Raw genomic sequence first — 108,910 nt, 5'->3', positions numbered from 1 at the left:
AGCCCGCCGAGGGCGTCGAGGTACTTGCGGCCCTGCGCGTCCCAGACGTAGGCGCCCTCACCGCGGACGATGACGGGGACGTCGGCGGTGTCGTAGGACGACATCCGGGTGAAGTGCATCCACAGGTGGTCGCGGGCGGACTGCTGGAGCGCGGCGTTCGAGTTCTCGTCGTACACGTGCCCATCCTCGCGCCCATCCGCCAGATGTTCAAGTGATTTCGTAGCAGTAACACGAATTTGCAACGGATTTCGTTGCCGGGAGCCTTCCGTGCCGCGGAGATGCTGGCTACGCTCCCCCGCATGACCACGCTGCGCAACCTCATCGACGGCGTCTCGTGCGACGCCGCCTCCGGAGCGACGTACGACGTCGTGAACCCGGCCACCGGACAGGCCTACGCCACGGCGCCGGCCAGCGGGGCCGAGGACGTCGACCGGGCGATGAAGGCGGCGGAGCGAGCGTTCGAGACCTGGGGCGAGAGCACGCCCAAGGCGCGCCAGGAGGCGCTGCTGAAGATCGCGCAGGCCCTGGAGGACCGGGCCGAGGAGTTCGTCCGCGTCGAGTGCGAGAACACCGGCAAGCCGATCGGGCTGACCGCCGAGGAGGAGCCTGCCGCCGAGCGTGGACGAGCCTGCGCTTCTACGCCGGCGCCGCGCGGGTCCTGGAGGGACGCAGCGCGGGTGAGTACCTCGAGGACCACACCTCCTGGGTGCGCCGCGAGCCGATCGGCGTCGTGGCGCAGGTGACGCCGTGGAACTACCCGCTGATGATGGCGATCTGGAAGATCGCTCCCGCCCTGGCAGCGGGCAACACGATCGTGCTCAAGCCGAGTGACACCACCCCGGCCAGCACGGTGCTCCTGGCCGGTCTCGCGGCGGAGTTCCTGCCACCCGGCGTGCTCAACGTCGTGTGCGGCGACCGCGACACCGGCCGTGCGCTGGTCGAGCACCCGACGCCGCAGGCTGGTCGCGATCACCGGCTCGGTCCGGGCCGGCACCGAGGTCGCGACCTCCGCCGCCGCGGACCTCAAGCGGGTCCACCTCGAGACCGGCGGCAAGGCGCCGGTCGTGGTGTTCGACGACGCCGACGTCGCCGCGGCGGCCGAGGCGATCGCGACCGCGGGCTACTTCAACGCCGGCCAGGACTGCACCGCCGCGACCCGCGTGCTCGCCGCCGAGAGCATCCACGACGACCTGGTCGCGGCGCTCGCGGAGCAGGCGCGGAGCACCCGCACCGGCCTGCAGGAGGACCCCGACATCCTGTACGGCGCGCTGAACAACCCCGACCAGGCTCGCGCGCGTCGAGGGCATGATCGAGCGGCTGCCCGGCCACGCGAGGATCGAGGCCGGCGGCGGACGCCCGACGGTGCCGGGCGGCGAGGACGGCTGGTTCTTCGAGCCGACGGTCGTCTCCGGGCTGCGCCAGGACGACGAGGCGATCCAGCAGGAGGTCTTCGGCCCGGTGATCACCGTCCAGCGCTTCGCCGACGAGGCCGAGGCGCTGCGCCTCGCCAACGGTGTGCAGTACGGCCTGTCCTCCAGCGTGTGGACCAGGGACCACGCCCGCGCGCTGCGGATGTCCAAGCGCCTGGACTTCGGCGTGGTCTGGATCAACACCCACATCCCGTTCGTCTCCGAGATGCCGCACGGAGGCTTCAAGCACTCGGGCTACGGCAAGGACCTGTCGATGTACGGACTCGAGGACTACACGCGCATCAAGCACGTGATGTCCTTCCACGGGGAGTGAGCATGCGCATCCTGCTGGTCGGTGCCGGCGGCGTGGGCGGTGCCTTCGCCGCGATCGCCGCGCGCCGTGGCTTCTTCGAGCGCATCGTGGTCGCCGACTTCGACCTCACCAAGGCGGAGGCGGCCGCCGCCACCGACGCGCGGTACGTCGCCGCGCGCATCGACGCCTCCTCCGCGGAGGCAGTCACCGCACTGTGCCGCGAGCACGGCATCACGCACGTGATGAACGCCGTCGACCCGGTGTTCGACATGCCGGTGTTCGAGGGCGCCTTCGCCGCTGGGGCGGACTACCTCGACATGGCGATGTCGCTCTCCCGGCCGCACCCCACCGCGCCGTACGCCGAGACGGGGGTGAAGCTCGGCGACGAGCAGTTCGCGGTCGCCGGCGAGTGGGAGGCCGCCGGCCGGCTGGCCCTGGTGGGGATCGGCGTCGAGCCGGGGCTGTCCGACGTGTTCGCGCGCTACGCCGCGGACCACCTGTTCAGCGAGATCGACGGATCCGGCACCCGCGACGGGGCCAACCTGGTCGTGACCGACGACGAGGGCAACGAGGTGTTCGCGCCGTCGTTCTCCATGTGGACCACGATCGAGGAGTGCCTCAATCCTCCGGTGGTGTGGGAGAAGGAGCGTGGCTGGTTCACGACCCCGCCGTTCAGCGAGCCGGAGGTCTTCGACTTCCCCGAGGGCATCGGGCCGGTCGAGTGCGTCAACGTCGAGCACGAGGAGGTGCTCCTCATGCCGCGCTGGGTGGACTGCCGGCGGGCGACCTTCAAGTACGGGCTCGGGAGCGAGTTCATCACCGTCCTCAAGGTGCTGAACACGCTCGGTCTCGACCGCACCGAGCCGGTGCGGGTCAAGGGCGTCGAGGTCTCCCCCGCGACGTGGTCGCCGCGGTGCTGCCCGACCCCGCGACGATCGGTCCGCGGATGACCGGCAAGACCTGCGCGGGGCTGTGGGTCACGGGGACCGGCAAGGACGGCGCGCCGCGCTCGACGTACCTCTACCACGTGGTGGACAACGCGTGGTCGATGCGCGAGTACGGTCACCAGTGCGTGGTCTGGCAGACCGCCGTCAACCCGGTCGTCGCCCTGGAGCCTGCTCGCGACCGGGGTCTGGCAGGGTGCGGGCGTGCTCGGCCCGGAGGCCTTCGACGCGGTGCCCTTCCTCGACCTGCTGACGGCGTACGGCGCCCCGTGGGGTCAGCGCGAGCAGTGAGCTCTCCTGCCGACCGGGCCCACGACCGCGCCGACGCCGCCGCACCGGAGGTGCTGTGGCTGGACACCCCCGACCGCCCCGAGCCGCGCCCGCCGATCGGCGACGCGACCGCCGACCTCGTCGTGGTCGGCGGTGGGTTCACCGGGCTGTGGGCCGCGCTGCTCGCCAAGGAGCGGGACCCGTCGCGCACGGTCGTCCTGCTGGAGCGCGACCGCATCGCCGAGCACGCGACCGGCCGCAACGGCGGCTTCTGCGAGGCCAGCCTGACCCACGGCGAGGCCAACGGCCGCGACCGCTGGCCCGAGGAGTACGACACCCTGGACCGCCTCGGCCTGGCCAACCTCGACGCCATCGGCTCCGCGGTCGAGCGCTACGGCATCGACTGCGACTTCCGCCGCACCGGGCAGGCTCTCCGTCGCCACCCGGCCGCACGAGATCGCGCTCCCGGAGCCGGAGGAGCCCGGCTTCCTCGACGCCGCCGCCGTGCGCGCCCTGGTCGACTCCCCCACCTACCTGGCCGGGCGGCTCGACGCCGAGGGCTGCGCGATGCTCGACCCGGCCCGGCTGGCCTGGGGCCTGGCGGCGGCGGCGGAGGGTCTGGGCGTCCGGATCGGCGAGAGCACCGGCGTGCGCGCGGTGCGCCGCGACAGCAGGGGCGTCGAGGTGCACACGACCCGCGGGGTCGTCCGCGCCCGCCAGGCCGTGCTGGCCACCAACGTCTTCACCTCGCTGCTGCGGACGATGCGGCGGCGCGTCGTACCGGTCTATGACCACGTGCTCGCCACCGAGCCGCTCACCGCCGAGCAGACTTCGCGTCGATCGGCTGGTCCTCGCGCGCCGGCGTCGCCGACTCGGGCAACCTCTTCCACTACTACCGGCTGACCGCGGACGACCGCATCCTGTGGGGCGGGTACGACGCGGTCTACCACTTCGGCCGCTCCATCTCACCCGCCCACGAGCAGCGCGCCGCGACCCACCGACTGCTGGCCGAGCACTTCTACGAGACCTTCCCGCAGGCTCGCCGACGTCGGCTTCAGCCACCGGTGGGGCGGCGTCATCGACACCTGCTCTCGGTTCTGCGCGTTCTTCGGCACCGCCCGCGGCGGCCGGGTCGCCTACGCCACCGGCTTCACCGGCCTCGGCGTCGGCGCCTCACGCTTCGCCGCCGACGTCGCGCTCGACCTGCTCGCGGGCGAGGAGACCGAGCGCACCCGGTTGCGGATGGTGCGCGAGCGGCCGATGCCCTTCCCGCCCGAGCCCTTCGCCTGGACCGGCATCCAGGCCACCCGGTGGGCGTCCGCGCGTGCCGACGAGACCGGCCGGCGCAACCTGTGGCTGCGCTCGCTGGACCGGATGGGGATGGGCTTCGACTCCTAGCGCGAGTTGGGACTTTCCACCCGCGAGTTGGGGTTTCCCACCGTCGAGTTGTGACTTTCCCGCGCGGGAAAGTCACAACTCGACGGTGAAAAGTCCCAAGTCGACGGTGATAAACCCCAACTCGACCGGTCAGGCGCAGTAGCCGTCGGCCACGTCGAGTGCCGCGTCCAGCACCGCGATCCCGGCGAGCGCGTCCTCGTCGCTGATCGTGCAGGGCGGTACGACGTGCGTGCGGTTGAAGTGCGTGAACGGCCACACCCCGCCCTCCTTGCACGCCGCCGCGAAGGCCGCCATCGGGGCGGCGTCGGCGCCCGAGGCGTTGTAGGGCACGAGCGGCTCGCGCGTCGCACGGTCCTTGACGAGCTCCAGCGCCCAGAAGGCGCCGAGGCCGCGGACCTCCCCGACACTGGGGTGCTTCTCGGCCAGCGCCCGCAGGGCCGGCCCGAAGACCTCCTCGCCGAGGCGGCGGGCGTTCTCGACGACCTTCTCCTCGCGCATGGCGTTGATCGCCCCGACCGCCGAGGCGCACGCGAGCGGGTGCCCCGAGTAGGTCAGCCCGCCCGGGAACGGCCGGTCGGCGAAGGTGGCCGCGATCGCGTCGGAGATGACGACGCCGCCGAGCGGGACGTAGCCGGAGTTCACGCCCTTGGCGAAGGTGATCAGGTCCGGTACGACGCCCCACCGGTCCACCGCGAACCACTCGCCGCAACGGGCGAACCCGGCCATCACCTCGTCGGCGATCAGCACGATGCCGAACTGGTCGCAGATCTCCCGGACGCCGGCGAGGTAGCCGTCCGGCGGCACCAGGATGCCGTTGGTGCCGACCACGGTCTCCAGCACGATGGCGGCGATGGTGGCCGCGCCCTCGACCATCACCAGGTCGCGCAGGTGGGCCAGCGCCCGCTCGCACTCCTCCGCCTCGGTGGTGGCGTGGAAGGCGGAGCGGTAGAGGTACGGGCCCCAGTAGCGGACCACACCGGGCACGCCGGGCTCGGAGGCCCAGCGCCGCGGGTCGCCGGTCAGCGCGATCGCGCCGGCGGTCGCGCCGTGGTAGGCTGCGGTAGGCCGCGAGCACCTTGTGCCGGCCGGTGTGCAGTCGCGCCATCCGCACGGCGTTCTCGTTGGCGTCGGCGCCGCCGTTGGTGAAGAAGATCTTGTCCATGCCCTCGGGCGCGACCTCGGCGACCAGCCGCGCCGCCTCGGCCCGCACGTCGTTGGCGAAGCCGGGGGCGAGGGTGGCGAGCTTTGCCGGCCTGCTCCTGGATCGCGGCGACGACGGCCGGGTGCTGGTGGCCGATGTTGACGTTGACCAGCCTGCGAGGAGAAGTCCAGGTAGCGGTTGCCGTCGGCGTCCCAGAACCAGCTCGCCCTCCGCGCCCACGACCGGCAGCGGCGCGATCTGCGCCTGGGCCGACCAGGAGTGGAAGACGTGGGCCTTGTCGAGCGCGCGGATCGTGTCGGCGTCGTAGTCCATGGTGGTCCTCCTCAGCGGGTGCGCGGGAAGCCGAGGTCGACGCTGGAGGTGGCCGGGTCGGGCCAGCGCGAGGTGACGACCTTGCCGCGGGTGTAGAAGTCGATGCCCTCGGGGCCGTACATGTGGGTGTCGCCGAACAGCGAGTCCTTCCAGCCGCCGAAGGAGTAGTACGCGACAGGCACCGGGATCGGCACGTTGATGCCGACCATGCCGACCTCGACATCGAACTGGAAGCGCCGCGCGGCGCCCCCGTCGCGGGTGAAGATCGCGGTTCCGTTGGCGTACTGGTTGGCGTTGATGAGCGCCAGCCCCTCGTCGTAGCTTGTCGACGCGGACCACGCCGAGGACCGGGCCGAAGATCTCGTCGCGGTAGACCGTCATCTCCGGGGTCACGTTGTCGAGCAGGGTGGTGCCGAGGAAGAAGCCGTCGGCCGGTACGTCGGCCGTGCGGCCGTCCACGACGACGCTCGCCCCCTCGGCCTCCCCCGCGTCGACGTACCCGGCCACCTTGTCGCGGTGCTCGCGGGTGATCAGCGGTCCCATGTCGGTTCCCGCGGCGGCGCCGTCGCCGACGACCAGGCTTGGGCAGGCGCAGGGCGATCGCCTCGACCAGCGGGTCGGCGATCTCGCCGACCGCGACCGCGACGGAGAGCGCCATGCAGCGCTCCCCCGCGGCGCCGTAGGCGGCGGAGACGATGGCGTCGGCCGCGACGTCGAGGTCGGCGTCGGGCAGCACGAGGGCGTGGTTCTTCGCACCGCCCAGGGCCTGGACCCGCTTGCCGTGGGCCGTCCCGGTCTCGTAGATGTAGCGGGCGATCGGGGTCGATCCGACGAAGCTCACCGCCGCCACGTCCGGGTGCGTCAGCAGGGCGTCGACGGCCTCCTTGTCGCCGTGGACGACGGTAAAGACGCCGTCGGGGAGGCCGGCCTCCTGCCACAGGCGGGCGAGGAAGAGCGCCGCGGAGGGGTCCTTCTCACTGGGCTTGAGGACGAAGGCGTTGCCGGTGGCGATGGCGTTGGCACACATCCACAGCGGCACCATCGCGGGGAAGTTGAAGGGCGTGATGCCGGCGACCACGCCGAGCGGCTGGCGGATGTCATAGACGTCGACGCCGCTGGCGGCCTGCTCGGAGTACCCGCCCTTGAGCAGACTGCGGGACACCCGTCGCGAACTCGACGTTCTCCAGGCCGCGGGCGATCTCGCCGAGGGCGTCGGCGTGCACCTTGCCGTGCTCGGCGGTGACGATCGCCGCCAGGTCGTCGGAGCGCTCGTGCAGCAGGCTGGCGGAAGGCGAAGAGCACGGCGGCACGCTGGGACAGCGACGAGCTCCGCCAGGCGCGGGCAGCCGTGACCGCGGTCGCGACGGCCGCCGCGACCTCGTCGGCCGAGGCCAGGTCGACCTCTCCGGTGACGGCGCCGGTGGCGGGGTTGTGCACGGGGGCGGTGCGGCCGGAGGTGCCGGCGACGACGCGGCCCTCGATCCAGTGGGAGATGCGCTCGGTCATGACTCCGAGGTTATGTGTCACCCCCTCCCCCAGCAAAGAGTGTTTTGCTATGTTGCAAACGTGCGCGACCTGCTCTCCGCTCTCGAGAACCGGCTCGACGAGCCCACCGCCAAGGGGCTGGCCAGCGCGGTCAGCCGGGCCGTGCGCGACGGCGTGATCGGTCCCGGCGACCGGCTGCCGCCGATCCGCGAGCCTGGCCCACCAGGCTCGCCCTCTCCCCCACCACCGTCAGCGCCGCGTGGGGCCTGCTCACCCGCGCCGGCACGATCCGCACCGCCGGGCGCCGCGGCACGGTCGTCGCCGACACCTCCGCGCCCCGGGCAGGCCGCTACCGGCAGGCGCTCGAGCACCCGGCGGCCTTCCCGCTCGACCTCGCGACCGGCGTACCGGACGAGGAGCCTGCTGCCCAGCCTCTCCGGCGCCCTGCACGCGCTGACCACCGCGGGCACGCCGCACTCCTACCTCGACGACCCGGTGCTGCCCGAGCCTGCGCGAGGCGCTGCTGGCGTCCTGGCCCTACGACCCGCCCGCGCTCAGCGTGGTCGACGGCGCGATGGACGGCCTGGGCTGGTGCTGCGCTCCCGGATCCAGTACGGCGACCGGGTGGTCGTCGAGCACCCCGGCTTCCCGCCGCTGCTGGACCTGCTGGAGGCGCTGGGGGCCGACGTGGTCGGCGTACCGCTCGACAGGGCGGGGCTGCTGCCCGCCGCGCTCGCCGAGGCCCTCGTCAACCCGGTCGTCGCGGTCGTCCTCCAGCCGCGCGCGCAGAACCCCACCGGGATCTCGATGAGTGCTGCCCGGGCCCGCGAGACTCGCCGCGCTGCTCCGCGACCGTGACGTGCTGGTGGTCGAGGACGACTCCGCCTCCGCACTCGGCGGCCCCCAGCCCGCCACCCTCGCCACCCACCTGCCCGAGCAGACCGTGCACCTGCGCAGCTTACTCCAAGTCGCACGGCCCCGACCTGCGCCTCGCCGCGCTGAGCGGCCCGGTCGCGGTGCTGGACGAGGTGCGGCACGTGCGCCAGGCTCGGGCAGGGCTGGAGCAGCCGGCTGCTGCAGCGGATCCTGCTGCACCTGCTCACCGACCCGGGCTCGCGGGCCGAGGTGGACGCGGCGCGGGAGGCGTACGCCGCGCGTCGTACCGGCTTCGTGGGAGCGCTCGCCGCGGAGGGCATCGAGGTCGGTGGCGTCGAGGGCCTCAACGTCTGGGTGCCCGTCCACGACGAGGCCGCCGCGCTCGTCCGGCTCGCCGGGCAGGGCATCGGGGTCGCCGCCGGCTCCCCCTTCCAGGTGCTGCCCGACGGCGCGCACGTGCGCGTCACCTGCGGACTGGTCCGCGACGACGTACCCGCGGTCGCCGCCGCGGTCGCCGCCGCCGCCCGCACCGGGGGCTGGGGCAACCGCGCCCGCTGACCGCGAGTTGTGGGTTCCCACCCGCGAGTTGGGGGTTTCCACCCGCGAGTTGGCAGACTTGCACCGGTGCGCAAGCCCCAACTCGACGGTGGGAAACCCCAACTCGCGGGTGGGAAACCCCAACTCGCGGGTGGGAAACCCCAAGTCGGCTAGGAGCGGTTGAGGGCGACCGCCTCGCGCACCAGCTCGACGAAGGCGCCCTCGTCGAGTCTGCTCACCCTCGAAGGTGTCGATCGCACGACGGGTGCCGGCGTCGAGGCTCGCGTTGAACACCCCGGCCGGGTCCGGCAGCGAGGCGCCCTTGGCGAAGGTCACCTTGACCTTGTCCTTGTAGGTCTCGACCGTGCAGATCAGCCCGTCGGCCGAGAAGGTCGGCACGCCGTCGGGGTTCGAGGCCTTCTTCCACTTGGCCTCCTCGACCACCGCGGGCTCGGCCCGGTTGATCAGGCTCTCGCACCCGCCCGACCAGGTCTGTACGCCAGTCCGTGCTCATGCCGTGACCCTACTGTGACCCTTCCACCTTCATCTCTGTGCAACGCACGAACAGGAGCCTCCCGGCTCGTTGTGAGGGCCGGTGCCGGGAGCGACACTCGATCCATGCTCGACTTCGGGACGGTCTCGACGGCGTACGGCGTCCACCACCGCAGCCTCCGCGGCCAGGTGCGCCACGACCTCGTCAGCCGGCAGGCTCGACGAGCACCTCGCGCCCGGCTCGCTGGTCCTCGACATCGGCTGCGGTGACGGCCAGGTCACCACCCGGCTCGCGGCCCGCGGGCACACGGTGATCGCCGTCGACCCGTCCGACACCATGCTCCAGCGGCTGCGCACCCGGCTCGAGGCACTGCCGCGCGACGTCGCCCGCCAGGTCACCGTCCACCGCGGGGCACTGGAGGACCTGCGTGCCGCGGACGTGGGGCCGGTCGACGCGGTGACCTGCCACGGCGTGCTGATGTACCTGCCCGACTCGCGGGCCGCCATCGCCTCCCTCGCCGCGCTGGTCCCCGACGGCGCGCTGCTCAGCGTGCTCACCAAGAACAGCGACGCCCTGGCCCTCCAGGCCGGCCTCCGCGGCGACTGGACCACGGCCCACGCGGTGCTCACCGAGCGCCGCGACCGCACCCTCGGCAACCTGGGCCTGACCACCCGCGGCGACACGCTCACCGACCTCCGCGCGGCGTACGACGCCGCCGGGATCGAGCCTGACCGCGTGGTTCGGCGTCCGGGTGTTCAGCGACCACCTCGACGACGAGCCCCTGCCCGGCGGCCGGTACGACGACCTCCTCGACCTGGAGGAGGTGGCGGCCCGCACCTCGCCGTACCGCGAGTCTGGGGCGGCTGCTCCATCTCGTCGGCCGGCGCCGCTAGAGGCTAGAGGTAGGCCGCCAGCAGGCTCCGCCGCCGCGCGCAGGCTCCTCGGCCCGCTCGGGCGGGACCACGGCGGCCGCGGCGAGCAGGTCGTCCCGGTCACCGGCGACGAGGGCGCGCACGTCCTCCTCGGACAGGCTCCCGGCGCGGTGCCTCCGCCGCACCCAGACCGACGACCGCGCCGGCGACCGGGCCCTCGGTCGCGGCCGGGGTGTCGGCGACCGGCACCGCCTCGGCGTTCGCGATGGTGGCCAGCACCGAGCGCAAGGTGCTCACCGCCGCCCGGTCGCGCCGGCGCATCGCCGCGGTCAGGTCCGCGCGCAGCCGCTCGGCCGGTCCGGTCACGCTCAGGCCTCGGCCGCGTCGGAGATCGGGGTGATCCAGGACTGGTGGGTCTGGGCGTTCTTGGTGATCGCGAGCAGGCTCGTCCATGTGCGGCTCCAGGCCGGTGACCTTGTCGAGCGGCACACCGATGATCAGGCTGGAAGCCGAGGCCCTTCCACGCCTGCACGGCACGGCCGGCGAACTCCGAGTCCGCCTTGACGAAGCCCTCGTCGAGGAAGACCGGCGCGAACCGCGGTCGCGAGCGCATCTCGTCGCCGAGCCGGAAGCGCAGCGCGGAGCCGACGATGAAGGCGACCAGCCTCCTGGCTCTCACCACCGGACTTCTCCCCCAGCGTGCGATAGGTCGCCTCGACCTCGCCGGTGAGGAAGTCGTAGCGCTCGGCGCTGATCTCCACGTGGCGTCGTACGTCGAGCAGGCGGTCGCGGTCGGTCGTCGTGGTCGTGCCGTCGGCACCCGGCGCGGGCTTGCGGAGCCTGGCGCATGAAGCGGCTCAGGTCGGTGAAGCGCTTCTCCAGGTCCTCCTCGGCCAGGCTCTCCGCTCGTGCCGGAGGAGAGCGCGCGCAGGTCCTTGAGGAACACCTGCACGTGCGCGGGCTGCAGCCGGCGCAGGCGGATCCGCAGCCGGTCACCGGAGGCTCCGAACTCCAGGCGGCGCAGGATCGCGTTGATCGGCTCCAGCCGGTCCTCGATCTCCTCGATGGAGGAGGCCATCGCGCCGACCAGCGGCACCAGGTCCTGCCCGCTCCACTCGGTGAGCCGGCGGCGCCACTCGGCCCGGCGGTCGGCCAGGCCCTTGCCGCGGATGTCGTCGAGGATGCGGGCGTAGTCGGCGTAGGAGTCGGCGGTGGCGCCGAGGTTCGGCGAGTCCCACTGGAACTTGTAGTGCCGGAACACCAGCGCCAGGCTCGTCGTCGACCCGCTTGATCTCGGTGTCGGCGTCGGCGACCGCGGTGCGCAGCCGCTCGCCGAGGCGGTGGGAGTTCTCGGTGAAGCGGTGCAGGTCCTCGGGGTCGGCGGGCGCGGCAGCGGCGGCGAAGTCGGCCGTCAGCGCGGCGTCCTGCTCCTCGCTCAGGCTCGACCGTGGTGTCCTCCATCGCCTCGAGCCGGTCCTTGACCAGGTCCTCGGAGTCGACCAGGCTCGCCGTGGGCGGCGTTGAGGCTCCTTGCGCCGCTGCTCCAGCCGGAAGCGCTCCTCGCGGGCCTCGTCGAGACCGGTGACGAAGGCGTCGATCTGCTCCTGCAGCACCTGGAGTCTGGTCGTCGGAGGACAGGATGTCGGTACGACGCGCCTGCAGGCTCCTCGATGCGCCGGTCGCTGCCCGCGACGTCGACGTCGTCGAAGCGCACCATCGCGATGGCGTCGTAGGCCTTGCGCTGCTGGGCGAGCAGGCCCGACTGCCGGTCCAGGTCGGCGATCCGGGCGTCCACACCCTCCATCCGCCGCTCGATCCCGGCAAAGCCTGGGCGTCGATCTCGGCGATCGCCTCCTCGTTGGAGAAGCCGATGATGTTGCGCTGGTCGCTGCGCCCGTGCGCCCCGCGGCGCCCGTTGCGGGTCTGGCCGGACTCGGTGACCCGGAAGCCCGGGCCGTCGAGCTCGTCGGCGGAGGCCACGCACAGGGCGTTGCGGGTGGGCTCCTCGACGTGCTCCTGGACCCAGCCCGAGAACGGCGAGTCCTTGAAGAGCAGACTTTGCCCGCGATCCGCTCCGGGTCGGCCGGTCCGGTGCCGGGGAGGTCGAGCTCGACGCCCTGGAAGGTCAGCCGCGAGCGCAGCCGCATCCCGTCGATCGCGGCGGAGAAGTCCTGCAGGCGGTCCAGCGGGACGAGCATCATCCGCGCCGTGCCGCCGAGGACCGTCTCGATCGCCGTACGCCAGCGGGACTCCTCGGGCGCGACGTCGATCAGGCTCGGCCACGAAGGGCAGGCTCGTCCTCGGCCAGCCCGCTGGCGCGCGCGACCTCGGCACGGATCTCGTGCAGGTGCGCGGGCACCCGGCCGGCGCGGCTCTCCAGCGAGGCGCGCTCCCGGCGCAGTGCGGCCTGCTCGGTCTTGAGCGGGACCAGGCCGTCGCGGACCCGGTCGCGCTCGGCGCGCAGCCGCTCCGCCTCGGCCTCACCGCTGGCCAGCCGCTTGCGGGCCAGCAAGCTGCAGGTCGGCGAAGGCGGCCGGCGAGTCGAGCGCGGACTCCAGGTCGGGGGCGTCGGCGTCGGTGAGCCCGACGAGCGGGTAGACCCGCTCCTCCAGGCTCGGCCAGCCGGTTGCCGCGCTCCTCGCGGATCACCCGCTCGTGCTCCACCTGGGCAGCGAGCGCCTGCAGGTCGCCGCCACCCGCTGCGCGGTGTGCCTCCTTGGCGGCCTCGAGGTCGCCCGCGAGCGTGGTCTCGGCCGACCGGGTCGCGCTGAGCCTGGTCGACGGTGGCGGTGCGCTCGTCGCGGTTGGCGGTGAGCGCGGCCTCGATCAGGCGCAGGTGGGTGCGCAGCAGCCACAGCCGCAGCGGGGTGTCGCCGGCCCGGGTGACGCCGTAGGAGTCCAGGCTCGGCCAGCCGCTCGGCCGCCGCCACCTTGCGCTCCTGCAGCGCGGTGATCGGCTCCAGCAGGGCGAGCTTCTGCTCCTCGGTGCGCATGGCGGCGTACGCCGCGTCGAGGTCGTCGAAGTGCTCGATGGCGCGATCCGCGGCGGCGTACGTCGCCGGGCGCTCCAGCACCATGTCCTTGTAGAACTCGTCGACGCTGCGGACCTGGTTGCCGGCCTGGATCCGGGCCAGCAGGCGCAGCGCCTTGGCGCCGTCGCCGTTGGCGCCGATGCCGAGCCGCGCGTGCAGCACGGCGGCGAACTCGGCGTAGGTCCGGTGCACCCGCACGCCCGGGAAGAGCTTCTTCAAGGTGGTCGCGTGGAAGCGCTCGGGCACGGCGACCTCCAGCGCATCGAGGGCCAGCGCGCCCTCGTGGGTGGCGAGCCTGCATCTGGACGTCGCCCGAGCGGGTCGCGCGCCGCGGGACGTAGTAGGTGCGCAGCGCGGTGAAGCGCCCGCCCTGGTCGTTGACGAAGGTCATCGCGACCGCGCCCCAGGTGTCCGCGCCCTTGCCGCGCAGCAGCTGCTCGACCGGCCGGCCCGTCCTGGGGTCGTCGACCACGTCGACCGCACCGCGCAGGTACGACAGCAGGTTGCGCTGCCCGGCGCTGCGCGCGCGCCCGGCGACGGCGTCGTTGGAGGCGCCGTTGAACTTGGTGTCGGAGGGCATCATCAGCGCGGTGTAGGCGTCGAGGATGGTGCTCTTGCCGACGCCCGAGGCGCCCGAGATCATCGTCGCGTCGCCGCCCAGCGGGATCGTGGTGAGACCGCCGAACCCGCCCCAGTTGACGAGCCTGGAGCAGCGAGGCGCGCCACTGCACGGTGTCGTCGCCGGGGGTGGCGACGACCTGCTTCTCGAACAGCCCGGACTCGTCGACCTGCTCGGCCTCGTCGATGCTCACTCGCCGTCCTCCTCGAACAGGTCGGTGTCCTCGGCCGGCTCCTCGGGCTCGGCCCGGTTGGCCTTCTGCAGCGCCTCCAGCAGGCTCCTGCAGCAGCCTCCAGCGGGAGCAGCGGCTCGACCGCCTCACTGACCTCGAAGCGGTCCTCGGAGCCGGTGGGGATGAGCAGACCCGCCTTGACGATGCTGGTCACGGCGTTGCGGGCCCGCTTCTCGTCACCCGCCTCGTCGGTGGCGTGCGGGGGGCGGTAGCCCGCGACGTACTCCAGCACGTCGTCGCGGTCGACGAAGACCCGCGCGTCACCGCCGGCCAGGCCGGCACGCAGCCGGTCGCGCAGGTGCACCAGGACGAGGGTCTCCTCGCGGGTCCACGCGGTGTCGTGCAGCAGGGTCGGGAAGCGGCTCGCCGTCTCGGACACGGCCTGCCGCTTCCAGGCGACCTCGCGCGTTGGATCGATGGCGAGGTCGAGGAAGAGGTCGTTGAGCCGTGAGCGGAGCACCCGCTCGTGCTCGACGAGCACCTGCCAGTCACGCGGGTGCGTGCGGGCGCTGATGAAGCGCTGCTTGAGCAGGGTGACGAGCGCGTGGCGCTGGGCGAACTCCAGTCCGCCCTCGTCGCCCTCGAACAGCGAGACCGAGGTCTCGTCGTCCATCAGGTCGAGGTCGTCGACGCTCATGCGCTGGTCTCCTCCAGGTCGGGGTCGGGCAGCGGGGTGCGTGGGACGGCGAAGATGCGCCGCGACCCGTCCGGGCGTACGGCGGCGTAGGACTCCGTCGCCTGCTCGGTCTCCCACGCCCGGTCGGCGGCCAGGTGCAGCAGACCGAAGATCTCCACCGGCCGGCGCAGGGAGGGCTCCAGGCCCTCGAAGAGCTCGCCGAGGGAGCCCGCGGGCAGCAGGTCGGCGAGCGCGTCCTCGAGCCGCTGGCGCAGGCTGCCGAGCCTGCGGGCCGCCCTGGGCCATCAGGCTCGGCGAGCGAGACCTGCGGCGCCTCAGCCGGGTCGGCGGCGCTGATCCGGTCGGGCAGCACGTCGTCGGCCGGGTCGTGGAAGCGCTCGCGCAGGTGGTCGACGCCGATCCGCCGCGGCAGCAGGCTCACGTCGTGGGTCGCTCGGGGGCCGGTGCCGGCCATCCACGTCATCAGGCTCGGACTCGACCTGGCGCAGGGTCTGCTCCAGGCTCGCGGTCGCGGGCGGCGTCGTGGGAGACGATGTACTCCTTCAACGTCGCCGTCACCCGGCTGCGCTGGGCCAGCACCCGGTCCAGGCCGTCGCGGACCAGGCGCACCGTGCCACGCAGGCTCGGCACGCTCGGCGTCGGCGAGGATCCCGTCGGAGAGCGGGTGGTCGAGCAGCGCCCCGAGGTCCTCACGCAGCCGCGTGACCAGCGCGTCGTCGCGCAGGAGGGCGAAGGCGCCCTCGAACGCGCGGCCCTCGTGGGTGGCGGTCATCAGCGCGTCGGCGCGCGCGAGGTAGTCGTCGATGACCTCGCCCGCCGGGCGGTCCTCGGCGCGGAAGGCGGCCAGGATCTCGCTGCGGATCGTCGCGAACCGCTCCTCCACCCGCGCGAAGTCGCTCGGCAGCGCGGAGACCAGCGACAGCAGACTCGGTGAAGCCCTCGGACATGTAGTCCTCGGTCGCGCTCACCAGGCTCCGCACCGTCGACCAGCCGGTCGCGCTCGGCCTTGAGCCGCGCGATCTCCTCGTTGAGCAGGGTGACCCGGGCACCGCGGTCCGGGTTGGCCTCGGCGTTGAAGCGCCGGACGGTGCCGAGGATGGTGGCGATCCGGTGCTCGCTGAGGGTGGCCCGGTCGCGGGCGAGGTTCTTGACCAGGCTCCAGCGCCTGCTGGGCGTGCGAGGTGAGGGTGTAGACCTCGTTGCCCTGCTCGTCCAGCGCGCGCACCAGCCACTGCCCGCGCATCCAGCGCTGGCAGATGTCCTTGCCGCTGCCGGACGGCACGTCGGGCTCGTCGGCCGCGCGCATCACCTCGAGGTGCTCCTCGACCTGGGTGTGCAGCCGCGCGGTCGGGATCGGCTTGTTGTTGCGGCCGAACGCCGCCCGGAAGATCGTGATCACCACCGGCGCCTGGCGCTGGTGAAGCAGCGTGAGGGTCGGCTGGTCGAAGGCGCCCTTGACCCGCGCCAGGCTCCCCGGCGATCTCGCTCACTGCTGCTCCTCACCCTTCGGGTCGGCGGTCATGGGTCTGCAAGGGGAAGGGCCAGCATTCCAGAGGCGTCCGGCGCGGAGGCGACCGGCTCGCGCTCGGCGCGTCGGGGGCGCCGGCCTAGGGTGGGGACATGAACCTGACGCACGCTCCCCTGCGCGCCGCAACGGGCGCCTTCATCCTCAACTCCGGGCTCACCAAGGCTGGGCGCCGACCCCGCCACGGCGCAGCAGCCTGCACGGCTTCGCCTCCGCGGCGTACCCGCAGGTGCAGAACGTGAAGCCGGGCCAGTTCACCAAGGCGCTGGCGGTCGGCGAGATCGCGCTCGGCACCGCGCTGCTCACCCCGAAGGTGCCCTCGGCGGTCGCCGGCGCGGCGCTCACCGGGTTCGGCGTCGGTCTGCTCGGGCTCTACGTCAGGGTTCCCGGGCTGCGCCAGCCGGGCAGCATCCGGCCCAGCCAGGACGGCATCCCGATCGCCAAGGACGTCTGGCTCGTCGGCGCGGGCGCGACGCTCGGGCTGCAGGGCTTCTTCAACGGCGCGAAGCGGGCCGGCCGGAAGGCCGCGAAGAAGGCGAGCAACGCCGCGGGCTCCGCGCGCGAGGCGCTTCCGCTGTGAGGCGCTGATGCCGTCGTACACCGAGGAGGGCAAGGCCTTCGACCGGGACATGACCTACATCCCGGACCGGATCACGAAGGAGCCCGGCCGCACCCAGGACGGGTACGGCGGCCACGAGCTCGCCGTGCCGACCTGGCCGGTCCAGCCCGGCCGCTACCGGCTGGTGGCGGCGCGGGCGTGCCCGTGGGCGCACCGCTCGATCATCGTGCGCGGGCTGCTGGGCCTGGAGGACGTGATCTCCCTCGGTCTCGCCGGGCCGACCCACGACGAGCGCAAGCCTGGACCTTCGACCTCGACCCGGACGGGCGGGACCCGGTGCTCGGCTACGAGCGGCTGCAGGAGGCCTACCTCGCGCGCTACCCCGACTACCCGCGCGGCATCACCGTGCCCGCGGTGGTCGACGTGCCCACGCGCGCCGTCGTCACCAACGACTTCCCGTGGATCACCCACGACCTCTTCTTCGAGTGGCGCGACCACCACCGCCCGGACGCACCGGACCTGTGGCCCGACGCCGTGCGTGCGGAGATGGAGGAGGTGATGCAGCGGGTCTTCACCGAGGTCAACAACGGCGTCTACCGCTGTGGCTTCGCCGGCTCCCAGGAGGCCTACGACGCGGCGTACGACCGGCTGTGGACCGCCCTCGACTGGCTGGAGGAACGGCTGACCGAGCGCCGCTACCTGATGGGCGAGACGATCACCGAGGCCGACGTCCGGCTGTTCACGACACTGGTGCGCTTCGACGCGGTCTACCACGGCCACTTCAAGTGCAACCGCAACAAGCCTGACCGAGATGCCGGCGCTGTGGGGCTACGCCCGCGACCTGTTCCAGACGCCGGGCTTCGGCGAGACGGTCGACCTCGACCAGATCAAGCGGCACTACTACGTCGTGCACGAGGACATCAACCCGACCGGCATCGTCCCGCACGGGCCGGCGGACGAGTGGCACAGCCCGCACGGGCGCGAGCGGCTCTAGGCTCCGAGCAGCGGCGGCTCGGCCGCTGTGATCACCCCGACCACGTCCCAGGCCGGGCCGAGCCACATCCCGCCGCGGTCCCAGCGCAGCACGGGACGGCCGAAGCGCACGTCGTAGACCCCGACGACGGCCTGGTCGCCGGCGCGCGCCAGGACGAGGTCGCCGCGGGCCGGGCGGCGGCCACCCTCGCGGACGGTGACCTCGGTGCCGGCGGGCAGCCCACGGGAGGCGAGCCGGTCGCCGTCGAGGCGGTGCCGGAAGCGGTCCGGCGCGGGGCGCTCGCGGCGGGCCGGCCGCGCGACGGGCGCAGGGTCCGGCAGGCTCCAGGGGAAGGCACTCGTCCCCCGACGTCCTAGAACGCATGTTCGAAAGGGTAGGCCATTCCCTCGCAAAAGAGGGACGGGACCGGCCACAGGACGCCGCGTGCGGGGCTAGGTTCGGGCGAGATGAGGCTGCTCCCCCGCGTCCTGGCGCTCGCGCTGCTGCTCACCGTGCTCGTGCCGGCGGGCCCGGCCGAGGCGGCGACCCGCCCGTCCGCGCCACGCTCGGTGCGCGCGGTCCCGCTCGACCGCGCGGTCACGGTCACCTGGCGGCGGCCGGCCTCGACCGGCGGCAGCCGGATCACCGGGTACGCCGTCCAGCGCCGCAACACCGGCACGGCACCCTGGGTCACCGTCCGGTACGTCGGCGCGGCCATCCGCTCCTGGACCGAGACCGGGCTCGTCAACGGCCGGCGCTTCTTCTACCGCGTGCAGGCGCGCAACGCCCGCGGCACCGGTCGCGCGAGCACCCAGGCGAGCGCGGTGCCGCGCGGGGTCCCCGGCGCGGTGCGCTACTTCGAGGCCGACGACCACGACCGGGCGCTCGGCGCGTACTGGGCGGCCGCGGCACCGAACGGCGCGCCGATCGACTCCTACCGGGTGGAGTCTCGCCCTCGACGGCGCCACCTGGACGACGGCCCGCACCAGCACGGTCGCGGCGACGCGGAGCAGCCCGTTGCTCGTCGCCGGCCTGCCGCCGGGAGCGCGCTACTGGCTGCGGATCCGGGCACACAACGCGGCCGGCTACGGCCCGCCGTCGGGCATCGGGCCCTACCGCGTCTACACCGTGCCCGGCGCCGTGCAGGCGCTCACCGCGACGCCCGGCGACGGCGCGGTGACGCTCTCGTGGGACGCGCCGGCGGCGGACCCGGCGCACGGCATCCCCGCCGCCACGTCGTACGGCGTCGAGGTGTCCGCGGACGGCGGGACGACCTGGACCACGGACAGCACCGCGGCCCAGGGCCCGGTCGTCGTCGGCGGACTGGTCGACGGGACGGCGTACCTGTTCCGGGTGCGCGCCCGCTCGGCGTTCGCCGCGATCGGCCCCGGGCCGGCGGTGACGAGCCCGCTCGTCACGCCGACGGGGCCGCCGTCCGCGCCTCGCGACCTCGCCGTCGCCCGGGACGAGGCCGCCGGCGCCTACCGGCTCTCCTGGCTGCCGCCCGCGAGCGACGGCGGCCTCCCGCTCGACCACTACGAGGCGGAGTGGTGGAACGACGCGACCGTGCCGCCACGCCCCGGTGCGATCTACGCCGCCGACGCCGTCAGCGCGCTCGTCGGCGACGTGCCACTCGACCACCAGGCTCCGGCTGCGCGCCTGCAGCGCCGCCCTGTGCGGGCCGTGGACCGAGCCGGTCGGGCCGGTCGGGCCGGTCGGGCCGGTCGGGCCGGTCGAGCCGGCTGCTCCCTAGTCCCGGCGCCGTCCGTGGAAGGCCGGACCGCGCACGACGCGACGACCTGGCGAGGTCCCCTTCCCAAAGTCGATGAGATCGCTAGATTTGCTGGACTATCCCTGACCGAGGAGCACCCGATGACCACCACCGCCAGCAGCCGGCTCAACGACGTCGACATCGAGGCCGTCGGCGGCCTCGTCCAGGCGATCCAGGACGACCCCGCGAGGGCGCAGACCACCTGGGCGGCCCACGTCTCCTGGCAAGGCGGCTTCGCCTCGGAGTCGCGGGTGCGCTCCTTCGCGCCGACGAGGTCCGACGAGCCGGCCGGCCTCGGCGGCGGCGACACCGCGGCCAACCCGGTCGAGCAGTCTGCTCGGGGCGCTCGGCAACTGCCTCGCCGTCGGGTACGCCGCCAACGCCACCGTCGCCGGGATCCCCCTCGAGGACCTGCGCATCGACCTCAAGGGCGACGTGGACCTGCACGTCTTCCTCGGTCTCGCCGAGGGGCATGCCGGGTTCAGCGCCATCGAGGCCACCGTCACCATCGACTCCCCCGCCCCGCGCGCGGACCTCGAGGCGCTGCACGCGAAGGTGCTGTCCTCCTCGCCGGTCGGGCACACCCTGCGCAGCGCGGTCCCGGTGGAGGTCACCCTCGCCTGAGGCCGGCGGACCAGGCTGGCGGGGTTCTTGCCCTCTTCTTGCGGTTCTTGCCCGTTGCAACGGGCAGGAACCGCAGGAATCCCCGGTTAACCGGGGATTCCTGCACGGCTCAGTGGATCAGGCTCGCGCCAGTTGAGCGGTACGGCGCCGCGCGGGCCCGGCGCGGGCTGGTCCTCGGGGTGGGCGGTCGGCGCCGCGAGCTCCGGGCCGTCGTACGGCGCCTCGGAGCCGTAGTCCCAGAACCAGTCCTCCCCCGGCTCGAAGGACTGCACGATCCGGTGCCCGGTGGCGTGGAAGTGCGCGGTCGCGTGCTGCTCGGGCGAGGAGTCGCAGCACCCGACGTGCCCGCACGCGGCGCAGCGGCGCAGGTGCACCCACCACCCACCGGCGGCGGAGCACTCGGCGCAGCCGGTGCCGCTGGGCGGGACGTCCACGTCGATGTCGCTCATGCGCCCGACGCTAGCCCTCCACCGGGCTCAGCACCATGCCCGCACGCCGCGCGGCGACAGCGCCCGGTCGCGCAGCACGATCCCCAGCCGCGGCCCCCACCGCGCGCAGGCGCGGCGGAAGTCAGCGCGGCGGTACTCGATCACCAGCACCCGCCTGCCGTACGACGCCACGTAGTCCCCGCACTCGTCGTAGCGCCCGCACTCCTCGGCCACCGCGAAGTCGAAGCCCAGCGTGGTGCCGTCGAGCTCGGACCAGTTCTTCTGGCCGACCGCGAGCCTGCGCAGGTGCGCCCGCCGGACGAGCGTGCGGGCGAAGGCCTTGGCCTGCACCCGGGTCACCAGCCCGTGGCTGCGCGACCAGGAGTCGAGGTTGTCGAGTCTCCACCGCGTCGTAGCCGGACCGGGCGCAGCCGTCGATCCACGGCCCCACGATCCGCGCCAGCGCGGCGCGCTTGGCCGGCGTGCGGATGTCGAGCAGCCACTCGCCCCACGCCTCGTCGGCGACCGGGCGGCCGCCGCGCCTCAGGACGAGCGACCAGTGCCGGCGCCAGAAGGGGGCGGCGTCCGGTTGGGTCTGGAAGGCGTTGACGTAGCAGACGTTGTAGCGACCGGCTGCCGGCCGCGCCGTCCGGTCCCGCACCACCACGTCGACACCGCGCACCGGCGTCACCGCACCGCCGGTTCGGTAGTCCACGTCGCCGCCCGGAGGCGGCGGGGTCACCGCCGGGGTGAGCGCGAGGGCGAGAGTCAGGGCGAGTGCGGCGAACACCGGACCAGTCTGCACCCGCCCTCGCGGTGGTCGTGGTGGTCGTGCCGGCCGACGCCCTGAGCAGGCATGGTCCCGCTAGGGTCCACACCAGGAACTCGCGGTGCCCACCCTCCCCCCGACCGGGCACCGAGGAGGCGATTCCGTGAGCGATCCCACCGACGCCCGCATCCCACCGGGTTGGGTCCCGGTCGAGCGGCGCTTCCTCGGCATGGACCGCCCCACCTTGCTGCCGGCGGGCATCGTCGCCGCCCTGGTGGCGCTGGCGGTGTGGGTGCTGCCGGCGATCGACAGACTCGCTCTCCCTCGACGACCCGGCGCGGGCCGGAGACGTGGTGCAGGTCGGCGAGGACGCGACCTTCTTCCCCGCGGCGGACTGGAACATCGACGCCGGGCTCCGGGCGGGGACCTCCAGGCTCGGGTGTCTACCCGCGGCGCGTCGCCGTGAGCAGGGGCGGAGTGACCTTCGAGGTCGAGACCGGCTCGTTCGAGGGTGACCCGGGCCAGCCTGCTCGAGCAGATCCGGCGCTCCAACGACCGCCTCGGGCCCCATGCCGTGGCGATCGACGCCGGCCGCCCCACGACGATCGCCAACGACCAGGGCACCGAGGGTGCGCTGGCGCGGTTCGCGACGGCGAGCGCGGTGGGGCTCATCGCCGCCTTCGTCTTCGACGGGACCGGCGTCGAGGTGGTGGCCTACGGCCCGCCCGAGGTCGACGACGCCGCGATCGCGGCCGACGTCGCCGCCATGCTGCGCTCTGTGCGCCCGCTGGAAGGAGACCGGTGATGAGCAGGCTGTCGAGCGCACCGCAACCCGCCCGTCCACTCGGCCCCGCCGACGTCGGCTGGGGCGCCCGCGTCACCTGGCGGCAGCCGCGCAACGCCTGCCTGTGGGTGTTCGTGGCCGTGACCGGCTACGGCATCTGGTACGCCGCGAGCATGGTCCGCACGCAGGGCGGCGCCTACGGCGGACCCCTCGCGATCTCGGCAGCGATCTTCGCGTGCTACGCCGTGCTCTTCTGGTGGTTCACCACCCGGATCGACCGCTACTCCGGCCAGCCCCTCGACCTCCGGGTCGCCGCCTTCCTCTGGGGTGGCTTCGGCGCGACCTGGACGATCGCGATCCACGCCAACACGGCTCTGATCGGCATCTACGGCAAGGCTCGTCGACAGCGACTTCGCGGTCGCCTGGGGCGCGGGCCTCGCCGCACCGTTCGTCGAGGAGAGCGCGAAGGGCGCCGGGGTCCTCCTGCTGCTCTTCATCGCCCGGGAGGTCGTCCGGACGGCCTTCGACGGCTTCGTCCTCGGCGCCTTCATCGGCCTCGGCTTCGAGGTCCTCGAGGACGTCCTCTACGCCTTCAGCAGCGCGCCGGAGGACTTCGGCGTCGACCCGGTGGGGTCCAGCCTGCACACCGTGGCGTTGCGGCTCGGCACGGGCTTCACCTCGCACATCCTCTACTCCGCGGTCTTCGGCGCCGGCGTCGTCTACCTCGTCGGGACGATCGCGCAACGGCGCCGGGTGGCCCGCGGCCTGGCGCTCTGCGCGACCGCGATGGCCCTGCACCTGGTGTGGGACAGCATGCCGGCGATCGCCGGCGGCAACGCGACGCTGACGTTCGCCCTGATGGTCCTCTCCGTCGTCGTCGCGATCGCGGTGGTGCTCGTCGTCTTCCGGCTCACCGTCGGCGCGGAGCGCGCCGCGATGCGGACGCTGATGACGCCCGAGGTCGAGGCGGGCCACCTGACGGCCGAGGAGCTCGATGCGCTCGCGGGAGCGTGGAAGCAGCGACGCCGGTTCCGCCGGCAGGGCGGCGTGGGCGACCGGCGCCGGCGTGCGCACCGGCTCGAGGCCGCGCACGACCTGGCCGACGAGCCTGGGCGCGGCACGCGGCGCGGAGATCGAGCGCGTCGCCTTCGCGCGGGCGGAGCCTGCACCGGCTCGCCTGACACCCTGGCTTATTGGTAACCGATGTGTTACCAATAGCGCATGGACGCGTTCGAGGCGCTCGCCGACCCGGTCCGCCGGGCCCTGCTCCGCCGGTTGGCGGACGGCCCGGCGCGGGTCGTCGACCTCGCCGCCGAGCAGCCGGTCAGCCGACCCGCGGTGAGCAAGCACCTCCGTCTGCTCACCGAGGCCGGCCTGGTCGGCGCCGAGGACCACGGCCGGGAGCGGCACTACCGGCTGCTCCGCGACGGCCTGTCCCCCGTCGGCCACTACCTCGACGGCCTCGCCCCGGCCCGTCCTCCCATCCCCGAGGACGCCCTGGACGGGCTGGACCTGGAGGTCCGCCGTACCGTCCGTGAGCGCCGCGGGACACCCCACCAGGACCAGCACGAGGAGACCGCATGAGCACCCCCACCGGACGCCGCGCCGACCGCGACGGGACCACCTACGTCGAGCCTGACCCGCACCTTCCGCGCCCCGGTCGCGGACGTGTGGGCCGCCGTCACCGAGTCCGACCGGCTGGCCCGGTGGATCGGCACCTGGACCGGCGACCCGGCGAGCGGCGAGGTGCTCTTCCAGATGACCTACGAGGGCGACGAGGTCGGCGGGGAGACCTTCCGGATCGACGAGTGCGTGCCGCCGTACCGGCTGCGGATCACCACCACGATGCCGAAGGACGACGGCACCGCGGACCACTGGCGGCTGCGGGTCGACCTCGCCGAGGAGGACGGCGTCACGACGCTGACCTTCGCCCAGGACCTGCCCGACCCCACGATCGCGGAGAACGTCGGCCCCGGCTGGGAGTACTACCTCGACCGGATGGTCGCGGCCGAGACCGGCACCGACCCGGCCGCCGTGGTGTGGGAGGACTACTACCCCGCGATGAGCGACCACTACCGGCGCGCGTTCGGCTGAGTCCTACCATCGACGGGTCATGAACCCGGTCCCCGAGCGCCCGCGCAAGCTGCTGCTGGCCGTCGACGCGCCGTCGCTGCTGCACCGCAACCACCACGCGCGGGCGCACACCCGGCACCGGGACCGGGGTGGGCGGCCGGCGTGGGCGCTGCACGGGATGCTGCGCCAGATCATCGAGTCGATCGACGTGTTCGCCCCCGACGCGGTGATCTTCGGGCTGGACGACCGGACCACGTCGTACCGCCGCGAGATGTACCCGGACTACAAGGCCGGCCGGGCCGAGAAGGACGCCGACCTGGTCGACCAGCCTGGACCGCGCGGGCGCGCTGCTCGACGCGCTCGGCATGGCCACGCTCACTCCCCCGGGCCTGGAGGCGGACGACGTCAACGCCTCGGCCGCGACGTGGGCCGGCGAGAACGGCTGGGACTGCGTGATCATCACCTCCGACCGCGACTCCTTCGCGCACATCAGCGAGCACACCCAGGTGCTGCGGCTCATCGACGGCGGCATCAACGGCTCGCCGCTGCTGACGCCCCGCCGCCTCCTGCTGATGTACGGCGTGCCGGCGGACCGGTACCTCGACTTCGCCGCCGTGCGCGGCGACACGAGCGACAACCTGCCCGGCATCCGGGGCATCGGCGAGAAGACGGCCGCGGTGCTGCTGGCCCACATGGGCTCGATGAAGGCGGTGTGGGCCGACATCGAGCACAACGACGGCGCCGCGCTGGTCGCCGCGCTGGACTCCTGGAGCGAGGAGACCGGCGCGCGGCGGATCGGCGCCTCCACCCTGGCGAAGCCTGAAGGTCCCGGAGGCCCGCGAGCGCTACGAGTTCAACCTGCGGCTGATGTCCGGTCGCACCGACCTCGATCTCGGGCTCACCCCGGACGTGCCCGGCACGCCGGGCCTGCTGCCGCTGGACATCGAGCGGGTCGAGCGGGTCGTCGGGCACCTGAACTTCGACGCCACGACCGCGCTCGCGCTGCGGGTGCTCACCGGCGAGCCGGCCTCCGCGGGCCGCGACTGACCCCGTCCGGCGGTACGTCATGATGGCGCGGTGACCGAGGACGCACCCGCCCAGGGACTCACCGAGGTGCTCGCGCGGCGCTTCCTGACCACCGACGCCGCGCGGCCCGAGAAGGTGGCGCGCTGGCACGCCAAGGGCCGTCGTACGGCGCGGGAGAACATCGCGGACCTGGTGGATGCCGGCTCCTTCGTGGAGTACGGCCGCTTCGTGACGGCCGCGCAGGAGGGGCGCCGCCCGCTGGCCGAGCTCGTCGTCGAGGCGCCGGCAGACGGGATCATCGGCGGCACCGCGACCGTGGACGGCCTGCCCTGCGCGGTGCTGTCCTACGACTACCTCGTCATGGCCGGCACCCAGGGCATGCGGGGGCACCGCAAGTCGGACCGGCTGATCGAGCTCGCGGCGCGGATGCGCCTGCCGGCGGTGTTCTTCACCGAGGGCGGCGGCGGGCGGCCCGGCGACGTGGACCTGCCGCTGGTGTCCGCGCTCGACGTCGGCTCCTTCGCGCTGTGGGGCGAGGCTCACCGCGCCCCGGATCGCCGTCGTGTCCGGCCGCTGCTTCGCCGGCAACGCCGTGATCGCGGGCTGCGCCGACCTTCGGATAGCCACCCCCGACGCCAACCTCGGCATGGCCGGGCCGGCCATGATCGCGGGCGGCGGGCTCGGGCAGTTCGCGCCCGAGGACATCGGGCCGGTGGAGGACCAGGCCACCAACGGCGTGCTCGACGTGGTCGTCGAGGACGAGGACGCCGCCGTCGAGGTCGTACGACGCCTGCTCGGTCTCCTCGCGCGGCCCGACCTCGGCGCCGGGGATACCGAGGACCCGGAGGCGCTGCGGACCCTGCTGCCGGAGAACGAGCGCGAGGCGTTCGACGTGCGCCCGGTGGTCGAGGCGCTCGCGGACACGGGCTCGGTGCAGTGGCTGCGGGAGGCCTGGGCGCCCGAGCCTGGTGACCGCCTTCGCCCGGATCGACGGGCTCGCGGTGGGCGTGCTGGCCAACCAGTCGACATGCCTCGCGGGGGCGATCACGGCCGACGCCTCCACCAAGGCCGCCGACTTCCTCGACCTGTGCGAGCGCTGGCGCCTGCCTGTCCTCTCGCTCGTGGACACCCCGGGCTTCATGGTGGGCCCGGAGGCGGAGCGCACCGGGCTGGTGCGCGAGGCGTCGCGGATGGTGACCGCCGGCGCCCGGCTGAGCGTCCCGCTCGTGGGCGTCGTGCTGCGCCGCGGGTACGGCCTCGGGGCCCAGGCGATGCTCGGCGGCAGCACGCACCGTCCGCTGCTGACGATCGCCTGGCCGGACGCGCACCTCGGCCCGATGGGCCTGGAGGGCGCCGTACGGCTGGCGATGGCGCACGAGCCTGGCCGCGATGCCCGAGGCCGAGCGCGAGGCGGCGGTCGTGGAGCACACCGCCGCACTGCGCGATCACGCCAAGGCGCTCAACGCCGCGCGGGTCTTCGAGATCGACGACGTGGTGGACCCCGCCGAGACGCGAGCGCTGGTCGCGGCAACGATCCGCCGCTCGGGCTGAGCGGGCCGAAGGTCCCCCGCCCCCGGGGTCAGTGGTCCGTGCCGGAGGCAGGCCCGGAGCGCCTAGCGTGAGGCGCATGTCGGCAACGCCCCTGCCTCGCGCACACCCCGGGGTCGAGCGCTACCTCGCCCAGAGGGCCGAGGACTGGCAGGCCCGCCTGGCCGACGCCATCACGGCGTTCGCCGGGTCGATGCCGTTCGTCTGGCTCCACGCGGGCGCCTTCCTGCTGTGGATGCTCGTGGCCGAGCGGACCCCGTGGCCGACGTTGACCCTGGTGGTGTCGCTGGAGGCGATCTTCCTCTCGACCTTCGTCATGATCGGCCAGAACCGGCAGGCGGAGGTGCAGCGGGCGAAGGCCGACCACGACTTCGTGGAGCAGGAGCCTGGAGCTCAAGGACAACACGGAGCCTGACCCGCGAGATCCACCGGCTGACCGACGAGCCTGCACCGCAGGGTGGTGCTCGACTGGACGGGCCCGGTCGACGGAGAGTCAGTCTCGTGGCACGTCCCAGGCGAGTGAGGTCCCCTCGCCGGGCGCGGACTCGACGACGAGCCGCCCGCCACGCTTCTCGGCTCGCGTGCGGATGTTGGCCAACCCGCTCTCGGCGACCGGACCGTCCATGCCCCGGCCGTCGTCGCTCACGGTGAGCACGATCCGCTCGCCCGCCTCGAGGACCACCTCGACCGCCGATGCCTCGGCGTGCCGGCTCGCGTTCGACAGACCTTCCGCCAGGACCGCCAGCAGGTCCGGCGCCGACTCGGCGGAGACCAGGGTGCGAACCGGCCCCTCGAAGCGCAGCGAGGGCCGGAACTTCAACGTCGCCGCCGCCCGCTCCACCAGCCGGGTCACCTCGGCCTGGACGTCACCGGCGGTCTCCAGCGAGCCTGAGCCCGAAGATCGCGCGCCGGATGTCCTTGATCGTGGCGTCGAGGTCGTCGACGGCCTGCTCGAGCCGGGCAGCGACCTCGGGCCTGTCCACCATCCGGGTCGTGCCCTGGAGACCGAGCCCGACGGCGAAGAGCCGTTGGATGACGAGGTCGTGCAGGTCCCGACCGATCCGGTCGCGGTCCTCGAAGACCTCGAGCCGGTGCTGGTCCTCCCTGGCCTCGGCGAGTCTGGAGAGCAAGCGCCGCCTGCTCGGCGTACGCCGTGACGAGCCTGGGCGTCGAGGGAGTGGAAGACGTCCTCGCGGTCGGCGGACCAGGCCAGCGCCAGGGTGCCCGGCGCGCCCGCGGCGGGGGCGAAGTCGACGACCAGGACCGGCCCGCGCCGCTCCTCGGGCAGCCTCGGCACCGGTGTGGCTGACGACCGCCTCGTCCTCCGGGTCGCCGAGCGTCACCCAGGCCGCGTCGGCGGCGGCGACCTCGCGGGCCCGAGCCGCGACGGTCGCACAGGCGTCGGCCTGCGACCCGGGGTCGGCGAGCGCCGCCGCGATCCCGGCGGTGGCCTTCGCCCATGCCTCGCGACGAGCGGCCTCCTCGTAGAGCCGGGCGTTCTCGATCGCCACGCCCGCCGCGGCGGCCAGGGCGACCACGACCTCCTCGTCCTCGGTGGTGAAGTCGCCGCCACCGCCCTTCTCCGTCAGGTACAGATTGCCGAACACCCGGTCCCGGATCCGGACCGGGACGCCCAGGAAGGAGTCTCATCGGCGGGTGGTGGGCCGGGAAGCCGTACGACGCCGGGTGTTCGTGGATGTCGCGCAGCCGCAGCGGCTCGGGCCGGTCGATGATCAGGCCGAGCAGGCCGTGGCCGGTCGGCAGGTCACCGATCTCGGCGGCGAGGTCGTCGGAGACGCCGTGGTGCACGAAGGTCCGCAGGCGACGTTGCCGACCGGCGCTCAGCACGCCCAGCGCGGCGTACCGCGCGTCGACGAGCCGACTGGCGATCGCGACGATCCGCGACAGGACACCGTCCAGGCTGAGGTCGGCCGAGATGGTGACCACCGCGTCGAGCAGGAGCCTGCAACCGCGCCTGCTGGCCGAGCGCGCCGTGCATGCGCTCGAGCACGGCACGGACGAGCCTCCTCGAAATCGACCTCGTCGAGGTCGGCGCCGCTGCCGCGCCTACCGACCAGGCCACCAGACGGCCGATCGCCGGAACCCCCCCGCGCGCTGCTCCCCGTCCGGCCGGGCACCGGGTGTTCCGACGCCCTCGTCCGATGCTGCCATCGTCCGCCTCCTCTGCCGCCGTGCCCTCGCGACGCTAGCAGCGCACGGTGCCCGCGAGGGCCGAAGGACCCGGATCGCAGAGGACCGGCGGACCTTCCGCGTGCCCGTCCCCGGGCCGACCATGGAGAGGTCCCCCAGCAGGAGGTGGTCCCCGTGCACCAGCCCGACAGCCAACCCGGTCCCCCGCCCGGCCGTCTGGTCGTCCTCACCGACCAGGAGTGCTGGGACCTCCTCCGCACCCGGCCCGTCGGCCGGATCGCGTGGTCCGGCGCCCAGGGCGTCTCTGTCATCCCGGTGAACTACGCCGTGGCCGAGGGCGTCGTCGCACTGCGGACGACGCCGTACTCCCTGCTGGCCAGAGACGCCGCCGACCGAGAGGTCGCCTTCGAGGTGGACGACGTCGCCATCGGGGCGCACGGAGGGTGGAGCGTGCTCGTGCGAGGACGGTGCCGGCGCGTCCACCGTGCCGCCGTACGTCCGGAGCCCTGGGTGACCGGAGCACGGGTCCTCGACCTCCAGGTCGACGTCGCGTCGGTGTCGGGACGCCGGCTCCTCGCGGCTGCGCCGCGCCCGCCTCAGTCGGAGGGGGCGTTCTTCACCGCGTAGATCGCGGCCTGGGTGCGACTCGACATCCCCAGGCTTCGCCAGCAACGACGACACGTAGTTCTTCACGGTCTTCTCGGCCAGGTGGATCTGGCGGGCGATCTGGCGGTTCGTCATCCCCTCACCGATCAGGCTCCAGGACCTTGAGCTCCTGGTCGGTGAGTGTCGCCAGCCTCCTTGTTGACCGGCGGTCCGGAGCGGATCCGGTCCAGCACCTGGGCGGTGACCGACGGGTCGAGCGTCGACTGCCCGGCCGCGACGCGACGCACGATCTCGAGCAGGTCGTGACCGCGCACCTGCTTGAGGACGTAGCCGGCCGCGCCGGCCATGATCGCGGAGAAGAGTGCGTCGTCGTCGTCGTACGACGTCAGGATGAGCGCCTTGATCGACGGGTCCTGCGAGCGCACGTCGCGACAGACGTCGATGCCGGACCCGTCGGGCAGTCGGCCGTCGAGGATCGCCACGTCGGGCCGCAGCGCCGGGATCCGCCGGGCGGCCTCCGCGGCCGAGTCGGACTCGCCGACCACGACGATGTCGCCCTCGGACTCCAGGAGGTCGCGGATGCCGCGCCGGATCATCTCGTGGTCGTCGAGGAGGTAGACGCGGATGCGCTCGTCGGGGGTCGCGGATTCGCTCACCCTCCCCACGTTAGACCCGGAGCCGCCACGTCCGGGCGGGACCGACGACACCGAGGACGGGACCTTCTGCCCTGTCGGGCACATCCCGCGAGACCGACAGTGAAGGGGAGGGAAGGAGACGACCATGCCGACGCATCGCGAACACCTGGCCGAGCAGGCACCCACCGAGGTGGTGGAACGACTGGTCGACCTCGCCTGCCTGGCGCCGAGCATCCACAACACCCAGCCGTGGCGGTGGCGGTACGACGGTGCCCGGCTCGTGCTCGAGGCCGACCTCACCCGCCGCCTGCTTGCCGAGGACCCGCGCGGCCGCAACCTGACGTTGGTTCGTGGCGCGGCCCTGCACCACCTCGAGTTCGCCGCGCGCGCCATGGGGTGGGAGACGGACGTGCTCCTGCTGCCGCCCGGGCGCGGCCCGGCGGTGCTGGCCGAGGTGCTGGTCGGCCGGGTCGCCCGCCGGACAGCCGTGCGCGCGGACCTCGACCTCCTCCGCACCCGGTGCACCGACCGCCGGCGGTTCACCGCGTGGCCGGTCCCGGACAGCCAGCCTGCACGAGCCTGTGCTGGCTGGCGGAGCGCTGGGGCACCCGTGCCGAGGGCGTGACGAGCGACCCCGCGCGGATCCGGCTCGAGCTCCTGGCCAACCGCGCCCTGACCGTCCTCGAGGTCGACGGGCGCCGGCTGCTGGAGCAGGAGCGCTGGATCGATCGGTCCGGTGCCGACGGCATCCCGCTCGGCGTGCTCACCGAGGACCCGGAGCCGTTGCGGGCACGGTCGCGCTTCCGGCCGGGCGTGCTGGAGGACACGCGCATGGTGATCCACGGCGGGGACCGGATCGTCGCGATCGGAGGCGCGTCCGACGACGTCGGCGGCTGGCTGCGCAGCGGCCGGGCCATGAGACTCGATCTGGCTCGAGGCCACGCGGTCGGGCATGTCGCTCATCCCGATGAGCCAGCCGATCGAGGTCGAGAGCATCCGCCACGAGATCGCGCGAGACGTGCTCCTCGACGTACCGGAGCCGCACATCCTGCTGCGCGTCGGCTGGCAGGCGATCGGCAGGAGCGGGCTCCCGCGGACGCCTCGGCGGCCACTGCACGAGGTGCTCGTCCGCCACGACCGGGGGGACGCCGAAGGTCCGCGGCCACGGGGGCCGAAGGTCCCGCCCGGCGGGGAAGTCCGGCCGTGGGAGGCGGGGTCCGACTCTTCCTAGCGTGGACGCGTCAGCACCCGACGCATGCCAGGAGCCCCTGTGGACCCGACCGACATCGCACGGTGGCAGTTCGCCATCACGACCGTCTACCACTTCCTCTTCGTCCCGATCACGATCGGACTGTCCGCGGTCATCGCGGGCTACGAGATCGCCTGGCTGCGGACCGGGGACCCGCGCTGGCTGCGCCTGACGAAGTTCCTCGGCAAAGCTCTTCCTGATCAACTTCGCCATCGGCGTCGTGACCGGGATCGTGCAGGAGTTCCAGTTCGGGATGAACTGGAGCGACTACTCGCGCTTCGTCGGCGACGTCTTCGGCGCGCCGCTCGCGGTCGAGGGGCTGCTCGCCTTCTTCCTCGAGTCGACCTTCCTCGGCTTGTGGATCTTCGGATGGGACAGGCTGCCCGCGAAGCCTCCACGCCGCGTGCATCGTCCTGGTCCACGTCGGGACCCTGTTCTCGTCGTACTTCATCCTCGCGGCGAACTCCTGGATGCAGCACCCGGTCGGCTACGCCTACAACCCCGAGACCGGGCGCGCGGAGATGAACGACTTCGCTGCCGTGATGTTCAACAAGGTGCAGCCTGGTCACCTTCCCGCACGTCGTGCTGTCGGCCTACATGACCGGCGCCGCGTTCGTCGTCGGGGTTGCTCTGTGGCACCTGCGCCGGGCCCGTACCGACGCCGACCGTGCGCTCTACCGGCCGGCCGTGCGCACCGGGGCATGGGTCGTGCTCGTCGCCGCGCTCGGCGTCGTCGTCAGCGGAGACGTGCAGGGCAAGATCATGACCGAGGTCCAGCCGATGAAGATGGCGGCGGCCGAGGGTCTCTACGAGACCGAGGCCCCGGCCGACTTCTCGGTCTTCCAGGCTCGGCACGCTCGACGGTCAGCAGGAGACCTTCTCGGTCAAAATCCCCGGCCTGCTGTCCTTCCTCGCGACGGGCACGCCGAACGGCCAGGTCGAGGGCATCAACGAGCCTGCGGCGGCGCTACCGCGAGCAGTACGGCGCCGACCCCGGGACGGCCTACTACTCCCCCGGCGACTACACGCCGGTGATCCCGCTGACCTACTGGACCTTCCGGCTGATGATGGGCCTGGGGATCGCCGGCGCCGCGATCGCCGCGTGGGTGCTGTGGGCGACGCGCGCTGGACGAACGCCGCCGGGGAAGGCGGTGCTGGCCGCGGCGGTCGGACTGCCCTTCCTGCCCCTGCTCGCGAACTCCTCCGGCTGGATCTTCACCGAGGTGGGCCGCCAGCCGTGGGCGGTGTTCGGCCTGATGACGACCGAGCACTCGGTCTCCCCCGGCCTCACCACGACCGAGGCGTGGATCTCCCTGCTCACGCTGACCGCCGTGTACGGCGTGCTCGCGGTCGTCGAGGTGCGGCTGATGCTGACCTGGATCCGCCGCGGCGCCGACGAGCCTGCCTCCCGACGTGCCGGACCAGGTCGGCGACGACCGCCCCCTCGCCTTCGCCTACTGACCACTGGAACGAGGACACCCATGGAGCCTCACCACCGTCTGGTTCGGCCTGATCGCGGTCCTGTGGATCGGCTACTTCACCCTCGAGGGGTTCGACTTCGGCGTCGGCATGCTGCTGCCCGTGCTCGCCCGCGACGACACCGAGCGCCGCGTCATGATCAACACCATCGGCCCGGTGTGGGACGGCAACGAGGTGTGGCTGCTCGTGGCCGGCGGTGCGACCTTCGCCGCCTTCCCGGAGTGGTACGCGACACTGTTCAGCGGGTTCTACCTGCCCCTGCTGCTGATCCTGGTCGCGCTCATCGTGCGAGGGCTGGCCTTCGAGTACCGCGCCAAGCGCGACGACGACCGGTGGCGCCGCAGCCTGGGACCTCGCGATCATCGTCGGCTCCCTCGTCCCCGCACTGCTGTGGGGCGTCGCCTTCGCCAACATCCTGCGAGGCGTGCCGATCGACGCCGACCTCGAGTACGCCGGCGGCTTCCTCGAGCCTGCTCAACCCCTACGCGCTGCTGGGTGGCCTGACGACCCTCGGCCTGTTCCTCACCCACGGTGCGCTCTTCGTCGCGCTCAAGACCGACGGCGAGATCCGGCACCGGGCGCGCCGGCTCGCCGTGCCGGCCGTCGGGGCGACGGCGCTCCTCGCCGTCGTCTTCCTCGCCCGCACCCAGCAGCAGACCGGAACGGCCGGCTCGGCGGTCGCCTTCGTGGGTGCCGCCCTCGCCCTGGTCGGCGCCGGGGTCGCGGCGCGGGCGGGACGAGAGGGATGGGCCTTCCTCGGCACCTTCGTCACCATCGCGCTCGCCGTGGCAGGGCTGTTCCTGGCGCTCTTCCCCGACGTGATGCCGACGACCCTCGCCGGAGGCACGAGCCTCACCACGAGCAACGCCGCCGCGACGTCGTACACGCTGGGGATCATGACGTGGGTGGCCGTGCTGTTCACGCCGGTGGTCCTGGCCTACCAGGCATGGACCTACTGGGTGTTCCGCAAGCGGATCGCCGTCCACCACATCCCGGCCGCGCCGTCGCCGGCCACCGCCGTCCGATGAGGCCCTCCGACCCTCGGCTGCGCGCGCTGCTGGTGCCGGCGCGTGCAGCCCTGGCCGGCGTCGTGGGCACCGGCGTGGTCGGTGGCCTCCTGGTCATCGCCCAGGCGTGGGTCGTCGCCGGGCTCGTCGTCGCCGTGCTCGACGGGACCGGCACCAAGCGCTGGTGCCTCGCCGTCGCCGGGCTGCTCGCCCTGCGCGGCGTGGTGGGCGGAGCGGGTGACCTGCTGGCGGCCAGGGCCGCGGCGTCTGTCGGCACCGTCCTGCGTCACCGCCTGGTCCTGTCGGCCGTCGAGCGGTCGTCCGGACCGGACCCCGCCGACGACGTCGCGGCTCTCGCCACCCGCGGCGTCAGTGCCGCGGAGCCCTACCTCACCCGCTACGTCCCGGCCGTCGTCGTCGCGGCCGTGCTGCCGCCGCTGACCGTCCTCGCGCTGGCGACCCAGGACCTGCTGAGCGCGCTCATCGTCGTGCTGACCCTCCCGCTCGTACCGCTCTTCGGCGCCCTCGTGGGCCTCGCGACCCGGGACCGCGCGGAGGAGCAGTGGCGCGCGATGGCCTCGCTGTCCGGGCACTTCCTCGACGTGGTGCGGGGCCTGCCGACGCTGGTCGCCCATCGCCGGGCCCGCGCCCAGTCCGCACGCATCGCCGAGGTCACCGACCGCTACCGGGTCGCGTGCCTGCGCACGCTCCGGATCGCCTTCGCCTCCTCCGCGGTGCTCGAGCCTGGTCGCCACCCTGTCCGTGGCGCTGGTGGCCGTGACCGTCGGCGTGCGGCTCGCCGCCGGATCCCTCGACCTGACCACTGCCCTGGTGGTCCTGCTCCTGGCGCCCGAGGCCTACTGGCCGTTGCGGCGGATGGGAGCGGAGTTCCACGCCGCCGCCGAGGGTGCCGCCACCTTCGAGACCGCGCACGCGCTGCTCGCCCGCCCGGCGTCCTCCACCGTGGACCGGCCGGCTCCTCCGCACGCGCCCCTCGTGCTGGAGCGCGTGGGGGTGACGCGCGAAGGACGCAACGTGCCCGCTGTCCACGACGTGTCCGCGCTGCTGCTGCCGCGGGGCATCACCGCGGTCACCGGTCCGTCCGGCTGCGGGAAGTCGACCCTGCTGGCGGCGATCGCCGGGCTCGTCCCCCACGACGGTGCCGTGCTGTCCGGCGGCGAGCCGGTGGGCGGCCCACGGTGGCAGGCCCAGGTCGCCTGGTTGCCGCAGCAGCCCCGGTTCGTCGAGGGCTCCATCGCCGACAACCTGCGGCTCGCCCGGCCCGACGCCACCGGCGACCAGGCTCTGGCACGCGCTGCGCGAGGTCGCCCTCGAGGTCCGGGTACGTCGGCTCCCGTCCGGCCTCGAGACCCCCCTCGGGGAGGACGGAGCGACCCTGTCCGCCGGTGAGCGTGCCCGGCTCGCCCTGGCCCGGATCGTGCTGGCCGACCGCCCGTGGGTGCTCCTCGACGAGCCGACCGCCCACCTCGACGAGTCTCACCGAGCAGGTCATCGCCGACACGATCGGCGCCCTCGGACGACGCAGCGGCGTGGTGGTGGTCGCGCACCGGCCGCGGCTGGTGGAGCTCGCTGACCGGGTGATCGCGCTGCCGGCACCGGTCCCCACTCCCCAGCCCGACGCGGTCGGCTCCGTGCCGGCCCCGCGCCCCGCGCCGGATCCGGTCGCCGTCGTACCCGCAGCGTCCGGTGAGCGTCGCGCCCTCGCCGGTGCGGCGATGATCGGCGCGCTCGCGTCCGCCTCCGGGGTCGCGCTCACCGCGACCGCGGGCTGGCTGATCGTGCAGGCGTCCACCCGCCCCGCCGTGCTCACCCTGCTGGTCGCGGTCGTGGGCGTGCGCGCCTTCGGCCTCGCCCGTCCGGTCCTGCGCTACGTGGAGCGGCTGCGTGCGCACGACGCCGCGCTACGGCTCCTCGCCCGCCGCCGTGTCGAGGTGTACGACGCCCTGGTGCCTCTCGTCCCGGCACGTCTCGGCCGGCGGCGCGGCGACCTGCTGACCTCGGTCGTCGACGACGTCGACAGCGTGGTCGACCGGCAGCCTGCGCGTCCGCCTCCCGCTGGTCCGAGCTCGGGCTGGTGACGCTGCTCGCGGCGGTCGTCGCCGCCTTCCTGGAGCCGGCCGCCGCCCTCGTCGTCCTCGGGTTCGGCCTCGCGACGGCCGCCGCTCACCTGGTCGCCCGGCACGGTGCCCGGACTGCCGAACGCCGGCTGGTCGAACTGCGGGCGGCGCTCTCCGGCAGCGTCGTCGACGCCCTGCAGACCGGCGAGGAGCCTCCGGATGTGGCAACGGTCCGTGCCGGCCGCCGACCGGGTCACCGAGGTCAGCGCACGCCTCGGCTCGCTCACCGTCACCACCGCCGCGTGGCTGGCTCTGGCGCGAGCGCTCGTGCTGACGGCGGGTGGTGCCGCCGTCGCCGGGACGGCCCTGCTCACCGCCGGGGCCCTCGGGACCGGGGCGATCAGCGGACCGGTGATGGCGCTGCTGGTCCTGCTCCCCCTCGCCCTGACCGACGTCGCGCTGCCCTGCGCCGACGCAGGCGTTATCGCTGCCCGGACCGAGGCTGCCGAGGTCCGGTTGGACGCCCTCGAGCACACGCCGCCCGCCGTCGTCGACGTCCCGGGCCGCACGAACCCCACGAGCAGCCACGTGGAGCTTTGCCGGCCTGCAGGCTCGATGGGACGTCCGCGCGCCGGCCACCTCCCCCGTCACCCTCGACCTCGCGCCGGGCGATCGCGTGGCACTCGTGGGTGCGTCCGGGAGCGGCAAGAGCACCGTCGCCGCCGTGCTGCTCCGCTTCCTCGACCCGTGGGGCGGGTCGGCACGGGTGGGAGGTGCGGAGCCTGACCGACACCGCACCCGACGAGGTACGCCGGACGGTCGGCCTGGTCGACGACCAGCCGCACGTGTTCGCCACGACCCTGCTCGAGAACGTGCGCCTCGCCCGTCCCGACGCCGCGGACGCCGAGGTCGAGGACGCGCTGCGCGCGGCGTGCCTGGGCGATTGGCTCGGCGGGCTTCCCGACGGCCTGCACACGTGGCTGGGAGCCGGCCACGCCGGGGTGTCAGGAGGAGAGCGTGCCCGGATCGGGGTCGCGCGCTCGTTCCTCGCCGCCCATCCCGTGCTGGTCCTCGACGAGCCCACGGCCCACCTCGACCACGCCACGGCGGAGCGGCTCGCCCACGAGGTGATGACCGGGCAGCGCAGCCGGTCGGTCCTCTGGATCACCCACGGCACGGCTGGGCGCGGCCTGGTCGACCGGACCGTCGAGCCTGACCGGCCCGGGCGCGAGGGCCGAAGGTCCTACCGGCTAGAGGGCCTCGGCCCGTGTCGGCCGGCCCGGGCGGAGCCGGAGGCTGGAGCCATGACCACCTCCATCAACCCCAGCAGCGTCGTCGTCGCCACCGATGGCTCGGAGGACGCGACCCGTGCGGCCCACTGGGCCGCCGAGCAGGCCTTCCTCGAGCGACGGCCGCTCGTCGTCGTCACCGCCACCGGAGCGCCACAGGCCCCCTTGCCGTCGTGGGGCGGGATCGGCTCCGGGTACCCACCGACCGTGGACGACCTCGTCGAGCACGGCCGGTCCGTTGCCGAGGACGCCCTTGCCGTCGTCCGGAACCTCCGCCCCGGCCTGGAGACGTCCACCAAGGTGCTCGTGGGCGACCCGCGCCAGGTGCTCGTCGACCTGTCCCGGCAGGCGCACGCCCTCGTGCTGGGCTCGCGCGGGCGCGGCCGCTTCCGCAGCAAGGTGCTCGGCTCGGTCAGTGCGACGGTGAGTCGCGACGCCGCCTGCACGGTCTTCGTCTGCCGACCCCCCGCCCGCGCCCAGGCCCCCACGCGGGGGTCCTCGTCGGCGCCGACGGCACGCCCGAGTCGCTGCCGGTCATCGAGCCTCGCCTTCCACCAGGCCTCGCTGCTCGACCTTCCGCTGACCGTCGTGCACTGCGTGTGGGACCAGGTGGCCGCCCTGCTCGGACCGGGCCTGGTCTCGCCCCAGGAGGCCGGGCTCGAGGAGCAGCGCCTGCTGCTCTCGGAGAGCGTCGCCGGGATGTGCGCGAAGTTCCCGGAGGTCAGCACCGACCTGCGCGTGGGCCGCGGGCTGGCCGAGGAGCTCCTCGCCGCCGACACCGACGGCTGGAACCTGCTCGTGGTAGGCCGGCACCCGGTCGACACGTTGCTCCGCCTCGTCACCGGGTCGGTCGCCGTCTCCGTCATCGAGCGCGCCCGCACCACCGTCGCCGTCGTCCCCGAGGCGGACCCGGCCGGTCCCGTCGCCTCCGACGACGAGAGCCTGAGGGGACGGGATGAGCAGCCGCATCCGCCCGGGCACCATCGTCGTCGGCGCCGACGGGTCCAAGCACAGTGATCGTGCCCTGCGCTGGGCGGGCCGGCAGGCCCTCCTCGAGCGGCGCCCGCTGGTGGTCGTCACGACCGAGGAGAGCACCGCGTTCCGGGTCAACGCCGCCGCCGTCCACGCGGTGCACGAGTTCTTCCCGGGCGTGGAGGTCAGCGGCGTCCGAGCGGCGGGCGACCCGCGGACCGTGCTCGTCGAGCCTGACCCAGGACGCGCACCTGCTGGTCATCGGCTCGCGCGGGCGCGGATCCGTGCGCAGCGCGCTGCTCGGCTCCGTCAGTGCCTCGGTGAGCCGGCACGCCCTGTGCCCCGTCGTCGTGTGCCGCCCCCGCGCGGAGGAGCAGGCCCGCCAGGGCGTCCTCGTCGCGGCCGACGCCAGCGAGACCTCGCTGCCCGTCATCGAGTTCGCTTTCGAGCAGGCGTCCCTGCACGGCCAGCCACTCACCGCCGTCCACTGCGTGTGGGACGTGACCGCCGCTGTCGCCGGCCTGCGCAACGTCCAGGCTGGCGGGTGCCGACCTCGGAGCCGGCGACGAGGCCCACCTCGCCCTTGCCGAGTCGCTGGCCGGCTTCGCCGCGAAGTACCCCGACGTGCCCGTCACCCAGCGCGTCAACCACGGCCTGGTCGACGACGTGATCGGCTCGCGCACCGGCGCCTGGGACCTCGTGGTCGTCGGCCGCCACCCCCTCGACAGCGTCAGCCGGCTCGTGATCGGATCCATCGCCACGGCGGTGACCGAGCGCGCTCAGACCAACGTCGCCGTCGTACCGGTCGACCGGGAGCAGGCTCCCGGCGTGACCGGGGTCGCCGGCCGGGCCCGGTCGTGGTCCACGAGCGGGCACTCGGCGGCCCGTCACCAGGGCGAGGGCGCGTAGTCCTTGAGGAAGCAGCCGTAGACGTCCTCGCCCGCCTCGCCGCGCACGATCGGGTCGTAGACCCGGGCGGCGCCGTCGACCAGGTCGAGCGGTGCGTGCCAGCCCTCGGCGGCGATCCGCAGGCTTCTCGTGGTGCGGGCGCTCGTCGGTGATCCAGCCGGTGTCGACGGCGGTCATCAGGATCTTGTCGGTCTCGAACATCTCCCCCGAGGAGGTGCGGGTCATCATGTTGAGCGCGGCCTTGGCCATGTTGGTGTGCGGGTGCCCGGCGCCCTTGTAGCGGCGGGAGAACTGACCCTCCATCGCCGAGACGTTGACGACGTAGGCCCGGCGCGCGCCGTTCTGGACCGCCGCGCGCAGCGCGGGCCGGAGCCGGGAGTTGATGAGGAAGGGCGCGATCGAGTTGCAGAACTGCACCTCGAGCAGACTCCAGCGGGTCCACCTCGTCGAGCACCTGGGTCCAGGAGTTGTTGTCCTGGATGTCGGGGATCAGGCCGCCGGCGTCCACGGCCGTGCCGGCCAGGTGCGCCTCCAGCGAGGCACCGCCGGCCTTGAGGGCCAGCGCCGTCATGGTGGCGGCGTTGTGCGCGGCGATCGCCGAGGCCGGCGACTCGCCCTCGTGGTGCGCCACGGCGTGCGCCTCCAGGGCACCGGCGATGGCGGCCGGGTGCGCCTCGGAGATCCGGTCGAAGGTGACCATCTCGGGCGACTCGATGCCCGTGGGCAGCGGCGCCACTCGCCCTCGGTGAGGTGCGAGTAGGCGCCGGGGAGGCGTCGTACGGTCTGGCAGGCGTTGTTGATGATGATGTCGAGCGGACCGTCGGCGGCGACGTCGTCGGTCAGCGAGATCACCTGGGTGGGGTCGCGCAGGTCGATGCCGACCACCTTGAGCCGGTGCAGCCAGTCGGCGGAGTCCTCCATCGCGGCGAACCGGCGCACCGCGTCCTTGGGAAAGCGGGTGGTGATCGTGGTGTGCGCGCCGTCGCGGAGCAGGCGCAGGGCGATGTACATCCCGATCTTGGCGCGGCCGCCGGTGAGCAGGGCACGCTTGCCCGTCAGGTCGGTGCGCTGGTCGCGCTTGGCGTGGCTCATCGCGGCGCAGCGCGGGCACAGCCAGTGGTAGAACGCGTCGACGAGGGTGAAGTCCTCCTTGCAGATGTAGCACCCGCGCGCGGTGATCAGGCTCACCGGCGAAGGCGCCCTGAGCGGTCGAGACCAGCGGGATCCCGGCGGTCTCGTCGTCGATCCGCATCCGGGATCCGGTCGCGGTCCTCTCGATGATCTCCTGGTCGTGGCGCTGTCGCTCCTGCCGGATCTCGGCACGCCGCGACTTCTTGATCGGCTTTGTACATGTACGACGCCGCGCGCTTCATCGTCCGCACGTCGTCGTGGTCGGGGTGGAGCTCGGGGATCTGGCGGAGCACCTTGATCGCGATCGCCAGGCTCGTCGGGGTCGATGCGCGAGATCGGCTCGGTGATCGGCTCGGTGATCGGGTCGGGCTCGGGGTGGGGCACCGGTGGATCGTACGCGGCCGACACGCCCGGCGCGCGACCGGCGTTGACCGGCCGGGGTGCGCTGCCTAGGCTCGGCGCCACAACCGAAGATCGCGCTGTCGACACCCAGCGGGAGAGACCCGGCCACCGAGCCGGGCGCCGAAGGAGCAAATCTCCCCACGAATCTCTCAGGCACCCTGACCGCTGGGACGAGGCGAACTCTGGAAAGACGGGACCCTCGCGTCCCGCACCCACGGTGCAAGCCGCCCCCGGGCGGTGAAGCTCTCAGGTACCGATGACAGAGCGGGGAGGCCATCCGACCTCGACCCGGCTGCTGCCGTGGTCCCCTCCAGGAGCCTCCCGCATGACATCGACGACCTCGACGACCCTGTCCCGACCGACCCCGCTGGACGACGTCCACCGCGCCCTCGGCGCCTCCTTCACCGACTTCGCCGGCTGGCGGATGCCGGTGCGCTACGACTCCGAGCTCGCCGAGCACCACGCGGTCCGTACCGCCGCCGGCCTCTTCGACCTCACCCACATGGGCGAGATCGAGGTCACCGGGCCCGAGGCCGGCGCCGCGCTCGACCACGCGCTCACCGGGCGCCCGTCCGCGATCGGCGTCGGCCGGGCGCGCTACACGATGATCTGCGCCGAGGACGGCGGCATCGTCGACGACCTGGTCGTCTACCGCCTCGCCGAGGAGCACTTCCTCGTGGTCGCCAACGCGAGCAACGTCGCCGTGGTGGCACCGGAGATCGCCGCCCGCGCCCACGGGTACGACGCGGAGGTCCGCGACACGTCCGCCGACTGGGCGCTGCTGGCGGTCCAGGGCCCGCTCGCCGCCGGCATCGTGGCGGGGCTGACCGAGCTCGACGTCCCGTCGCTGAGGTACTACGCCATCACCGCCGGGTCCCTGGCCGGCGTGGACGTGCTGCTGGCCCGCACCGGCTACACCGGCGAGGACGGCTTCGAGGTCTACTGCCGCCCGGTCGACGCCGCCGCCGTGTGGAGCGCGCTGTGGGGGGCCGGCGAGCCGCAGGGCCTGGTCCCGGCCGGTCTGGCTTGCCGCGACACCTTGCGCCTGGAGGCGGGGATGCCGCTCTACGGCCAGGAGCCTGAGCCGCGCCAGCACGCCCGACGAGGCGAACCTGGGCCGGGTCGTGGACCTCGACAAGCCGGCCGGCTTCGTCGGCGAGGCCGCACTGCGCGAGCGCCGGGCCGCGGGTCCGCGGCACCTGCTCGTGGGACTGGTCGCGACCGGGCGCCGGGCCCCGCGGGCGGGCTACCCGGTGCTCGACCCCGCCACCGGCGAGCAGGTCGGCACCGTGACCAGCGGCGCGCCCTCCCCCACCCTGGGCACGCCGGTGGCGCTCGCCGCCGTGCGGCCGGACCTCGCCGCAGCCGGCACCCGGCTGGCGGTGTCCCTGCGCGGCACCCCCGTGGACGCCGAGGTCGTCGCCCTGCCCTTCTACACCCGCACCCGTTGAGGAGCACGTCGTGAGCAACCCCACCGAGTCTGAAGTACACCGCCGAGCACGAGTGGCTCGCCGTCGACGGCGACACCGCGCGCGTCGGCATCACCGCCTTCGCCGCCGACGCCCTCGGCGACGTCGTGTACGTCGACCTGCCCACCCCCGGCCACACCGTCACGGCCGGCGAGGCCTGCGGCGAGCCTGGAGTCCACCAAGTCCGTCAGCGACCTGTATGCCCCGGTCACCGGGGAGGTGCTCGAGGTCAACGCGGCCGTCGACGCCGACCCGAGCCTGGTCAACAGCGACCCGTTCGGCGAGGGCTGGCTGTTCGTGGTGCGCTTCGCCGCGGCCGGCGACCTGCTCGACGCGGCCGCCTACGACGCACTCGTGGCGCAGTGATGGGCCGCGCGCTGGACGAGCCGCTGGCGTCGTACGACCCGCAGGTGCACGCCGCGATCGGTGCCGAGCCTGGCCCGGCAGCAGGACACGCTGGTGTCGATCGCCTCGGAGAACTCCGCACCGGTCGCGGTGATGGAGGCGCAGGGCTCGGTCCTCACCAACAAGTACGCCGAGGGCTATCCCGGGCGCCGCTACTACGGCGGCTGCGAGCACGTCGACGTCATCGAGCAAACTCGCCATCGACCGGGTGAAGGCGCTCTTCGGCGCCGAGGCCGCCAACGTGCAGCCGCACTCGGGCGCGCAGGCCAACGCCGCCGCGATGTCCGCGCTGCTCCAGCCCGGCGACACGATCCTCGGCCTCGACCTCGCGCACGGCGGGCACCTCACGCACGGGATGCGGCTCAACTTCTCCGGCCGGCTCTACAACGTCGCGGCCTACCACGTGGACGACACCGACCACCGCGTCGACATGGCCGAGGTCGAGCGGCTGGCCCTGGAGCACCGGCCGTCGCTGATCGTGGCCGGCTGGTCGGCGTACCCGCGCCACCTGGACTTCGCCGAGTTCCGCCGCATCGCGGACCTGGTCGGCGCCCACCTCATGGTCGACATGGCGCACTTCGCCGGTCTCGTCGCGGCGGGCCTGCACCCGAGCCCGGTGCCCTATGCCGACGTCGTCACCACGACGACCCACAAGACGCTCGGCGGCCCGCGTGGCGGGGTGATCCTCAGCCGCGCCGGCCTCGCGAAGCGGATCGACAGCGCGGTCTTCCCCGGCCAGCAGGGCGGCCCGCTGGAGCACGTCGTGGCCGCCAAGGCGGTGGGCTTCAAGATGGCCGCCTCCGCGGAGTTCGCCGAGCGCCAGCAGCGCACCCTCGACGGGGCCCGTGTCCTCGCGGCCAAGGCTGGGCTCGGAGCGGATGCGCGAGGCCGGCATCATCGTGCTGACCGGCGGCACCGACGTGCACCTGGTGCTGGTGGACCTGCGCGACTCCGAGACTCGACGGGCGGCAGGCCGAGGACCGCCTGCACGCGATCGGGCTGACGGTCAACCGCAACGCGGTGCCCTTCGACCCGCGTCCGCCGATGATCACCTCCGGGCTGCGGATCGGCACGCCCGCGCTGGCCACCCGCGGCTTCGGGCCCGAGGAGTTCGCCGCCGTCGGCGACATCATCGCCACCGCGCTGACCCGCACCCCGTCGGCGGACCTGACGGCGGCACTGGCCGGACGCGTCTCCGCGCTGGCGAAGCGCTTCCCCCTCTACCCGGAGCCTGACCGGATGGCGCTGAGCACCTTCGACCTCTACTCGATCGGCATCGGGCCGTCCTCCTCGCACACGGTCGGCCCGATGCGGGCCGCCGCGCTGTTCGCGCACGGCCTGGCGCACGAGCCGCAGGTCGCCCGCGTGCGTGCGGAGCCTGTTCGGCTCGCTCGGCGCCACCGGTCACGGGCACGGCTCGGTCAAGGCGGTCGTCCTCGGCCTGCAGGGCGACGACCCCGCCACCACCGACACCAGCACGTACGACGCCCGGGTGGCCGCGATCCACGAGCAGCAGGAGCCTGACGCTCCCCGACGGCCGGCTGATCAGGCTTCACCACCGACGACGTCGTTCTGCACCGGCGCCGCTCGCTGCCGGCCCACCCGAACGGCATGGTCTTCACGGCGTACGACGCCGCGGGGGACGTGCTGCGCGCCCGCACCTACTACTCGGTGGGTGGGGGCTTCGTGGTCGACGACGACCGGATCGGCGCCGACCGGGTGGTCGAGGACGACACCGTGCTCCCCCACCCGTTCACCACCGGCGCCGAGCCTGCTGGCGGTCTGCGAGCGGACCGGGCTGCGGATCTCCGACGTGATGCTCGCCAACGAGCCTGACCTGGCACACGGAGGCCGAGGTGCGCGCCGGGCTGCTCGACATCTGGCGGGTGATGGTGGAGTGCGTCGAGGAGGGCTGTGCCCGCGACGGCGTGCTGCCGGGCGGGTTGAAGGTCCCCCGCCGGGCACCGCGGCTGCGCGCGGACCTCCGGGCACGCGGTGGGCGCGACCCGCTCGACGTGCTGGACTGGGTGAACCTGTTCGCCCTCGCGGTCAACGAGCAGAACGCTTCCGGCGGCCGGGTGGTCACCGCGCCCACCAACGGCGCGGCCGGGATCGTCCCGGCGGTGCTGCACTACTGGGTGCGCTTCGTGGCGCCCGGGCTGAGCGAGACCGAGCGCGACGACGGCATCGTCCGCTTCCTGCTGACCGGAGCGGCGATCGGCATCCTCGCCAAGACCAACGCCTCGATCTCCGGTGCCGAGGTCGGCTGCCAGGGCGAGGTCGGCTCCGCCTGCGCGATGGCCGCCGCCGCGCTGTGCGAGCCTGATCGGCGGCACTCCCGAGCAGGTCGAGAACGCCGCCGAGGTGGGCATCGAGCACAACCTCGGCCTGACCTGCGACCCGATCGGTGGACTCGTCCAGATCCCCTGCATCGAGCGCAACGCCATCGCCTCGGTGAAGGCCATCAACGCCGCCCGGCTCGCCTGTCACGGCAACGGCTCGCACAAGGTCAGCCTCGACAAGGCGCTGCGCACGATGCGCGACACCGGGCGCGACATGCACACCAAGTACAAGGAGACCTCGCGCGGCGGCCTCGCCGTCAACGTGATCGAGTGCTGAGGGGCTCAGCCCATCGCCGCCTCGCCGGTGCGCACCGCCTCGCGGATCCGCGAGTAGGTCCCGCACCGGCACACGTTGCGGATGGAGTCCAGGTCGTCCTCGGTGATCGAGCGGCCCTCGGCCCGCACCTTGTTGACCAGGGCGACCGCGGCCATGATCTGGCCGGGCTGGCAGTAGCCGCACTGGGCGACGTCGTGCTCGAGCCAGGCGTCCTGCATCGGGTGCAGGCCGTCGCCGGGGGTGGTGCCGGCGAGCCCCTCGATGGTGGTGATCTCGTCGTCGGCGGAGAGCGCGTCGACCCGCACCGAGCAGGGGTTGAACGCCTTGCCGTTGATGTGCGACGTACAGGCCTTGCAGACGTTGATCCCGCAGCCGTACTTCGGGCCGGTCACCCCGAGGACGTCGCGGAGCACCCACAGGATGCGGACGTCGTCCTCGACGTCGACGGTCACGGTCTCGCCGTTGAGTCTGGAAGGTGTGCTTCGCCATGACGACCTCAGAACGTGTGGCGGAGGCCGTCGGTCGGCGACTCCGGGACGGGCGGGATGAACGACTTGGGCTCGAAGTGCAGCGGGGCCCGGAAGTTGATCGGGAACTCGGTGGGCAGCGTGCCGGTGGCCCGGGCGTAGGCGCAGGCCACGGCGGCCATCGACGCGGCGACACCGGCCTCGCCGACGCCCCCGGGCTCACGGCTCTCCGATGCCATCACCTCGCAGTGGAACTCCAGCGGTGCGTTCCACTGCCGGGTGTACGCCGAGTTGTCCCAGGCTGGCCTCGAGGAAGTGGCCGTCCACGAGGTGGTTGGAGTAGGTCAGCGCCTGGGCCATCCCGTCGGAGAAGCCGCCCATCATCTGCGCCTTCACCCCCTCGGGGTTGATCACCACACCCGCGTCGACCACCACCGTCGCGCGGGTGACCCGCGGCCCGGTGACCGCGTCGCGGACCTTGCGGTTGACCGTCTCGGGCCGGCAGTCGATCTCGACGACGACGGCCGTCGCGCCCTTGTACTCCTTGTGGATCGCGATCCCCTGCGCGGTGCCGGCCGGCATCCTCTTGCCCCACTCGCCCAGGCTCCGCGGCGCGGTCGAGCACCCGCTTGACCACCCGGCTCTTGAGATAGGTACGACGGAAGGCGACCGGGTCCTGCCTGAGCCGGGCCGCGACCTGGTCCACCATCAGGCTCGTTGGCGGTGGCGACGTCGGGTGAGTAGATGTTGCGCACCGAGTCTGGTGTTGAACCGGTCCGGCGCGGGGTCCGGCTCGTTGAGCAGGCTGGGTGACGACCCCGAAGTTGTAGGGCAGGCTCCTGGGTGAGCAGGAAGATCGTCTCCGAGAAGCCGAGGTTCGCCAGGCCCGTGGGCAGTGCCGCCACCTCGGCCGTCAGTCGCTCCCCGAGGCCGTGGGTGAAGTCCGTCGGCACGCTGGTGTGCCGCTGCTCGAAGCCTGATGACGCTGCCTGCCAGCACCGTCGCGCGGATCCGCGAGGTCGCCATCGGGTGCACCCGTCCCTGGCGCGGCTCGTCGGCGCGGTGCCACATCGGCTTCACCGGCACACCGAAGGCCTTCGACGCGTGCGCCGCCTCGATGGCCGCGTCGCTGAACAAACTTTGCGGCCGAAGGAGCCGCCGCCCTGCACCACGTTCACGGTCACCCTGTCCTGCGGCATCCCGAGCGCCTTGGCCACCTTGGACTGGGCGTCGATCGGGGACTTGAGCCCGCCCCAGATCGTCGCCCGCCCGGCCCGGACGTCGGCTACCGCGCAGTTGGGCTCCAGCGCCGAACCGCTGCGGAAGTGGAAGGTGAAGGCGCCGTCGACCGAGGTCGCCCCTAGGCTGGGGGACGACGAGCGGGGCTCGGCGCGGCGCAGGCTCGCGCTGGATGTCGTCGGCGTTCTTGCCCGGCACCGTCCCGGCGTTCCACTCCACGTCGAGCGCCCGCACCGCGTCGATGCACTGCCCGAAGGTACGCGCCCGCACGGCCACGCCGGTGGGGATGATCGCGACGTGGGTGACGCCCGGCATCGCGGCGACCGCGGCCCGGTTGCGCACCGAGCGGGCGGTGCCGTTGAGCCCGGGAGCGCGGCAGACCATCGTCGGCAGCGCGTCGGGGACGTCGAGGTCCATCGCGAACTTCTTGCGCCCGGTCACGGCGTCGAGCGCGTCGATCCGGCGCTGCGGCGTACCGACCAGGGTGCGCTCGGAGGCGGTCTTGAGCCGGACCCGCACCTTGGTGGTGCTCGGTGCGGCGGCGGCGCTCGCCACGTCGGCGTACGACACCGACGTCCCGCCGGGCGCGGTGATCACGCCGGCCTTGGTGACCAGCGTGTCCACGAGCGCTCCGAGTCCGGATCGCCGCGGCGTCGAGCAGCGCCTTGCGAGCGACCGCCGCGGCGACCCGCACCGGGGTGTACATCGAGACGATGGTGTTCGAGCCGCCGGTGAGCCTGGTTGAAGAGCAGGCTCCTGGCGGGCCGGAGCCAGCGTGACGTGCACGCGCTCGATCGGCAGGTCCAGGCTCGTCGGCGATCAGCATCGCGATCGCGGTGGTGATCCCCTGCCCGACCTCCATCCGTGGCAGTGCGAAGTGCGCGTCGCCCTGGGCGTCGAGGGTGATCCCGATCAGCCCGGAGGTCGGCAGCGCGCAGTGCGACAGGAAGTCGTTGAGGTCGTAGAGCTCCGGCACCTGCGGCACCGACGGGATCGGCAGCGCCTGGGCCGGGTCCACCCCGACGGTCAGGTCGGCGGCCACCATCAGCGTGGTGCCTCCGACGACGTACCCGACGAACGAGCGCCGGCTGAGTCTGGGCGGCACGCTGCCGCCGCGTTTCTTTCCCCATGGTGCGAACTCCCGAGAGCAGTGAAGGTCGTCACACGCAGCATGGCGCGCGGAGATTGGTCGAAGGTTGGTCCGAAGTCCTCCGATGACGCGCGGAACGGCCGATGGACAGGTACCCGCCCCGCCGACGGAAGTGGAGAGGACCGTGACCGGACGTGCCGTCCGGGCAGCACTGCCCGCGCTCGGCCTCGGCATCGCGTACACGCTCGCGATCCTGGTCGGTCGGAGCACCCGCGTCGACGGCGGCGAGATCTCCCTCGCCTGGCCGGCGGCGGCCGTGGCCGTGCTGTGGGGCCTCTACGCGAGCAGCCTCTCCCGCCGCGCGGCGCTGGCCCACTGGGGCGTGCTCGGCGTGCTGACCTTCGGGGTGAACCTCACCACCGGGGCGAGCCTGTCGCTCGCGACGTGGTTCGTCGGGGTGAACCTCGCCATGGCGGCCGTCGTCACCCTCGTGCTGCGCTACGGCGAGCGCCCGGTCGCGCTGCGCGACCCGGCCGACCTCGGCCGGCTCGTGGTGGCCGTCGCCTGCGGCACCCTGGTCGCGGCAGCGCTCGCGGTCTCCTACTTCGCTCTCACCGGGCACGAGGAGCCTGCGGCAGACCTTCGCGCTCTTCGCCGTCCGCAACGGCGTGGCGGTGCTCACCGGGGTCGCCGTGGCGCTGCGCCTGCTGCAGGCCACCTGGCGCCGTCCGGACCTCACCGGCGCCCGGGTGCTGGAGACCGCCGCCTGCACCGTGGTCGTGGTCTCGGTCTTCGCCCGGGTCTTCTGGTTCAACCCGGGGCTGCCCCTTGCGTTCGCGGTGATGGTGCCCGCGATGTGGGTCTCCCTGCGCTTCTCCACCACGGTCGCCACCGTCTTCCTGCTCGCCGCGGGCTGCTCGATCGTGTGGGCCACCCTGCTCGACCGCGGCGCGCTGCAGGGGGTGACCATCCGCGAGCAGGCGCTGCTCGCCCAGGCGATGGTGGGATGCCTGACCCTGGTCGTGCTCACCCTCGCCCTCTTCCGCGACTCGCGCAACGACCTGATCGGCCAGCCTGCGGCACCTCGCGCTGCACGACCCGCTGACCGGGCTCGCCAACCGCATCCTGCTCACCGAGCGGCTGGACCGGGCGCTGGTCACCGGCGCTGCCGGGACGGTCGGCGTCGTGGTGCTGGACCTCGACGGCTTCAAGATCGTCAACGACGCCTGGGGCCACGACGAGGGCGACCTGCTCCTCGTCGAGATCGCCCGGCGGCTGGTGGCGGTCACGGGTCCGGGCGACACGGTGGCCCGGCTCGGCGGCGACGAGTTCGTGGTGGTGCACCACGCGCTCACCGACCCCACCGAGTCGGGTTCGTGCGCCGAGCGGATCCGCCGCGCGGTGGCCCAGCCCTACGGTCAGGCCGCGGACGCGCCGTACGACCGGATCACGGCGAGCATCGGCACGGCCGTGTCCACCGACGGGTGCACCTCGCGCAGCCTGATCAACCGCGCCGACCAGGCGATGTACGACGCCAAGCGGGCCGGGCGGCTCGATCTCAGAGGCCGGGCAGCACGTTCTGCACGATGACCAGCAGGGACTCGCGCAGCAGCAGGTGCGCCTGCTCACGGGTCAGCGTGCCGGCACGGGACCACTCCCGGATCGTCCCGCGCGCGAGCTCGCCGAAGGCCCGGATCGCCGCCCGGGCCGCGGCATCGGCGGGGTCGCCCCCGACCAGGCTCCAGCACCCGGCCGGCGGCCGGGTCGTGGGCTCCGTCGAGGATCGCCCGCACCTCCGCGTCGTCGCCGATCCCCTCGGCCGCGCCGATCGTCAGGTAGGTCGCGCGCTCCGGGGTGATCGAGCCGAGGAACCAGTGCACGGCCGCGTCCACGCGCTCGGGCAGCGAGCCGGTCGGCAGCGGCACGTCCCCGATCTCGGGCAGCAGCGCGGCGCGTCGTACCACCTCCAGGTAGAGGGCGCGCTTGTCGCCGAAGTAGTGGTTGAGCAGGCCCCGCGCGACGCCCGCAGCAGCGGCGAGCTCGGTGGTGGACACCTCGACGTAGGGGCGCTCGGCGAACAGCCGCTCCGCCGCGAGCAGGATCTGCTCGCGGCGTTGGTCCGGGGACAGCCGCTGGCGGCGGGCGACCTCGCTCATGCGATCGAGCCTATCCTATTGGCAGTGTGCCAATAACGGTCTAGCCTGAGGGCGTGACCAGGCTCCGCCACCACTCCCCGCGGCCCGAGGGTGCGCGACCTCCCCGTGCCCGACGGGTTCGACATGGGCGCGCACGTGTCGGGCATCGGCGCCCACCTCGCCGGCCCGGCCAACGTGATCATGCAGGCTGAGCTGGCCCGGCGTCGGCCACGGCGTGATGAACAGCCGCGTCGACGACGGCTCGGCGATGAAGCGGCCCTTCAAGCGCGGGCGCACCACCTTCACCTACCTCGCCGTGGCGCTGCTCGGCACCGACGCCGAGCGCACGGCCTTCCGCAAGGAGGTCAACCGCCAGCACGCGCAGGTCTACTCGCGCCCCGGCGAGAAGGTCGCGTACAAGGCGATGGATCCGCGGCTGCAGACCTGGGTCGCGGCCTGCCTCTACTACGGCACCGCCGACATGGTCGAGAGGATGCACGGTCCGCTGCCCGAGGCCGAGGCGGACGCGCTCTACGCCCACTGCGCGCGCTTCGGCACCACCCTGCAGATGCCGGCCGAGGCCTGGCCCGCCGACCGTGCCGCCTTCGACGCCTACTGGGAGGAGTCGCTGGCGGAGGTCGACATCGACCCCGACGTGGCGGCGTACCTCCTGCAGGCTGACCACCTTGCGGAACTTCCCCGCGCCGTTCCGGCTGATGGCGCCCTTCCTGGTCTTCGTCACCACCGGCTTCCTGCCGCCGCTGTTCCGCGAGGCGATGGGCCTGTCCTGGACCGCACGCCAGCAGCGCCGCTTCGACCGGTTGCTGCGCGCCGTCGGCCGGCTGGAGCGGGTGCTCCCCCGGCCTCTGCGGATGTTCCCGTTCAACCTGTGGCTCGCCGACATGCGGCTGCGCCGCCGTCTCGGGCGCCCGCTCGTCTGACCCGCCCACCGCGAGAGAGAATCCCATGGACTTCGACCTGCCCGACACCGCCCTCGCCGTTCAGGAGGGCGTGGCCGCCGTTGCTGCCAGGTACGACCACTCCTACTGGTCGCGCTGCGAGGAGGAGCACCGCTTCCCGCGCGAGGTCTTCGACGACCTCGGCCAGGGCGGCTGGTTCGGGCTGTGCGTCCCCGAGGAGTACGGCGGCGGGGGCCAGGGCCTGCTCGAGCCTGGCCGTCGCGAACATGACCCTCTGCGCCTCCGGCGGCGTCGCCGGGACCTTCTTCTACGTCACCACCCCGGGCTTCGGCGCGATGACGCTGACCCGGCACGGCACCGAGGAGCAGAAGCAGCGGATCCTGCCGGGCCTCGCGACCGGCGAGCCTGCAGTTCTGCCTCGCGCTCACCGAGCCCGACGCCGGCAGCAACGCGATCGAGATCACGACCGCCGCCCGCCGCGACGGCGACGAGTTCGTCATCAAGGGCCAGAAGGTCTGGATCTCCAACGTCGAGAACGCCGACTGGATGGTCGCCGTCACCCGGACCATCCCCGCGGCCGAGACCCGCGAGCGGGGGCTGCCGCGCACCGCCGGGTTCACCCTGTTCCTCGTCGACGTCCAGAAGGCGCTCGCCGACGGGACCCTCTCCTACACGCCCATCCCGAAGATGGGCAGCAACATCCTGCACTCGAGCCAGGTCTTCCTCGACGACGTACGGGTGCCGGCCGAGAACGTCATCGGCGAGGTCGACGCCGGCTTCGCCGTCCTGTGGGACGTGCTCAACCCCGAGCGCATCCTTGCCGCGTCCGGCGGCATCGGCACGGCGGACGCCGCGCTGCGCATCGCCAGCGACTACGCCCGCGAGCGCGAGGTCTTCGGCCGCCCCATCGGGGCCAACCAGGGCCTGCAGTTCCCGCTCGCCCAGATCAAGGCGAAGACCGAGACCGGCCGGCTGATGACCTACAAGGCGGCCTGGCTCTTCGACCAGGGCCGGCCCTGCGGCAACGAGGCGAACGTCGCCAAGACTCACCGGCGCCCAGGTCGGCTGGGAGGCCGCCAACCAGGCCTTCCAGACCCTCGGCGGGATGGCCTACTCGAAGGAGTACCCGGTCGAGCGGATCTTCCGCGACGCCCGGATCGCGAAGAACATCCCCGTCGCCGAGGAGCCTGGTCCTCGCCCACATCGGCACCGCGATGCTCGGCCTGCCCAAGTCGTACTGAGCCCGACTGCGCGAGCGCGTCGCTCGTTCCCTGCCTGCGGCCGTGCCGGTCAGCCGACGGGCGCGAGCCCCTGCGCCACGGTGACCAGGTCGGCGGCGGGCACACCGGGGCTGTACCGGTAGCCCTGCACCTCGTCGCAGCCGCGCTCGCGCAGGTACTGCTCCTGCACCTCGGTCTCCACGCCCTCCGCGACGACCGTCATGCCCAGCGCGTGCGCCATCACGATGATGGCGTCCACGATGGCGGCATCGGTGTCGAGGCTGGTGATCTCGGAGATGAAGGACCGGTCGATCTTGATCTTGTCGATGGGGAACTTCGTCAGGTACGCCAGGCTGCTGTAGCCGCGGCCGAAGTCGTCGACCACGATCGTCACGCCGAGGTCGCGCAGCGACTGCAGCATGTCGACGACGTCGCCGTGGTCCTCGATCAGGATGCCCTCGGTGAGCTCCACCTCCAGGCTGCGAGGGGGCGATGCCGGAGCCTGGCGATGGCGTCGGCGATCTCCGCGAGCCAGGCTCTCCCCGCGCAGGCTGGCGCGGCGAGACGTTGACCGCCAGGCGCAGCCGGCGGCCCAGCGCCTCCTGCATCCGGGCGAGGGAGCGGCACGCCGAGCGCAGCACCCAGCCGCCGAGTCCGGTGATCATGCCGCCGTCCTCGGCGACCGGGATGAAGCGGTCCGGTGCGACCGCGCCGAGCAGCGGGCTGGACCAGCGCGCGAGCGCCTCGACGCCGATCACCTCACCCGAGCCGAGGTCGATCTGCGGCTGGAAGACCAGGGAGAGCTCGTCGGTCTCGATGGCCTGGCGCAACGCGGCCGAGAGCGAGAGCTTGTCGTTGTTGTCGGCCAGCATCCCGTGCTCGAACCAGCGCACCGTGTTGCGGCCGGCGGCCTTGGCCTCGTACATCGCGATGTCGGCGTGCTTGAGCAGGGTGACCGGGTCGTCGCCGTCGGCCGGGTACAGCGCGCCGCCGATGCTCGCGGTCACCGCCAGGCTCGTAGCCGTGCACCACGATCGGGGCCAGGACCGCCGACAGCAACCCGTCGAGCCGGGCGTCCAGGTCGGTGCCCGGGTCGAGGTCGTCGAAGACGATGACGAACTCGTCGCCACCGAGCCGGGCCACCACGTCGCCCTGGTGCCCCCAGGCCAGCAGCCGCTCGGCGACGACGACGAGCAAACTCGTCGCCGATGTGGTGCCCCAGGGAGTCGTTGATCCGCTTGAAGTGGTCGAGGTCGAGCAGCAGCAGGGCCACCTGGCGCTGCGATCGGTCGACGCAGTCGAAGGCCCGGTCGAGGTGGCGCACCAGCAGCGACCGGTTCGGCAGGTTCGTCAGGCCGTCGTGAGTGGCCAGGTGCTCCACCCGCTCGCGGTCCTCGATCCGGTGGGCGATGTCGTAGGCCACGACGATGAAACCCGGCTCCTCCCCCAGCGGGAGCGGGACGATCGCCTCGTTGACCGGTACGGCGTACCCGTCCCGGTGCAGGTAGGTCCACTCCGCCTCGTCGGCACCCACCCGGCTCAGCGCGGGGGTGCCGTCGGCGTAGCGGGCCCGCTCGACGGCGTCGATGTCGGTGAGCCACCGCCCGATCAGGCTCGTCCTGGCGGTAGCCGAGGAGCGACTCCGCGGCCGGGTTGGCGGTGACGATCCGCCCGGCGCCGTCGATGACGAGCACGCAGAACGGGATGGTGTCCAAGATGGTGCGGCGCAGCAGGTTCTCGGCCGCGGCCTTCTCGGCCTCCGGCCGCGCAGCCGCTCGGTGATGTCGATGACCGAGGCCAGCACGTAGCGCTCGCCGCCGATCGTGATCGGGTTCAGCCCGATCTCGACCCGCATCTCGGTGCCGTCCTTGCGCACGGCGTAGAGACTCGCGGCCCACACCCATGCCGCGACGCGACGGGTGGGCGACGTACTCCTCGCGGGTGCGGTCGTGGTGCTGCCGGAACCGCTGCGGCACCAGGTCCTCCACGCGCAGCCTGCTGCAGGCTCCTCGCGGGAGTAGCCGAAGGAGTGCTCCGCCTCGGCATTGGCCAGGACGACCCGGCCGTCACCGGCGACGAGGAGCATCGCACTGGGCGAGGCGTCGACGACGAGGCGCAGGTGCTCGTCCGCGGCCACGGCGCAGTGCGCCACGGAAGAATCCGCTCGCGACCCCATGGGTTCTCCGTCCTGGCGCTCGTGCTCCCCCGCCTCCGTGCGGGATCTCGCCCCTTCAGATCGGCGGCTCTCGCGCCGATCGGAGAAGTGTCGCCGGATGGTTTCCCGACCGGCGATGTCCTAAGGTCGAGGAGGGTTTGAGGTGGAGGATCTCTCGGGAGGAACGAGCATGCGCGGGCTTCAACGAGCCGTGGGGCTGCTGATCATCGGTACGGCGGCCCTGGGCGCCGCGCTCCTGTGGTGGGCGGTCTCCGACACCCGCAGTGGTCAGGCCGCACCGTCCGACGGCATCGTCTTCGGTGTCTGGCACCTGCTCTACGACACCGAGGCGCCGACCCTGCCCACGCTGGCGTTCGCCGCGGGCCTGGCCCTGCTCTTCGCTGCCGGCGTCGCGGTGCTCGAGCGCCGCATCGCCAACCGCGCCCGGCGCAGCGAGGACGGCGCCGGGCTGCCGCTGTCGCCGAAGCACGTGATGACGGAGACCCGCGGCGTCTTCCACGGTCCCGTCACGTTGACCGTCCTGGTGCCCGCGCACAACGAGGAGGCCGCGATCCGCGGCACCCTGGAGTCCCTGCTCGCGCAGTCGCACCCGCCCGAGCGGATCATCGTCGTCGCCGACAACTGCACCGACGACACCCCCGCCATCGCGCGCTCGATGGGCGTCGAGGTCTTCGAGACCGTCGACAACAAGCACAAGAAGGCCGGCGGCCTCAACCAGTGCCTCAAGGACGTGCTGCCCGGCCAGGGCGAGAACGACCTGGTCATGGTGATGGACGCCGACACCTCCCTCGACGACGGCTTCCTGGAGGCCGTCGTCCGGCGGATGAGCGCCGACCGCGCGCTGATGGCCGTCGGCGGGCTCTTCTACGGCGAGGAGGGCAAGGGCCTGATCGGGCAGTTCCAGCGCAACGAGTACACCCGCTACGGCCGCGACCTGCGCCGCCGCCGCGGCCGGGTCTTCGTGCTCACCGGCACCGCCACCGCCTTCCGGCCGCGGGCGCTGCGTGCCGTCGCCGCCGAGCGCGGCAAGATCCTGCCCGGCATCCCCGGCGACGTCTACGACACCCTCGTCCTCACCGAGGACAACGAGATCACCCTCGCCCTCAAGACCCTCGGCGGCCTGATCATCTCCCCGTCCGACTGCACGGTGGTGACCGAGGTGATGCCCACCTGGCGCGCGCTGTGGGCCCAGCGCCTGCGCTGGCAGCGCGGTGCTCTGGAGAACCTCGGCGAGTACGGCATGCGCCCGGCGACCTTCCGCTACTGGGCCCAGCGAACTCGGCATCGGCTACGGCGTGATCGCGCTGTTCGCCTACCTGCTGCTGATGTTCTTGATGATGACCTCCTTCGACCAGTGGGTGTGGTTCCCGTTCTGGGTCGGCACCGGCCTGATCTTCACCGCCGAGCGGATCATCACCGTGTGGCGCGGGGGCTGGAAGGCCCGCCTGCTCGCCGCCACCCTCTTCCCGGAGCCTGGCCTACGCGCTCTTCCTCGACATCGTCTACCTCAAGGGGATCATCGACATGTCCATCGGGCGCCAGGCCGCCTGGAAGCACGTCGTCCAGACCCCGAGCGGCAACCGGGTGGAGGCATGACCGCGATGAGCAGCCTGCTGGTTCCGCTCGGCATCCTCTTCCCCGAGGCCCTCGTCCGCTCGCACGCGTTCGCGATCCTCGCGGCCTTCGTGGCGATCAACACCGTCGTGTACGTCGCGCTGTCGATCGCCAAGGCCCTGCCCAAGATCTACCTCACCGACCACCTCCCCCGGCGCTACCAGCGCGCCGAGACCCGCAGCATCTACCCCGACGGGCCGCGCTGAGGCGTCGTACCGGAACAGCCGAGCCCCCCGCCCACGAGGGGCGAGGGGCTCGTTGCGGCGAGGCTCCCGAGAACCGGCCGCGCTACTTCTTCACGGCCGCCGAGAGCCTTCTCGACCAGGTCGGGCATGCCGCCGGACCACTGGAAGGCTCAGAGCGGTCGGCGGGGAGACGGCGGAGATCTTCTCGCGACCGACGACCTGGGCGACGTGGCCGTCCTTGACGGCCGGGATCGCGAGCGCCTTCTGGTCCTTGAGGAACGCCGCGGCCTGCTGGTCGTCGTCGAAGTAGGTGACGACGGCGTCGGCGTCGATGGCGTCGACCTTCTCGTAGACTCATGTCGAAGTAGAACCCGCCCTTGGACGTGTCCAGGCTTTGGCCACGCTCGGCGCGACCTCGAAGCCCAGGCTTGGTGAGGATCGACAGGCGCGGGTCCAGGCTCGGTGTAGAGCGAGATCGAGGACGGCGCCGGGTAGAGCGCGGCGATCGTCTTGCCCTGGAACTCCGGGTGCGCCTTGGCCTGGTCGGCCAGGGACTTGTCGATGTCGGCGAGGATCTTGGCACCGTGCTCGCTGCGGCCCAGGGCCTTGGCGGTGATGGTGATGGTGTCCTGCCAGGTCGTCGTCCAGGGCGCCTCGGGGTAGGCGACGGTCGGCGCGATCTCGGAGAGCCTTCTTGTACTGCTCCTTCGTCAGACCGGAGTACGGCGCGAGGATCAGGTCCGGCTTGGCGGCGATGAACTCGTCGTAGGGGACGGTGGCACCGGACCCGTCGTCGGGGAGCAGGGTCGGGTGCGCGACCTTCTCCTTGTCGTAGGCCTCCTCGACCCACGGCAGCAGGTTGCCCTTGCCGACGGTCCACAGGCTGCTCGGCGATCGCGACGGGGTAGACGCCCGAGGCGATGGCCGCCTCGGTGGAGCCCCAGCCCCAGGTGGCGACGCGCTGGGGCTCGGACTTGATCTCCGTCGAGCCGAAGGCGTGCTCGATGGTGATCGGGAACTTGTCGGTGACGGCGAGGGTGGTCTCGCCGGCGTCCTTGTCGGTGTCTTCGGTGCCACAGGCCGCCAGGGCCAGGACGGTCGCCAGACCGGCGACGAGCGCCGTGCTCCGGCGGAAGGCGCGCGTGATCCGCACGTCTCCTCCTCGGGTTCTCGGGGTTAGGTGAGGCTATCCTAACGGTCCGCTGCGGCGAGGCCGCGGCGGGTCCGGCCCTTGGGCACCACGAGCGGTCCCCCGGTCACCGGGTCCGGGACCACCTCGGCCTCCAGGCCGAAGGCCGAGCGGACCGACTCGACGGTCAGCACGTCTCCCGGAGCACCCTGGGCGGCGATCCGCCCTCCGGACATGACGACCATGTGGTCGGCGTACCGCGCGGCGTAGTTGAGTCTCGTGCAGGACCATGACGACCGTCGTCCCGCGCTCGGCGTTGAGGTCGCTGAGCAGGTCGAGCAGACTCGAGTCTGGTGCGTCACGTCGAGGTACGTCGTGGGCTCGTCCAGCAGCACCGCGTCGGTCTCCTGCGCGAGCACCATCGCGATCCAGACCCGCTGCCGCTGCCCGCCGGACAGGCTCCTCCAGGCGCCGCTCGGCCAGGTCGGCGACGCCGGTCGCCTCCAGGGAGCGCATCACGATCCGGTCGTCGGCGCTGGTGTGCCGGCCGAACCAGCCCTGGTGCGGGAACCGGCCCCGGCCCACCAGCACCGGCGACCCGCACCCCGTCCGGTGCGACCGAGGACTGCGGCAGCACCCCGATCAGCCGGGCCAGGCTCGCGGCGCGAGAGCGATGCGGCGTCCCGGCCGTCGATGCGCACCGTCCCGGCGGTCAACGGGTGCAGCCGCGCGAGCCCGCGCAGCAGGGTGGACTTGCCGCAGGCGTTCGGGCCGACGATCGCGGTCACCTGGCCGGGCGGGAGCTCGATGTCGAGGTTCTCGATGACGGCGTGGCCGCGGTAGCCGAGCGCGAGGCCCTGGGCGGTGATCGAGGTGCTCATCGGGTGGCCTTTCGTTCACTGCGGGCAAGGAGCAGGAGGAGGTACGGCGCACCGATCAGGCCGGTCACGATGCCGACCTGTGCGGTGATCCCGCCGGGGAGGGCGTACTGGCCGATCACGTCGGCCGCCATGGTGAGCGCGGCGCCGACGACGGCCGAGGTCAGCAGCGCCGGGCCGCCGTCGTCGACCAGGCGGCGGGCGATGGCCGGCGAGACCAGGGCGACGAAGGCGATCGGGCCGGCGACGGCGGTGGCGAGCGCGACCAGCCCGACCCCGATGAGCAGGGCCGTCACCCGGGCGCGCGCCGGCCCGAGGCCGAGACCCTGGGCGTGCTCGTCGCCGAGGGCGAGGGCCCGCTGCTCGCGGGCGATCGGGACGGTGAGCAGCGCCAGCAGGGCCACGCCGGCGGTGAGGATGCCGAGGGTGCCGTCGCGGACGTCGGACACGCTGCCGACGGTCCACAGCAGCACGGTGCTCGCGTCGCGGAGACTCGGTCTCGGCCAGGCGCCAGGAGATGAGCGAGCCGCAGAGGTAGGCGATGCCGACGCCCACCAGGACGAACCGGATGCCGTGCAGGCCGTTGCGCCAGGCCAGCACCCAGATCGCGAACGCCGTCACCAGGGCCCCGGCGAAGGCGGCCAGGTTGACGGCGGCTCCCGTGGCGCCGTACCCGACGATGGCGGTCACCGCGCCCAGCGAGGCACCACCGGAGATGCCGAGGATGTCGGGGCTGGCGAGGTTGTTGCGCAGCGTGGACTGGAAGAGCGCGCCCGCCAGGCCGAAGGCGATGCCGGCGACCACGGCGGCCGCCGCGCGCGGGAGCCGGACTCGCGCACCACGAGCAGGTCGAAGCGGTCGCCGACGCCGAGGAGTGCGGGGAACGAGCGCCCCGGCGGTACGCCGGCCGCGCCCAGCCCGAAGGTCACGAGCAGCAGCCCGAGGCAGATCGCGGCGCCCACCACGACCACGACGAGGGCGCGCGTGCGGTGGCGGCGCCGGATCCGGGTGATCGGCGCGACGGTGGGCGACGTGCTCGTCGTGGTGCTCACAGGCCCGCCACCCGTCGGCCGCGGGCCACGGCGACGAGCACCGGTGCGCCGATGATCGCGGCGACCACGCCGGCCTCGAGTCCGTCGGACTTCACCAGCCGGCCGACGATGTCGGCGGTCATCAGCATGACCGGGCCGAGCAGCGCGCACAGCGGCACGACCCAGCGGTAGTCCGTGCCGACCAGGCGCCGCGCGGCGTGCGGGACGGCGAGGCCGACCAGCGCGATGGGGCCGGCCAGGGCGGTCGCGGCACCGGCGAGGCAGATGATCGCGAGGCCGCCGAGCAGGCGCGTGGTCCCCACGCTCTGACCCAGGGCAGCCGCGACGTCGTCGCCGAGCGCCAGCCCGTTGAGCCGGTGGGCGACGAAGAAGGCCAGCGCGGCGCCCACCGCGACGAAGGGCCACAGCACGGACACGGCGTCGAGGTCGCGGCCGTTGAGCGCGCCGACCTGCCAGTACCGCAGGTCGTTGAGGGCGTCGACGTCGCGGAAGAGCACCAGCGTCGAGAGCGGCGTGAGCAGCGCGGTCACCGTGGCCCCCGCCAGGGCCAGGCTTGGACGGGTCGGCCGTTGCCGACGGAGAAGACCACCACCGCCGCGATCGCGGCGCCGAGGAAGGCGAACCAGACCGAGCCGAGCGGGGACATCACCCCGAAGGCCGTGGCCGCCACCACGACGCCGAGCGCGGCCCCGGCGTTGAGGCCGAGCAGGCCGGGGTCGGCCAGCGGGTTGCGGGTGATCCCCTGGCTCACCACGCCCGCCAGGCCGAGCGCGGTGCCGGCGAGCAGCGCGATGATCGTGCGCGGGACCCGCTGGCCGCGGATCACCGAGTGGTCGACGTTGCCGGCGACCGGGTCGGTCAGCGCGCGCCAGGCCTCACCGAAGGCCACCTCGCGCACGCCGAGCGCCAGGCTGAGGACCACGCCGGCGAGCACGAGCACCACGGCACCCACCAGGATCGCGACCCGCGCGTTGCGTCCCGAGGGCGCCACCGGAGCGCGCTCGGGAGCCAGCGCGGCCGCCGCGTGCAAGGTTTGCATAACCTAACAATCCCACAGCCGGCCTCGTCGCGCGCGACCGGTGGTGCCCGGACCGGTCCTGGAGCCGGGCTACGGCGCGGGCGCCGCCTCGTTGCGCGCGGCCACCCCGCTGGCGCCGGCCGCCGCGGCGAACAGCCAGCCGTAGAACGCCAGCAGCACCAGCCACGAGCCGATCACGACGCCGTACATGGTCGCCCACAGCCACGTCGGTACGTCGGGCTTGCGCTCGCGCTGCAGCATGAACGGCTCGTGCACGAAGGCCGCATCGGTGCCGTCGTCGACCTGGACCAGCCCCGAGGCCGGTCCGCTGATGGCGGTGTCGGCCGGCATGTGCACCGGGATCGAGACCATCGTCGTCGGCGCCAGGTGCAGGCGGATCAGCACCTTCCAGTTGCCGTAGACGGGCAGCGGCTCGCTGCTGCGGTACTCCCCCGCGTGGCCGGTCGGCTCCATCGCCACGCTGAGCATGCCGTTGCCGGGCACCTCGCCGCTCGTGCGGTGCCGGCCCTGGTAGGCCAGCGCGGAGATCCACACGGCGTCGTCCGCCGCGTCGAGCGGGTCGGTGCGCACGCTCACCCGGGTCATGCAGCCGTCGGTGCCGATGCAGTCGTCGTCGTAGGAGACGTGGCCCATGATCACGTCCGTCCCCGCCACCGGCTGGTACGTCGTGCGGCACACGTCGCCCTCGCAGGCTCTTGACCACCTTCACCTCCCCCGCGCTGGCGGGCGGGGCGAAGAAGGCCATCAGCACGACGAAGACCAGCGTGCCCGCCGTACCGAGCCAGCGACGGGTGGTGGCGATGCCCTCCCGCACCGGGGCGTGCTCGGGCGGCAGGTCGGCGATCCGCTCGACGTGCCGGGCGAAGGACCAGCCGAGCAGGCCGCCGCCCGCGGCGGCGAGGCCGCCGACGCCCAGCATCAGGGGCATCTGGTCGGCTCCCGGCGGCAGCGGGTAGGGCATGAAGAGGTCCATCCACCACCACTCGGTGGCCAGGCCGACGGTGCCGGCCAGCAGGCCGGCGGCGGCGGCGAAGGCCGGGCCGCGGTGCCGCCAGACGAGGGCGAGCGACTCGATGCACAGCGCCGGCCCGAGGAAGAGCAGCCAGTGCGCGCGGTGGATGTCGGGGACGGGCAGCGTGATCGCGAAGATCAGCAGCCGCACGACGGTGTACGTCGCCCACGCGACGAGCGCGCCACCCGGACCGAAGAAGAGCCGGCCGGCGGTGAAGATCCAGCCGGTGAGGAAGCCGGAGATGATGAACATCGTCGCGGCCGGGAACTGCGGCACGCCGAGGTCGAACTCCATGAGGAACGCCATCGGGATGATGCACATGCTCATCACGACGGTGAGGAAGACCCGGGTGGACCACGCGGCGCGGTCGGTGATCACGGCCGCGGGTGCCTCGCGTCGTACGGGCGGCAGGATCCGGCCGAACAGGCGCAGCCCCCCCGGTGGCGAGCCCGCCCATCCAGGTCCAGCGCGCGGCCGGCGGACGTCCGACCTGGGCGGACTCCGCCAGCAGCAGCGGGACAGCGAGGATGCAGGTCACCGCGCCGCCGATCATCATCACGTGGGTCGGTCCCCACTCGGTGACGTCCTGGCCGAAGAGCCGGTGCCAGACGTCGTCGGCCGGGAAGCCGGCGGCCGCGATCATGCCGGCGCCGAGCAGCACCAGGGTGCCCATCGGGACCCGCCACTTCGGCGTCAGCCGAACCGTGCGCCGCGGCAGCGGGTCGCGCGCCAGGCCGGCGGAGATCACCCCCGCGGCGAGGAAGAAGAAGATCCCGAACATGATCGGGAAGTGCGACGGGTTGGCCAGCGGGCCCTCGTCACGGCCGTTCTGCATGTGGATCGGGACGTCCCAGTAGACGCCGAACGCGCAGGTGATCAGCGAGAGCGTCGCCAGGTAGCTGGGCAGCCCGGCCCAGCGCGGCAGCCCGTCGAAGGCCGAGACCCGGTCGGCCAGCCGGCCGATGAGCGTGGGCTTCCCGTCCCGCTCGCGCAGCAGGAAGATCCCGAGCGGGACGTAGATCGCGGCGAAGGCCCCGAAGGCGATCAGGACCTGGTCGAGCGCCGCACCACCGGTCGGTGGGGCCTGTTCGGCAGCAAGCATCATGGGAGCACCTCGCATTCCTCGAGAGGAACGCTACTCGTGGTCACAGGTACCTGAACAGAGGTTCTCCAGCCGCCGGGCATGGCGCGGAGCACGGTGGAACCGGGCCGTGAGCGCTCACCAAAACAGGTGTCGGGCCGCGACCTCTGGGGGGGTCGGTCGCGGCCCGACGGAAGCCATCATGACACATCGAGGGTTCTCACGGGACACGAGGCCCCGGAGTTCGCACGATGGACGCACGGCCGCAACACAGCGCTGGGCTCACTCCCAGAAGACCCGGTCCACCACCGTGCGGGCGTGCCGCGTCACCCGCAGGTAGTCGTCCAGCAGCCGGTCGGTCTCGTCGGTCTGGTAGCCCAGGATGCCCGCGACCGAGCGCCGCTCCAGGGTCGCGCGCGGGAACTGGTCCCCCGCCCGGCCGCGCGCCAGCAGCAGCGCGTTGCGCACCCGCGAGGCCATCCGCCACGAGGTGCCCAGCGTCTCGGCGTCGTTGCGGCTGAGCAGGTCCGCCTCCGCCGCCGCGGCGAGCGCGGCGAGGGTCTGCGCCGTCCGCAGCCCCGGTACGGCGGCGCCGTGGCGCAGCCTGCAGGAGCCTGCACCGTCCACTCGATGTCCGCCAGTCCCCCACGGCCGAGCCTTGAGGTGCAGCGTCGGGTCGGCACCCCGGGGCAGCCGCTCCTTGTCGACGCGGCCCTTGATCCGGCGCACCTCCAGCACGTCGTCCTCGCTGAGCCCGCCCGCGGGGTAGCGCAGCGGGTCGATCAGCGCCGTGAAGCGCTCGCGCAGGTCCGGGTCGCCCACCACTGCGTCCGCGCGGAGCAGGGCCTGGGCCTCCCACACGTGCGACCACTTGGCGTAGTAGGCGGCGTAGGCGTCGAGCGTGCGCACCAGCGGGCCCTGCCGGCCCTCCGGGCGCAGGTCCGCGTCGACGACCAGCGCCGGGTCCGGGCCGGGCGCGGCGAGCACCTTGCGCAGGCTCCTCGGCGACCAGCCGGGCGAAGGTCGCGGCCTCGTGGCCGTCGACGCCGGGCAGCGGGTCGTGGACGAAGAGCACGTCGGCGTCGCTGCCGTAGGACGACTCGAAGCCGCCGTACCGGCCCATGGCGACGACGGCGATCCGGGTCGGGGCCTCCTCCAGCCCGCGCTGGCGGCAGATCGCACGGGTGGTGACGTCGAGCGCGGCCTCCAAGGTGGCGTCGGTGAGCCGGGCGAGCGCGAAGCCCACGTCAGCGACGTCGATCAGCCCGAGCACGTCGCCCGCCGCGATCCGCAGCAGGCTCCCGGCGGCGTACGGCGCGCACGGCCCGGATCGCCTTCTCCGGGTCCTCCTGGCGCCGCCCGCTCGCCAGCATCTCCTCGGTGAGCGCGGCCGAGCCGAGCGGCTCCAGGGTGCCGCCGAGCAGGCGCACCCCCGCCGGCTCGCGCTCCAGCAGGTCGGTGCAGTAGCGCGAGGTCGCCAGCAGGTGCGAGAGCCGCTCGGCGACCTCGCCCTCGTCGCGCAGGGTGGAGAGGTACCACGGCGTGCTGCCCAGCGCCTCGCTGATCCGGCGGAAGCCGAACAGCCCGCCGTCGGGGTCCGGGCACTCGGCGAACCACTGCAGCATCGCCGGGAGCAGGGTGCGCTGGATGGCCGCGGTGCGGCTGACTCCCGAGGTCAGTGCCTCCAGGTTGCGCAGCGCGGCCTCCGGGTCGGCGTACCCGAGGGCGGCGAGGCGGGCGCCCGCGGCCTCCGAGGACAGCCGGACCTCGTCGGCGCCCATCCGGGCGACGGCGGTGAGCAGCGGGCGGTAGAAGATCTTCTGGTGCAGCCGGCTGACCTCGCGGCGGTGCGCCTGCCAGGTGTCGACCAGGCGCTTCTCGGCCTCCTTGAAGAACCCGAGGCTGCGCCCGAGGCGGCGCAGTGACGCGTCGTCGGCCGGTACGACGTGGGTGCGCTGCAGGCGGTGCAGACTGGATCCGGTGCTCCAGGGTCCGCAGGAAGGCATAGGCCCGGTGCAGGGACTCGCCGTCCTCGCGGCCGACGTAGCCACCTTCGGTGAGGCGGGCCAGCGCGCTGAGCGTCGTCGGCGGCCGGATCCTCTCGTCGGCACGGCCGTGCACGAGCCTGCAGCAGCTGCACCGCGAACTCCACGTCGCGCAGCCCACCGGCACCCAGGCTTGAGCCTGGCGGTCGGCCTCCTTGGCCGGGATGTGGTCGAGCACCCGGCGGCGCATCGCCCGCGCGGCCTCGACGAAGCCCTCCCGGTCGGCGGCCGACCAGACCATCGGCGCGACCATCGCGATGAACTCCCGGCCCAGGGCCAGGTCGCCCGCGACCGGGCGCGCCTTGAGCAGCGCCTGGAACTCCCACGCCTCGGCCCAGCGCTCGTAGTACGCCTCGTGGCTGGCCAGCGTGCGGCTCAGCGGACCGGCCTTGCCCTCGGGCCGCAGGGCGGCGTCGACCGGCCAGATGGTGCCCTCGGCGGTGTGGTCGGAGCAGACCTGCATCATCTGCGCGGCGAGCCGGGCCGCGATCCGCTCGTCCCCGTCGTGCACGAAGACCACGTCCACGTCGGAGACGTAGTTGAGTCTCGTGGCCCCCGCACTTGCCCATCGCGATCACGGCGAGCCGGGTGCCGTCGGCGTCCTCGCCGACCCGGGCCCGGGCCACGTCGAGGGCGGCCTCCAGCGTGCCGGCCGCCAGGTCCGACAGGCTCCCGCCGCGGCGTCGTCGACGCCCAGGTGGTGGGTCAGGTCGCGGGCCGCCAGGCGCAGCAGCAGGCGCCGGTACTCGACCCGCAGCGCGTCCACCGCCTCCGCGTCCGGCTTGCCCGCCACCGCCGCGCGCAGCGCCTCGCGCACCGCCCACGCCGCCGGCCGGGTCGAGCCGAGCCCGGGGTCGGTGAGCTCGTGCCAGTGCGCGGGGTGGTTGACGAGGTGGTCGGCCAGGGCCGAGTCTCGCGCCCAGCACGGAGAGCAGGCGCATCGCCGTGCCCTCGTCGTCGCGGACCGCCGCCACCAGGCTCGGCGCCGTCCTCGGCCACCTCCGCGATCCGGCACAGTGCCCGCAGCGCGGCGTCCGGGTCGGCCGTACGCCCCAGGTAGGCCAGCAGGTCGAGCGACCCCTCGCCCAGGCTCGTCGAGGTCGGCGAGCGCGCGGTCGAGGTCGACGAAGCCGAGCCGCAGCAGGCTCGGTGCGCTGGGTCGCTCGGTTCATCTCACAGCACGGGCAGCATGCGGTCGCGCTCGAAGACCGAGACCTGGCCGCGGTACTCGTCCCACTCGGCCCGCTTGTTGCGCAGGAAGAAGTCGAAGACCTGCTCCCCCAGCGTCTCGGCGAGCGAACCGGAGTGCTCGGCGATGCTGATCGCGTCGTTGAGGTTCTTCGGCAGCGGCTCGATGCCGAGGTTGCGCCGCTCGCGCTCGGTCAGCGCCCACACGTCGTCCTCGGCCTCGCGGGGCAGGCTCGTAGCCGTTCTCGATGCCCTTGAGCCCGGCGGCCAGCACGGCGGCGTAGGCGAGGTAGGGGTTGCACGCGGAGTCGATGGTGCGCAGACTCGATCCGGGTGGACTGGCCCTTCATCGGCTTGTACATCGGCACCCGGATCATCGCCGAGCGGTTGTTGTGCCCCCAGCAGACGTACGACGGGGCCTCGCCACCGAACATCATCCGCTTGTAGGAGTTGACCCACTGGTTGGTCACGACGCTGATCTCGCCCGCGTGCTTGAGCACCCCGGCGATGAACTGCCGCCCGGTCTTGGACAAGCTGGTACTCCGCACCGGCCTCGTAGAAGGCGTTCTGGTCGCCCTCGAAGAGCGAGACGTGCGTGTGCATCCCGGAGCCGGGGTGGGTGGTGAACGGCTTGGGCATGAAGGTCGCCCAGATGCCCTGGCTGAGCGCGACCTCCCGGATCACCGTGCGGAAGGTCATGATGTTGTCGGCGGTGGTGAGCGCGTCGGCGTAGCGCAGGTCGATCTCCTGCTGCCCCGGGCCGGCCTCGTGGTGGCTGAACTCCACCGAGATCCCCATCGCCTCGAGCATGGTGATCGCCTCGCGGCGGAAGTCCGAGCCATGGCTGTGCGCGGCGTGGTCGAAGTAGCCGCTGCGGTCGACCGGCACCGGCTCCTCACCGGCGTGCGGCTCGTCCTTGAACAGGTAGAACTCGACCTCGGGGTGGGTGTAGAAGGTGAACCCCTGCTCGGCCGCCTTGCCGAGCGTGCGCTTGAGCACGTTGCGCGGGTCGGCGTACGACGCCGAGCCGTCCGGCATCACGATGTCGCAGAACATCCGGGCGGTCGCCGGGCCCTCGGCACTGCGCCACGGCAGGATCTGGAAGGTCGTCGGGTCGGGCAGCGCGAGCATGTCCGCCTCGTAGACCCGGGCGAAGCCCTCGATCGCCGAGCCGTCGAAGCCGATGCCCTCGGAGAACGCGCCCTCCAGGCTCCGCCGGCGCGACCGCGACGGACTTGAGGAACCCGAGCACGTCGGTGAACCACAGCCGCACGAACCGGACGTCGCGCTCCTCGAGTGCGCGCAGTACGAAGTCCTCTTGCTTGCCCATGGCGTCAGCCTAGGGGTACGCCGTCGGGGACGGAGACACGCACAGCCCGCGTCGTCGTCCGAGCGACCCGAACGGCAGGTTCCCGCGCCCGCCGGGCCGCCGTGCGTGTCAGTGGGCGTCGATCACCCAGGGTGCGAGCAGCGCGTCCCACGACGACGCTGCCTGCTCGTACTCGTCCGGGCAGCGCTCGGCCCGTTCCGCGGGCACCTCGTCGGGTCCGACCAGGTAGTCGTAGGTCTTCGGGTCGCTGCCGTAGGCCAGGCACAGCAGGTTGACGTAGCGCTGCGCGTCGAGCGAGTGCTCGTCGGCGAAGTCGCTGCGCTCGTAGGCATCGCTCCGCTCGCTGTCCATCGCGCCGAACCAGTCCGCCGCGGAGACGAGGATCTCCCCGCCCGCCTCCCAGGTGTCGGTGAGGACCACCGCGGAGAGCTCGTCCACGGCGTCCTCCTCCCGCCCGGTGACCGGCAGGTCCAGGTTCGAGATCAGGGCGTGGCCGACCTCGTGGTAGAGCGTGAAGAGCAGGTCGTCCACCATCGCGTCGTCGAGTCTCGTCGTCGTCGTAGCCGAAGCCGGAGAAGATCGCGTAGTCCGCGGTGAGATAGGGGTAGGGCACCACGACCTCGTTGGCGTCGGGGTCGAAGTGCGGGCCCTCGTCGTCCGCGTCCTCGGCGGCGAGGCGGATCGTGATGTCCCTCGGCAGGGCGTACTGGTCGTTGAGGCCGTCCACCACGCTCTGCGGGACCTCCGAGTCGTCCACGACCTGCGCCACATCGGCGTCGTCGGCTGCCGGCTCCTCCCGGACCAGGACGAAGTCGCCGGAGTCGGCCGGGCCGCCCGCCGTGCCGTCCTGTGCCACCTCGCGCACCGGCCCCGGCTCGTCGTCACCCTCTTTGCCGCAGCCGGCCGTCGCCAGTACCAGGGCGAGCGTGACCAGTGCCACGAGCCACGCCCTCGTCCGCGCGGTCCCCATCGTCGTACCCCCCTGTCGTGCCCCGGCTAGGCGGTCGGCACGTTCTCCAGGCTCGGCCAGCCAGGCCGCCGGGCTCGCGTCGGACGGCATCCGCCAGTCCCCGCGCGGCGACATCGTGCCGCCCGGGCTCACCTTCGGACCGTTCGGCAGCGCCGAGCGCTTGAACTGGCTGCTGAAGAAGCGCCGGACGAAGACCTCCAGCCAGCCCCGCACCACCCCGAGGTCGTACGACGTGCGCCGCTCCTGCGGGAAGCCGGGCGGCCAGTCCCCCTCGGTCTCGTCGCGCCAGGCGTGCCAGGCGAGGAAGGCGATCTTGCTGGGCCGGTAGCCGCGCCGGATCACGTGGTAGAGCGTGAAGTCCTGCAGGGCGTAGGGACCCACGGAGTCCTCGGTGGCCTGCGGCTTCTGGCCCTCCTCGGTCGGGATCAGGCTCCGGGGTGATCTCCTGCTCCAGGATCTCGCGCAGCACCTCGTCGGCGGCGTCGTCGTAGTCACCACCGTGCAGCCTGGTTGCTGTCGATGACCCAGCGGATGAGGTGCTGGATGAGGGTTTTCGGCACACCCGCGTTGACGTTGTAGTGCGACATCTGGTCGCCCACGCCGTAGGTGCACCAGCCGAGCGCCGGACCGGAGAGGTCGCCGGTGCCGAGCACGATCCCGCCGCGGTGGTTGGCCGGGCGGAACAGGTAGTCGGTGCGCAGACCGGCCTGGACGTTCTCGAAGGTGATGTCGTAGACCGGCTCACCGCCCGCGAAGGGGTGCTTCAACCCCTCCAGCATCGTCCGGGCGGCGGGCTTGATGTCGATCTCCTCGAACGTGCAGCCCAGCGCCTGGGAGAGGCGGGTGGCGTACGACTTGGTGGTCTCCCCCGTCGCGAAGCCGGGCATCGTGAAGGCGTGGATGTCGCTGCGCGGGCGGCCCAGCCGGTCCATCGCGCGGGCCGCGACGATCAGGGCGTGCGTGGAGTCGAGGCCACCGCTGACGCCGATCACGACCTTCGGCTGGCCGATCGCGCGCAGCCGCTGCTCCAGGCCGGAGACCTGGATGTTGTAGGCCTCGTAGCAGTCCTGAGCCAGCCTTCGCCGGGTCGTCGGGCACGAACGGGAAGCGGTCGACCTTGCGGCGCAGGCCGATGTCGCCGGTGGGCGGGTCGAGGGTGAAGTCGATCCAGCGGAAGGCGTCGGCGTCGACGCCGGTCCCCCGGCGGTTGTCGTCGAAGGTGCCCTGGCGCAGCCGCTCGGTGTGCAGGCGGCCGAGATCGACGTCCACGACGGTACGACGCGGCCCGTCCGGGAAGCGCTCGCTCTCCCCGAGCAGGTCGCCCACCTCGTAGACCATCGTCTGCCCGTCCCAGGACAGGTCGGTGGTGGACTCGCCCTGGCCGGCCGCGGCGTAGACGTAGGCCGCGCTGCACCGCGCGCTCGCGCTGCGGGCGAGCAGGTGCCGGTCCTCGGCGCGGGCGATCGTGATCGGGCTGCCGGACAGGTTGGCGAGCACGGTCGCTCCCGCGAGCGCCGCCTGCGCGCTCGGCGGCACCGGCACCCACATGTCCTCGCACACCTCGACGTGGAGGTTGAGGTGCGGCACGTCGCTCGCCCGGAAGATCAGGTCCGCGCCGATCGGCACGGTCGCACCGGCGACGGCGATCTCTCCGATGACGTCGTCACCGGGGGCGAACCAGCGGCGCTCGTAGAACTCGCGGTACGTCGGCAGGTAGGACTTCGGCGCGACCCCGAGCACCTCCCCGGCGTGCACCACCACCGCGCAGTTGAGCACCCGGGTGCCGTGCACCAGCGGCGCACCGACCACGATGACCGGGCGCAGGCTCGCGGCTCGCCTCGACGACGGCGGCGATCCCGGCGTGCACCGCCTCCAGGAGCGTGTCCTGCAGGAAGAGGTCGTCGACGGCGTACCCGGTCAGGCCGAGCTCGGGGAACACCGCCACCGCCACACCCTCCTCGTGGCAGGCGCGGGCCTGCTCGATCGTGCGCGCGGCGTTGGTCGCCGGGTCGGCGATGGCGACCGGGAGGGTCACCGCCGCGACCCGGGCGAACCCGTGGGCGTAGGCCGAGTAGAAGTCCACGGGACGAGTCTAGGGAGGACGGCTCAGGGGCGGTTGCGTCCCAGGTCGTCGTGCGCCTGCACCCACTCCTCCGCCACCACGGCCGAGCCGAGCGAGAGACTCTCCGGCGAGCACGGTGGCGGCGATGATCTCAGCGAGCCTTGTAGACGTTGCCGGCGCCGTAGCAGCCGAGCGAACCGAGGCACTCGCGCTGGGTGGCGAGGCCCGTGCCGCCGCCGTAGGTCGCGACGATCAGCGACGGCAGGGTGACCGAGGCGTAGAAGTCGCCGTTGGCCAGCGAACTCGGAGAAGCCGTAGAGGGCGGAGGCTCTCCGCGACGTTCGCGACGTCCTGGCCGGTGGCGATGAACATCGCGGTGATGCCGTTGGCGGAGTGGTTGCCGTTGTTGTTGGTCACCGACATGATCGCGCCGAGTCGGCCGCGCATGCGGGCGGCGTACAGACTTGTCGGTGCTGACGTGCATCTGCTCCTCGACCAGCGCCGCAGGCAGGGTGATCTCGGCGACGACCCGCTTGCCGCGGGTGTGCAGCATGTTGACGATCGAGGTCTTCTTGTCGGTGGCGAACTGGCCCTCGAGCAGGAAGTGCACCTCGCCCGGGTAGTTCTGCTTGATCCAGGCGCACGCGGCGAAGGTCGCCTTGCCGGTCATGTTCTGCCCGGCGGCGTCCCCGGTCGTGTAGTTGAAGCGGGTGTAGAGGAGGCTTGGAGACCGGGAACTGCTGGATGTCGACGAGCCGGCCGGAGCCTGGTGGTCGTCTGCGCGGCCGCCGCGACGTCGTCGAAGCGCTCGGTCAGCCACTCCCCGAAGGCCCGCGCCTGGCGCGCGTCGTCGAAGGAGAACACGGGCGCGCGCTGCATGCGGTCGCCGATGACCGTGGTCGTGATGCCGCCCGCGTCCCGGCACGAACTTCATCCCCCGGCTGTACGACGCCACGAGGGTCCCCTCGGTCGTCGCCAGCGGCACGAGGAACTCGCCCTGCGCGTGCTCGCCGTTCACGAGGACCGGGCCGGCCAGCCCGATCGGCACCTGGGCCACACCGAGGAAGCCCTCGACGTTCCCGGGCAGCGTCGCCGGGTCGAGGGAGTACGACGCGACGTGCTCCAGCGGGCTGCCGGTGTGCTCGCGCGCGAACTCCTGGCGCGCCTGGATGATGCCGTCGGCGTAGTCGTCGGCGCGGTCGCGAGGGATCTTCCGGTCGGTCACCCGGGGAGTCTCGCCCGGCGGCCCGGCCCGCGCGGCGATGAGTCCGCGCCTCGGACGTGGTCTGCCCCGGCATGACCCTCACGAGCAGCCGGATCCAGCCGTGCCTGTGGTTCGACGACACCCTGGCGGAGGCGGCGCGCTTCTACACCTCGATCTTCCCGAACTCCTCCATCGGGCACCTCACCCCGATGGTCGGGGAGTTCACCCTGGACGGGGTCACCTTCCGCGGCATCAACGGCGGGCCGGCGCTGCCGTTCACCGAGGCGGTGTCCTTCGCGGTGACCTGTCGCGACCAGAGCGAGGTCGACTACTACTGGGACTCGCTGGCCGACGGCGGGCAGGAGTCGGTCTGCGGGTGGCTCAGGGACCGCTTCGGGCTGTCCTGGCAGATCGTCCCGGAGCGGCTCTACGAGTCTGGTGAGCAGCACGGACCCGGACCGCGTGGAGGCGGTCACCCGCGCGATGCTCGGCATGCGCCGGATCGTCGTCTCCGAGTCCGGAGGCCGCGGCCGCGGGGTGACCGAGCACACAGCGCGGACCGGGCCCGGTCGGGACTAGCCTCGTCGTTGTCCTTCACGAACGTGGACCCGCACCGGCGGGCCGCGAGTCACGAATGAACGGAGACTCGACGATGAGCAGCAGCACGCCCGAAGAGACCGCGCCCTACGGCGGCGGCCCGGCGGAATCCCCGGCCACCTCGGCCACCACCCCGGCCAAGCCGATCAAGCGGATCCGCACCCACCACCTGCGCGAGCTCAAGGAGCGCGGTGAGCGCTTCTCGATGCTCACCAGCCTACGACCAGACTGACCGCGCAGGTCTTCGACGAGGCCGGCATCGAGGTCCTCCTCGTCGGCGACAGCGCCTCCAACAACGTCCTTGGCAACAGCACTTCGATCCCGGTCACCGTGGACGAGCCTGCTCCCCCTGACCCGCGCCGTCAGCCGCTCGGTCACCCGCGCGCTCGTGGTGGGCGACCTGCCGTTCGGGAGCCTACCAGGCCTCTCCCGAGCAGGGCTACCTCACCGCCGTCCGGTTCATGAAGGAGGGCGGTGCGCACGCGATCAGGCTCGAGGGCGGCGTCGAGATGGCCCCCCAGATCGAGCGGATGACCCAGGGCGGCATCCCCGTCATGGCCCACATCGGCTTCACGCCGCAGTCCGAGCACACTCTCGGCGGCTACCGGGTCCAGGGACGCGGTGACACCGCGAAGCGGGTGCTGCGCGACGCGCTCGCCGTGCAGGAGGCCGGCGCCTTCTCCGTCGTGATGGAGATGGTGCCCGGTGACGTGGCCGCCGAGGTCACCGCGAAGGCTCGACATCCCGACCATCGGCATCGGCGCCGGCAACCGGTGCGACGGCCAGGTGCTGGTGTGGCAGGACGCCTTCGGGCTGCGCACCGGCCGGCTCCCGCGCTTCGTCAAGCAGTACGCCGACCTGCGCGGCACGCTCCTCGACGCGGCCCGCGCCTTCGACGCCGAGGTCAAGGACGGCGAGCTTCCCCGCTCCCGAGCACACCTTCTGAGGCGTACCGTCGGACCATGAGGGTCCGACTCGCCGCGCTCCCCGTCCTCGCGCTGGTCGCGTCCCTGCTCGGTGCCCCCGGCTCCGGGGTCGCCGAGCCGGACGCGGCCCGCGCCGCCGTCGTCCCCCGCCTCACCGTGCGGGTGCTGGCGTCGGGGCTCGACCACCCCTGGGAGGTCCGTGCCCTGCCGTCCGGCTACCTGCTGGTGACCCAGCGGACCCGGCGTGCCCTGACCCTGGTGGGGCCGGGCGGCGCGCACCGCGACATCGCCTTCCCGCGCTCGCAGGTGTGGGCGAACGGCGAGACCGGGCTGCTCGGGCTCGCGGTCGACCCGTCGTTCCGCAGCAACCGGCGGATCTACACCTGCTCGGGCTGGAAGGTCGGGACGAGCCACGACATCCGGGTGATCGCCTGGCGGCTGGACGCCAAGCCTGCGCAAGGCGACGTACGTCCGCACGCTGCGCTCGGCCCTGCCCTCCAACAGCACCGGACGCCACGGCGGCTGCCGCCTCCTGGTCCTCCGGTACGGCGCCCTGGTGGTCGGCACGGGTGACGCCGCCCGGGGCACGAACCCCCGCAACCTCGCCTCGCTCGGCGGCAAGGTGCTGCGGATGAACCGGTTCACCGGCGCGCCCTGGCCGGCCAACCCCTGGTACGGGAGCAAGGGCAACCGCAGGTGGGTGCTCAGCCTACGGCCACCGCAACGTGCAGGGGCTCGCACAGCGCGCCGACGGCAGCCTGTGGTCGGTCGAGCACGGCAGCCTACCGCGACGACGAGATCAACCTGATCGGGACCGGCCGCGACTACGGCTGGAACCCGGTCCCGGGCTACGACGAGAGCGTCCCGATGACCGACAGCCGCCTCCCCAGGACCCAGTACGACGCGCGGTGGAGCTCCGGCCCCACCACCATCGCCCCCTCCGGCGCCGCCTTCGTCAGCGGCTCGCGCTGGGGCAGCCTCGACGGCACCCTCGCGGTCGCGGTCCTCAAGGGCGAGCGGCTGATGTTCGTCCGCTTCGACAGCGCGGGCCGGCTGGTCGGGACCGTCGCGCCCGCCGAGGCTCCGCACCCGCGGCCGGCTGCGCGCCGTCACCGCACTCGCCGACGGCTCCCTGCTGGTCACCACCGACAACGGCGCCGGCCGGGACGTGGTCCTGCAGGTGCGCCCGGCCTGAGGCGCCGGCCTCACTCCTGCACGGCGGTGAGCGGCTCTCCTGCCGGCAGGTCCGTGGTCGTGGCGTCCGGGACGGGCGCGGGGTCGGGCTCGGTGCTCGGCGCCGGCCCGGGAGCCGGGTCCGCCGGGTCAGGCGTCGGGTCGGGCGTCGGGTCGGGCGCCGGCTCGGGGTCAGGTGTCGGGTCGGGCGTCGGGTCGGGCGCCGGCGGTGATGTCGGCGGGGTCGGCGGCGTCGGCTTCGGCGGCGTCGTCGGCTTCGGCTGCGGGGCCGAGAAGGCCGCGGCCCCCGGCGTGCGGTGCGGACGCGCCTCGCCGCCCGCGCGTCGTACGCCGGCCTTGGCGTGGCGCAGCCGGGCGCTCACCTCGTCCACGCAGTCGCACAGGCCGATCAGGTCCTCCGGCGGGATGTTCGCCATCGGCACCGCCAGCGGTACGTCGGTCAGGCTCCGTGTCGTAGCGCGTGACCAGCGCGAGCACGGCGGCCGCGAAGCCCTTCGTGCGGTGGTACGACGTCAGTGCGGCGCGCAGCGCGGCCGGCTTGCCGAGGTCGTGCCCGCCGGCGCACAGCAGCACGCTGGCGGCCAGGGTCGCGTCGTCGAGGTCCTGGGGGTCACGGACGCCGTCGCCGTCGGCGTCGACCGCGACGGTCGCCCAGGTCGCGGGCAGCAGGCCGAGCGGGCCGACCGCGGCGTCCCAGCGGCGGTTCCGGTCGAGCGCACCCCCGTCGGTGTCGTCGACCCGGCTGCGGCCCCCGCGCCCGTTCTGCGGGGCACCGACGAGAGCCGGACGGACCAGGCCCTCCTCGCTGACCCGGTGCCGGCCGTCGGTGCCGCGACCGTGGTCGGACTCGATCCGGCCGAGAGCGGCGAGCACGAGCCAGTCCAGGTTGCAGTCGGCGGCGGAGTCGATGATCGTGGCGGCGCGCTGGTAGGCCGCGACCGCGGCGGGCGGCGCGTCGAGCAGGGCGCCGGGGTAGGCGGCGGCGACCGGCGCGCGTCGTACGGCCACGGCCTGGACGGGGAGCGGCGCGGGCACGGCGGCCGGCACCTGAGCGGGCGCGACCACCTCGGGTGCCACAGACGGCGGTGCGACCGGGAGCGCGGCGTCGGCGCTCGTCGCGGCCGGCGCGGGCCGGTCACCCTGGTTCAGGATCCCGGTCGTGGCCAGGACGACGGCCAGCACGGAGGCGAGGACGAGGAGACCGAGGCCGCGTCGTACCCATCGTGCTGCCGAGCCGGTGGTGACCCCCACGCCACCCCACCTCTTCCCGTGAGTTCTTGGACGAGCCACCAGTGTTCGCCCTCCTCCCGCCCACCCGCAGGCGAATCCGGAAACACCCAGCGGAAACGAGGGTCGGGAGGTGGATGAGAGGATGCCGACCGTGGCCGAGCCTGACCTTCCGTACCGGGACGATGGACGCCGGGAAGTCCACCCTCGCCCTGCAGACCAACCACAACCACGCGGCCCGCGGCCGGTCCGGCCGCCTGTTCACCTCGCACGACCGGGCCGGCGTCGCCCAGGTCTCCTCCCGGCTCGGGCTCACGGCCCAGGCGCTCGAGGTCGAGCCGGACTTCGACTTCTGGCGCTTCACCGTCGACGCGCTCACCCAGGGGGCCCGGATCGACTACCTGATCTGCGACGAGGCCCAGTTCTACACGCCTGCGCAGGTCGACCAGACTCGCGAAGATCGTCGACGAGTCGCAGATCGACGTGTTCTGCTTCGGCATCCTCACCGACTTCCGCACCCGGCTCTTCCCCGGCTCCGCCCGCCTGGTCGAGCTCGCCGACCGCACCGAGGTGCTCCAGGTCGAGGCGCTGTGCTGGTGCGGCAAGAGGGCCACCCACAACGCGCGCACCGAGGACGGCGTGATGGTCACCGAGGGCGAGGTGATCGTCGTCGGGGACGTCGAGGGCGAGCCCGCTCCTCCCACCCCCGCCGACGAGCCCGAGGTCGCCTACGAGGTGCTCTGCCGCCCCCACCACCGCCGCGGGCTGACCGCCGCGCGGGCGCGGGCCGTCAGCCTGTCCGCGGAGCCGCTGCCCTTCGACTGAGAGCGGTTCAGTCGAGCAGGACGGGGATCAGCATCTCGTCCGGCGTGAGCGAGCCGTGCATGCCGATCAGCCGCGCCTCGTAGGGGAACCCGTCGGTGGAGAGCACCGCGAAGTCGCCACGGCAGGCGACCACCACGTCCCCGATCCGCGGCAGCACCGAGGGGTCGACCGCGCCGAACCAGCCGCGGCCGATCGCCTCCGCCCGGGTGAGCACGTCGGCCCGGCCGCCGACGACCTCGCGCCAGGTGGCCACGACGTCGGCGACGGCTCCGCCGGTGCAGTAGAGGTGGCGGAAGCGGGCCTCCCCGCCGACGATCGCGACGCCGTCGCGCGAACTCGTCGTGGGCGGAGACGTCGAGGCGCGCGTCGTCGGGGACGTCGACCATGCCGTGGTCCGCCACGACGAGCAGGCGCCGGTCCGCGGGCAGCGCCTCGCGCAGCCTGCTCGGCCTCGTGGTCGATCATCGCGAGTTCGTTGCAGCCACTGGCTGGACGCGACGCCCCAGCGGTGACCGGTCCAGTCGAGGTCGCCGTCGTAGACGTAGGTGAGCGTCGGCTGGCGCGGCCCGGGCCGGGAGGCCGCGACGACGGCGGCGATCCGCTCGCCGACGCGGTCCACGCCCACGTAGTCGGCGCCGCGGTGGGCCGCCACGGTCAGCCCGCTGCCGTCGAACTCCCGCTTGTTGACCACCGTCACCCGCACACCCGCCGCCTGCAGCGAGGAGAACGCCGTGGTGTGCGGCTGCCACTGGGTGGGCTCCACGTCGTGGTCCCACAGCAGCGCGTTGAGCAGGTCGCTCGTCCCGGGGATGCGGGTGGTGAAGCCGACCAGCCCGTGCGCCCCGGGGGCCAGGCCGGTGCCGAGCGAGGTCAGCGAGGTGGAGGTCGTCGAGGGCACGCCGGCCGTGGCGGGCGTCGATCCGGCCAGCAACGAGGACAGGTACGGCGCCGCGTGGGCGTAGCGCTCGAGGAGCCGCGCGCCGAGCCCGTCGATGAGGAACACGACGTACGACTGGGCGTCGGGCAGGGTGAGCCCGGTGGGCGCGGGGCCCAGCGGGCTGCCGAGGGCGTGCGCGGCGGCGGGGACGAGGTCGCCGAGCGACCGGACGCCGTACGCCGGCTCGCAGAAGGCCTCAGCCACGGGTCAGTGCGGACAGGGATGCGGCGAAGGACAGCAGCCCACCCACCGCGTCGGCGCCGTCGGCGGCGGCCGAGACCCGCAGCGAGAAGTCGTCGGAGGAGGAGGTGCCGGTGTAGCCGTGGTCGGCCTCGCACTGAGGGTCGTCGCAGGCGGCGGGCTCGAGGTCGATCCGGCTGACCGCACCCCAGCCGATGGTGAGGACCGCCTCCGCGGGCGGACGGGGCCCGGAGGTCGGGTTGGTGACCATCCGGGTGACGACGACGTTGGCGACCGCGCTGAGACTGACCGCCTCGGTGGACGTCGAGGTGTAGGGCTCCGGCAGCAGGTCGTCGCCGGCGTGCTCGTCGGTGTGGGCCAGGATCAGTCGCGAGGGCGTCAGCACGATGACGGTCTGGTGGCGACGTACCTCGTCGCGCTCGAAGGTCGGCTCGTGGTGCACGTAGTACGACACGACCGGTTCGCCCCCGCACGCGTCGGTGACGGCGTCGGCCACGACCTCCGGGTAGTAGCCCGTGCGGTCGATCGCGGTGAGCAGGTCAGCGCTCCGGTCGGTCATGGGCGGCATCCTGTCATGCCGTCGGAGCGGGCCGCGCGGCAGCGCCGGACAACTCAGTCGGGGATCGTGGTGATGAGGTCGGGCATCCGGCGCACCAGCGAGTCCGGCCGCGGGTCCTTGATCGCGGCCACCCGTGCCGACGCCGTCAGCACCCGGGCGCCGTCCACCCCGGCCAGCACCAGGGAGAGCTCCAGGGAGGCTGACCTGCGGCAGGTCGTTCTGCAGGCTCGGCGACCCGGGTGATGAGGTCCTCGATCGCGGCGACGTCGACGGCCTCGGCGCCGCGGTAGCCGAACAGCAGCGGGGCGCTCTTGACCTCGCGCACCATCGCGGAGACCTCGTGCTCGCCCAGCGGCGGGATCCGGTAGGACCAGTCGCCCAGCAGACTCGATGACCGGACCGGAGATGCCGAAGGAGACGACCGGCCCGAACAGCGGGTCCTCGAAGGAGCGCACCGCGATCGGTACGCCGGTCGGCGCGTTGCGCTGCACGACGAACCGCCCGGTCGCCGGGTCCACCAGCCGGCTGAGGTCGCCCCAGGCGTCCTCCATCTCCACCGGGCCGTTGATGTTGCGCCACACGTGCACCTGGTCCGGTCGCTCACGCACCGAGGCCAGCGTCGACTTGAGCACCACGTCCCAGCCGAGCCGCTCGCCCGCGGCGATCGCGTCGTCGAGGCCGGTGACCGGGATGGTCGGCCACAGGCTCGATGCCGTAGGCGGCGAGCAAGCTGGCTCACCTGGTCCTGGTCGAGCTCGACCTCGCGGTCCGCCGCGACCACGGCGGGCTCGGCGAGGATGCCCTCGACCAGCCGGCGCGCGGCGCGGTCGTCGACCTCACCGGCGTCGGCGGCCGGGCCGTCGGGGGCGTGCAGCCACACGGCGTACTCCACGACGCGGGCCAGGGCGCGCACCGCCGCCTCCACCGCGGGGTACGACGGCACCGAGCCGCGTCCCGCCGACGAGCCCGCCACGTCAGGGACGCGCAGCAGGCTCGGGGATGCCCTCGGCACCGAGGAAGGAGGAGACCAGTGGCTTGTCGGACTGCTCCCCCACCGCCGCCAGCACGTTGGCGACCTCCTCGCCGGAGACGTCGAGCGGCGGGATGTAGACCGCGATCACCGAGTCCACGTCCGGGTCGTCGATGGCGTCGTCCAGCGCGTCCTCGAAGTCCTCGGCCGTCGCCTCCGCACCGAGCGCGACCGAGCGGTTGACGACCAGGCCGACCGCGGAGGCGGCGTCGGCGGCGAGCAGGCCCAGCGCGTCGGAGTTGCCGACGATCGCGACCCGGCGCCCGCGCGGGAGCGGCTGGTGGGCGAGCAAGCTGGGCGACGTCGAACATGTCGTCGAGGGTGTCCACCTGGATCACCCCGGCCTGGCGGAACATCGCGTCCACGGCGGCCTGCGGCGCACCGATGCGGCGGACCGTGTGGCCCATCGGGACGCCCTGCGTCGTACGGCCGCTCCGGACGGCGACGATCGGCTTGCGCTGGGAGACCCGGCGCGCGATGCGGGAGAACTTGCGCGGATTTCCGATGGACTCCAGGTACATCATGACGACCTCGGTCGCGTCGTCCTCCTCCCAGTACTGCAGGAGGTCGTTGCCGGAGACGTCCGCACGGTTGCCCGCGCTCACGAAGGTGGACAGGCCCAGGCCACGGTTCTTGACCTTCTCCAGGATCGCGGAGCCGAGCGCGCCGGACTGGCAGAAGAAGCCCGCACGCCCCCGGGCCGGCATCACCGACGACAGCGAGGCGTTGACCTGCACGCTCGGATCGGTGTTGATGACGCCCAGGCAGTTGGGGCCGATCAGGCGCAGGCCGTAGGAGCGGCACAGCCCGGCCAGGTGCCGCTGCCGGCGCCGGCCCTCCTCGCCGGTCTCGGCGAAGCCGGAGGAGATCACGATCAGCCCGTGCACGCCCTTGTTGGCGCAGTCGAGGACGACGTCGGTCACCGCCTCCGCCGGCACCGCGACGATCGCGACGTCCACGTCGTCGGGGATGTCGTTGACGTTCTTGTACGCCGGCATGCCCGACACCGCGGGGGCGCTGGGGTTCACGACGTAGACCCGGCCGGTGAAGTCCGCCATCACCAGGTTGCGCACGAGCACCTGGCCGATCGTGTCCTGCCGACGGCTGGCACCGATGATCGCGACCGACTTGGGCTGGAAGAAGCGGTCGATCGAGGCGGCCTCCGCGGCGTGCTCGCGGTCGCGCATCACCCCGATCGCGGTGTCCGTCGGGTCGATCGGGAACTCCAGCGTGATCACGCCGTCGTGGTAGCCGCTCGCGACCCGGTAGCCCGCGTCCCGGAAGGTCTGGATCATCCGGCTGTTGTCGGGCAGGACCTCGGCCGTGAACCGCTCCACGCCCCGCTCCCGCCCGGCCTGGGCCAGGTGCTCGAGCAGGAGCCTGCGCGATGCCGCGGCCCTGGTGGCCGTCCTCGACGAGGAAGGCGACCTCGGCCTCGTGCTCGCTGACCACGTCGTAGCGGCCGACGGCGATCATCTGCTCCTGCACGAGCAGGATCAGCGCCACCCGGTCCTTGTGGTCGACGTGGGTGAAGCGTCGTACGTCGCGCTCGGAGAGCACCGGCATCGGGGAGAAGAAGCGGTAGTACTTCGACTCGTCGGAGACCCGCGCGTAGAACTCGACCAGCAAACTCGTCGTCCTCGGGCCGGATCGGCCGGATGTGCGCCGTGCGCCCGTCGCGCAGCAGGACGTCACCCTCCCAGTGCGCGGGCGGCGCATCGATCTCCTCGGTGGGGGTCGCGTCGCCGGCGGTCACAGGGAGAAATCTACCGCCGAACCCGATAGACTCAGGTGCAGCACCCGGTCACCCTGGACCACGACGTCGGGGTCCTCCAGCAGGTGCTGGCCGGCGAGGTCGCCGAAGTAGCGCTTGCCCCGCCCGAACACCACCGGCACGACGTCCATCGCCACCACGTCCACCAGGCCCGCCGCGAGCGCCTGCCCGCCGACGTCGCCGGCACAGATCGCGAGCACCTTGTCCCCCGCGCGGCGCTTGCCCTCCTCGACCGCCGCGGCGATGTCGTCGAAGAAGGGCACGTCGGCCTCGGGGTGCCAGCCCTCCGGCTTGGGCCGGTGCGAGACGACCAGCAGGTGCTCCCCGGCCGGCGGGGTCGCCTCCCAGCCGTTGGTGAGGTCGAAGAGGTGGCGGCCCTGGATGACCGCACCGATGTCCGCCCACATCGGCCTCACGTACGCCGCGGAGGCGGCGGAGACGGAGAAGGGGCCGTGGTCCTCGCCGTCGGTGAGCGGCTGGTCGCCGTTGAAGTACCAGTCGAAGAGCGGTCCGACCTCGTCGTCCTCGTCCGCGATGAACCCGTCCGCCGAGACCACTGCGTGCATCATCACTGTCGCCATGTCCGGAACAGACCGGACCTCCTCCCCGGATTCATCGGGGGTACCCGGAAGAATGCCGCCCATGGCACGGCGTACCAAGCAGGAACCCCTTCCGGAGGACTTCGAGGAGCACATCCTCGACACCGACATCCGCGACGAGATGCAGTCGTCCTTCTTGGAGTACGCCTACTCGGTCATCTACTCCCGGGCGCTGCCCGACGCGCGCGACGGCCTGAAGCCGGTCCAGCGCCGGATCCTCTACACGATGAACGACATGCGGCTCACGCCGGAGCGCGGGCACGTGAAGTCCGCCCGCGTCGTCGGTGAGGTGATGGGTCGCCTGCACCCGCACGGCGACGGCGCGATCTACGACGCCCTGGTCCGCACCGCGCAGTCGTGGTCGCTGCGGCTGCCGTTCATCGACGGGCACGGCAACTTCGGCTCCCCGGACGACCCGCCGGCCGCGATGCGCTACACCGAGTGCCGGATGGCGCCCCCGGCGATCGCGATGACGGACTCGATCGACGAGGACACCGTCGACTTCAAGCCGAACTACGACAGCCGGGAGTACGAGCCGACGGTGCTCCCGTCGGCGATCCCCAACCTGGTCGTCAACGGCACCACCGGCATCGCGGTCGGCATGGCGACCAACATGGCACCGCACAACCTGGTCGAGGTGGTCCAGGCGCTGCGGCACCTGATCCAGCACCCGAAGACGAACGTCGAGGGGCTGATGCGCTTCATCCCCGGCCCGGACCTGCCCACGGGCGGCAAGATCGTGGGTCTCGACGGCATCCGCGACGCCTACGAGTCGGGCCGCGGCGTCTTCAAGATGCGCGCCACCGCCCGGGTCGAGGCCATCGGGCGCCGCAAGGGCATCGTGGTGACCGAGCCTGCCCTACGGCATCGGCACCGAAAAGGTCATGGAGCGGATCAAGACCCTGGTCCAGACCAAGAAGATCCAGGGCATCGCGGACATGAAGGACCTCACCGACCGCGAGCACGGCCTGCGCCTGGTCATCGAGGTGAAGAACGGCTTCGTCCCCGAGGCGCTGCTCGAGCAGGCTCTACAAGGCTGACGCCGATGGAGGACTCCTTCGGCATCAACAACGTGGCGCTGGTCGACGGCCAGCCCCGCACCCTCGGCCTCAAGGAGATGCTGGAGGTCTTCCTCGAGCACCGCTACGACGTCGTGCGCCGCCGCTCGCAGTTCCGCCGCAACAAGAAGGCCGCCCGCCTGCACCTGGTCGACGGCCTGCTCGTGGCGCTGCTCGACATCGACGAGGTCATCCAGGTCATCCGCACCAGCGACAACTCCGCGGCCGCCAAGGAGCGGCTGATGAGCGTCTTCGACCTGTCCGAGTCTGCAGGCGGAGTACATCCTCGAGATGCAGCTGCGCCGGCTCACCCGGTTCTCCCGGCTGGAGCTGGAGAAGGAGCAGGAGGAGCCTGCGCAAGGAGATCGAGGAGGCTCGACGCGATCCTGGGCGACGAGGCGCTGCTCAAGAAGGTCGTGTCCAACGAGCCTGGCCGAGGTCGCGAAGACGTTCGGCACCCCTCGTCGTACCGTCCTGCTGGAGTCGGCCGGCAGCACCGCCGTCGCGGCCGCGGCCGCGTCCCTGGAGGTCGCCGACGACCCGTGCTTCGCGCTGCTGTCCTCCACCGGCCGGCTCGCCCGCACGACCACCGACGAGCCGGTCGGCAGCGGTGGCGGCCGCGCCAACCACGACGTGGTCGTCTCCGCCATCCGTACGACGGCCCGCGCCGACATCGGCGTGATCACCTCTGCCGGCCGCCTGCTCCGGCTCGCGGTGCTGGACCTGCCGGCGATGCCGCCCTCGGCCAACGAGCCGAACCTGCAGGGCGGCCTGCCGCTCAGCGAGGTGCTGGAGTCGGCCAAGGGCGAGCGCGCGCTGGCCCTGACGGCGCTCACCGCGGACGGCCCGGGTCTGGCGCTCGGCACGAAGCAGGGCGTCGTCAAGCGGGTCAACCCCGAGGTCCTCAACAAGGACGAGTGGGAGGTGATCGGGCTCAAGGACGGCGACGAGGTGGTCGGCGCGGTCCAAGCCACCACCGGCAACGAGGAGCCTGTGCTTCGTCACCTCCGACGCCCAGGCTTGCTCCACTACGGCGCCGACGGGGTCCGGCCGCAGGGCCGCTCCGGCGGCGGCATGGCCGGCGTGCGCGTGGCCGACGGCGAGCGCGTGGTCTGGTTCGGCGTCCTCGACCTCAACGCCCCCGGAGGCGTCGTGCTGGTGACGGCGTCCGGCTCCTCCACCGCGCTCCCCGGCACTGAGCCGGGGTCGGTGAAGGTGACCGACTTCTGGGAGTACCCCGCCAAGGGCCGGGCCACCGGCGGCGTGCGCTGCCACCGCTTCCTCAAGGGCGAGGACACCCTGGTCTTCGCCTGGGCGGGACCGGCGCCGGCGCGGGCGGCTGCAGCGAGCGGTGCGCCCGTCGACCTGCCCGACGCGGGCGGGCGGCGCGACGGCTCCGGCGTCCCGGCCAGCCAGCCGATCGCCGCAGGCTGCCGGACCGCTCTCCGCGGGCTCGACGTTTGCGGCCCCCACGAATGTGTCAGGGTGACGTCATGACCACCTCGACCCGCGTGGCCGCCGGCCTGCTCACCGGACTGTTCGCCGTCTCCGGCCTGACCGCCTGCTCGGGCGACGGTGGTGGCGGTGGGGGCGGGGGTGACGACACCAGGCTCGTGGAGCGACGCCAGCGCCAAGGCGAAGAAGGCTGCTCGACGACACCAGCGGCATCGACGTCTCCATCTCGACCAAGGACGACCCGGGCGGCAACTTCCTCAAGGAGGCCACCGGCACGATCGTGGCCGACCCGGCCGCCTTCGAGGGCAAGGTCAGCGGCTCGGTCTCCGGGCTGCCCGTCAACGACGTCCCGGTGATCTCGGCCGACGGCAAGGCCGTGGATCAACCACCCGCTGCTGGGCGGCTGGAGCGACAAGTACCAGCCGAAGGACCTGTGCGCTCCCGACCCCGCGAAGCCTGCTCGACCCGGCGACCGGCGTGTCGACGGTGCTCACCACGAGCAAGGACGTCGAGGCGGGCAGGGCCGAGCGCGGCGGCACGGACAACAAGGAGATCTTCACGACGTACTCCGGCACGGCGACCGGGGACGCCATCCGCGGCATCCTGCCGTGTGCCGAGGGTGACTCCTTCGACGCGACGTACCGCGTCGACGACAAGGGCTACCTCCGCAGCGCCCGGCTCAGCGGGGTCTTCTTCCCCGACTCCGACGAGGTGACCTACTCGATCGACGTCACGAAGTACGACGTCAACAAGGACATCTCCGCACCGAGATGACCGGAGTGACCGCTCCCGACGTGCGCCCGGCGGCCCGTGACCGCCTGCTGCTGACCCTCTGCGCCATCGCGGTCGCCTTCGCCGCGGTCGACACCTATGTCGTCGTCCTGGCGCTGCCGGACATGATGGCCGGCGCCGGCATCCCCGTCGACGAGTCCGCAGCGGGCGGCACCGATCGTGTCCGGCTTCCTGCTGGGGTACGTCGCCATGCTGCCCCTCATCGGGCGCATCGCAGACCTGCGCGGCCAGGTGCCGGTGCTCGCGATGTCGCTCGTGCTCTTCGCGATCGGCTCCTTCGTCACGGCGGTGTCCTACGACCTGCCGAGCATGGTCGCCGGCCGCTTCCTGCAGGGCGTCGGCGGCGGCGGCCTCGTCCCGGCCACGATGTCGCTGGTCGCCGCCCTCTACCCGGTCGAGCGCCGCGGTCTGCCGCTCGGCCTGGTCAGCGCGGTCCAGGAGTTCGGCAGCGTGCTCGGCCCGCTCTTCGGCGCGCTGGTCCTCTCCTTCACCAGGCTGGCGCGGCATCTTCGCGATCAACCTCGCCGGCGGCGCCGCGCTGCTGGTCGCGGTGGGCCTGCTCGCCCGCACCCCCGCCACCACGGCCGAGCGCCCGCCCCGGGCCCGGGTCTGGCCGGTGCGCGCCGTCGCCCTGCTCCTCCTTGGCGCGCTCGTGGTGACCGGGCTGATCACCTTCCTGCAGCCCGCGAACCTGCAGCGCGACCTCACCTGGGGCCAGGCTCTTCATCCCGTACGTCGACGGGGGCAGCCGCTGGGTCACCCCGATCGGTGTCGCGACCATCGTGGCCTTCGTCGCCCTGCTGCTGTGGTGCTGGTTCCTGCCGCGCGCGCTGGTGGACCTGCGCGGCTGGCTGGGCCACCTGGTGGCGGCCGACCTGCTGGGCGCGGTGCTGCTGGCCGCGGTGCTCGGCGGCATCGTGCTCGCCTTCGCGACCGCGGACCCCGAGGTGGCGGTGTTCTCGCCGCAGGGCCCGTGGTTCCTGGCCGGCTCCGCGCTGGCCCTGGTCCTGCTGCTGCTCCACCTGCGCCGGGCGGCCGACCCGATCGTGCCGCGCGGGGCCTTGCGCGCGACTCCCGCCTGGGGCGCGCTGGTCGTCAGCCTTCCTCGTCGGGTGGGCACTGATCGCAGCGCTGGTGGACATCCCGCTGTTCGCCCGCACGACCACCGAGCCGGACTCGCGACTCGGCGCCGCCCTGGTGCTGCTCCGCTTCCTGGTGGCCCTGCCGATCGGCGCGCTGGTCGGTGGCTGGCTGCTACGACATGTCAACGCCGGCGTGCTGACGGCGGTCGGGATGGCCGCCGCGGGCGCGTCCTTCCTCGCCATGGCGCAGTGGGACAAGACCAGCCTCGACGGGTTCGCCGCGAACCTGCCGCTCGTGCTCGGCGGCCTCGGCTTCGGGCTCGCCCTGGCGCCGGTCAACGCCGCGATCCTGGCCTCGACCGACGACGAGGCGCACGGGCTGGCCAGCGCCCTGGTCGTGGTCGCGCGGATGGTCGGCATGCTGGTCGGCATCTCGGCGCTGACCACCATCGGCCTGCGCAGGCTGTACGCCGCTCAGGCCGACGATCCCAGCCTCGACCTGCGCGAGCCTGGGCATCGTCCAGGAGCACGCGGTCTTCGTCGGCGCGGCCACGGCGGCCTTCGCCGCCGGCTTGCTGGCCCTCTTCCTCCTCGCCCGGGCGCAGACCCGCGGCGTGGATACCGCGGAGGTGCTGCGCGCCGGCGGCTGAGTTTCCAGACCTTGTTAGATAACAGCGTTTGGATTACCGTCGGCGCATGGCGCGGCCCCGTACCCACACCGCCGAGTCTCGGCGAGCAGATCATGGCGTGCGCGCTCGCGACCGTCGCCGAGCGGGGGATCGCGGCGCTCGCCCTGCGCGACGTCGCCGAGCGCGCGGGCACCTCGACCGCCGCGGTCTACTCCCTGTTCGGCAGCAAGGAGGCGTTGCACCGGGCGGTGCTGATCAGCGCCCTCACCGCCTTCGCCGACGCCCAGGCGAGCGACCCGCCGACCGACGACCCGGTCGCCGACATCGCCGGGCTCGGCCTGCGCTACGTCGGCTGGGCGACCGAGCACCCCCGGCTGTACGAGGCGATGTTCACCGACGCGGCCGCCGGGTTGACCCGCTCCCCGAGCTCGACACCGCGCGGCTGCGGGCGATCGAGCGGATCACCGACGCCGTACGACGCGCGCTCGACACCGGTCGCTTCCGCCCGGCGGACCCCGACACCGTCGTCACCTCGCTGTGGGCGCAGGTCCACGGCCTGTCCGTCCTCACCATCGCCGGCCAGGCTCTCCGAGGAGGTCGACGTGATGACCGCGGCGTGGGCCGTCATCGCGGGCTGGCTTGCCCCCGACTCCCCCAACTGACCAGGAGCGCACCATGCCCGAACCCTCCGCCCTCGGCCCCACCCGCCGCCGCCTCTTCTCCGGCCTCAACGCCAGCGTCGTGCCGGTGTGGGCCGCGATGATGCTCCTCCCCCGCTCGCGGCTCACCCGGCGCCTGGTCCGGCGCGCGGTCCCGGTGCACGCCGGGCTCTCGGTCGCCTACACCGGGCTGCTCGGCAGCGGCATGGTGCGCAACCGCGCGGCCCTCGACTTCCGCGACCCCGACGTGCTGCGCCAGCAGACTCGGGCAGGGCGACGTCTTCCTGGCCGCCTGGTCGCACTACCTGACCTTCGACCTGCTCGTCGGGCAGTGGATCTGGCAGGACGCGCTCGACCGCGGCCGGACCGCGCGGTTGGCCCTGCTGCTGACCTTCGTGGCCGGCCCGCTCGGGCACGGCGTCTACCTCGCGCAGCGGCGGCTCGCATGACCATGTCCCTGCACCTGGTCGAGCACCGGGTGCGTGACCTGCCGGCCGTGTGGCGCACGCGCCGCCGGGCGGTCGCGGAGATCGAGCGGACCCCCGGGGTCGCCCGGGCCCACCTCGGCATGGACGTCGCACTGACGGCCCGGACGGGCGGCACACCCCGCGCGCGTCGTACGGCGCTGCTGGTGGCCTGGCAGGACCGGGCCTCCCGCGACGCCCACCTGTCCGGGGGCGCCTGGCCGGCGCCGTACGTCGACGGCGCGCGCGAGTCCTGGACGCTCGCCCTGGACGCGGCCCGGGTCGTCCGCGGCGACTGGCACGGCTGGCGGCCCGCCACCGAGGGCGGCGCGCGGCTGACCGCCGACGAGCCCGTGGTGTCCCTCACCTTGGCCAGGGCGCCGCTCCGCACGGTGCCGGCCTTCTTCCGGGGCAACCGCGAGGTCTGCCGGGCGCTGGACGACAACGAAGCGGAGAGCCTTCCGGCTGGGCTTCGTCGACGGCTGGCTGGGCTTCGGGACGATCACGCTGTGGCGCTCCCAGGCGGAGATGGCGCGGTTCGCCTACCGAGGCCCGGAGCACGAGCCGGTGCGCCGCCGGTTCGAGGAGGCGGGGGTCCTGCGGGACCACTTCTTCGCGCGCTTCCGGCCGGTCGCGTCGTACGGCACCTGGCGAGGCGGTGACCCGCTGAGCGCCCTGCACCGCGAGGTGGACACTGCCGGCCACCCGCCGGGGCCGCCCACTAGCCTGTGACCATGGGCGATTTCGATGACCTGCTGAAGGCGAACCAGGACTACGCGGAGACGTTCGACCAGGGCGGTTTCGACGGCAAGGCACACGCCGGCGTCGCGATCGTGACCTGCATGGACTCCCGCATCGACCCGCTGCGGATGCTCGGGCTCAGCCTACGGCGACGCGAAGATCTTCCGCAACCCGGGCGGCCGGGTCACCGAGGCCGCGCTCGAGGCGCTCGTGCTCGGCGCGCACCTGCTCAACGTCGACCGCATCCTGGTGATCCCGCACACCCGCTGCGCGATGGCGGCGAACACCGAGGCCGAGATCCACGACAAGATCGGCGCCGCCGTGGGCCACGACGTCACCTGGCACGCCTTCCACGTCATCCCCGACCAGAAGAAGAGCCTCGCCGAGGACGTCCGCAAGGTCCGCTCGCACCCGCTCATCCCCGAGTCGGTCAAGGTCGGCGGCTTCATCTACGACGTCGACACGGGCCTGCTCTCCCAGGAGGTCTGAGCGCGGCTCAGACCCAGCGCTCGCGCAGCACCTTGTCCACCAGCGCCCCCGACAAACTCGTCGAGGCGCTGACCGAGCGTCGCCAGGTCGCCGATCCCGGTGACCAGGTCGAGCAGGTGGGTGGTGTCGTCCACGACGTCGCGCAGCGGTACGTCGAACAGCAGCGGGCAGTCCACCGCGCCACCGTCCGGCTCCGGTGACACCTCCGGCGCCCAGCAGCCCACCTCCAGCAGCAGGTGCGCGTTCCGGCCCACTCCCTCGGCCCGGGGGTCGACGTACCAGAACAGGTCGCCGACCGGGATCCGCAGGTGCCCCCGTCGTGCCTTCGCCCCCCGTGCCTTGAGCAGACTTGACCACTGCCGCGCGGCTCTCGTTCACCACGGGCACAGCATCACGCGTGGGACGGCGCCGCGTCCACCTGGCTCCAGCCCGACCTCACGCGTCGAGCGTCTCCATGTCGACCTCGTAGGCACCCTGGATGATGAACTCCTTGCGGGGCGCGACCTCGCTGCCCATCAGCAGACTCGAAGACCCCGGCGGCCATCTCCAGGCTCGTCCACCGTCAGCCGCCGCAGCGTACGACGCCGCGGGTCCATCGTGGTCTCGGCCAGCCTGGTCGGCGTCCATCTCGCCCAGGCCCTTGTAGCGCTGGACCGGGTCCTTCCACTTCACGTTCTTCTTCTTCAGGCTCGGCGAGCCTTGCGTTGCAGACTCGTCGTCGGAATAGGTGTAGACGTACTTCTCCTGGCCCTTCTTCGGGTTGGAGATCTCGATCCGGTGCAGCGGCGGCACCGCGGAGAACACCCGGCCGGCCTTGACCAGACTCGGGCATGTACTTGAAGAACAGCGTCGCCAGCAGGGTCCGGATGTGCGCGCCGTCGGAGTCGGCGTCGGCCATGAAGATGATCCGGCCGTAGCGCCGCGCGTCCAGGTCGAAGGTGCGCCCGGAGCCGGCGCCGACCACCTGGATGATCGAGGCGCACTCGGCGTTCTTGAGCATGTCGCCGACCGAGGCCTTCTGCACGTTCAGGATCTTGCCGCGGATGGGCAGCAGCGCCTGGAACTCCGCGTTGCGCGCGAGCCTGGCGGTGCCGAGCGCGGAGTCGCCCTCGACGATGAACGAACTCGGTGCGCTCGTTGTCCGAGGCTCGGCAGTCGGCGAGCCTTGGCGGGCAGCGAGGAGGACTCCAGTGCGTTCTTCCGGCGCTGGGTCTCCTTGTGCTGGCGGGCCGCGATCCGGGTCTTGGACGCCGCGACGACCTTCTCCATGAGGAGCTTGGCCTGCGCCTTCTCGGCGCGCTTGGTCGAGGTGAGGAACTCCTTGAGCTCGGCCGCCACCACCTTGCGCACGACGGTCCGCGCGGCCGGCGTGCCGAGGATCTCCTTGGTCTGCCCCTCGAACTGCGGCTCGGCGAGGCGCACGGTGACGACCGCGGTCATCCCCTCGAGGATGTCGTCCTTGATCACGTCGTCGTCGTTGACCTTGAGCGCCTTGGAGGCGCGCATGGCGTCGTTGAACGTCTTGGTCAGCGCGTTCTCGAAGCCCGAGACGTGGGTGCCGCCCTTGGGGGTGGCGATCACGTTGACGAACGAGCGCAGGCTCGGTGTCGTACGTCGTGCCCCACCGCACCGCCACGTCGACGGTCAGGCTCGCGCTCGACGTCCTGAGGGGTCATGTGGCCCTGGTCGTCGAGCAGCGGGACGGTCTCGGTGAAGGTGTCGCTGCCCTGCAGCCGCAGCACCTCGGTGACCGGGTCGCCGGTGGCGAGGAAGTCGCAGAACTCGCCGATGCCACCGTCGTGGCGGAAGGCTCTCCTCGGTCCACTCGGCCCTGTCCGCGGCGCGCTGGTCGCGGATGACCAGGCTCGAGGCCGGGGACGATGAAGGAGGTCTGGCGGGCCCGTCCGACGAGACCGTCGAGGACGAAGCCGGCGTCCTTGGTGAAGATCTGGCGGTCCGGCCAGAACCGGACCCGCGTGCCGGACCTTCCCTTCGCGACCCGCCCGCCCTTGCGGCTGAGCCCCGGCTTGGGCGTGAACGACGCCGCCGGGCCCGCACCGTCGAAGACGCCGGCCACGCCGCGCTGGAAGCTCGATGCCCTGGCTGGCCGGCGAGCGGTCGACGTCGATGTCCATCCGGCTCGACAGTGCGTTGACGACCGAGAGGCCGACGCCGTGCAGACCACCGGTGGCGACGTAGGAGCCGCCGCCGAACTTGCCGCCGGCGTGCGGCTTCGTCGCGACCACCTCGACGCCGGTGAGCCCGGTCTTGGGCTCCTTGTCGGTCGGGATGCCGCGGCCGTCGTCGTACACCTCGACGGAGCCGTCGTCGTGCAGGGTGATCTCGACGGTCTTGGCGAAGCCGCCCAGCGCCTCGTCCACGCCGTTGTCGATGATCTCCCAGAGGCAGTGCATCAGCCCCCGGGTGTCGGTGGAGCCGATGTACATCCCGGGACGCTTCCGCACGGCGTCGAGGCCCTCGAGGACCGGGAGGTGCGCTGCGTTGTAGGTGTTGTCGGCGATGACCGGCTCCTTTTCGACACGGGTGGTACTGAGGTGCTGCAGGGTCCGAATCTACCGGCGACACGCCGGAGACCGGTGCAGGCACACGGCGGAAGGCGGAGGGACGATGAGCGGCACCAGCAGCCGGATGATCACATCTGGGTTTCGGGTACTGGGAAATCGAGAAACCTACGGGGACGAGGTGATGGGATGAACGCAGCAAGGACGTGCCGTGGACCACAACCCCGCGGGAATCTTTGTACGAGTCGCTACGTTGATCCCGACGTCACCCGATAAGGGTTGACGTACGAGCGAAAGAGAGGCCCGAGATGACGACTGCTGTTGCTCCCAGCGCGCCGCTGACCGCGGAGGACCGCTGTGACCGTTGTGGCGCCCAGGCCTACCTCCGTGTCGAGACTCGCCACGGGCGGAGAGCTTCTCTTCTGCGCGCACCACGCGCGTGAGCACGGTGACAAGGCTGCGCGAGATCGCGTCGGCCGTGCAGGACGAGACCCACAAGGCTCGACCGACAAGCCGGTGCCCGCCACCGACTGAGTCGCCGATCCCAGCACGAGGCCCCGAGATCCTCGGGGCCTCGTGGCGTCTCCGGACCCGGTCGGCCCGCGCCGGACCGACCACCTGTTCACGGGGCGGCCACGCGACAGCCACGCCGCGCTGGGCTGCGTTCCGCCCGGATGGGCTGCCATGGCCGGGTGAGACGTCTGCTGATCGGTGCAGTCCTCGTCCTCGCCGCCGTGGTGGGCGGCCTGACCGCGGTGGAGGCACGTGAGGTCCCACCGCCGGCTCCGGTCGCCGCTCCGGCTGGCCCCGCGGCCACGCGGGTCGCGGCGATGCCCGCCCCCGCGGTGCGGTACGACGCCACGGTGCTCCGCGTCGAGGACGGCGACACGATCATCGCCCAGGCTCCACGACGGCCGCCGATGGCACGTGCGGGTGCTCGGGATCGACACCCACGAGGTGCTCTTCGGCCAGCACGAGTGCGGCGGCCTCGCCGGGTCCCGTGCGATGCACCGGCTGCTGCCGCGCGGCACCCGGGTGCGACTGGCCGCCGACCCGGCTCAGGTCCGGGTCGACCGCTACCACCGGCTGCTGCGCTACGTGCAGCGGGCGAGCGACGGCCTCGACGTCGGCCGGGCCCAGGCTCGCCGCCGGGCTCGCCGAGGTCTACGTCTACGGCAACGGGCCCTACGCCCGGCGTGCGTCGTACACCGCGGTGGAGCGGGACGCGCAACGCCGGCGCGTGGGGATCTGGCGTTGGTGCTGACTCAGTCGAGGTAGTCGCGCAGGACCTGCGAGCGCGAGGGGTGGCGCAGGCTTCGACATGGTCTTGGACTCGATCTGGCGGATCCGCTCGCGGGTGACGCCGTAGACCTTGCCGATCTCGTCCAGCGTCTTCGGCTGGCCGTCGGTGAGGCCGAAGCGCATGCTGACCACGCCCGCCTCACGCTCGGACAGCGTGTCCAGGACGGCGTGCAGGCTGCTCCTGCAGCAGCGTGAAGTCTCACCGCGTCGGCCGGCACGATCGCCTCGGAGTCCTCGATGAGGTCACCGAACTCGGAGTCGCCGTCCTCGCCGAGCGGGGTGTGCAGGGAGATCGGCTCGCGGCCGTACTTCTGCACCTCCACGACCTTCTCCGGCGTCATGTCGAGGCTCCTTGGCGAGCCTCCTCCGGGGTGGGCTCGCGGCCCAGGTCCTGCAGCATCTGGCGCTGCACGCGGGCCAGGCTTGTTGATGACCTCCACCATGTGCACCGGGATGCGGATGGTGCGGGCCTGGTCGGCCATCGCGCGGGTGATCGCCTGCCGGATCCACCAGGTGGCGTAGGTCGAGAACTTGTAGCCCTTGGTGTAGTCGAACTTCTCCACCGCGCGGATCAGGCCCAGGTTGCCCTCCTGGATGAGGTCGAGGAAGAGCATGCCGCGACCGGTGTAGCGCTTGGCGAGGGAGACGACGAGACGCAGGTTGGCCTCGAGCAGGTGGTTCTTGGCGCGGCGGCCGTCCTCGGCGATCCACTCCAGGCTCCTCCTGGAGGCTTCGCGGAGAGCCTTGCCGCCTCGCGCGAGCCTTCTCGTCGGAGAAGAGGCCCGCCTCGATCCGCTTCGCGAGCGAGACCTCCATCTCGGCGTTGAGGAGCGGGACCTTGCCGATCTGCTTGAGGTAGTCCTTGACCGGGTCGGCCGTCGCGCCGGCCACCATGACCTGCTGGGCCGGCTCGTCGGTGTCGTCAGCGGTGGAGACCACGAACGAGGACGTGGCGCTGGCCTCCTCCTCGTCCTCCTTGATGGTGGGGTCGGCGACGACGTCCTTCTCGAACTGCTCGTCGGAGATGTCCGGCAGCACCTTCTTGCCGTCAGGGCCCACCGCGGGCACCTCGACGATCGCCGTCGCCTCGGCCTTCTTGGCGGGCGCGGCCTTCTTCGCCGGAGCCGCCTTCTTCGCGGCGGGCGCGGCGGCAGCAGCCTTCTTCGCCGGCGCGGCGGCCTTCTTGGCCGTGCTGGCCGTGGAGGTGGCCGTCTTCCGCGCCGCGGCAGCGACCGCGCGCTGGTCGAGCGGTGCACCCAGACTCGACGGAGATCCCGAGTCCGGCGAGATGGGCCATCAACGACTTCAGGTGAGCCGGCGCGACATCAGCGGCGCCGAACGCCTGGCGTACCTCCTCGGCGGTCACGCTTCCCGCTGGGGCGCCGCGCTCGATGAGCGCGACGATGGACGGGTGGCTGAGCACGGCGGGCGGGACCGAACGGTTCGAGGACACGAACACCTCTCGATACTGGCGGGTCTAGGGCGCGGCGAGGCCCGGAGGCGTCAAGACCGCTTTCGTCATTCTGCCACGGGGTCCGCAACGTCCCGGTATCCGGGGGTTCCTCGGCGCGGTCAGAACTCGCAGACCACTCCGTCGCCGTCGCGATCCTGGTAGTGGGAGTACTCCGGGTCGATACCCGCTTGATAGTTCCCGAACCCGTGGTCGTTCGCCTCGCCGCAGGTCCCGAACAGCGGGTCGGTGCGCGGCTCGGGAGCCGGGGCCGGCTTGGGCTTCGGCTTGGGCTTCGGCTTCGGCTTCGGCTTCGGCTTCGGCTTCGGCTTCGGCTTCGGCTCGGCCTGGGCGGTCGGTGTCGACGTGGCGGCCGTCGGCGAGTCCGTCGCGGCCGGGGTGCTCGGCGGCGTCGAGGTGGGCGGTACGTCGGCGAGGGCGGCCGGCGCCTTCTCCCGCACCTTCTCCGCGGCCGGGTCCGGATCGGTGTCCTCGTCGGGCGTGACAGCGACGACGACCACCACGAACGCGATCCAGGCCGCGGCGAGACCCAGGCCCCACTGAGCGTTGAGCCGGCCCTTGCGCCACAGGTAGATCGGCAGCGCCGGGATCCCGCAGCACAGCAGCAGCGCCAGGACGGCCACCAGTCTGTCCGCTCATCCTCGAGCCGCCACCCGCCTGCGGGGTCCATCCGTTCGCCATGGCGCGAAGATAGACCTGGACCTACCTCCCCCGTGGCAGATCACGGAAAGATCAGGCCTTCGCCTCGGCCTTCTTCGCCTTCTTGTAGTCGCGCACCTTCTGCAGGGACACCGGGTCGACCACGTCGGCCACCGAGCGATAGCCCTCCAGGGCGTAGTCACCGGCGGCCTTCTCCCACCCGTCGGGCCGGACGCCGAGCTCGCTTGGCCACCAGCGCGACGAAGATCTTCGCCTTCTGCGCACCGAAGCCGGGCAGCGCCTGCAGCCGCTTGGCCAGGTCCTTGCCGTCGGCAGCCTCGGTCCAGATCCGGGACGCGTCGCCGTCGTACTCCTCCACGACGATGCGGGCCACCTCCTGCAGCCGGGCCGCCATCGACCCCGGGAAGCGGTGGATCGCCGGGGTCGTCGAGCACAGCGCCGCGAACTCCTCCGGGTCGGCCGCCGCGATCGCCGCGGGGTCGAAGTCGCCGAAGCGGCCGATGACCTTCTGCGGACCGAGGAAGGCGTGCTCCATGGGGTACTGCTGGTCCAGCATCATCCCGATGAGCAGCGCGAAGGGGTTGGTCGTCAGCAGGCTCGTCGGCGTCCGGGTTGTCCGTGATGTGGATGGCCATGGGCTCATCCTGCCGGACCGCGGCGTCGCCACGGCACGTACGTCACCGTGAACTCCGGTCCCAGGGCCTCGCGCACCCGCTCGACGAGCAGTCGCGCCCGCCGGTCGAGACTCGGCGTAGGCCTGGTCGGTACGCATGCGGGGGTTGGCGTCGAGCATCTCCATCGCCTCACCCCACGCGCGCAGGTCGTTGACCAGGGGATCGCGCAGACCGAGCGCTCGCCGCAACCACTCCTCGTCGTCCGGCACGAGGCCTTCCCCGCTCCCCCACAGCGGTACGACGACGCCGTAGTCCCACATGAAGTGCAGGCTCCTGGCTCTCGAGCGTGAAGTCCTCCTCGCTCTCGAACACGTCCGGCGCCTCGGCGCTCCGGCGACCGGTGCGCTCGCGGCGCGGGCGCCGGGCACTCATGCGTTGCGCTCCGCCACCCGCTCCAGGCCGGTCCACAGCGCGTCCATCATCCGCTCGACCATGTCCTCGGCGGCGACGTCGGGGTGGCGGCGCCACCACTTGGCCGCCTGCTCGGCGGCACCCGAGATCGCATGGGCGTACGACGACGCGAACCGGCGTCGAGCCGGGGCACCGCGGCGCGGATCAGCCCGCCGATCACCTCCGCGGTGTCGTAGCGGTGGCGGGAGGCGGAGTCGGCGACCCGGCCCGCGACGGCGGCGCCTCCGCCGAAGAGCACGTCCCAGGCGGTGCCGGAGTCACGGACGAAGCCGAAGTAGGCACCGAAGCCGGCGCGGAGCCTGGTCCTCGGGCGTGGTCATCGAGCCGGCGGCGGAGACGACGGCGTCGTCCAGGCTCGGTGCGCGCGGCGCGCAGGCACTCGAGGTAGATCTCGTCCTTGTCGGCGAAGTACTTGTAGATCAGGGTGCGGGTGACGCCTGCGGCCGCGGCGATGTCCTCGACGGCGGTGCCCTGGTAGCCGTGCCGGACGAACACGTCGCGGGCCACCGCGATCAGGCTGGGCGCGGCGCACCTCGGGGGCGAGCCGGCGCCGGGGCTGCTCCCCCACCTCAGGCCTTCCACCCGAGCAGGACGCCGCCGGCCGTGATCGCCACGAACCACCACGCCCACGCCACGACGCCGACGGCCACGACCCAGCGCGGCCGGCTCCACCACACGAAGCAGAGCACGAGCAGGGCCACCCACGTGGCCAGCAGCACGACCACCGCCCACAGCGGCGCGAGGAGCCCGGAGGCGGCGTAGAGGAAGAACGAGGCGACGACCAGCACCAGTCCGACGAACGGCAGCGGGGAGATCCGCTGCCCGGTGGCCGGGTCGATCGCGACCGGACGGATCCGGCGCCGGCGCGCGAGCGGCACTAGGCGTCCGGCGCGGCGGCGTCGTCGTTCCAGTCCGGGTCGTTGTCCCACGCCGCGGTGCGCTCGGCGGCGTGCTCGACCGCGCGCGCAGCCTCGGCCTCGGTCGGGTACGGCCCGAGCCGGTCCTTGTTCGGGCACCCGTCGACACCCTCGACGGTGTGGTGCTTGAGGCAGAACCAGTACTCGCCTTCACTCGCCATGCCCCGAACCTACTCCAGTCCGGCTCTCGCCGCGTCGTGCAACATCCGCGTTACAGGACCTGAGTAGGGTCCGTTCATGAGCACCATGTTCGAGGGCTACGGGACCGGCGGACCCGCCTACGACGAGATGTTCGACGGCGAGTCGCTCCGCCCGCCGTACCAGCGGATGAGCGACTCGCTCGCGAAGATGAGCACGCCGGAGCCTGATCAGCCGGGTGGAGGCGCTGCAGGCGAGCCTACCTCGACCAGGGCATCACCTTCGACATCGGCGGCGAGGAGCGGGCGATGCCGCTCGACATCCTGCCCCGGGTGATCGAGATGGACACCTGGACCACGATCGAGCGGGGCCTGCAGCAGCGGGTCCGGGCGCTGGAGATGCTCCTCGCCGACGTCTACGACGCGGGCCACGTCTTCGACGACGGCGTGCTCCCCCGCCAGGTGATCACCACCAGGCTCCCACTTCCACCGCCAGGCCGCCACGATCCGCCCCGCCAACGGGGTCCGGGTGCACGTCTCCGGCATCGACCTGATCCGCGACAACAACGGCGAGTTCCGGGTGCTGGAGGACAACGTCCGGGTGCCGTCGGGGGTGTCGTACGTGATGACGAGCCGGCGCGCGATCTCCGCGGCGCTGCCCGAGGCGATCGCACAGCACCGGATCCGTCCGGTCGCGAGTCTACCCGCAACGGCTGCTCGCGGCGCTGCGGGCGGCGGCGCCGGCGGGCGTGGCGGACCCGACGGTCGTCGTGCTGACGCCCGGCGTCTACAACGGCGCCTACTTCGAGCACACCCTGCTCGCCCGGACCATGGGCGTGGAGCCTGGTGGAGGGCCGCGACCTGGTGTGCCGGCGCGGCGAGGTGATGATGCGCACCACCAAGGGGCTCGCCCCCGTGCACGTGATCTACCGGCGCGTCGACGACGAGTTCCTCGACCCGGTGCACTTCCGTGCGGACTCGATGCTCGGCTGCCCCGGCCTCATCGACGCGGCGCGGGCCGGCAACGTGACGCTGGCGAACGCCGTCGGCAACGGGGTCGCCGACGACAAGGCTCGTCTACACCTACATGCCCGACGTGATCCGCTACTACCTGAACGAGGAGCCGGTGATCCGCAACGTCGACACCTGGCGCTGCGGCGAGCCCGACCACCTCACCGAGGTGATGGACCGTCTCGACGAGCCTGGTCCTCAAGCCGGTCGACAGGCTCCGGCGGCAAGGGCATCGTGATCGGGCCGCGCGCCTCCCGCGAGGAGGCTCGCGGAGCCTGCGCGCCAAGGTGCTGGCGGACCCGCGCTCGTGGATCGCGCAGCCCGTCGTCCAGGCTCTCGACGGTGCCGACCTTCGTCGACGGCGAGCTCGGGCCCCGGCACGTCGACCTGCGGCCCTTCGCCGTGAACGACGGCAACCGGGTCTGGGTCCTGCCCGGCGGCCTGACCCGGGTCGCGCTCGGCAAGGGCGAGGCTGATCGTGAACTCCTCCCGTGGCGGCGGCACCAAGGACACCTGGGTGCTGGCCGGGCCGACCGCGCCGGAGCAACAGCAGCAGCAACAGCAGCAGTCGGGAGGTGGTCGGTGATGCTGAGCCGGATCGCGGAGTCCCTGTTCTGGATCGGCCGCTACATCGAGCGCGCCGACGACACCGCGCGGATCCTCGACGTGCAGACCCAAGCTGCTCCTGGAGGACGGCACGGTCGACGAGGCGCAGACCTGCCGGGACCTGCTGTCGTGCATGGGCATCGAGCCCTCGGAGGCCGCCGAGCACGGCGTCGACGTGTCCGGCGAGGTCTCCATCGACCAGGTGCTGCGGCTGCTCGCCTACGACCAGCACTCCCCCAGGCTCGATCGCCGCGGTGCTCGGCTCGGCGCGCGAGTCCGCCCGCGGTGCCCGCGAGACGCTGACCGTGCCGCTGTGGGAGGCGATCAACACCACCTGGCGCCCGATCCCCTCGGGCCACTTCGAGGCCCTGCGGCCGCCGTACATCTTCTCCTGGGTGCGCGAGCGCGCCGCCCTCATCAACGGCACCGCCGACGCCACCATGACCCGCGACGAGGGCTGGCAGTTCATCATGCTCGGACGCAACATCGAGCGCGCCGACATGACCTCGCGGCTGGTCGCCACCACCGCCCTGTCGGGCGCCGCGGGTCAGTGGACCTCGGCGCTGCGCGCATCCGGGGCCTACGACGCCTTCCTGCGTACCTACCGCGGGATCGAGACGGACCGGGCGGCGGCGGAGTTCCTGCTGCTGGACCGGCTCTTCCCGCGCTCGGTCGTCTTCGCCCTCGACCGGGCCGAGCAGTCGCTGGTCAACCTCTCCGGCGACCCGCGGCGCGCCGGCTTCCAGGACGAGGCGCAGCGGTTGATCGGGCGGACCCGGGCCGAGCTGGAGTACCGCTCGCTCTCGGACCTGGTCGAGGACCTGCCCGACGAGATGGAGCGCCTGCAACGCACCTGCGCCGCCGCCACCGACGCGATCGGGCGCCGGTACTTCGCCGGCGCGGAGGCGCTCGCCTGGAAGGGGGTCGGAGCATGAACATGCAGCACCGCATCGTGCACACCTCGGAGTACACCTACGACGGCGGCGCCATGGCGTCGTACAACCAGGCCCGGATGACGCCGGTGACCACACCCGAGCAGATCGTCGTCCACCACCGCCTCGACGTCAGCCCGAAGCCGTGGACCTTCTCCTCCACCGACTACTTCGGCTGCCCGGTCACCGCCTTCGAGGTCGTCGACCCGCACGAGTCGATGACCGTCACCGCCACCTCGACCGTGCAGGTCAACCGCTCCGGGGTCCTGCCGGAGGCCCGGTCCCCCTGGTCGTCGTACGCCGAGCGGGAGGTGGCGGACCGCTGGACGGAGTACCTCGTGCTCGGCGACCTCGTCGCCCCCTCGCTCGACTTCGCCGAGCCTGGTCCGCGAGATCGGCTCCGGTGCCGAGTGCGCCCGGCGAGGCCGCGCGGGCCGTCTGCCGGCTCGTGCACCGCCAGATCGACTTCCTGCCCGGGGCCACCGACGTCGAGTCCCCGGCCGTCCTCGCGTGGGAGCAGCGCGCCGGGGTGTGCCAGGACATGGTGCACCTCGCCATCGGCGGCCTGCGCACCCTCGGCATCCCCGCCCGCTACGTCTCCGGCTACGTGCACCCCGTCGAGGACCCGGTCGTCGGCGAGACCGTCGCCGGCGACTCGCGCGCCTGGCTGGAGTGGTGGGACGACGGCTGGCAGGGCTTCGACCCGAGCACCGACACCGCCCCCAACGAGCGGTACGTCGCCATCGGCCACGGACGTGACTACGGCGACGTGCCGCCCCTGCGCGGGATCTACACCGGCGCGCAGACGGCCCGGCTGGACGTGAGCGTGGAGATCACCCGGCTGGCGTGAGCCCGCTCAGTCGAGCCTGCCGGCCAGCCGCTCGACCCGCAGCACGTCGTACTCGTGCTCGGGGTCGCCGGTCATCGCGGCCGCCAGGCGCAGGTGCGGGAGCGCGTCGTCGTACCGGGCCTGGCGCTCCAGCGCCCGGCCGAGCGCGTGCCGGGCCCACGCGTCCGACGGGTCCTCCTCGACCAGCGAGCGCAGGCTCGTCGTGCGCCTTCTGCAGCCTGGGCGCGCATGAGGTAGGCCCATGCCCGCAGCGACCGCAGCCCCCGGTTGGTGGGCTCCTCGGCCAGGGCGGGCTCGATGACCTCCAGAGCCTCGCGGGGTGCGCGGCGACCGAGGAGGTCGTGCGCGGTGCGGAAGGCGTTGGAGTGGTGCGTCGTGGCGCCGGGAAAGACAATCGCGGGCGCCTGGATGCGGACCTCGGGCTGCGTCGTCTCGTTCATGGGACCTTCAACTGTCCATCGGGCCCGGTTGTTCCCTAGAGTGAGCCGCGGACGGGCTGGCCGGGCGACCGCGTGACCCATCGCCGCGAGGCGTCGGGCCCCGAGGAAAGTCCGGGCTCCACAGAGCAGGGTGGTGGGTAACACCCACCCGGGGTGACCCGCGGGAAAGTGCCACAGAGAACAGACCGCCTCCGGCTCGCCGGCGGCAAGGGTGAAACGGTGGGGCAAGAGCCCACCAGTGCACCGGGTGACCGGTGCAGACTCGGCAAACCCCACCCGGAGCAAGACCAGACAGCACACGCCGGTCTCGACTGAGAGGGCTGCTCGCCCGAGTGTGCGGGTAGGTCGCTCGAGGCTGTCGGCAACGGCAGCCCTAGATGGATGGTCGCCCTCCTGGCAACAGGGGACAGAACCCGGCTTACGTGCCAGCCCGTCCTCCATCACCGCCGCGCTCTGCCCGGCGCTCATCGGCGTTCGGAGGGGCAGGTCCGGCGTTCCTCAGCGATCGACCGCCTGGCTCCAGGTGATGGCGATCCGCAGGACCTCCGGTCCCACGAGACCGACGAGCAGGACCCTCCGGCCCTCGAGCGAGGGCAGGCTGACCGACCTTGACCCGTCCGTGACGGGTGAAGACCTCCTCGGCGACCACCTGCCAGTCGCCGGGCACGTAGGCCAGGCGGTCGATCCGACCACGGGTCGCGGGGAACTCGTCGACGAGGTGGGCCGCCTCCCTCGTGAGGTCGAAGGCTGTACGGCGCCCACCGGCCGCCGACGTGCAGGCTGCTGGGGCGCTCCAGCAGGCTGCAGCCTCAGGTGTCCCAGCGCTGCCGGAGCGCGCCGCCGTGGGTCGTACTGGGGATAGCCGTTGCTGCTCGTCCGGTCCATGAGGATGCGTCTTCCTCAGCCCTCGAGACTCGTTCCAGGCGCGATGCCCGAGGTGCGCCTGATCATGACCGGCCACCTGCAGGAGGCTCGCCCGCAGTGCGGCGATTCGCTTCGTCGGCCGCCGCCGACATGACGCGGGCGGCCTCGTGGTCGCCGAAGACGCTGGGCACCACCACGAGCCGCAGCCTCACCCCGGAGGACAGGACGGCGACCATCACGTGGGTGTCGTCGCTGGGGAACGAGCCGACCTTCACCGGGCCACGCCGGGCACGGATCTTGCGCAGCGCCGCCCCGGAGGCGTCCGGCTCCCAGTCGGGACGCGAGTACAGCAGGCGAGCCACGTGACCGACCGGATCGGGAAAGTGGTCGACGAGGTCAGCGCCCTCGACAGCGAGGTCTCGCGACTGCGGCCACCAGGCGCCGTCGAGGGGGCCGGCGTGAACGCCGTCGGCGACGGCCAGCCGGAGGGGGACGCGATCTGATCGGGTTGCTGGCGTCGCCATGACGCCCACCTTCCGTGGCTGCCCTGGGAGCTCGACGAGCCAGGCGTGGCAGCGTGGTTGTCCTCGACCCTACTCCTCGCCCCGCGCAGCGCCGATTCGCCTGGCGCTGCTGCCTCACGCGACCGTCGTGACGGGCCCCGGCTCAGGAGTCTCCCGCTCCAGGACCGTCGGCGTTCTCCTCGGTGATGTTCACGTCGTCCTCGACCGGAGGGTGCGGCGCGGCCGGTCCCTCCGGGGTGCTCTCGGCGTCACGAGGTGCTCGGGCAGCGAACTCGGTGGGCTCGACGGGGTCGTTCTCGGTGGTCACGGGTGGCCTTCCTGGCGAGGGTCGGTGGTGAGGTGTGCGGCCCTGGTGCTACCCGCTGCCGGCCGTCGGAACCGGCCGGGGATCGGTGAAGGCGCGGTGAAACCGGTGTGAAACCGGTCCTGCCTAGCGTTCCCGACGAACGCCGCCGAAGGGAGACCACCATGTCCAGCACCACGATCGCGACGCAGAGTCCGTCGCGCACCTATCCGTCGCTGCGTGCGGCGTGGATCCCGATGGCCGCGCTGTGCCTGGCCTTCTTCGTCGAGATGGTCGACAACACCCTGCTGTCCATCGCGCTGCCGACCATCGGCCGCGACCTGGGCAGCGGTACGACGGCGCTGCAGTGGGTCACCGGCGCGTACTCGCTCACCTTCGGCGGCCTGCTCCTGACCGCCGGCTCGATCGCGGACCGGTTCGGCCGGCGCCTCGTGCTGCAGGTCGGCCTCGCCGCGTTCGGCCTGCTCAGCCTGCTGGTGATCTTCGTGAGCACCGCCGACGAGCCTGATCGCCCTGCGCGCCGCGCTGGGCGTGGCAGCCGCGGCGATGGCTCCGATCACGAACTCCCTGGTCTTCCGGCTCTTCGACGACAAGACGTTGCGGATGCGCGCGATGACCGTGATGATCCTCGTCGGCATGTCCGGCTTCATCCTCGGTCCGCTGCTCGGAGGCACGGCGCTCGCGCACGTGCGGTGGGAGTGGCTGCTGCTGGTCAACGCACCGATCGCGCTGATCGCCTTCGTCGGAGTCCGCCTGGGCGTGCCCGCCGACGACCCGGACGGCCTGACCGAGGACCGGCTCGACCTCCCCGGCGCACTGCTCAGCATCACCGCCATCGGCCTGGCCTGCTGGTCGCTGACCAGCGGCGTCGAGCACGGCTGGTCCTCCGCGCTCACCGTCGCCTCGATCGTCGGCGCCGTGCTGGCCGGTGTGGGCTTCGTGGGGCACGAGCGGCGTACCGCCTCCCCCATGCTGGACCTCGGCCTCTTCACGAACGGCACCGTCCGCGGCGCGGTCATCGCCCAGGTCGGTACGGCGATCGCCATGGCCAGCGTGATGTTCGGGCTGATCCTGCACTTCCAGTTCGCCTACGGCTGGAGCCCGGTGCGGGCGGGCCTGGCGAACCTGCCGATCATCGTCACGATGATCCTTGCGACCCCGCTGTCCGAGGGCCTCGCCGCCCGCTTCGGGCACCGGATCGCCTGCCTGGTCGGTGCGCTCGCGCTGGCGGGCTCCCTGGCCGGGCTGGCCTGGGGCGTGGAGCACGGCTACCCCGCGATCGCCGCGGCCATGGTGGTGATGACCGTCGGCCTGCGCACCGTGATGACCATCTGCGCGATCGCCCTGGTCGACGCGATGCCCGCCAACCGGACCTCGATGGGCGCCTCGCTCAACGACACCGCCCAGGAGATCGGCACCAGCGTCGGCACGGCGGTCGTCGGCACCATGATCGCCGCGCTGGTCACCGCCCAGGCTCCCGGCCGGCACCTGGAGCGGCGCGCTCGTGCAGTCGTTCTTCCACGGCGAGCGGATCACCTACGCCGTGCTGGCCGTCGTGGTCGGCGTGGTGGCGGTCGCGGGAGCGCTGACCCTCACCGACTCGCGCTCGACGGAGGAGCACCCGGCCGAGCCGGAGTGAGGCGCCGCGGCCGGGTCCCGCGCCGTGGTTCTCACATGCGAGGACGATCACGGCATGGGACCCGGCGGTCGTGGGTACACCCACGACCAGGTCCGCGTGGCCAGGCCCCGGCGGACGGTGGGCTATCGGGCCGCCGGGGCCGCTCCGGACCGGGCTGGTCCGCTCCGGACCGGCTAGGAGGTGCCCGCCGCGACGACGGCGGGGTCACCGCTGGCCGGGACGGCACCGGCGGCGATCCAGGCGGCCGCCGTGCCCCACACGGGCAGGGTGCGCACACCCATCGGGTCGGCGTGGCCGGCCGCGCGCCAGTGCTCGAGCACCAGTTCGGCCTCTTCGCGCGTGGCGAAGGCGCCGGCGCGGACCTCGCTGATCTCGTCGCCCTCGAACATCAGGCGGATGGGCACGTGGACCTCGAGTCTGCTCGCTCATCGGGGAGACTCCCCTCGGTCGACCGGCTCTTTGCCACGGACCCGGAAGGACGGCCCCCCGTTGTCTCGAAGGGCCACGTCTCCGACCGTACGCCGCCCCACCTCCCCTGTCGAGTCTGCGGAATGGGCGGGTGACGACGCTGGTTGCGCCGGTCATGGATCTCGAGGTCGTCCTGCCGGACGAGTCGCCGGCAATGCCGGTGCGAACGCTCACCCAGGCTGGCGCGTGCGGCGGAGGAGCCTGGGCTACACCACCGCCTGGCTGCCGGACCACGTGCTGCCGCCGGGTGCGTACGGCGCCGTCTTCGGCGGGGTCTACGAGCCACTGGTGACGATCGGCCACCTCAGCGCGGTCACCGAGCACCTGCGGCTGGGTACGTCGGTCCTGGTGGCCCCGCTGCGGAATCCCTTCGTGCTCGCCAAGCAGGTCGCGACCCTGCACCACCTCTCGGCGGGCCGGGTGGTCCTCGGCGTCGGCGTCGGCTGGAGCGAGCCGGAGTTCGCCGCGGTCGGCGCCGACCACACCCGCCGCGGCGCTGTCACCGACGACACGCTCGACCTGCTGCGGCACCTCTTCGCCGGAGGCGTGGCGCCCTACCGCGCCCGCCGGTTCTCCTACGACGAGGGCGTGTTCGCCCCCGTTCCGGACACCCCGGTGCCGATCATGATCGGCGGCAACAGCGACGCGGCGCTGCGCCGGGCGGCGCGCCACGGAGACCTCTGGCAGGGCCTGCCGTCGAGCCCGGAGGAGTTCGCCGAGCGCGCGGGCCGGCTCGCGGAGCTCAGCGGTGAGCGCGAGGTCGTGCCCGGGCTGCGGATCGGCTGGGACGGGGCGGGCTCGGCCGAGGAGGTCGCGGACCGCGTCGCGGCGTACCGGGACGCCGGAGCACAGCGGGTCGCGGTCCACCTCGGCGACCACGAGGGCACCCTCGCGCGGATGGAGGCGCTGGCCGAGGCCGTGGCTCGGCACTGAGCCTCAGGCCCGGCGTCCCGCCCGCTCGGCGAACGCGTCCAGCGCGTCGATCACGTCCCGTGCGACCCAGACCCGGTTGCGCCGGCCTCCCCCGCTCCGGGTGAGGATGCCGGCGGACTCCAGGCTGCTCGACCGCGCGCTGGGCGGCGGAGAGTGCGACGCCGGTGGCGTCCACGACGTACGCGACGTTGACGGCGGGCTGGTTGAGCAGCAGCGGGAGCAGGCGGCGGGCGGCGGAGCCGCGGCGGGAGGACAGCACGCCGGACCACTCGCCGTGGATCTGCTCCAGGTCGGCGACCAGGTGGCGGCCGTTGTCGACGGCGCGGAAGGAGGCGCCGGCGAACTGGCGCACGATCGGGGCGATGTCGCCCTCGCGGTAGGCCGTGAGGGCGTCGAAGTACGCCGCAGTGTCGGTCAGCAGGCCGGCCGAGACCGGGACGGTGAGCCGGCGGGTGACGTCGGCGCGGCGCAGCATGGCGTGCACGAGGGTGCGCCCGACCCGGCCGTTGCCGTCGTTGAAGGGGTGGATCGTCTCGAACTGGGCGTGCGCGACGGCGGCGTGGACCAGGACGGGCAGGTCGGCGCGCCGGACGAACGCGACGAGGTCGGCCATCGCTGCCGGGACGCGGTCGTGGTGGGGCGGGACGAAGGAGGCGGTGTGGGGGCTGATCGCGTCGCTGCCGATCCACACCTGGCGCGAGCGGAAGCGGCCGGGATCGGCGTACGGATGGCCGGTCAGCAACGCGTCGTGCGCGGCGAGGATGGTGTCGGCGCTGATCTCCTCGGCGAGGTCCACGGCCCGGCGCAGGGCGGTGACGTTGGCCGCGACCAGCCGCGCGTTGGGGCCGGTCTCCTGCTCGATGGCGGCCAGGGCGAGCGCCCGGGCCCCCGCGGTGACGCCCTCGATCTGGGAGGAGGACGCGGACTCGGTGCGGAGCAGCACCGCGGCGAGCGGCGCCAGGCTCGGCGACCGCGGTCACCTCGGAGTCGAAGCGGGTCAGCGCGCGCACGGCGTCCTCGGCCTCGGCCCGGAGCGCGGCGTCGTACGACAGGCTCGGCGCTCGCGATCGCGGCCGGCACCGCGGCCCGGTAGGACCCGCGCGCGGCCAGGCGGCGCCGGCGCGACGCGGACCCGTCCATCGGCCGGTCCCAGGGGCGGGTCTCCCAGCCGACCGCGGGCGGCGCCATGGGTTCCGGGGGCATGGAGCGATCTTACACCACTTTAGAGAGATAAAGTGGTGCAGCAGGGGCGCCAGCACCACCGAGGCGCGCGGGGACCACAATGAGCGGATGGACGAGAACCGGTACGGCGTCACCCCCCGCTGGAAGATCCTCGCGTTCGGGCTGCCGGTCGCGATCCTCCTGGCGGCGGCGGGCGTCTACCTCAGCCTCGTCTCCTGGGGCGTCATCGGCGACGAGGAGTCCAAGGGGCTGAGCGTCCTCGGGCCGCTGGTGGCCGGCTTCGGGGTGGCGCTGGGCTGGGTCGTCGCCCGGCCGCGCCGGTAGGCTCGGCGGCACGGCCTCGACGAGGCCGCCGGACGAGGGAGCCGTACCCGGAACGCGACAAGACGGCCACGGAGGTGGCGGTCATGGCGTGGTTGGCGCTGGTGGTGTCCGGTGGGCTGGAGGCGGTGTGGGCGACCGCGCTCAGCCGCAGCGAGGGCTTCTCGAGGCTCGCGCCCAGCATCGTGTTCGCGGTCGCCGTGGTGGCGAGCATGGCCGGGCTCGGCTACGCGATGCGCACCCTCCCCGTCGGCACCGCGTACGCGGTCTGGGTCGGGATCGGGGCCGCGCTCACGGTGGTGATCGCGATGGTGTCCGGCGAGGAGCCCGTCAGCCCGCTGCGGATCGCCCTGATCCTCGGGCTGGTGGGGTGCGTGGTCGGCCTCAAGGCTGGCCCACTGAGCGGCCAGGAGGCGAGCACCCGGCAGTCCCCCTCGGCGTAGCGGTGCAGGCTCGAGGCGCTCGGCCCGGCAGGTCGCGGGCAGCAACGTAGCCAGCGATGCCCGGACCGACTCCGGCGTGACGGAGGCCGAGGTCTGGTCGAGGGTCAGGTGCGGCACGGGGTCGGGGAAGGCGCCGGCGTACGGCGGGTGCTCGGGATAGCGCTCTCCTAGCGCGGCGGTGAGCGTCGAGAAGGGCGTCGTGGGGGCGGGGACCAGGTGCAGCAGGCCGTCCGCGAAGGCCTCGACCGCGGTCAGCGTGAACGAGAAGGGCGCGACGGCGGCGGCCACGGCGGCCACGGACGCCAGGTCGTCCGACCCCGGAGCGGCGACCCAGGGCGAGAGCACGGTGATGTGGGCGTGCGTGAAGGCCGGGTCGCGGGAGACCCACGACGGCGCGTAGTGCTCCCAGCGCCCGCGCACCCACGGCTCCAGGTCCGGCACCGGGACGAGCAGCACGGTGTGGGACGGGGCGGCCGGCGGCACGGCGTGACGGTAGCGTGCGGCCCCATGAACGCCATCGCCGCGCCCGATCCCGCCGTACGGAACGCCGCCGCGGAGCGGCTCGCCGGGCTGGCGACGCCCGCCGGTGCGCTCGGCCGGCTGGGTGAGCTCGGGGTCTGGGTCGCCGCGACCCAGGGCCAGTGCCCGCCGGCGCCGCTCGACAACGTGCGGCTGGTGATCTTCGCCGGGGACCACGGCGTCGCGCAGCACGGCGTCTCGGCCTACCCGCCCGCGATCACGCCCGCGATGGTACGCACCTTCGTGCTCGGCAAGGCCGGTGTCTCCGCGCTCGCCGGCGCGCACGGGGTGAGCGTGCGGGTCCTCGACATCGGCGTGGACGACGACCTCGAAGGCGTGCCGGCCGACGTCACCGCGCACAAGGTACGACGCGGCAGCGGCGCCATCCACCGGGAGGACGCCCTCACCGCCGAGGAGACGGCGCAGGCGCTGGCGGCCGGCCGTGCGGTGGCCCGCGAGGAGATCGCCGCAGGCGCCCAGATGCTGCTCTCGGGCGACATGGGCATCGGCAACACCACCCCGGCCTCCGCGCTCGTGGCCGCGGCGCTCGGCCTCCCGGCCGTCGAGGTCACCGGTCGCGGCACCGGCGTCGACGACGCGGCCCTGCTGCACAAGCAGGCCGTCGTGCAGCAGGCGCTCGACCGCGCCGGCTCCCGGCTGGACGACCCGGTCGAGACCCTGCGCGCGGTGGGCAGCGCGGACCTCGCGGCCACCGTCGGCTACCTCGTCGAGGCCGCCGAGCAGGGCGTGCCCGTGCTCCTCGACGGGCTGATGTCGGTGGCCTGCGCGCTGACCGCCGACCGGGTCGCGCCGGGCGCGGCGGCCTGGTTCGCGGCGGGTCACCGCTCGACCGAGCCGGCCCAGTCGCTCGCCCTCGACAAAGCTCGGCCTGGAGCCGGCCCTGGACCTCGGCCTGCGGCTGGGCGAGGGCTCGGGCGCGGTCGCCGCCGTACCGGTGCTGCGCTCGGCGGTCGCCCTGCTGCGCGACGTCGCGCTGCTCGCCGACCTGATGCCGCCCCAGTGAGCGTCGCCGTCGGGGGCCGCAGCCTGCGGCTCGCGATCGGGATGCTGACGGCGCTGCGGGTGCCGGCCGTGACCACGGTGACGCCGGGGGTCGCGACGGGGGCGCTGCTGCTGGCGCCCTTGGCGGTGCTGCCCCTGGGTGCCCTGGTGGCAGGCGTCGTGTGGGGCGGCCAGGAGGCGGACCTCCCGCCGCTGGCAGTGGCCTTCGCCGCTCTCGCCCTGCTCGCCGTCGGTAGCCGGGCGCTGCACCTGGACGGCCTCTCGGACGTGGCGGACGGGCTCACCTCGTCCTACGACCGGGAGCGCTCGCTGGCCGTCATGAAGTCCGGCACGGCAGGCCCGGCCGGCGCCGCCGCACTGGTCCTCGTGCTCGGCACCCAGGCCGCCGGTCTTGCGGGCACGGGGCCCTGG

The 108,910-nt window shown here is 72.9% G+C and carries 115 protein-coding genes, 1 other RNA gene, 40 pseudogenes and 2 riboswitches (2 of these 158 running past the window's edge); of the genes and pseudogenes, 84 read left to right on the top strand and 72 right to left on the bottom strand.

From position 1 onward, the window contains the following. On the bottom strand, positions 1-184 hold the 5' end (the start) of the coding sequence (locus tag G5V59_RS01620; RefSeq protein WP_278259570.1) for an aminotransferase class III-fold pyridoxal phosphate-dependent enzyme. It extends 1,394 nt beyond the left edge of the window; only the first 184 of its 1,578 coding nucleotides appear in the window; its start codon is at positions 182-184; the stop codon falls past the left edge of the window. Positions 185-278: 94 nt separating this feature from the next. On the opposite strand from G5V59_RS01620, the gene G5V59_RS01615 reads away from it, so the two are divergent. The 7 genes and pseudogenes from G5V59_RS01615 to G5V59_RS01585 all read left to right on the top strand — a co-directional run. Beyond that, positions 279-743 (top strand): aldehyde dehydrogenase family protein, encoded by a 465-nt coding sequence (locus G5V59_RS01615; protein WP_278255363.1) that lies wholly within the window; start codon positions 279-281, stop codon positions 741-743. Beyond that, a pseudogene (locus G5V59_RS01610) lies at positions 629-895 on the top strand (aldehyde dehydrogenase family protein); the annotation flags it as partial. The gene G5V59_RS01615 and the pseudogene G5V59_RS01610, both read left to right, overlap by 115 nt. After that, positions 828-1,232 (top strand): annotated as a pseudogene (locus G5V59_RS01605) (aldehyde dehydrogenase family protein); the annotation flags it as partial. The pseudogenes G5V59_RS01610 and G5V59_RS01605, both read left to right, overlap by 68 nt. Before the next feature lie 73 nt (positions 1,233-1,305). Further along, positions 1,306-1,743, top strand: coding sequence for an aldehyde dehydrogenase family protein (locus G5V59_RS01600; RefSeq protein ID WP_278259569.1), 438 nt, complete (start codon positions 1,306-1,308; stop codon positions 1,741-1,743). A 2-nt stretch (positions 1,744-1,745) separates the two neighbouring features. Continuing rightward, positions 1,746-2,672, top strand: coding sequence for a saccharopine dehydrogenase NADP-binding domain-containing protein (locus tag G5V59_RS01595; protein WP_278259568.1), 927 nt, complete (start codon positions 1,746-1,748; stop codon positions 2,670-2,672). Further along, positions 2,669-3,313: pseudogene (locus G5V59_RS01590) on the top strand (FAD-dependent oxidoreductase); the annotation flags it as partial. The gene G5V59_RS01595 and the pseudogene G5V59_RS01590, both read left to right, overlap by 4 nt. Before the next feature lie 127 nt (positions 3,314-3,440). Then, a pseudogene (locus G5V59_RS01585) lies at positions 3,441-3,728 on the top strand (FAD-dependent oxidoreductase); the annotation flags it as partial. 173 nt (positions 3,729-3,901) lie between these two features. Here G5V59_RS01585 and G5V59_RS01580 read toward each other — a convergent pair. Further along, positions 3,902-4,051 carry a hypothetical protein gene (locus G5V59_RS01580; RefSeq protein ID WP_278255362.1) on the bottom strand — a complete coding sequence of 50 codons (150 nt, stop codon included), beginning with the start codon at positions 4,049-4,051 and terminating at the stop codon, positions 3,902-3,904. A gap of 145 nt (positions 4,052-4,196) precedes the next feature. Here G5V59_RS01580 and G5V59_RS01575 point away from each other — a divergent pair, with 145 nt between their 5' ends. After that, positions 4,197-4,334, top strand: coding sequence for a hypothetical protein (locus G5V59_RS01575; protein WP_278255361.1), 138 nt, complete (start codon positions 4,197-4,199; stop codon positions 4,332-4,334). A gap of 129 nt (positions 4,335-4,463) precedes the next feature. Here the strand turns inward: G5V59_RS01575 and G5V59_RS01570 are convergent, their stop codons facing one another. Beyond that, complete coding sequence (locus G5V59_RS01570; RefSeq protein ID WP_278259567.1) at positions 4,464-5,357, bottom strand: aminotransferase class III-fold pyridoxal phosphate-dependent enzyme; 894 nt, start codon at positions 5,355-5,357, stop codon at positions 4,464-4,466. 462 nt (positions 5,358-5,819) lie between these two features. Continuing rightward, positions 5,820-7,314 (bottom strand): annotated as a pseudogene (locus G5V59_RS01565) (CoA-acylating methylmalonate-semialdehyde dehydrogenase). 60 nt (positions 7,315-7,374) lie between these two features. On the opposite strand from G5V59_RS01565, the gene G5V59_RS01560 reads away from it, so the two are divergent. Together G5V59_RS01560 and G5V59_RS01555 are read left to right on the top strand one after the other, a co-directional pair. Continuing rightward, complete coding sequence (locus tag G5V59_RS01560) at positions 7,375-8,151, top strand: hypothetical protein (protein WP_278255360.1); 777 nt, start codon at positions 7,375-7,377, stop codon at positions 8,149-8,151. Between the two features lie 207 nt (positions 8,152-8,358). Further along, positions 8,359-8,727, top strand: a pseudogene (locus G5V59_RS01555) (aminotransferase class I/II-fold pyridoxal phosphate-dependent enzyme); the annotation flags it as partial. A gap of 214 nt (positions 8,728-8,941) precedes the next feature. Here G5V59_RS01555 and G5V59_RS01550 read toward each other — a convergent pair. After that, the gene (locus G5V59_RS01550) at positions 8,942-9,220 is read right to left on the bottom strand and encodes a hypothetical protein (protein WP_278255359.1); all 279 of its coding nucleotides are present in this window, start codon (positions 9,218-9,220) and stop codon (positions 8,942-8,944) included. Between the two features lie 104 nt (positions 9,221-9,324). Here G5V59_RS01550 and G5V59_RS01545 point away from each other — a divergent pair, with 104 nt between their 5' ends. Then, on the top strand, positions 9,325-9,468 hold the full coding sequence (locus G5V59_RS01545; RefSeq protein WP_278260256.1) for a hypothetical protein: 144 nt from the start codon (positions 9,325-9,327) through the stop codon (positions 9,466-9,468). Continuing rightward, a complete protein-coding gene (locus G5V59_RS01540; RefSeq protein WP_278259566.1) occupies positions 9,443-10,099 on the top strand; it encodes a class I SAM-dependent methyltransferase in 657 nt (218 codons plus the stop codon). Before G5V59_RS01545 ends, G5V59_RS01540 begins: the two co-directional genes overlap by 26 nt. On the opposite strand, the gene G5V59_RS01535 is transcribed toward G5V59_RS01540, so the two are convergent. The 8 genes and pseudogenes from G5V59_RS01535 to G5V59_RS01500 form a co-directional block, all read right to left on the bottom strand. Continuing rightward, positions 10,089-10,214: a hypothetical protein gene (locus G5V59_RS01535; RefSeq protein WP_278255358.1), complete on the bottom strand. Its 126-nt coding sequence runs from the start codon at positions 10,212-10,214 to the stop codon at positions 10,089-10,091. The genes G5V59_RS01540 and G5V59_RS01535 overlap by 11 nt on opposite strands. Continuing rightward, the gene (locus tag G5V59_RS01530; protein ID WP_278255357.1) at positions 10,192-10,560 is read right to left on the bottom strand and encodes a GatB/YqeY domain-containing protein; all 369 of its coding nucleotides are present in this window, start codon (positions 10,558-10,560) and stop codon (positions 10,192-10,194) included. The genes G5V59_RS01535 and G5V59_RS01530 overlap by 23 nt, the downstream gene beginning before the upstream one ends. Positions 10,561-10,746: 186 nt before the next feature. Then, entirely contained in the window at positions 10,747-12,735 is a 1,989-nt protein-coding gene (locus G5V59_RS01525) for a hypothetical protein (RefSeq protein ID WP_278255356.1), read from the bottom strand. Beyond that, positions 12,717-13,349, bottom strand: a complete 633-nt coding sequence (locus tag G5V59_RS01520) for a hypothetical protein (protein WP_278255355.1) — start codon at positions 13,347-13,349, stop codon at positions 12,717-12,719. Before G5V59_RS01520 ends, G5V59_RS01525 begins: the two co-directional genes overlap by 19 nt. Before the next feature lie 355 nt (positions 13,350-13,704). Continuing rightward, a pseudogene (locus tag G5V59_RS01515) lies at positions 13,705-13,764 on the bottom strand (hypothetical protein); the annotation flags it as partial. Continuing rightward, on the bottom strand, positions 13,743-14,567 hold the full coding sequence (locus G5V59_RS01510; RefSeq protein WP_278255354.1) for a DUF4194 domain-containing protein: 825 nt from the start codon (positions 14,565-14,567) through the stop codon (positions 13,743-13,745). The gene G5V59_RS01510 and the pseudogene G5V59_RS01515, both read right to left, overlap by 22 nt. Positions 14,568-15,279: 712 nt before the next feature. Beyond that, a pseudogene (locus tag G5V59_RS01505) lies at positions 15,280-15,474 on the bottom strand (DUF3375 family protein); the annotation flags it as partial. Between the two features lie 81 nt (positions 15,475-15,555). After that, entirely contained in the window at positions 15,556-15,990 is a 435-nt protein-coding gene (locus tag G5V59_RS01500) for a DUF3375 family protein (RefSeq protein ID WP_278255353.1), read from the bottom strand. Between the two features lie 221 nt (positions 15,991-16,211). On the opposite strand from G5V59_RS01500, the gene G5V59_RS01495 reads away from it, so the two are divergent. From G5V59_RS01495 to G5V59_RS01485, 3 genes and pseudogenes are all read left to right on the top strand, one after another. After that, positions 16,212-16,358, top strand: a complete 147-nt coding sequence (locus G5V59_RS01495; RefSeq protein ID WP_278255352.1) for a hypothetical protein — start codon at positions 16,212-16,214, stop codon at positions 16,356-16,358. Further along, positions 16,346-16,696: a hypothetical protein gene (locus tag G5V59_RS01490; RefSeq protein WP_278255351.1), complete on the top strand. Its 351-nt coding sequence runs from the start codon at positions 16,346-16,348 to the stop codon at positions 16,694-16,696. Before G5V59_RS01495 ends, G5V59_RS01490 begins: the two co-directional genes overlap by 13 nt. Before the next feature lie 7 nt (positions 16,697-16,703). Continuing rightward, positions 16,704-17,669, top strand: a pseudogene (locus tag G5V59_RS01485) (glutathione S-transferase C-terminal domain-containing protein). Here G5V59_RS01485 and G5V59_RS01480 read toward each other — a convergent pair. Next, positions 17,666-18,061 (bottom strand): hypothetical protein, encoded by a 396-nt coding sequence (locus G5V59_RS01480; protein ID WP_278255350.1) that lies wholly within the window; start codon positions 18,059-18,061, stop codon positions 17,666-17,668. The pseudogene G5V59_RS01485 and the gene G5V59_RS01480 sit on opposite strands and share 4 nt — an antisense overlap. A gap of 54 nt (positions 18,062-18,115) precedes the next feature. Here G5V59_RS01480 and G5V59_RS01475 point away from each other — a divergent pair, with 54 nt between their 5' ends. Next, complete coding sequence (locus G5V59_RS01475; protein ID WP_278255349.1) at positions 18,116-19,477, top strand: fibronectin type III domain-containing protein; 1,362 nt, start codon at positions 18,116-18,118, stop codon at positions 19,475-19,477. A gap of 19 nt (positions 19,478-19,496) precedes the next feature. On the opposite strand, the gene G5V59_RS01470 is transcribed toward G5V59_RS01475, so the two are convergent. After that, a complete protein-coding gene (locus G5V59_RS01470; protein ID WP_278255348.1) occupies positions 19,497-19,772 on the bottom strand; it encodes a hypothetical protein in 276 nt (91 codons plus the stop codon). Here G5V59_RS01470 and G5V59_RS01465 point away from each other — a divergent pair. Beyond that, a complete protein-coding gene (locus G5V59_RS01465; RefSeq protein ID WP_278259565.1) occupies positions 19,753-20,043 on the top strand; it encodes an OsmC family protein in 291 nt (96 codons plus the stop codon). The genes G5V59_RS01470 and G5V59_RS01465 overlap by 20 nt on opposite strands. Before the next feature lie 86 nt (positions 20,044-20,129). On the opposite strand, the gene G5V59_RS01460 is transcribed toward G5V59_RS01465, so the two are convergent. The 3 genes and pseudogenes from G5V59_RS01460 to G5V59_RS35445 form a co-directional block, all read right to left on the bottom strand. After that, positions 20,130-20,492 (bottom strand): UBP-type zinc finger domain-containing protein, encoded by a 363-nt coding sequence (locus G5V59_RS01460; RefSeq protein ID WP_278255347.1) that lies wholly within the window; start codon positions 20,490-20,492, stop codon positions 20,130-20,132. Positions 20,493-20,519: 27 nt separating this feature from the next. Further along, a complete protein-coding gene (locus G5V59_RS35450; RefSeq protein WP_341350812.1) occupies positions 20,520-20,822 on the bottom strand; it encodes an endo alpha-1,4 polygalactosaminidase in 303 nt (100 codons plus the stop codon). 109 nt (positions 20,823-20,931) lie between these two features. Further along, positions 20,932-21,132 (bottom strand): annotated as a pseudogene (locus tag G5V59_RS35445) (endo alpha-1,4 polygalactosaminidase); the annotation flags it as partial. 271 nt (positions 21,133-21,403) lie between these two features. Between G5V59_RS35445 and G5V59_RS01450 the strand changes: the two are divergent. The 11 genes and pseudogenes from G5V59_RS01450 (at position 21,404) to G5V59_RS01400 (ending at position 27,086) form a co-directional block, all read left to right on the top strand. Then, positions 21,404-21,706, top strand: coding sequence for a hypothetical protein (locus G5V59_RS01450; protein ID WP_278255345.1), 303 nt, complete (start codon positions 21,404-21,406; stop codon positions 21,704-21,706). A gap of 45 nt (positions 21,707-21,751) precedes the next feature. After that, positions 21,752-22,045: a hypothetical protein gene (locus tag G5V59_RS01445; protein ID WP_278255344.1), complete on the top strand. Its 294-nt coding sequence runs from the start codon at positions 21,752-21,754 to the stop codon at positions 22,043-22,045. Next, on the top strand, positions 22,045-23,205 hold the full coding sequence (locus G5V59_RS01440; protein WP_278255343.1) for a hypothetical protein: 1,161 nt from the start codon (positions 22,045-22,047) through the stop codon (positions 23,203-23,205). Before G5V59_RS01445 ends, G5V59_RS01440 begins: the two co-directional genes overlap by 1 nt. A 40-nt stretch (positions 23,206-23,245) precedes the next feature. Further along, positions 23,246-23,608, top strand: coding sequence for a metalloregulator ArsR/SmtB family transcription factor (locus G5V59_RS01435; RefSeq protein WP_278255342.1), 363 nt, complete (start codon positions 23,246-23,248; stop codon positions 23,606-23,608). A gap of 51 nt (positions 23,609-23,659) precedes the next feature. Beyond that, the gene (locus tag G5V59_RS01430; RefSeq protein WP_278259564.1) at positions 23,660-24,118 is read left to right on the top strand and encodes an SRPBCC family protein; all 459 of its coding nucleotides are present in this window, start codon (positions 23,660-23,662) and stop codon (positions 24,116-24,118) included. A 19-nt stretch (positions 24,119-24,137) separates the two neighbouring features. After that, positions 24,138-24,365, top strand: a pseudogene (locus tag G5V59_RS01425) (5'-3' exonuclease); the annotation flags it as partial. 97 nt (positions 24,366-24,462) lie between these two features. Next, positions 24,463-24,798 (top strand): annotated as a pseudogene (locus G5V59_RS01420) (5'-3' exonuclease H3TH domain-containing protein); the annotation flags it as partial. A 166-nt stretch (positions 24,799-24,964) separates the two neighbouring features. Beyond that, positions 24,965-25,144 (top strand): hypothetical protein, encoded by a 180-nt coding sequence (locus tag G5V59_RS01415; RefSeq protein ID WP_278255341.1) that lies wholly within the window; start codon positions 24,965-24,967, stop codon positions 25,142-25,144. A gap of 30 nt (positions 25,145-25,174) precedes the next feature. Next, positions 25,175-26,095, top strand: a complete 921-nt coding sequence (locus G5V59_RS01410) for a carboxyl transferase domain-containing protein (protein WP_278255340.1) — start codon at positions 25,175-25,177, stop codon at positions 26,093-26,095. After that, positions 26,092-26,745: a carboxyl transferase domain-containing protein gene (locus tag G5V59_RS01405; protein WP_278255339.1), complete on the top strand. Its 654-nt coding sequence runs from the start codon at positions 26,092-26,094 to the stop codon at positions 26,743-26,745. The genes G5V59_RS01410 and G5V59_RS01405 overlap by 4 nt, the downstream gene beginning before the upstream one ends. 5 nt (positions 26,746-26,750) lie before the next feature. Beyond that, the gene (locus tag G5V59_RS01400; RefSeq protein WP_278255338.1) at positions 26,751-27,086 is read left to right on the top strand and encodes a DUF1003 domain-containing protein; all 336 of its coding nucleotides are present in this window, start codon (positions 26,751-26,753) and stop codon (positions 27,084-27,086) included. A 78-nt stretch (positions 27,087-27,164) separates the two neighbouring features. Here the strand turns inward: G5V59_RS01400 and G5V59_RS01395 are convergent, their stop codons facing one another. The 3 genes from G5V59_RS01395 to G5V59_RS01385 form a co-directional block, all read right to left on the bottom strand. Beyond that, entirely contained in the window at positions 27,165-27,524 is a 360-nt protein-coding gene (locus G5V59_RS01395) for an ATP-binding protein (protein ID WP_278255337.1), read from the bottom strand. Between the two features lie 13 nt (positions 27,525-27,537). Further along, on the bottom strand, positions 27,538-28,278 hold the full coding sequence (locus G5V59_RS01390) for a histidine kinase (RefSeq protein WP_278255336.1): 741 nt from the start codon (positions 28,276-28,278) through the stop codon (positions 27,538-27,540). A 158-nt stretch (positions 28,279-28,436) separates the two neighbouring features. Next, the gene (locus G5V59_RS01385) at positions 28,437-28,682 is read right to left on the bottom strand and encodes a hypothetical protein (RefSeq protein ID WP_278255335.1); all 246 of its coding nucleotides are present in this window, start codon (positions 28,680-28,682) and stop codon (positions 28,437-28,439) included. 314 nt (positions 28,683-28,996) lie between these two features. Between G5V59_RS01385 and G5V59_RS01380 the strand changes: the two genes are divergently transcribed. Continuing rightward, the gene (locus G5V59_RS01380; RefSeq protein ID WP_278255334.1) at positions 28,997-29,449 is read left to right on the top strand and encodes a pyridoxamine 5'-phosphate oxidase family protein; all 453 of its coding nucleotides are present in this window, start codon (positions 28,997-28,999) and stop codon (positions 29,447-29,449) included. Positions 29,450-29,574: 125 nt separating this feature from the next. Here G5V59_RS01380 and G5V59_RS01375 read toward each other — a convergent pair whose 3' ends face one another. Further along, positions 29,575-30,084, bottom strand: a complete 510-nt coding sequence (locus tag G5V59_RS01375; protein ID WP_278255333.1) for a response regulator transcription factor — start codon at positions 30,082-30,084, stop codon at positions 29,575-29,577. 124 nt (positions 30,085-30,208) lie between these two features. On the opposite strand from G5V59_RS01375, the gene G5V59_RS01370 reads away from it, so the two are divergent. From G5V59_RS01370 to G5V59_RS01325, 10 genes and pseudogenes are all read left to right on the top strand, one after another. Next, positions 30,209-30,688: a hypothetical protein gene (locus tag G5V59_RS01370; RefSeq protein ID WP_278255332.1), complete on the top strand. Its 480-nt coding sequence runs from the start codon at positions 30,209-30,211 to the stop codon at positions 30,686-30,688. Next, complete coding sequence (locus tag G5V59_RS01365) at positions 30,645-31,034, top strand: hypothetical protein (RefSeq protein WP_278255331.1); 390 nt, start codon at positions 30,645-30,647, stop codon at positions 31,032-31,034. The genes G5V59_RS01370 and G5V59_RS01365 overlap by 44 nt, the downstream gene beginning before the upstream one ends. Beyond that, positions 31,031-31,294, top strand: a complete 264-nt coding sequence (locus G5V59_RS01360) for a hypothetical protein (protein ID WP_278255330.1) — start codon at positions 31,031-31,033, stop codon at positions 31,292-31,294. Before G5V59_RS01365 ends, G5V59_RS01360 begins: the two co-directional genes overlap by 4 nt. A gap of 39 nt (positions 31,295-31,333) precedes the next feature. Next, a pseudogene (locus tag G5V59_RS01355) lies at positions 31,334-32,773 on the top strand (cytochrome ubiquinol oxidase subunit I). A gap of 3 nt (positions 32,774-32,776) precedes the next feature. Next, positions 32,777-33,819 (top strand): annotated as a pseudogene (gene cydB, locus G5V59_RS01350) (cytochrome d ubiquinol oxidase subunit II). Then, positions 33,738-34,478: pseudogene (locus G5V59_RS01345) on the top strand (hypothetical protein); the annotation flags it as partial. The pseudogenes cydB and G5V59_RS01345, both read left to right, overlap by 82 nt. Positions 34,479-34,674: 196 nt before the next feature. Further along, positions 34,675-35,208: an ATP-binding cassette domain-containing protein gene (locus tag G5V59_RS01340; protein WP_278259563.1), complete on the top strand. Its 534-nt coding sequence runs from the start codon at positions 34,675-34,677 to the stop codon at positions 35,206-35,208. A 1,344-nt stretch (positions 35,209-36,552) separates the two neighbouring features. After that, positions 36,553-36,606 (top strand): annotated as a pseudogene (locus G5V59_RS01335) (hypothetical protein); the annotation flags it as partial. Between the two features lie 43 nt (positions 36,607-36,649). After that, a complete protein-coding gene (locus tag G5V59_RS01330) occupies positions 36,650-38,182 on the top strand; it encodes a universal stress protein (protein ID WP_278255329.1) in 1,533 nt (510 codons plus the stop codon). Continuing rightward, entirely contained in the window at positions 38,121-38,807 is a 687-nt protein-coding gene (locus G5V59_RS01325) for a universal stress protein (protein WP_278255328.1), read from the top strand. The genes G5V59_RS01330 and G5V59_RS01325 overlap by 62 nt, the downstream gene beginning before the upstream one ends. Positions 38,808-38,867: 60 nt before the next feature. Here the strand turns inward: G5V59_RS01325 and G5V59_RS01320 are convergent, their stop codons facing one another. Together G5V59_RS01320 and G5V59_RS01315 are read right to left on the bottom strand one after the other, a co-directional pair. Next, on the bottom strand, positions 38,868-39,677 hold the full coding sequence (locus tag G5V59_RS01320) for a hypothetical protein (RefSeq protein WP_278255327.1): 810 nt from the start codon (positions 39,675-39,677) through the stop codon (positions 38,868-38,870). Further along, positions 39,614-40,561: an SDR family NAD(P)-dependent oxidoreductase gene (locus tag G5V59_RS01315; protein WP_278255326.1), complete on the bottom strand. Its 948-nt coding sequence runs from the start codon at positions 40,559-40,561 to the stop codon at positions 39,614-39,616. The genes G5V59_RS01320 and G5V59_RS01315 overlap by 64 nt, the downstream gene beginning before the upstream one ends. Before the next feature lie 99 nt (positions 40,562-40,660). Beyond that, a riboswitch (glycine riboswitch) is annotated at positions 40,661-40,754 on the top strand. A gap of 150 nt (positions 40,755-40,904) precedes the next feature. On the opposite strand from G5V59_RS01315, the pseudogene gcvT reads away from it, so the two are divergent. From gcvT to G5V59_RS35435, 4 pseudogenes are all read left to right on the top strand, one after another. Continuing rightward, positions 40,905-42,030 (top strand): annotated as a pseudogene (gcvT, locus tag G5V59_RS35440) (glycine cleavage system aminomethyltransferase GcvT). A gap of 29 nt (positions 42,031-42,059) precedes the next feature. After that, positions 42,060-42,414, top strand: a pseudogene (gene gcvH / locus G5V59_RS01300) (glycine cleavage system protein GcvH). Then, positions 42,414-43,680 (top strand): annotated as a pseudogene (gene glyA / locus G5V59_RS01295) (serine hydroxymethyltransferase); the annotation flags it as partial. The pseudogenes gcvH and glyA, both read left to right, overlap by 1 nt. A 12-nt stretch (positions 43,681-43,692) precedes the next feature. Beyond that, a pseudogene (locus tag G5V59_RS35435) lies at positions 43,693-45,072 on the top strand (L-serine ammonia-lyase). A gap of 5 nt (positions 45,073-45,077) precedes the next feature. Here the strand turns inward: G5V59_RS35435 and G5V59_RS01265 are convergent. From G5V59_RS01265 to G5V59_RS01245, 5 genes are all read right to left on the bottom strand, one after another. After that, complete coding sequence (locus G5V59_RS01265; RefSeq protein WP_341350811.1) at positions 45,078-45,524, bottom strand: 2Fe-2S iron-sulfur cluster-binding protein; 447 nt, start codon at positions 45,522-45,524, stop codon at positions 45,078-45,080. Positions 45,525-45,568: 44 nt separating this feature from the next. Continuing rightward, positions 45,569-45,778 (bottom strand): hypothetical protein, encoded by a 210-nt coding sequence (locus G5V59_RS01260; RefSeq protein ID WP_278255324.1) that lies wholly within the window; start codon positions 45,776-45,778, stop codon positions 45,569-45,571. Further along, a complete protein-coding gene (locus G5V59_RS01255; protein WP_278255323.1) occupies positions 45,759-46,121 on the bottom strand; it encodes a molybdopterin cofactor-binding domain-containing protein in 363 nt (120 codons plus the stop codon). The genes G5V59_RS01260 and G5V59_RS01255 overlap by 20 nt, the downstream gene beginning before the upstream one ends. Positions 46,122-46,615: 494 nt before the next feature. Further along, entirely contained in the window at positions 46,616-46,846 is a 231-nt protein-coding gene (locus tag G5V59_RS01250) for a molybdopterin cofactor-binding domain-containing protein (RefSeq protein WP_278259560.1), read from the bottom strand. A 53-nt stretch (positions 46,847-46,899) separates the two neighbouring features. Then, complete coding sequence (locus G5V59_RS01245) at positions 46,900-47,883, bottom strand: hypothetical protein (RefSeq protein ID WP_278255322.1); 984 nt, start codon at positions 47,881-47,883, stop codon at positions 46,900-46,902. Between the two features lie 169 nt (positions 47,884-48,052). Here G5V59_RS01245 and G5V59_RS01240 point away from each other — a divergent pair, with 169 nt between their 5' ends. Both G5V59_RS01240 and G5V59_RS01235 read left to right on the top strand, forming a co-directional pair. After that, positions 48,053-48,973 carry a hypothetical protein gene (locus G5V59_RS01240; protein ID WP_278255321.1) on the top strand — a complete coding sequence of 307 codons (921 nt, stop codon included), beginning with the start codon at positions 48,053-48,055 and terminating at the stop codon, positions 48,971-48,973. Continuing rightward, entirely contained in the window at positions 48,943-49,458 is a 516-nt protein-coding gene (locus G5V59_RS01235) for a GGDEF domain-containing protein (RefSeq protein ID WP_341351115.1), read from the top strand. The genes G5V59_RS01240 and G5V59_RS01235 overlap by 31 nt, the downstream gene beginning before the upstream one ends. A 35-nt stretch (positions 49,459-49,493) precedes the next feature. Here G5V59_RS01235 and G5V59_RS01230 read toward each other — a convergent pair whose 3' ends face one another. Beyond that, the gene (locus G5V59_RS01230; RefSeq protein ID WP_278255320.1) at positions 49,494-50,024 is read right to left on the bottom strand and encodes a TetR/AcrR family transcriptional regulator; all 531 of its coding nucleotides are present in this window, start codon (positions 50,022-50,024) and stop codon (positions 49,494-49,496) included. Positions 50,025-50,077: 53 nt separating this feature from the next. Here G5V59_RS01230 and G5V59_RS01225 point away from each other — a divergent pair, with 53 nt between their 5' ends. From G5V59_RS01225 to G5V59_RS01210, 4 genes are read left to right on the top strand one after another with little or no spacing between them, the layout of a single operon-like run. After that, entirely contained in the window at positions 50,078-50,215 is a 138-nt protein-coding gene (locus G5V59_RS01225) for a hypothetical protein (RefSeq protein ID WP_278255319.1), read from the top strand. Then, complete coding sequence (locus tag G5V59_RS01220) at positions 50,205-50,684, top strand: hypothetical protein (RefSeq protein WP_278255318.1); 480 nt, start codon at positions 50,205-50,207, stop codon at positions 50,682-50,684. The genes G5V59_RS01225 and G5V59_RS01220 overlap by 11 nt, the downstream gene beginning before the upstream one ends. Beyond that, positions 50,600-50,944, top strand: coding sequence for an oxygenase MpaB family protein (locus G5V59_RS01215; RefSeq protein WP_341350810.1), 345 nt, complete (start codon positions 50,600-50,602; stop codon positions 50,942-50,944). The genes G5V59_RS01220 and G5V59_RS01215 overlap by 85 nt, the downstream gene beginning before the upstream one ends. Beyond that, entirely contained in the window at positions 50,893-52,164 is a 1,272-nt protein-coding gene (locus tag G5V59_RS01210) for an acyl-CoA dehydrogenase family protein (RefSeq protein ID WP_278255316.1), read from the top strand. Before G5V59_RS01215 ends, G5V59_RS01210 begins: the two co-directional genes overlap by 52 nt. A 49-nt stretch (positions 52,165-52,213) precedes the next feature. On the opposite strand, the gene G5V59_RS01205 is transcribed toward G5V59_RS01210, so the two are convergent. From G5V59_RS01205 to G5V59_RS01190, 4 genes are all read right to left on the bottom strand, one after another. Further along, on the bottom strand, positions 52,214-52,615 hold the full coding sequence (locus tag G5V59_RS01205; RefSeq protein WP_278255315.1) for an EAL domain-containing protein: 402 nt from the start codon (positions 52,613-52,615) through the stop codon (positions 52,214-52,216). After that, positions 52,591-52,770, bottom strand: coding sequence for a hypothetical protein (locus G5V59_RS01200; RefSeq protein ID WP_278255314.1), 180 nt, complete (start codon positions 52,768-52,770; stop codon positions 52,591-52,593). Before G5V59_RS01200 ends, G5V59_RS01205 begins: the two co-directional genes overlap by 25 nt. A 132-nt stretch (positions 52,771-52,902) precedes the next feature. After that, positions 52,903-53,175, bottom strand: coding sequence for a hypothetical protein (locus G5V59_RS01195; RefSeq protein WP_278255313.1), 273 nt, complete (start codon positions 53,173-53,175; stop codon positions 52,903-52,905). Next, positions 53,147-54,295: a PAS domain S-box protein gene (locus tag G5V59_RS01190; RefSeq protein ID WP_278255312.1), complete on the bottom strand. Its 1,149-nt coding sequence runs from the start codon at positions 54,293-54,295 to the stop codon at positions 53,147-53,149. The genes G5V59_RS01195 and G5V59_RS01190 overlap by 29 nt, the downstream gene beginning before the upstream one ends. 166 nt (positions 54,296-54,461) lie before the next feature. On the opposite strand from G5V59_RS01190, the gene G5V59_RS01185 reads away from it, so the two are divergent. After that, positions 54,462-56,360 (top strand): glycosyltransferase, encoded by a 1,899-nt coding sequence (locus tag G5V59_RS01185; protein WP_278255311.1) that lies wholly within the window; start codon positions 54,462-54,464, stop codon positions 56,358-56,360. A 949-nt stretch (positions 56,361-57,309) separates the two neighbouring features. On the opposite strand, the gene G5V59_RS35430 is transcribed toward G5V59_RS01185, so the two are convergent. From G5V59_RS35430 to G5V59_RS01115, 15 genes and pseudogenes are all read right to left on the bottom strand, one after another. Further along, the gene (locus G5V59_RS35430; RefSeq protein ID WP_341350809.1) at positions 57,310-57,669 is read right to left on the bottom strand and encodes a hypothetical protein; all 360 of its coding nucleotides are present in this window, start codon (positions 57,667-57,669) and stop codon (positions 57,310-57,312) included. Between the two features lie 93 nt (positions 57,670-57,762). After that, complete coding sequence (locus G5V59_RS35425; RefSeq protein ID WP_341350808.1) at positions 57,763-58,128, bottom strand: ATP-binding cassette domain-containing protein; 366 nt, start codon at positions 58,126-58,128, stop codon at positions 57,763-57,765. A 15-nt stretch (positions 58,129-58,143) separates the two neighbouring features. Continuing rightward, entirely contained in the window at positions 58,144-58,929 is a 786-nt protein-coding gene (locus G5V59_RS01175; protein ID WP_278255310.1) for an iron chelate uptake ABC transporter family permease subunit, read from the bottom strand. Then, on the bottom strand, positions 58,812-59,177 hold the full coding sequence (locus G5V59_RS01170; RefSeq protein ID WP_278255309.1) for a hypothetical protein: 366 nt from the start codon (positions 59,175-59,177) through the stop codon (positions 58,812-58,814). Before G5V59_RS01170 ends, G5V59_RS01175 begins: the two co-directional genes overlap by 118 nt. Further along, a pseudogene (locus G5V59_RS01165) lies at positions 59,174-60,216 on the bottom strand (iron ABC transporter permease). The gene G5V59_RS01170 and the pseudogene G5V59_RS01165 overlap by 4 nt, the downstream one beginning before the upstream one ends. A 69-nt stretch (positions 60,217-60,285) precedes the next feature. Then, positions 60,286-60,870: a hypothetical protein gene (locus tag G5V59_RS01160; RefSeq protein ID WP_278255308.1), complete on the bottom strand. Its 585-nt coding sequence runs from the start codon at positions 60,868-60,870 to the stop codon at positions 60,286-60,288. Continuing rightward, positions 60,852-62,333, bottom strand: a complete 1,482-nt coding sequence (locus G5V59_RS01155) for a hypothetical protein (protein ID WP_278255307.1) — start codon at positions 62,331-62,333, stop codon at positions 60,852-60,854. Before G5V59_RS01155 ends, G5V59_RS01160 begins: the two co-directional genes overlap by 19 nt. Before the next feature lie 258 nt (positions 62,334-62,591). Continuing rightward, positions 62,592-63,296, bottom strand: coding sequence for a hypothetical protein (locus G5V59_RS01150; protein ID WP_278259558.1), 705 nt, complete (start codon positions 63,294-63,296; stop codon positions 62,592-62,594). A 91-nt stretch (positions 63,297-63,387) separates the two neighbouring features. Further along, positions 63,388-63,555: pseudogene (locus G5V59_RS01145) on the bottom strand (hypothetical protein); the annotation flags it as partial. Position 63,556: 1 nt separating this feature from the next. Next, positions 63,557-64,090: a hypothetical protein gene (locus G5V59_RS01140; RefSeq protein WP_278260255.1), complete on the bottom strand. Its 534-nt coding sequence runs from the start codon at positions 64,088-64,090 to the stop codon at positions 63,557-63,559. Positions 64,091-64,332: 242 nt separating this feature from the next. Beyond that, a pseudogene (locus tag G5V59_RS01135) lies at positions 64,333-64,865 on the bottom strand (bifunctional glutamine-synthetase adenylyltransferase/deadenyltransferase); the annotation flags it as partial. A gap of 63 nt (positions 64,866-64,928) precedes the next feature. Next, the gene (locus G5V59_RS01130; protein ID WP_278255306.1) at positions 64,929-65,369 is read right to left on the bottom strand and encodes a hypothetical protein; all 441 of its coding nucleotides are present in this window, start codon (positions 65,367-65,369) and stop codon (positions 64,929-64,931) included. Positions 65,370-65,527: 158 nt separating this feature from the next. Further along, positions 65,528-66,872 (bottom strand): annotated as a pseudogene (gene glnA / locus G5V59_RS01125) (type I glutamate--ammonia ligase). 1,021 nt (positions 66,873-67,893) lie between these two features. Then, positions 67,894-69,925: pseudogene (locus G5V59_RS01120) on the bottom strand (NAD(+) synthase); the annotation flags it as partial. Between the two features lie 130 nt (positions 69,926-70,055). Next, the gene (locus G5V59_RS01115) at positions 70,056-71,129 is read right to left on the bottom strand and encodes a hypothetical protein (RefSeq protein ID WP_278255305.1); all 1,074 of its coding nucleotides are present in this window, start codon (positions 71,127-71,129) and stop codon (positions 70,056-70,058) included. A 71-nt stretch (positions 71,130-71,200) separates the two neighbouring features. Here G5V59_RS01115 and G5V59_RS01110 point away from each other — a divergent pair, with 71 nt between their 5' ends. The 7 genes and pseudogenes from G5V59_RS01110 to G5V59_RS01080 all read left to right on the top strand — a co-directional run bounded on the left by G5V59_RS01110 (position 71,201) and on the right by G5V59_RS01080 (position 74,037). After that, positions 71,201-71,746 (top strand): VOC family protein, encoded by a 546-nt coding sequence (locus G5V59_RS01110; protein WP_278255304.1) that lies wholly within the window; start codon positions 71,201-71,203, stop codon positions 71,744-71,746. 14 nt (positions 71,747-71,760) lie between these two features. Beyond that, a complete protein-coding gene (locus tag G5V59_RS01105) occupies positions 71,761-71,937 on the top strand; it encodes a hypothetical protein (RefSeq protein ID WP_278255303.1) in 177 nt (58 codons plus the stop codon). Between the two features lie 229 nt (positions 71,938-72,166). Next, a pseudogene (locus tag G5V59_RS01100) lies at positions 72,167-72,388 on the top strand (3-methyl-2-oxobutanoate hydroxymethyltransferase); the annotation flags it as partial. Positions 72,389-72,410: 22 nt separating this feature from the next. Further along, positions 72,411-72,671, top strand: coding sequence for a 3-methyl-2-oxobutanoate hydroxymethyltransferase (locus tag G5V59_RS01095; RefSeq protein WP_341351114.1), 261 nt, complete (start codon positions 72,411-72,413; stop codon positions 72,669-72,671). Beyond that, on the top strand, positions 72,668-73,204 hold the full coding sequence (locus G5V59_RS01090; protein ID WP_278259556.1) for a PQQ-dependent sugar dehydrogenase: 537 nt from the start codon (positions 72,668-72,670) through the stop codon (positions 73,202-73,204). The genes G5V59_RS01095 and G5V59_RS01090 overlap by 4 nt, the downstream gene beginning before the upstream one ends. Beyond that, entirely contained in the window at positions 73,110-73,439 is a 330-nt protein-coding gene (locus tag G5V59_RS01085) for a PQQ-dependent sugar dehydrogenase (protein ID WP_341351113.1), read from the top strand. The genes G5V59_RS01090 and G5V59_RS01085 overlap by 95 nt, the downstream gene beginning before the upstream one ends. Beyond that, the gene (locus G5V59_RS01080; protein ID WP_278255302.1) at positions 73,357-74,037 is read left to right on the top strand and encodes a hypothetical protein; all 681 of its coding nucleotides are present in this window, start codon (positions 73,357-73,359) and stop codon (positions 74,035-74,037) included. The genes G5V59_RS01085 and G5V59_RS01080 overlap by 83 nt, the downstream gene beginning before the upstream one ends. Here the strand turns inward: G5V59_RS01080 and G5V59_RS01075 are convergent. Continuing rightward, entirely contained in the window at positions 73,997-75,076 is a 1,080-nt protein-coding gene (locus G5V59_RS01075; protein WP_278255301.1) for a hypothetical protein, read from the bottom strand. The genes G5V59_RS01080 and G5V59_RS01075 overlap by 41 nt on opposite strands. A 113-nt stretch (positions 75,077-75,189) precedes the next feature. On the opposite strand from G5V59_RS01075, the pseudogene G5V59_RS01070 reads away from it, so the two are divergent. Then, a pseudogene (locus G5V59_RS01070) lies at positions 75,190-75,877 on the top strand (thymidine kinase). Between the two features lie 7 nt (positions 75,878-75,884). On the opposite strand, the gene G5V59_RS01065 reads toward G5V59_RS01070, so the two are convergent. The 7 genes and pseudogenes from G5V59_RS01065 to G5V59_RS01030 all read right to left on the bottom strand — a co-directional run bounded on the left by G5V59_RS01065 (position 75,885) and on the right by G5V59_RS01030 (position 80,947). After that, the gene (locus tag G5V59_RS01065) at positions 75,885-77,018 is read right to left on the bottom strand and encodes an alkaline phosphatase family protein (protein ID WP_278255300.1); all 1,134 of its coding nucleotides are present in this window, start codon (positions 77,016-77,018) and stop codon (positions 75,885-75,887) included. Further along, positions 77,011-77,574 carry a DUF5998 family protein gene (locus tag G5V59_RS01060; RefSeq protein WP_278255299.1) on the bottom strand — a complete coding sequence of 188 codons (564 nt, stop codon included), beginning with the start codon at positions 77,572-77,574 and terminating at the stop codon, positions 77,011-77,013. Before G5V59_RS01060 ends, G5V59_RS01065 begins: the two co-directional genes overlap by 8 nt. A 145-nt stretch (positions 77,575-77,719) precedes the next feature. After that, positions 77,720-77,902, bottom strand: coding sequence for a hypothetical protein (locus tag G5V59_RS01055; RefSeq protein ID WP_278259554.1), 183 nt, complete (start codon positions 77,900-77,902; stop codon positions 77,720-77,722). Between the two features lie 121 nt (positions 77,903-78,023). After that, positions 78,024-78,239, bottom strand: a pseudogene (locus G5V59_RS01050) (hypothetical protein); the annotation flags it as partial. A 70-nt stretch (positions 78,240-78,309) separates the two neighbouring features. Next, entirely contained in the window at positions 78,310-79,941 is a 1,632-nt protein-coding gene (locus G5V59_RS35420; protein ID WP_341350807.1) for a CoA-binding protein, read from the bottom strand. Next, positions 79,896-80,360, bottom strand: coding sequence for a hypothetical protein (locus G5V59_RS01035; RefSeq protein WP_278255298.1), 465 nt, complete (start codon positions 80,358-80,360; stop codon positions 79,896-79,898). The genes G5V59_RS35420 and G5V59_RS01035 overlap by 46 nt, the downstream gene beginning before the upstream one ends. Beyond that, complete coding sequence (locus G5V59_RS01030; protein ID WP_278255297.1) at positions 80,357-80,947, bottom strand: dihydrofolate reductase family protein; 591 nt, start codon at positions 80,945-80,947, stop codon at positions 80,357-80,359. Before G5V59_RS01030 ends, G5V59_RS01035 begins: the two co-directional genes overlap by 4 nt. A 73-nt stretch (positions 80,948-81,020) precedes the next feature. Between G5V59_RS01030 and G5V59_RS01025 the strand changes: the two are divergent. The 7 genes and pseudogenes from G5V59_RS01025 (at position 81,021) to G5V59_RS00995 (ending at position 88,546) form a co-directional block, all read left to right on the top strand. Continuing rightward, positions 81,021-83,532, top strand: a pseudogene (locus G5V59_RS01025) (DNA topoisomerase IV subunit A). Positions 83,533-83,610: 78 nt separating this feature from the next. Further along, positions 83,611-84,264 carry an LppX_LprAFG lipoprotein gene (locus G5V59_RS01020; RefSeq protein ID WP_278255296.1) on the top strand — a complete coding sequence of 218 codons (654 nt, stop codon included), beginning with the start codon at positions 83,611-83,613 and terminating at the stop codon, positions 84,262-84,264. A 207-nt stretch (positions 84,265-84,471) separates the two neighbouring features. After that, positions 84,472-84,708 (top strand): annotated as a pseudogene (locus tag G5V59_RS01015) (MFS transporter); the annotation flags it as partial. Between the two features lie 190 nt (positions 84,709-84,898). Further along, the gene (locus G5V59_RS01010; RefSeq protein ID WP_278260254.1) at positions 84,899-85,405 is read left to right on the top strand and encodes a hypothetical protein; all 507 of its coding nucleotides are present in this window, start codon (positions 84,899-84,901) and stop codon (positions 85,403-85,405) included. Between the two features lie 11 nt (positions 85,406-85,416). Next, positions 85,417-86,655 carry a TetR family transcriptional regulator gene (locus tag G5V59_RS01005; protein ID WP_278259552.1) on the top strand — a complete coding sequence of 413 codons (1,239 nt, stop codon included), beginning with the start codon at positions 85,417-85,419 and terminating at the stop codon, positions 86,653-86,655. A 13-nt stretch (positions 86,656-86,668) separates the two neighbouring features. Next, positions 86,669-87,778, top strand: coding sequence for an abscisic acid-deficient protein Aba4 family protein (locus tag G5V59_RS01000; protein WP_278255295.1), 1,110 nt, complete (start codon positions 86,669-86,671; stop codon positions 87,776-87,778). 72 nt (positions 87,779-87,850) lie between these two features. Further along, positions 87,851-88,546 (top strand): hypothetical protein, encoded by a 696-nt coding sequence (locus G5V59_RS00995; protein ID WP_341350806.1) that lies wholly within the window; start codon positions 87,851-87,853, stop codon positions 88,544-88,546. A 235-nt stretch (positions 88,547-88,781) separates the two neighbouring features. Here G5V59_RS00995 and G5V59_RS00985 read toward each other — a convergent pair. Next, positions 88,782-90,793 (bottom strand): annotated as a pseudogene (locus tag G5V59_RS00985) (DNA topoisomerase IV subunit B). A gap of 383 nt (positions 90,794-91,176) precedes the next feature. On the opposite strand from G5V59_RS00985, the pseudogene G5V59_RS00980 reads away from it, so the two are divergent. Together G5V59_RS00980 and G5V59_RS00975 are read left to right on the top strand one after the other, a co-directional pair. After that, positions 91,177-91,367: pseudogene (locus G5V59_RS00980) on the top strand (hypothetical protein); the annotation flags it as partial. Between the two features lie 266 nt (positions 91,368-91,633). Then, entirely contained in the window at positions 91,634-92,146 is a 513-nt protein-coding gene (locus tag G5V59_RS00975; RefSeq protein WP_278255293.1) for a hypothetical protein, read from the top strand. Here G5V59_RS00975 and G5V59_RS00970 read toward each other — a convergent pair. From G5V59_RS00970 to G5V59_RS00935, 8 genes and pseudogenes are all read right to left on the bottom strand, one after another. Further along, a pseudogene (locus G5V59_RS00970) lies at positions 92,134-93,430 on the bottom strand (RNA polymerase sigma factor). The gene G5V59_RS00975 and the pseudogene G5V59_RS00970 overlap by 13 nt on opposite strands. Positions 93,431-93,742: 312 nt before the next feature. Beyond that, entirely contained in the window at positions 93,743-94,264 is a 522-nt protein-coding gene (locus tag G5V59_RS00965; protein WP_278255292.1) for an excalibur calcium-binding domain-containing protein, read from the bottom strand. 215 nt (positions 94,265-94,479) lie between these two features. Further along, a complete protein-coding gene (locus G5V59_RS00960; RefSeq protein ID WP_341351112.1) occupies positions 94,480-94,857 on the bottom strand; it encodes an HhH-GPD-type base excision DNA repair protein in 378 nt (125 codons plus the stop codon). A gap of 247 nt (positions 94,858-95,104) precedes the next feature. Next, positions 95,105-95,443, bottom strand: coding sequence for a hypothetical protein (locus G5V59_RS00955; protein WP_278255291.1), 339 nt, complete (start codon positions 95,441-95,443; stop codon positions 95,105-95,107). Further along, a complete protein-coding gene (locus tag G5V59_RS00950; RefSeq protein ID WP_278255290.1) occupies positions 95,394-95,624 on the bottom strand; it encodes a hypothetical protein in 231 nt (76 codons plus the stop codon). The genes G5V59_RS00955 and G5V59_RS00950 overlap by 50 nt, the downstream gene beginning before the upstream one ends. 78 nt (positions 95,625-95,702) lie before the next feature. Continuing rightward, positions 95,703-95,954: a hypothetical protein gene (locus tag G5V59_RS00945; protein WP_278255289.1), complete on the bottom strand. Its 252-nt coding sequence runs from the start codon at positions 95,952-95,954 to the stop codon at positions 95,703-95,705. Between the two features lies 1 nt (position 95,955). After that, positions 95,956-96,264, bottom strand: a complete 309-nt coding sequence (locus tag G5V59_RS00940) for a hypothetical protein (protein ID WP_278255288.1) — start codon at positions 96,262-96,264, stop codon at positions 95,956-95,958. After that, positions 96,264-96,464: a hypothetical protein gene (locus G5V59_RS00935; protein ID WP_278255287.1), complete on the bottom strand. Its 201-nt coding sequence runs from the start codon at positions 96,462-96,464 to the stop codon at positions 96,264-96,266. The genes G5V59_RS00940 and G5V59_RS00935 overlap by 1 nt, the downstream gene beginning before the upstream one ends. Before the next feature lie 76 nt (positions 96,465-96,540). On the opposite strand from G5V59_RS00935, the gene G5V59_RS00930 reads away from it, so the two are divergent. The 7 genes and pseudogenes from G5V59_RS00930 to G5V59_RS00900 all read left to right on the top strand — a co-directional run bounded on the left by G5V59_RS00930 (position 96,541) and on the right by G5V59_RS00900 (position 98,992). Beyond that, positions 96,541-96,777: a hypothetical protein gene (locus G5V59_RS00930; protein ID WP_278255286.1), complete on the top strand. Its 237-nt coding sequence runs from the start codon at positions 96,541-96,543 to the stop codon at positions 96,775-96,777. Beyond that, a pseudogene (locus tag G5V59_RS00925) lies at positions 96,750-96,854 on the top strand (hypothetical protein); the annotation flags it as partial. The gene G5V59_RS00930 and the pseudogene G5V59_RS00925, both read left to right, overlap by 28 nt. Before the next feature lie 115 nt (positions 96,855-96,969). Next, a pseudogene (locus G5V59_RS00920) lies at positions 96,970-97,092 on the top strand (circularly permuted type 2 ATP-grasp protein); the annotation flags it as partial. 61 nt (positions 97,093-97,153) lie between these two features. After that, a pseudogene (locus G5V59_RS00915) lies at positions 97,154-97,222 on the top strand (hypothetical protein); the annotation flags it as partial. A 103-nt stretch (positions 97,223-97,325) separates the two neighbouring features. Beyond that, a pseudogene (locus tag G5V59_RS00910) lies at positions 97,326-97,454 on the top strand (circularly permuted type 2 ATP-grasp protein); the annotation flags it as partial. Positions 97,455-97,527: 73 nt separating this feature from the next. Further along, complete coding sequence (locus tag G5V59_RS00905; RefSeq protein WP_278259551.1) at positions 97,528-97,689, top strand: circularly permuted type 2 ATP-grasp protein; 162 nt, start codon at positions 97,528-97,530, stop codon at positions 97,687-97,689. Positions 97,690-98,311: 622 nt separating this feature from the next. Beyond that, on the top strand, positions 98,312-98,992 hold the full coding sequence (locus G5V59_RS00900; RefSeq protein WP_278255285.1) for an alpha-E domain-containing protein: 681 nt from the start codon (positions 98,312-98,314) through the stop codon (positions 98,990-98,992). 37 nt (positions 98,993-99,029) lie between these two features. On the opposite strand, the gene G5V59_RS00895 is transcribed toward G5V59_RS00900, so the two are convergent. Then, a complete protein-coding gene (locus G5V59_RS00895; RefSeq protein ID WP_278255284.1) occupies positions 99,030-99,152 on the bottom strand; it encodes a hypothetical protein in 123 nt (40 codons plus the stop codon). Here G5V59_RS00895 and G5V59_RS00890 point away from each other — a divergent pair. Further along, entirely contained in the window at positions 99,135-99,839 is a 705-nt protein-coding gene (locus tag G5V59_RS00890; RefSeq protein ID WP_278255283.1) for a transglutaminase family protein, read from the top strand. The genes G5V59_RS00895 and G5V59_RS00890 overlap by 18 nt on opposite strands. Positions 99,840-99,845: 6 nt before the next feature. Here G5V59_RS00890 and G5V59_RS00885 read toward each other — a convergent pair whose 3' ends face one another. Beyond that, complete coding sequence (locus tag G5V59_RS00885) at positions 99,846-100,082, bottom strand: hypothetical protein (RefSeq protein ID WP_278255282.1); 237 nt, start codon at positions 100,080-100,082, stop codon at positions 99,846-99,848. 249 nt (positions 100,083-100,331) lie between these two features. Here G5V59_RS00885 and rnpB point away from each other — a divergent pair. Then, positions 100,332-100,716, top strand: an RNA gene (rnpB, locus tag G5V59_RS00880) — RNase P RNA component class A. 61 nt (positions 100,717-100,777) lie between these two features. Here rnpB and G5V59_RS00875 read toward each other — a convergent pair. From G5V59_RS00875 to G5V59_RS00865, 3 genes are all read right to left on the bottom strand, one after another. Then, the gene (locus G5V59_RS00875) at positions 100,778-101,164 is read right to left on the bottom strand and encodes a hypothetical protein (protein ID WP_278255281.1); all 387 of its coding nucleotides are present in this window, start codon (positions 101,162-101,164) and stop codon (positions 100,778-100,780) included. Between the two features lie 62 nt (positions 101,165-101,226). Further along, positions 101,227-101,667, bottom strand: coding sequence for a DUF5994 family protein (locus G5V59_RS00870; protein WP_278255280.1), 441 nt, complete (start codon positions 101,665-101,667; stop codon positions 101,227-101,229). Between the two features lie 142 nt (positions 101,668-101,809). Beyond that, on the bottom strand, positions 101,810-101,974 hold the full coding sequence (locus tag G5V59_RS00865; protein ID WP_278255279.1) for a hypothetical protein: 165 nt from the start codon (positions 101,972-101,974) through the stop codon (positions 101,810-101,812). Between the two features lie 161 nt (positions 101,975-102,135). On the opposite strand from G5V59_RS00865, the pseudogene G5V59_RS35415 reads away from it, so the two are divergent. The 3 genes and pseudogenes from G5V59_RS35415 to G5V59_RS00850 form a co-directional block, all read left to right on the top strand. Further along, positions 102,136-102,399 (top strand): annotated as a pseudogene (locus G5V59_RS35415) (MFS transporter); the annotation flags it as partial. A gap of 118 nt (positions 102,400-102,517) precedes the next feature. Beyond that, positions 102,518-104,173, top strand: a complete 1,656-nt coding sequence (locus tag G5V59_RS00855) for an MFS transporter (protein WP_278255278.1) — start codon at positions 102,518-102,520, stop codon at positions 104,171-104,173. A gap of 91 nt (positions 104,174-104,264) precedes the next feature. Further along, positions 104,265-104,885, top strand: a pseudogene (locus tag G5V59_RS00850) (TIGR03619 family F420-dependent LLM class oxidoreductase); the annotation flags it as partial. Here the strand turns inward: G5V59_RS00850 and G5V59_RS00845 are convergent. Further along, on the bottom strand, positions 104,821-105,954 hold the full coding sequence (locus G5V59_RS00845; protein ID WP_278255277.1) for a Fic family protein: 1,134 nt from the start codon (positions 105,952-105,954) through the stop codon (positions 104,821-104,823). The pseudogene G5V59_RS00850 and the gene G5V59_RS00845 sit on opposite strands and share 65 nt — an antisense overlap. Before the next feature lie 347 nt (positions 105,955-106,301). Here G5V59_RS00845 and G5V59_RS00840 point away from each other — a divergent pair, with 347 nt between their 5' ends. The 5 genes and pseudogenes from G5V59_RS00840 to G5V59_RS00815 all read left to right on the top strand — a co-directional run. Beyond that, positions 106,302-106,517: a hypothetical protein gene (locus G5V59_RS00840; protein ID WP_278255276.1), complete on the top strand. Its 216-nt coding sequence runs from the start codon at positions 106,302-106,304 to the stop codon at positions 106,515-106,517. 8 nt (positions 106,518-106,525) lie between these two features. Beyond that, a riboswitch (guanidine-III (ykkC-III) riboswitch) is annotated at positions 106,526-106,588 on the top strand. Between the two features lie 12 nt (positions 106,589-106,600). After that, on the top strand, positions 106,601-106,957 hold the full coding sequence (locus G5V59_RS00835; protein WP_278259550.1) for a multidrug efflux SMR transporter: 357 nt from the start codon (positions 106,601-106,603) through the stop codon (positions 106,955-106,957). A 507-nt stretch (positions 106,958-107,464) separates the two neighbouring features. Next, positions 107,465-108,298 (top strand): annotated as a pseudogene (locus G5V59_RS00825) (nicotinate-nucleotide--dimethylbenzimidazole phosphoribosyltransferase); the annotation flags it as partial. Between the two features lie 67 nt (positions 108,299-108,365). After that, positions 108,366-108,500 (top strand): nicotinate-nucleotide--dimethylbenzimidazole phosphoribosyltransferase, encoded by a 135-nt coding sequence (locus tag G5V59_RS00820; RefSeq protein WP_341351111.1) that lies wholly within the window; start codon positions 108,366-108,368, stop codon positions 108,498-108,500. Positions 108,501-108,541: 41 nt separating this feature from the next. Continuing rightward, a protein-coding gene (locus G5V59_RS00815; RefSeq protein ID WP_278259548.1) for an adenosylcobinamide-GDP ribazoletransferase crosses the window boundary here: on the top strand, positions 108,542-108,910 show its 5' portion. Its footprint extends 330 nt past the window's final position; the window shows 369 of its 699 coding nt (coding positions 1-369); its start codon is at positions 108,542-108,544; the stop codon falls past the right edge of the window.

This window comes from Nocardioides convexus, from assembly GCF_011090295.1.
The sequence above is the reverse complement of the archived record's forward strand: the minus strand, read 5'-3'. Positions and strand labels throughout refer to the sequence as shown.

Excerpts from the sequence above, each read along its gene's own strand:
- G5V59_RS00875 (WP_278255281.1), bottom strand. The coding sequence starts at position 101,164 with ATGGACCGGACGAGCAGCAACGGCTATCCCCAGTACGACCCACGGCGG.
- G5V59_RS01615 (WP_278255363.1), top strand. The coding sequence starts at position 279 with ATGCTGGCTACGCTCCCCCGCATGACCACGCTGCGCAACCTCATCGAC.
- G5V59_RS01595 (WP_278259568.1), top strand. The coding sequence starts at position 1,746 with ATGCGCATCCTGCTGGTCGGTGCCGGCGGCGTGGGCGGTGCCTTCGCC.
- G5V59_RS01060 (WP_278255299.1), bottom strand. The coding sequence starts at position 77,574 with ATGACCGACCGGAGCGCTGACCTGCTCACCGCGATCGACCGCACGGGC.
- G5V59_RS00855 (WP_278255278.1), top strand. The coding sequence starts at position 102,518 with ATGGCTCCGATCACGAACTCCCTGGTCTTCCGGCTCTTCGACGACAAG.
- G5V59_RS01340 (WP_278259563.1), top strand. The coding sequence starts at position 34,675 with ATGGGAGCGGAGTTCCACGCCGCCGCCGAGGGTGCCGCCACCTTCGAG.
- G5V59_RS00995 (WP_341350806.1), top strand. The coding sequence starts at position 87,851 with ATGGGCGATTTCGATGACCTGCTGAAGGCGAACCAGGACTACGCGGAG.
- G5V59_RS01475 (WP_278255349.1), top strand. The coding sequence starts at position 18,116 with ATGAGGCTGCTCCCCCGCGTCCTGGCGCTCGCGCTGCTGCTCACCGTG.
- G5V59_RS01545 (WP_278260256.1), top strand. The coding sequence starts at position 9,325 with ATGCTCGACTTCGGGACGGTCTCGACGGCGTACGGCGTCCACCACCGC.
- G5V59_RS00960 (WP_341351112.1), bottom strand. The coding sequence starts at position 94,857 with ATGCTGGACCAGCAGTACCCCATGGAGCACGCCTTCCTCGGTCCGCAG.
- G5V59_RS00905 (WP_278259551.1), top strand. The coding sequence starts at position 97,528 with ATGCCCGACGTGATCCGCTACTACCTGAACGAGGAGCCGGTGATCCGC.
- G5V59_RS01440 (WP_278255343.1), top strand. The coding sequence starts at position 22,045 with ATGAGCAGGCTGTCGAGCGCACCGCAACCCGCCCGTCCACTCGGCCCC.
- G5V59_RS01220 (WP_278255318.1), top strand. The coding sequence starts at position 50,205 with ATGCAGGCTGAGCTGGCCCGGCGTCGGCCACGGCGTGATGAACAGCCG.
- G5V59_RS00930 (WP_278255286.1), top strand. The coding sequence starts at position 96,541 with ATGAGCACCATGTTCGAGGGCTACGGGACCGGCGGACCCGCCTACGAC.
- G5V59_RS00835 (WP_278259550.1), top strand. The coding sequence starts at position 106,601 with ATGGCGTGGTTGGCGCTGGTGGTGTCCGGTGGGCTGGAGGCGGTGTGG.
- G5V59_RS01000 (WP_278255295.1), top strand. The coding sequence starts at position 86,669 with ATGCCCGAACCCTCCGCCCTCGGCCCCACCCGCCGCCGCCTCTTCTCC.
- G5V59_RS01260 (WP_278255324.1), bottom strand. The coding sequence starts at position 45,778 with ATGGCATCGGAGAGCCGTGAGCCCGGGGGCGTCGGCGAGGCCGGTGTC.
- G5V59_RS01360 (WP_278255330.1), top strand. The coding sequence starts at position 31,031 with ATGAGCCAGCCGATCGAGGTCGAGAGCATCCGCCACGAGATCGCGCGA.
- G5V59_RS01030 (WP_278255297.1), bottom strand. The coding sequence starts at position 80,947 with ATGATGCACGCAGTGGTCTCGGCGGACGGGTTCATCGCGGACGAGGAC.
- G5V59_RS01400 (WP_278255338.1), top strand. The coding sequence starts at position 26,751 with ATGTCGGCAACGCCCCTGCCTCGCGCACACCCCGGGGTCGAGCGCTAC.
- G5V59_RS01255 (WP_278255323.1), bottom strand. The coding sequence starts at position 46,121 with ATGCCGGCCGGCACCGCGCAGGGGATCGCGATCCACAAGGAGTACAAG.
- G5V59_RS01510 (WP_278255354.1), bottom strand. The coding sequence starts at position 14,567 with ATGGACGACGAGACCTCGGTCTCGCTGTTCGAGGGCGACGAGGGCGGA.
- G5V59_RS01575 (WP_278255361.1), top strand. The coding sequence starts at position 4,197 with ATGCCCTTCCCGCCCGAGCCCTTCGCCTGGACCGGCATCCAGGCCACC.
- G5V59_RS01435 (WP_278255342.1), top strand. The coding sequence starts at position 23,246 with ATGGACGCGTTCGAGGCGCTCGCCGACCCGGTCCGCCGGGCCCTGCTC.
- G5V59_RS01055 (WP_278259554.1), bottom strand. The coding sequence starts at position 77,902 with ATGGTGCGCGAGGTCAAGAGCGCCCCGCTGCTGTTCGGCTACCGCGGC.
- G5V59_RS01370 (WP_278255332.1), top strand. The coding sequence starts at position 30,209 with ATGCCGACGCATCGCGAACACCTGGCCGAGCAGGCACCCACCGAGGTG.
- G5V59_RS00840 (WP_278255276.1), top strand. The coding sequence starts at position 106,302 with ATGGACGAGAACCGGTACGGCGTCACCCCCCGCTGGAAGATCCTCGCG.
- G5V59_RS01230 (WP_278255320.1), bottom strand. The coding sequence starts at position 50,024 with ATGAGCGAGGTCGCCCGCCGCCAGCGGCTGTCCCCGGACCAACGCCGC.
- G5V59_RS00870 (WP_278255280.1), bottom strand. The coding sequence starts at position 101,667 with ATGGCGACGCCAGCAACCCGATCAGATCGCGTCCCCCTCCGGCTGGCC.
- G5V59_RS35430 (WP_341350809.1), bottom strand. The coding sequence starts at position 57,669 with ATGGTGCTCGCGCAGGAGACCGACGCGGTGCTGCTGGACGAGCCCACG.
- G5V59_RS01415 (WP_278255341.1), top strand. The coding sequence starts at position 24,965 with ATGTCCGGTCGCACCGACCTCGATCTCGGGCTCACCCCGGACGTGCCC.
- G5V59_RS35425 (WP_341350808.1), bottom strand. The coding sequence starts at position 58,128 with ATGAGCACCTCGATCACCGCCCAGGGCCTCGCGCTCGGCTACCGCGGC.
- G5V59_RS01155 (WP_278255307.1), bottom strand. The coding sequence starts at position 62,333 with ATGATGCTTGCTGCCGAACAGGCCCCACCGACCGGTGGTGCGGCGCTC.
- G5V59_RS00935 (WP_278255287.1), bottom strand. The coding sequence starts at position 96,464 with ATGGCGAGTGAAGGCGAGTACTGGTTCTGCCTCAAGCACCACACCGTC.
- G5V59_RS01110 (WP_278255304.1), top strand. The coding sequence starts at position 71,201 with ATGACCCTCACGAGCAGCCGGATCCAGCCGTGCCTGTGGTTCGACGAC.
- G5V59_RS01600 (WP_278259569.1), top strand. The coding sequence starts at position 1,306 with ATGATCGAGCGGCTGCCCGGCCACGCGAGGATCGAGGCCGGCGGCGGA.
- G5V59_RS01140 (WP_278260255.1), bottom strand. The coding sequence starts at position 64,090 with ATGGGCGCCGACGAGGTCCGGCTGTCCTCGGAGGCCGCGGGCGCCCGC.
- G5V59_RS01090 (WP_278259556.1), top strand. The coding sequence starts at position 72,668 with ATGAGGGTCCGACTCGCCGCGCTCCCCGTCCTCGCGCTGGTCGCGTCC.
- G5V59_RS01550 (WP_278255359.1), bottom strand. The coding sequence starts at position 9,220 with ATGAGCACGGACTGGCGTACAGACCTGGTCGGGCGGGTGCGAGAGCCT.
- G5V59_RS00885 (WP_278255282.1), bottom strand. The coding sequence starts at position 100,082 with ATGGGCCTACCTCATGCGCGCCCAGGCTGCAGAAGGCGCACGACGAGC.
- G5V59_RS01460 (WP_278255347.1), bottom strand. The coding sequence starts at position 20,492 with ATGAGCGACATCGACGTGGACGTCCCGCCCAGCGGCACCGGCTGCGCC.
- G5V59_RS01105 (WP_278255303.1), top strand. The coding sequence starts at position 71,761 with ATGAGCAGCAGCACGCCCGAAGAGACCGCGCCCTACGGCGGCGGCCCG.
- G5V59_RS01325 (WP_278255328.1), top strand. The coding sequence starts at position 38,121 with ATGAGCAGCCGCATCCGCCCGGGCACCATCGTCGTCGGCGCCGACGGG.
- G5V59_RS01495 (WP_278255352.1), top strand. The coding sequence starts at position 16,212 with ATGAACCTGACGCACGCTCCCCTGCGCGCCGCAACGGGCGCCTTCATC.